General features: G+C 65.4%; 109 protein-coding genes, 2 tRNA genes and 3 pseudogenes (2 of these 114 running past the window's edge). 72 read left to right on the forward strand and 42 right to left on the reverse strand.

Translation table 11 applies throughout. The annotated features are described in order from the left end of the window. From V5734_RS10635 to V5734_RS10655, 5 genes and pseudogenes are all read left to right on the forward strand, one after another. Positions 1–47, forward strand: the 3' portion of a protein-coding gene (locus V5734_RS10635) for an N-acetylmannosamine-6-phosphate 2-epimerase (RefSeq protein WP_347313475.1). 628 nt of this gene lie to the left of the window's left edge; 47 of the gene's 675 nt are visible here — the last part of the coding sequence; the start codon falls outside the window, past its left edge; it ends in the stop codon at positions 45–47. After that, positions 44–889, forward strand: a complete 846-nt coding sequence (locus tag V5734_RS10640) for an ROK family protein (protein WP_347313476.1) — start codon at positions 44–46, stop codon at positions 887–889. The genes V5734_RS10635 and V5734_RS10640 overlap by 4 nt, the downstream gene beginning before the upstream one ends. Positions 890–900: 11 nt before the next feature. Continuing rightward, positions 901–1,683 carry a glucosamine-6-phosphate deaminase gene (nagB, locus tag V5734_RS10645; protein ID WP_347313477.1) on the forward strand — a complete coding sequence of 261 codons (783 nt, stop codon included), beginning with the start codon at positions 901–903 and terminating at the stop codon, positions 1,681–1,683. Positions 1,684–1,693: 10 nt separating this feature from the next. Beyond that, positions 1,694–2,818: an N-acetylglucosamine-6-phosphate deacetylase gene (locus V5734_RS10650; protein WP_347313478.1), complete on the forward strand. Its 1,125-nt coding sequence runs from the start codon at positions 1,694–1,696 to the stop codon at positions 2,816–2,818. Positions 2,819–2,910: 92 nt separating this feature from the next. Then, a pseudogene (locus V5734_RS10655) lies at positions 2,911–3,012 on the forward strand (IS6 family transposase); the annotation flags it as partial. 71 nt (positions 3,013–3,083) lie between these two features. Here V5734_RS10655 and V5734_RS10660 read toward each other — a convergent pair. After that, positions 3,084–3,209: a hypothetical protein gene (locus V5734_RS10660; protein WP_347313708.1), complete on the reverse strand. Its 126-nt coding sequence runs from the start codon at positions 3,207–3,209 to the stop codon at positions 3,084–3,086. Between V5734_RS10660 and V5734_RS10665 the strand changes: the two genes are divergently transcribed. Next, complete coding sequence (locus V5734_RS10665; protein ID WP_347313612.1) at positions 3,159–3,323, forward strand: DNA methyltransferase; 165 nt, start codon at positions 3,159–3,161, stop codon at positions 3,321–3,323. The two genes, V5734_RS10660 and V5734_RS10665, sit on opposite strands and share 51 nt — an antisense overlap. Before the next feature lie 95 nt (positions 3,324–3,418). On the opposite strand, the gene V5734_RS10670 is transcribed toward V5734_RS10665, so the two are convergent. Further along, positions 3,419–3,865, reverse strand: coding sequence for a BRCT domain-containing protein (locus V5734_RS10670; protein ID WP_347313479.1), 447 nt, complete (start codon positions 3,863–3,865; stop codon positions 3,419–3,421). Positions 3,866–3,878: 13 nt separating this feature from the next. Between V5734_RS10670 and V5734_RS10675 the strand changes: the two genes are divergently transcribed. After that, a complete protein-coding gene (locus tag V5734_RS10675; RefSeq protein WP_347313480.1) occupies positions 3,879–4,304 on the forward strand; it encodes an IS3 family transposase in 426 nt (141 codons plus the stop codon). Here V5734_RS10675 and V5734_RS10680 read toward each other — a convergent pair. Continuing rightward, entirely contained in the window at positions 4,253–4,717 is a 465-nt protein-coding gene (locus V5734_RS10680; protein WP_347313613.1) for an Lrp/AsnC family transcriptional regulator, read from the reverse strand. The two genes, V5734_RS10675 and V5734_RS10680, sit on opposite strands and share 52 nt — an antisense overlap. Before the next feature lie 102 nt (positions 4,718–4,819). Here V5734_RS10680 and V5734_RS10685 point away from each other — a divergent pair, with 102 nt between their 5' ends. The 11 genes and pseudogenes from V5734_RS10685 to V5734_RS10735 all read left to right on the forward strand — a co-directional run bounded on the left by V5734_RS10685 (position 4,820) and on the right by V5734_RS10735 (position 16,290). Then, complete coding sequence (locus V5734_RS10685; RefSeq protein ID WP_347313481.1) at positions 4,820–6,280, forward strand: aminotransferase class V-fold PLP-dependent enzyme; 1,461 nt, start codon at positions 4,820–4,822, stop codon at positions 6,278–6,280. After that, complete coding sequence (locus V5734_RS10690) at positions 6,277–7,623, forward strand: MFS transporter (RefSeq protein ID WP_347313482.1); 1,347 nt, start codon at positions 6,277–6,279, stop codon at positions 7,621–7,623. The genes V5734_RS10685 and V5734_RS10690 overlap by 4 nt, the downstream gene beginning before the upstream one ends. Before the next feature lie 44 nt (positions 7,624–7,667). Beyond that, positions 7,668–9,134, forward strand: coding sequence for an NAD(P)/FAD-dependent oxidoreductase (locus V5734_RS10695; protein WP_347313483.1), 1,467 nt, complete (start codon positions 7,668–7,670; stop codon positions 9,132–9,134). Next, positions 9,134–9,607 carry a hypothetical protein gene (locus V5734_RS10700; protein WP_347313484.1) on the forward strand — a complete coding sequence of 158 codons (474 nt, stop codon included), beginning with the start codon at positions 9,134–9,136 and terminating at the stop codon, positions 9,605–9,607. The genes V5734_RS10695 and V5734_RS10700 overlap by 1 nt, the downstream gene beginning before the upstream one ends. Continuing rightward, positions 9,604–10,194 carry a peroxidase-related enzyme gene (locus V5734_RS10705; RefSeq protein WP_347313485.1) on the forward strand — a complete coding sequence of 197 codons (591 nt, stop codon included), beginning with the start codon at positions 9,604–9,606 and terminating at the stop codon, positions 10,192–10,194. Before V5734_RS10700 ends, V5734_RS10705 begins: the two co-directional genes overlap by 4 nt. Before the next feature lie 83 nt (positions 10,195–10,277). Then, positions 10,278–11,375 carry an NAD/NADP octopine/nopaline dehydrogenase family protein gene (locus V5734_RS10710; RefSeq protein WP_347313486.1) on the forward strand — a complete coding sequence of 366 codons (1,098 nt, stop codon included), beginning with the start codon at positions 10,278–10,280 and terminating at the stop codon, positions 11,373–11,375. Between the two features lie 58 nt (positions 11,376–11,433). After that, positions 11,434–12,543: an ABC transporter substrate-binding protein gene (locus tag V5734_RS10715; protein WP_347313487.1), complete on the forward strand. Its 1,110-nt coding sequence runs from the start codon at positions 11,434–11,436 to the stop codon at positions 12,541–12,543. A 78-nt stretch (positions 12,544–12,621) separates the two neighbouring features. Then, the gene (locus V5734_RS10720) at positions 12,622–13,608 is read left to right on the forward strand and encodes an ABC transporter permease (protein ID WP_347313488.1); all 987 of its coding nucleotides are present in this window, start codon (positions 12,622–12,624) and stop codon (positions 13,606–13,608) included. Positions 13,609–13,622: 14 nt separating this feature from the next. Continuing rightward, positions 13,623–14,408, forward strand: a complete 786-nt coding sequence (locus tag V5734_RS10725) for an ABC transporter permease (RefSeq protein ID WP_347313614.1) — start codon at positions 13,623–13,625, stop codon at positions 14,406–14,408. Between the two features lie 3 nt (positions 14,409–14,411). Next, a complete protein-coding gene (locus V5734_RS10730; protein ID WP_347313489.1) occupies positions 14,412–15,494 on the forward strand; it encodes an ABC transporter ATP-binding protein in 1,083 nt (360 codons plus the stop codon). A 137-nt stretch (positions 15,495–15,631) separates the two neighbouring features. Beyond that, positions 15,632–16,290, forward strand: a pseudogene (locus tag V5734_RS10735) (IS6 family transposase). Positions 16,291–16,358: 68 nt separating this feature from the next. Here V5734_RS10735 and V5734_RS10740 read toward each other — a convergent pair. Then, the gene (locus V5734_RS10740) at positions 16,359–17,255 is read right to left on the reverse strand and encodes a GlxA family transcriptional regulator (protein ID WP_347313490.1); all 897 of its coding nucleotides are present in this window, start codon (positions 17,253–17,255) and stop codon (positions 16,359–16,361) included. Positions 17,256–17,449: 194 nt separating this feature from the next. Between V5734_RS10740 and V5734_RS10745 the strand changes: the two genes are divergently transcribed. From V5734_RS10745 to V5734_RS10770, 6 genes and pseudogenes are all read left to right on the forward strand, one after another. Next, the gene (locus tag V5734_RS10745; RefSeq protein ID WP_347313491.1) at positions 17,450–19,006 is read left to right on the forward strand and encodes an ABC transporter substrate-binding protein; all 1,557 of its coding nucleotides are present in this window, start codon (positions 17,450–17,452) and stop codon (positions 19,004–19,006) included. A gap of 83 nt (positions 19,007–19,089) precedes the next feature. Then, positions 19,090–20,064, forward strand: coding sequence for an ABC transporter permease (locus V5734_RS10750; RefSeq protein ID WP_347313492.1), 975 nt, complete (start codon positions 19,090–19,092; stop codon positions 20,062–20,064). 13 nt (positions 20,065–20,077) lie between these two features. Next, the gene (locus V5734_RS10755; protein ID WP_347313493.1) at positions 20,078–20,896 is read left to right on the forward strand and encodes an ABC transporter permease; all 819 of its coding nucleotides are present in this window, start codon (positions 20,078–20,080) and stop codon (positions 20,894–20,896) included. 4 nt (positions 20,897–20,900) lie between these two features. Further along, positions 20,901–22,502, forward strand: coding sequence for an ABC transporter ATP-binding protein (locus V5734_RS10760; protein WP_347313494.1), 1,602 nt, complete (start codon positions 20,901–20,903; stop codon positions 22,500–22,502). Next, a complete protein-coding gene (locus tag V5734_RS10765; RefSeq protein WP_347313495.1) occupies positions 22,499–23,377 on the forward strand; it encodes an alpha/beta hydrolase in 879 nt (292 codons plus the stop codon). The genes V5734_RS10760 and V5734_RS10765 overlap by 4 nt, the downstream gene beginning before the upstream one ends. A gap of 97 nt (positions 23,378–23,474) precedes the next feature. Further along, positions 23,475–24,466 (forward strand): annotated as a pseudogene (locus V5734_RS10770) (IS481 family transposase). A 96-nt stretch (positions 24,467–24,562) separates the two neighbouring features. Here V5734_RS10770 and V5734_RS10775 read toward each other — a convergent pair. Next, positions 24,563–24,862: a hypothetical protein gene (locus V5734_RS10775; RefSeq protein ID WP_347313496.1), complete on the reverse strand. Its 300-nt coding sequence runs from the start codon at positions 24,860–24,862 to the stop codon at positions 24,563–24,565. A gap of 214 nt (positions 24,863–25,076) precedes the next feature. Here V5734_RS10775 and V5734_RS10780 point away from each other — a divergent pair, with 214 nt between their 5' ends. The 6 genes from V5734_RS10780 to V5734_RS10805 are packed head-to-tail and all read left to right on the forward strand — an operon-like array spanning position 25,077 to position 27,180. Then, positions 25,077–25,820 (forward strand): hypothetical protein, encoded by a 744-nt coding sequence (locus V5734_RS10780; protein ID WP_347313497.1) that lies wholly within the window; start codon positions 25,077–25,079, stop codon positions 25,818–25,820. 32 nt (positions 25,821–25,852) lie between these two features. Continuing rightward, on the forward strand, positions 25,853–26,323 hold the full coding sequence (locus V5734_RS10785; protein WP_347313498.1) for a DUF5681 domain-containing protein: 471 nt from the start codon (positions 25,853–25,855) through the stop codon (positions 26,321–26,323). Continuing rightward, complete coding sequence (locus tag V5734_RS10790; protein ID WP_347313499.1) at positions 26,320–26,457, forward strand: hypothetical protein; 138 nt, start codon at positions 26,320–26,322, stop codon at positions 26,455–26,457. Before V5734_RS10785 ends, V5734_RS10790 begins: the two co-directional genes overlap by 4 nt. Positions 26,458–26,481: 24 nt before the next feature. Further along, on the forward strand, positions 26,482–26,676 hold the full coding sequence (locus tag V5734_RS10795; RefSeq protein ID WP_347313500.1) for a hypothetical protein: 195 nt from the start codon (positions 26,482–26,484) through the stop codon (positions 26,674–26,676). Continuing rightward, entirely contained in the window at positions 26,673–26,948 is a 276-nt protein-coding gene (locus V5734_RS10800) for a hypothetical protein (protein ID WP_347313501.1), read from the forward strand. The genes V5734_RS10795 and V5734_RS10800 overlap by 4 nt, the downstream gene beginning before the upstream one ends. 4 nt (positions 26,949–26,952) lie before the next feature. Beyond that, the gene (locus V5734_RS10805) at positions 26,953–27,180 is read left to right on the forward strand and encodes a hypothetical protein (protein WP_347313502.1); all 228 of its coding nucleotides are present in this window, start codon (positions 26,953–26,955) and stop codon (positions 27,178–27,180) included. A gap of 636 nt (positions 27,181–27,816) precedes the next feature. Here the strand turns inward: V5734_RS10805 and V5734_RS10810 are convergent. After that, positions 27,817–27,891 (reverse strand) — tRNA-Asn (locus V5734_RS10810). A gap of 70 nt (positions 27,892–27,961) precedes the next feature. Next, on the reverse strand, positions 27,962–28,873 hold the full coding sequence (locus V5734_RS10815) for an MBL fold metallo-hydrolase (RefSeq protein ID WP_347313503.1): 912 nt from the start codon (positions 28,871–28,873) through the stop codon (positions 27,962–27,964). Positions 28,874–28,918: 45 nt separating this feature from the next. Here V5734_RS10815 and V5734_RS10820 point away from each other — a divergent pair, with 45 nt between their 5' ends. Continuing rightward, positions 28,919–30,241: an ATP-binding protein gene (locus V5734_RS10820; RefSeq protein ID WP_347313615.1), complete on the forward strand. Its 1,323-nt coding sequence runs from the start codon at positions 28,919–28,921 to the stop codon at positions 30,239–30,241. A 6-nt stretch (positions 30,242–30,247) separates the two neighbouring features. Here the strand turns inward: V5734_RS10820 and V5734_RS10825 are convergent, their stop codons facing one another. Both V5734_RS10825 and V5734_RS10830 read right to left on the reverse strand, forming a co-directional pair. Next, a complete protein-coding gene (locus tag V5734_RS10825; RefSeq protein WP_347313504.1) occupies positions 30,248–30,481 on the reverse strand; it encodes a hypothetical protein in 234 nt (77 codons plus the stop codon). 73 nt (positions 30,482–30,554) lie between these two features. Next, positions 30,555–30,631 (reverse strand) — tRNA-Ile (locus V5734_RS10830). Positions 30,632–30,740: 109 nt separating this feature from the next. Between V5734_RS10830 and V5734_RS10835 the strand changes: the two genes are divergently transcribed. The 4 genes from V5734_RS10835 to rnd all read left to right on the forward strand — a co-directional run bounded on the left by V5734_RS10835 (position 30,741) and on the right by rnd (position 34,176). Next, complete coding sequence (locus V5734_RS10835) at positions 30,741–31,166, forward strand: ABZJ_00895 family protein (protein ID WP_347313505.1); 426 nt, start codon at positions 30,741–30,743, stop codon at positions 31,164–31,166. Positions 31,167–31,226: 60 nt separating this feature from the next. Next, positions 31,227–32,270 (forward strand): phosphoribosylformylglycinamidine cyclo-ligase, encoded by a 1,044-nt coding sequence (gene purM / locus V5734_RS10840; protein WP_347313506.1) that lies wholly within the window; start codon positions 31,227–31,229, stop codon positions 32,268–32,270. Continuing rightward, a complete protein-coding gene (gene purN, locus V5734_RS10845) occupies positions 32,267–32,854 on the forward strand; it encodes a phosphoribosylglycinamide formyltransferase (protein ID WP_347313507.1) in 588 nt (195 codons plus the stop codon). Before purM ends, purN begins: the two co-directional genes overlap by 4 nt. A gap of 167 nt (positions 32,855–33,021) precedes the next feature. Beyond that, the gene (gene rnd / locus V5734_RS10850) at positions 33,022–34,176 is read left to right on the forward strand and encodes a ribonuclease D (RefSeq protein WP_347313508.1); all 1,155 of its coding nucleotides are present in this window, start codon (positions 33,022–33,024) and stop codon (positions 34,174–34,176) included. 6 nt (positions 34,177–34,182) lie between these two features. Here the strand turns inward: rnd and V5734_RS10855 are convergent, their stop codons facing one another. Next, positions 34,183–34,656, reverse strand: a complete 474-nt coding sequence (locus tag V5734_RS10855) for a hypothetical protein (protein WP_347313509.1) — start codon at positions 34,654–34,656, stop codon at positions 34,183–34,185. 124 nt (positions 34,657–34,780) lie between these two features. On the opposite strand from V5734_RS10855, the gene V5734_RS10860 reads away from it, so the two are divergent. Further along, positions 34,781–35,206, forward strand: a complete 426-nt coding sequence (locus tag V5734_RS10860; protein ID WP_347313510.1) for a SufE family protein — start codon at positions 34,781–34,783, stop codon at positions 35,204–35,206. A gap of 21 nt (positions 35,207–35,227) precedes the next feature. Here the strand turns inward: V5734_RS10860 and V5734_RS10865 are convergent, their stop codons facing one another. From V5734_RS10865 to V5734_RS10875, 3 genes are all read right to left on the reverse strand, one after another. Then, on the reverse strand, positions 35,228–35,863 hold the full coding sequence (locus V5734_RS10865) for a DUF1638 domain-containing protein (protein ID WP_347313511.1): 636 nt from the start codon (positions 35,861–35,863) through the stop codon (positions 35,228–35,230). Continuing rightward, positions 35,860–36,027, reverse strand: a complete 168-nt coding sequence (locus tag V5734_RS10870) for a hypothetical protein (protein ID WP_347313512.1) — start codon at positions 36,025–36,027, stop codon at positions 35,860–35,862. Before V5734_RS10870 ends, V5734_RS10865 begins: the two co-directional genes overlap by 4 nt. A gap of 122 nt (positions 36,028–36,149) precedes the next feature. Further along, positions 36,150–36,851, reverse strand: a complete 702-nt coding sequence (locus V5734_RS10875; protein ID WP_347313513.1) for a corrinoid protein — start codon at positions 36,849–36,851, stop codon at positions 36,150–36,152. A gap of 164 nt (positions 36,852–37,015) precedes the next feature. Between V5734_RS10875 and V5734_RS10880 the strand changes: the two genes are divergently transcribed. Beyond that, positions 37,016–38,098 carry a PA0069 family radical SAM protein gene (locus V5734_RS10880; RefSeq protein WP_347313514.1) on the forward strand — a complete coding sequence of 361 codons (1,083 nt, stop codon included), beginning with the start codon at positions 37,016–37,018 and terminating at the stop codon, positions 38,096–38,098. Positions 38,099–38,197: 99 nt separating this feature from the next. On the opposite strand, the gene bmt is transcribed toward V5734_RS10880, so the two are convergent. Together bmt and V5734_RS10890 are read right to left on the reverse strand one after the other, a co-directional pair. Then, positions 38,198–39,211 (reverse strand): betaine--homocysteine S-methyltransferase, encoded by a 1,014-nt coding sequence (gene bmt, locus V5734_RS10885; protein WP_347313515.1) that lies wholly within the window; start codon positions 39,209–39,211, stop codon positions 38,198–38,200. Between the two features lie 479 nt (positions 39,212–39,690). Next, the gene (locus V5734_RS10890; protein WP_347313516.1) at positions 39,691–40,005 is read right to left on the reverse strand and encodes a DUF1476 domain-containing protein; all 315 of its coding nucleotides are present in this window, start codon (positions 40,003–40,005) and stop codon (positions 39,691–39,693) included. Between the two features lie 171 nt (positions 40,006–40,176). On the opposite strand from V5734_RS10890, the gene purC reads away from it, so the two are divergent. The 8 genes from purC to V5734_RS10930 all read left to right on the forward strand — a co-directional run bounded on the left by purC (position 40,177) and on the right by V5734_RS10930 (position 50,309). Further along, positions 40,177–40,938, forward strand: coding sequence for a phosphoribosylaminoimidazolesuccinocarboxamide synthase (gene purC / locus V5734_RS10895; protein ID WP_347313517.1), 762 nt, complete (start codon positions 40,177–40,179; stop codon positions 40,936–40,938). Positions 40,939–40,952: 14 nt separating this feature from the next. Next, on the forward strand, positions 40,953–41,204 hold the full coding sequence (gene purS, locus V5734_RS10900) for a phosphoribosylformylglycinamidine synthase subunit PurS (RefSeq protein ID WP_347313518.1): 252 nt from the start codon (positions 40,953–40,955) through the stop codon (positions 41,202–41,204). Continuing rightward, complete coding sequence (locus tag V5734_RS10905) at positions 41,204–42,247, forward strand: zinc-dependent alcohol dehydrogenase family protein (protein WP_347313519.1); 1,044 nt, start codon at positions 41,204–41,206, stop codon at positions 42,245–42,247. Before purS ends, V5734_RS10905 begins: the two co-directional genes overlap by 1 nt. A 115-nt stretch (positions 42,248–42,362) precedes the next feature. Then, positions 42,363–43,031, forward strand: a complete 669-nt coding sequence (gene purQ / locus V5734_RS10910) for a phosphoribosylformylglycinamidine synthase subunit PurQ (RefSeq protein WP_347313520.1) — start codon at positions 42,363–42,365, stop codon at positions 43,029–43,031. Positions 43,032–43,166: 135 nt separating this feature from the next. Further along, the gene (locus V5734_RS10915) at positions 43,167–44,906 is read left to right on the forward strand and encodes a sensor histidine kinase (RefSeq protein ID WP_347313616.1); all 1,740 of its coding nucleotides are present in this window, start codon (positions 43,167–43,169) and stop codon (positions 44,904–44,906) included. An 8-nt stretch (positions 44,907–44,914) separates the two neighbouring features. Next, the gene (locus V5734_RS10920; RefSeq protein ID WP_347313521.1) at positions 44,915–46,246 is read left to right on the forward strand and encodes a sigma-54-dependent transcriptional regulator; all 1,332 of its coding nucleotides are present in this window, start codon (positions 44,915–44,917) and stop codon (positions 46,244–46,246) included. 459 nt (positions 46,247–46,705) lie between these two features. Beyond that, complete coding sequence (locus V5734_RS10925; protein WP_347313522.1) at positions 46,706–49,378, forward strand: Rne/Rng family ribonuclease; 2,673 nt, start codon at positions 46,706–46,708, stop codon at positions 49,376–49,378. Positions 49,379–49,556: 178 nt separating this feature from the next. Beyond that, positions 49,557–50,309 (forward strand): cytochrome c biogenesis CcdA family protein, encoded by a 753-nt coding sequence (locus V5734_RS10930; RefSeq protein ID WP_347313523.1) that lies wholly within the window; start codon positions 49,557–49,559, stop codon positions 50,307–50,309. A 6-nt stretch (positions 50,310–50,315) separates the two neighbouring features. Here V5734_RS10930 and V5734_RS10935 read toward each other — a convergent pair whose 3' ends face one another. Next, positions 50,316–51,662, reverse strand: a complete 1,347-nt coding sequence (locus V5734_RS10935) for an arylsulfotransferase family protein (RefSeq protein WP_347313524.1) — start codon at positions 51,660–51,662, stop codon at positions 50,316–50,318. A 335-nt stretch (positions 51,663–51,997) separates the two neighbouring features. Continuing rightward, the gene (locus tag V5734_RS10940) at positions 51,998–53,032 is read right to left on the reverse strand and encodes an NAD-dependent epimerase/dehydratase family protein (protein WP_347313525.1); all 1,035 of its coding nucleotides are present in this window, start codon (positions 53,030–53,032) and stop codon (positions 51,998–52,000) included. A 275-nt stretch (positions 53,033–53,307) separates the two neighbouring features. Here V5734_RS10940 and rfbF point away from each other — a divergent pair, with 275 nt between their 5' ends. The 6 genes from rfbF to V5734_RS10970 are packed head-to-tail and all read left to right on the forward strand — an operon-like array spanning position 53,308 to position 60,017. Continuing rightward, positions 53,308–54,078, forward strand: coding sequence for a glucose-1-phosphate cytidylyltransferase (gene rfbF, locus V5734_RS10945; protein ID WP_347313526.1), 771 nt, complete (start codon positions 53,308–53,310; stop codon positions 54,076–54,078). 35 nt (positions 54,079–54,113) lie between these two features. Beyond that, a complete protein-coding gene (locus V5734_RS10950; protein WP_347313527.1) occupies positions 54,114–55,352 on the forward strand; it encodes a class I SAM-dependent methyltransferase in 1,239 nt (412 codons plus the stop codon). After that, the gene (locus V5734_RS10955; protein WP_347313528.1) at positions 55,349–56,221 is read left to right on the forward strand and encodes an NAD-dependent epimerase/dehydratase family protein; all 873 of its coding nucleotides are present in this window, start codon (positions 55,349–55,351) and stop codon (positions 56,219–56,221) included. Before V5734_RS10950 ends, V5734_RS10955 begins: the two co-directional genes overlap by 4 nt. Further along, positions 56,218–56,631, forward strand: a complete 414-nt coding sequence (locus tag V5734_RS10960) for a GtrA family protein (RefSeq protein WP_347313529.1) — start codon at positions 56,218–56,220, stop codon at positions 56,629–56,631. Before V5734_RS10955 ends, V5734_RS10960 begins: the two co-directional genes overlap by 4 nt. Beyond that, positions 56,628–58,700, forward strand: a complete 2,073-nt coding sequence (locus V5734_RS10965; protein ID WP_347313530.1) for a hypothetical protein — start codon at positions 56,628–56,630, stop codon at positions 58,698–58,700. The genes V5734_RS10960 and V5734_RS10965 overlap by 4 nt, the downstream gene beginning before the upstream one ends. Before the next feature lie 9 nt (positions 58,701–58,709). Further along, a complete protein-coding gene (locus V5734_RS10970) occupies positions 58,710–60,017 on the forward strand; it encodes an arylsulfotransferase family protein (protein WP_347313531.1) in 1,308 nt (435 codons plus the stop codon). Positions 60,018–60,039: 22 nt separating this feature from the next. Here V5734_RS10970 and V5734_RS10975 read toward each other — a convergent pair whose 3' ends face one another. Together V5734_RS10975 and V5734_RS10980 are read right to left on the reverse strand one after the other, a co-directional pair. Further along, entirely contained in the window at positions 60,040–62,139 is a 2,100-nt protein-coding gene (locus V5734_RS10975) for a glycosyltransferase family 39 protein (RefSeq protein ID WP_347313532.1), read from the reverse strand. After that, complete coding sequence (locus V5734_RS10980; protein WP_347313533.1) at positions 62,136–63,131, reverse strand: glycosyltransferase family 2 protein; 996 nt, start codon at positions 63,129–63,131, stop codon at positions 62,136–62,138. Before V5734_RS10980 ends, V5734_RS10975 begins: the two co-directional genes overlap by 4 nt. Before the next feature lie 318 nt (positions 63,132–63,449). Here V5734_RS10980 and V5734_RS10985 point away from each other — a divergent pair, with 318 nt between their 5' ends. The 6 genes from V5734_RS10985 to V5734_RS11010 all read left to right on the forward strand — a co-directional run bounded on the left by V5734_RS10985 (position 63,450) and on the right by V5734_RS11010 (position 70,871). Then, entirely contained in the window at positions 63,450–64,364 is a 915-nt protein-coding gene (locus V5734_RS10985; protein WP_347313534.1) for a 3-keto-5-aminohexanoate cleavage protein, read from the forward strand. Positions 64,365–64,447: 83 nt separating this feature from the next. Continuing rightward, on the forward strand, positions 64,448–65,911 hold the full coding sequence (locus V5734_RS10990; RefSeq protein WP_347313535.1) for a carnitine 3-dehydrogenase: 1,464 nt from the start codon (positions 64,448–64,450) through the stop codon (positions 65,909–65,911). Continuing rightward, positions 65,908–66,666, forward strand: coding sequence for an SDR family oxidoreductase (locus V5734_RS10995; RefSeq protein ID WP_347313536.1), 759 nt, complete (start codon positions 65,908–65,910; stop codon positions 66,664–66,666). Before V5734_RS10990 ends, V5734_RS10995 begins: the two co-directional genes overlap by 4 nt. Before the next feature lie 3 nt (positions 66,667–66,669). Beyond that, positions 66,670–67,833: an acyl-CoA dehydrogenase family protein gene (locus tag V5734_RS11000; protein ID WP_347313537.1), complete on the forward strand. Its 1,164-nt coding sequence runs from the start codon at positions 66,670–66,672 to the stop codon at positions 67,831–67,833. A 237-nt stretch (positions 67,834–68,070) separates the two neighbouring features. Next, entirely contained in the window at positions 68,071–70,068 is a 1,998-nt protein-coding gene (locus V5734_RS11005) for an acetate--CoA ligase family protein (RefSeq protein ID WP_347313538.1), read from the forward strand. Then, a complete protein-coding gene (locus tag V5734_RS11010) occupies positions 70,068–70,871 on the forward strand; it encodes a carnitinyl-CoA dehydratase (RefSeq protein WP_347313539.1) in 804 nt (267 codons plus the stop codon). The genes V5734_RS11005 and V5734_RS11010 overlap by 1 nt, the downstream gene beginning before the upstream one ends. A 115-nt stretch (positions 70,872–70,986) precedes the next feature. Here the strand turns inward: V5734_RS11010 and betC are convergent, their stop codons facing one another. Next, a complete protein-coding gene (gene betC / locus V5734_RS11015) occupies positions 70,987–72,498 on the reverse strand; it encodes a choline-sulfatase (RefSeq protein ID WP_347313540.1) in 1,512 nt (503 codons plus the stop codon). A 148-nt stretch (positions 72,499–72,646) separates the two neighbouring features. Between betC and V5734_RS11020 the strand changes: the two genes are divergently transcribed. Continuing rightward, positions 72,647–73,480 (forward strand): alkaline phosphatase family protein, encoded by an 834-nt coding sequence (locus V5734_RS11020; protein ID WP_347313541.1) that lies wholly within the window; start codon positions 72,647–72,649, stop codon positions 73,478–73,480. Between the two features lie 29 nt (positions 73,481–73,509). Here the strand turns inward: V5734_RS11020 and V5734_RS11025 are convergent, their stop codons facing one another. From V5734_RS11025 to V5734_RS11035, 3 genes are all read right to left on the reverse strand, one after another. Next, positions 73,510–74,229, reverse strand: coding sequence for a class II aldolase and adducin N-terminal domain-containing protein (locus tag V5734_RS11025; protein WP_347313617.1), 720 nt, complete (start codon positions 74,227–74,229; stop codon positions 73,510–73,512). A 193-nt stretch (positions 74,230–74,422) separates the two neighbouring features. Beyond that, a complete protein-coding gene (locus tag V5734_RS11030; protein WP_347313542.1) occupies positions 74,423–75,037 on the reverse strand; it encodes a hypothetical protein in 615 nt (204 codons plus the stop codon). Then, complete coding sequence (locus V5734_RS11035; RefSeq protein WP_347313543.1) at positions 75,037–75,780, reverse strand: SDR family NAD(P)-dependent oxidoreductase; 744 nt, start codon at positions 75,778–75,780, stop codon at positions 75,037–75,039. Before V5734_RS11035 ends, V5734_RS11030 begins: the two co-directional genes overlap by 1 nt. Before the next feature lie 250 nt (positions 75,781–76,030). On the opposite strand from V5734_RS11035, the gene V5734_RS11040 reads away from it, so the two are divergent. Then, the gene (locus tag V5734_RS11040; RefSeq protein WP_347313544.1) at positions 76,031–76,660 is read left to right on the forward strand and encodes an outer membrane protein; all 630 of its coding nucleotides are present in this window, start codon (positions 76,031–76,033) and stop codon (positions 76,658–76,660) included. 37 nt (positions 76,661–76,697) lie between these two features. On the opposite strand, the gene V5734_RS11045 is transcribed toward V5734_RS11040, so the two are convergent. Beyond that, positions 76,698–77,552 (reverse strand): TPM domain-containing protein, encoded by an 855-nt coding sequence (locus V5734_RS11045; RefSeq protein WP_347313545.1) that lies wholly within the window; start codon positions 77,550–77,552, stop codon positions 76,698–76,700. 302 nt (positions 77,553–77,854) lie between these two features. On the opposite strand from V5734_RS11045, the gene V5734_RS11050 reads away from it, so the two are divergent. The 4 genes from V5734_RS11050 (at position 77,855) to V5734_RS11065 (ending at position 82,610) form a co-directional block, all read left to right on the forward strand. Beyond that, complete coding sequence (locus V5734_RS11050) at positions 77,855–78,463, forward strand: DUF6778 family protein (RefSeq protein WP_347313546.1); 609 nt, start codon at positions 77,855–77,857, stop codon at positions 78,461–78,463. A 230-nt stretch (positions 78,464–78,693) separates the two neighbouring features. Then, complete coding sequence (gene cysS / locus V5734_RS11055) at positions 78,694–80,091, forward strand: cysteine--tRNA ligase (RefSeq protein WP_347313547.1); 1,398 nt, start codon at positions 78,694–78,696, stop codon at positions 80,089–80,091. Positions 80,092–80,220: 129 nt separating this feature from the next. Then, positions 80,221–81,843: a citramalate synthase gene (gene cimA / locus V5734_RS11060; protein WP_347313548.1), complete on the forward strand. Its 1,623-nt coding sequence runs from the start codon at positions 80,221–80,223 to the stop codon at positions 81,841–81,843. Continuing rightward, positions 81,840–82,610, forward strand: a complete 771-nt coding sequence (locus V5734_RS11065) for a squalene/phytoene synthase family protein (RefSeq protein ID WP_347313549.1) — start codon at positions 81,840–81,842, stop codon at positions 82,608–82,610. The genes cimA and V5734_RS11065 overlap by 4 nt, the downstream gene beginning before the upstream one ends. A 58-nt stretch (positions 82,611–82,668) precedes the next feature. Here the strand turns inward: V5734_RS11065 and V5734_RS11070 are convergent, their stop codons facing one another. From V5734_RS11070 to V5734_RS11100, 7 genes are all read right to left on the reverse strand, one after another. Beyond that, positions 82,669–83,889: an MFS transporter gene (locus tag V5734_RS11070; protein WP_347313550.1), complete on the reverse strand. Its 1,221-nt coding sequence runs from the start codon at positions 83,887–83,889 to the stop codon at positions 82,669–82,671. 95 nt (positions 83,890–83,984) lie between these two features. After that, positions 83,985–84,602 (reverse strand): TetR/AcrR family transcriptional regulator, encoded by a 618-nt coding sequence (locus V5734_RS11075; RefSeq protein WP_347313551.1) that lies wholly within the window; start codon positions 84,600–84,602, stop codon positions 83,985–83,987. Next, entirely contained in the window at positions 84,595–85,485 is an 891-nt protein-coding gene (gene ppk2 / locus V5734_RS11080) for a polyphosphate kinase 2 (RefSeq protein ID WP_347313552.1), read from the reverse strand. The genes V5734_RS11075 and ppk2 overlap by 8 nt, the downstream gene beginning before the upstream one ends. Positions 85,486–85,566: 81 nt before the next feature. Continuing rightward, the gene (gene metA / locus V5734_RS11085; RefSeq protein WP_347313553.1) at positions 85,567–86,484 is read right to left on the reverse strand and encodes a homoserine O-acetyltransferase MetA; all 918 of its coding nucleotides are present in this window, start codon (positions 86,482–86,484) and stop codon (positions 85,567–85,569) included. 37 nt (positions 86,485–86,521) lie between these two features. Beyond that, positions 86,522–87,385, reverse strand: a complete 864-nt coding sequence (locus V5734_RS11090) for an ATPase (protein WP_347313554.1) — start codon at positions 87,383–87,385, stop codon at positions 86,522–86,524. Positions 87,386–87,529: 144 nt separating this feature from the next. After that, positions 87,530–88,627, reverse strand: a complete 1,098-nt coding sequence (locus V5734_RS11095; RefSeq protein ID WP_347313555.1) for an outer membrane protein transport protein — start codon at positions 88,625–88,627, stop codon at positions 87,530–87,532. A gap of 97 nt (positions 88,628–88,724) precedes the next feature. Beyond that, on the reverse strand, positions 88,725–89,609 hold the full coding sequence (locus tag V5734_RS11100; RefSeq protein WP_347313556.1) for a DMT family transporter: 885 nt from the start codon (positions 89,607–89,609) through the stop codon (positions 88,725–88,727). Positions 89,610–90,025: 416 nt separating this feature from the next. On the opposite strand from V5734_RS11100, the gene V5734_RS11105 reads away from it, so the two are divergent. After that, complete coding sequence (locus tag V5734_RS11105; RefSeq protein ID WP_347313557.1) at positions 90,026–90,991, forward strand: tellurium resistance protein; 966 nt, start codon at positions 90,026–90,028, stop codon at positions 90,989–90,991. 87 nt (positions 90,992–91,078) lie between these two features. Here the strand turns inward: V5734_RS11105 and V5734_RS11110 are convergent, their stop codons facing one another. Then, the gene (locus V5734_RS11110) at positions 91,079–91,777 is read right to left on the reverse strand and encodes a type 1 glutamine amidotransferase (protein ID WP_347309731.1); all 699 of its coding nucleotides are present in this window, start codon (positions 91,775–91,777) and stop codon (positions 91,079–91,081) included. A 145-nt stretch (positions 91,778–91,922) separates the two neighbouring features. Between V5734_RS11110 and guaB the strand changes: the two genes are divergently transcribed. Next, positions 91,923–93,371 (forward strand): IMP dehydrogenase, encoded by a 1,449-nt coding sequence (gene guaB / locus V5734_RS11115; RefSeq protein ID WP_347309732.1) that lies wholly within the window; start codon positions 91,923–91,925, stop codon positions 93,369–93,371. Positions 93,372–93,475: 104 nt separating this feature from the next. On the opposite strand, the gene V5734_RS11120 is transcribed toward guaB, so the two are convergent. The 9 genes from V5734_RS11120 to V5734_RS11160 form a co-directional block, all read right to left on the reverse strand. Then, positions 93,476–93,958 (reverse strand): GFA family protein, encoded by a 483-nt coding sequence (locus tag V5734_RS11120; RefSeq protein ID WP_347309733.1) that lies wholly within the window; start codon positions 93,956–93,958, stop codon positions 93,476–93,478. A gap of 168 nt (positions 93,959–94,126) precedes the next feature. Further along, complete coding sequence (locus V5734_RS11125) at positions 94,127–95,146, reverse strand: histone deacetylase family protein (RefSeq protein ID WP_347309734.1); 1,020 nt, start codon at positions 95,144–95,146, stop codon at positions 94,127–94,129. Beyond that, positions 95,143–95,628: a GNAT family N-acetyltransferase gene (locus tag V5734_RS11130; protein WP_347309735.1), complete on the reverse strand. Its 486-nt coding sequence runs from the start codon at positions 95,626–95,628 to the stop codon at positions 95,143–95,145. The genes V5734_RS11125 and V5734_RS11130 overlap by 4 nt, the downstream gene beginning before the upstream one ends. After that, complete coding sequence (locus V5734_RS11135) at positions 95,629–96,555, reverse strand: 3-keto-5-aminohexanoate cleavage protein (RefSeq protein ID WP_347309736.1); 927 nt, start codon at positions 96,553–96,555, stop codon at positions 95,629–95,631. Between the two features lie 4 nt (positions 96,556–96,559). Beyond that, positions 96,560–97,906, reverse strand: coding sequence for an aspartate aminotransferase family protein (locus tag V5734_RS11140; RefSeq protein ID WP_347309737.1), 1,347 nt, complete (start codon positions 97,904–97,906; stop codon positions 96,560–96,562). Further along, entirely contained in the window at positions 97,903–98,991 is a 1,089-nt protein-coding gene (locus V5734_RS11145) for an ABC transporter ATP-binding protein (RefSeq protein ID WP_347309738.1), read from the reverse strand. The genes V5734_RS11140 and V5734_RS11145 overlap by 4 nt, the downstream gene beginning before the upstream one ends. A 61-nt stretch (positions 98,992–99,052) precedes the next feature. Next, a complete protein-coding gene (locus V5734_RS11150; RefSeq protein WP_347309739.1) occupies positions 99,053–100,195 on the reverse strand; it encodes an extracellular solute-binding protein in 1,143 nt (380 codons plus the stop codon). A 39-nt stretch (positions 100,196–100,234) separates the two neighbouring features. Beyond that, a complete protein-coding gene (locus V5734_RS11155) occupies positions 100,235–101,020 on the reverse strand; it encodes an ABC transporter permease (protein ID WP_347309740.1) in 786 nt (261 codons plus the stop codon). After that, positions 101,020–101,886 (reverse strand): ABC transporter permease, encoded by an 867-nt coding sequence (locus V5734_RS11160; protein ID WP_347309741.1) that lies wholly within the window; start codon positions 101,884–101,886, stop codon positions 101,020–101,022. Before V5734_RS11160 ends, V5734_RS11155 begins: the two co-directional genes overlap by 1 nt. Positions 101,887–101,986: 100 nt before the next feature. Here V5734_RS11160 and V5734_RS11165 point away from each other — a divergent pair, with 100 nt between their 5' ends. From V5734_RS11165 to V5734_RS11175, 3 genes are all read left to right on the forward strand, one after another. After that, positions 101,987–102,946 (forward strand): LysR family transcriptional regulator, encoded by a 960-nt coding sequence (locus V5734_RS11165; protein ID WP_347309742.1) that lies wholly within the window; start codon positions 101,987–101,989, stop codon positions 102,944–102,946. A 150-nt stretch (positions 102,947–103,096) separates the two neighbouring features. Then, complete coding sequence (locus V5734_RS11170) at positions 103,097–104,281, forward strand: RsmB/NOP family class I SAM-dependent RNA methyltransferase (RefSeq protein ID WP_347309743.1); 1,185 nt, start codon at positions 103,097–103,099, stop codon at positions 104,279–104,281. Between the two features lie 104 nt (positions 104,282–104,385). Next, positions 104,386–106,695 (forward strand): ATP-binding protein, encoded by a 2,310-nt coding sequence (locus V5734_RS11175; RefSeq protein ID WP_347309744.1) that lies wholly within the window; start codon positions 104,386–104,388, stop codon positions 106,693–106,695. 138 nt (positions 106,696–106,833) lie between these two features. Here V5734_RS11175 and V5734_RS11180 read toward each other — a convergent pair whose 3' ends face one another. Then, on the reverse strand, positions 106,834–107,427 hold the full coding sequence (locus V5734_RS11180; RefSeq protein WP_347309745.1) for a hypothetical protein: 594 nt from the start codon (positions 107,425–107,427) through the stop codon (positions 106,834–106,836). Positions 107,428–107,620: 193 nt separating this feature from the next. Between V5734_RS11180 and recA the strand changes: the two genes are divergently transcribed. The 4 genes from recA to V5734_RS11200 all read left to right on the forward strand — a co-directional run. Beyond that, entirely contained in the window at positions 107,621–108,694 is a 1,074-nt protein-coding gene (recA, locus tag V5734_RS11185) for a recombinase RecA (protein WP_347309746.1), read from the forward strand. 226 nt (positions 108,695–108,920) lie between these two features. Next, entirely contained in the window at positions 108,921–111,587 is a 2,667-nt protein-coding gene (gene alaS, locus V5734_RS11190) for an alanine--tRNA ligase (RefSeq protein WP_347309747.1), read from the forward strand. After that, positions 111,584–111,880: a DUF1330 domain-containing protein gene (locus tag V5734_RS11195; RefSeq protein WP_347309748.1), complete on the forward strand. Its 297-nt coding sequence runs from the start codon at positions 111,584–111,586 to the stop codon at positions 111,878–111,880. The genes alaS and V5734_RS11195 overlap by 4 nt, the downstream gene beginning before the upstream one ends. A gap of 86 nt (positions 111,881–111,966) precedes the next feature. Continuing rightward, positions 111,967–112,210: the 5' end (the start) of a class II glutamine amidotransferase gene (locus V5734_RS11200; protein ID WP_347309749.1), read on the forward strand. It continues 548 nt past the right edge of the window; only the first 244 of its 792 coding nucleotides appear in the window; it begins with the start codon at positions 111,967–111,969; the stop codon falls past the right edge of the window.

A 112,210-nucleotide genomic window follows, 5' to 3' on the forward strand; every position in this document is an offset into this window, starting at 1 on the left:
AAATCATGACCAGTTGGTTCTGCGAAGTGGTGCGGAGGCAGCAATGATCGAAGGCTTTGCAGTCGACCTTGGCGGCACCAAGACCGCCGCCGCGCGGATCGTCGCGGGACGCATCGTCGACCGAGTGCAGGTGCCAACCGATGGCAAAGCTGGATTTCTGGCCCAGATCGAGTCGATGGCCGGGCTTCTGGACCGGCTCGGCTTCAAGCCAGGCATGCGGCTCGGCACAGCCGTCGCGGGCCGGATCGATACGGCCGGACGTTGGCAGGCCGTAAATGCCAGCATTTTGCCGGGCATCAATAGCGAGCCGCTGCTTGATCAGCTGCGTTCGCGCTTCGGCGCCGGTGTAAGCGTGCGCAACGACGCCGCCGCCGCGGCGCTGGCCGAAGCGCTGCTTGGCGCCGGTGTCGGGGCCGAGAACTTTGCCTACCTGACCGTTTCCACCGGAGTCGGCGGCGGAGTCGTCCTAAGCGGGCGGCTTCTGCAAAGCGCCAACGGCCTCGCCGGCCATGTGGGTTTTGTTTCAAGCCCTTATGGTGGCGAATTCTGTGGCTCGGGCCGGCGCGGAACTGTCGAATCCACTGCCTCCGGCCGGGCCATCGCTGCTGCCGCCGGGACCGCCGATGCCAAGGAGGCATTCGCCGCCGGCACCGAGGCCGCGTCGCGCGCCATCGACCGCTCCGCCGCGACCGTCGCGCGCCTCTGCGCCGACCTCACCGCTATCTTCGGCCTCGATCGGATCGCAATCGGTGGCAGCGTCGGCTTGGCTAACGGCTATTTGCCCTGCGTTCTTGCGCACCTTGCCGAAGAGCCTGCGCTGTTCCGTGTGCCGATCGCGCCCGCGACACTTGGCCAGGACAGCGCCCTTCTCGGCGCGCTTTTTCCTTGAGGAAACCACCCATGAAAGTGCTGATCTGCAAATCCCACGATGCCGCCGTCGAACGCACGGCGAACATGATCGCCGCACATGTTCGCGGCCGTTCGGCACCGGTCCTCGGGCTGGCGACCGGCGGCACGATGCTGCCGCTTTACGAGCGGCTGGCCAAACTGCACCGCGAAACGGATTTGTCCTTCGCTGATTGTTCCACCTTCAACCTCGACGAATATGTCGGGATCGCACCGGACCATCCGGCATCCTATCACAGTTACATGCGCGAAGCGCTCTTTCGGCATGTCGATATTGACCTCAGGCGGACGCATCTGCCGCGCGGCGACGCCGACGATGTTCACGTGGAAGCGGAGTCATTCGAGGCGCGGATCGATGCCGCGGGCGGTATCTCGCTTCAATTGCTCGGAATCGGCCAGAACGGGCATATCGGTTTCAACGAACCTACCTCGTCGCTGGGTTCGCGCACGCGGATCAAGACCCTGACCGAAAGCACTCGCACCGCCAACCGGCAGTATTTCGGTCCCGACGAAACCGCCCCGCGCTATGCGCTGACCATGGGGGTTGGCACTATCCTCAATGCCCGTGAATGCCTGATGCTGGCGACCGGCAGCTCCAAGGCCGCCGCGGTCGCGGCTATGATCGAGGGGCCGGTCTCGGCGGTTTGTCCGGCCTCGGCGCTCCAGCTGCATGCCCGGGCGACGGTGGTGCTTGATCGCGATGCGGCCGCAGGACTCAGGCTGACCGACTACTACCAGCACGTTCACCCCAATGGCGAGGCAACCCGTTTTGACTGAGACCCTGATCTTGGCCAAGCGTCTTTTCGACGGGGTGACGTCGGTCTTTCAGACGGACCGCGCAATTGTCCTGCGTGACGGTATGGTCACCGAGTTGCGCGCAGCGACCGCGGGGGACCGACGGAACGATCAAGCCGTTCACGTTGCAGTAGCGGCGCCAGGCATGATCGATATGCAGATCAACGGCGCCGGCGATGCGCAATTCAATTTCGACCCGACGCCCGCGACCCTTGCACGCATCGCCGCCGGTGCGCGCGAGGGCGGCACGGCGCACATCCTGCCGACCTTCATCACTGCCGAAGGGCAATCCTATCTGCAGGCGCTTGCGGCGGTGCGGCAGGCGATGGACGACCGGATGCCGGGAATTGCAGGCATTCATCTCGAAGGGCCCTTCCTGTCGCCGGCGCGTCCGGGCATCCATGACCCGTCCTCGATCCGCCCGCTGGCGGAGGACGATGTGATCGCGCTGGAGCGGGAGGCGCGCGATTTTCCGGGTCCGATTCTGCTGACGCTGGCACCCGAATGTCAGGAGCCGGCACAACTGAACCGCCTTGCCGCCGCCGGGATCATCCTGTTCGCAGGGCACTCGGAGGCGCGGCCCGAACACCTCGAACAGATGCGCGGTGCCACACATCTCTGGAACGCGATGCCAGGCCTTAACAGTCGCACTCCCGGGATCGTCTCCGAAGTCCTGGCCGGAGACCGCCTGTTTGCCGGCTTGATAGCAGATGGCCATCACGTTGGACCTCATGCCCTCCGAATATCGCTGCGTGCCGCCGCCGATCGGCTCTGCCTGGTCACGGATGCAATGCTGACCCTTGCGGGCGCCTCGCAAGGTTTCGATCTGCATGGCCGCCACATTACGCTCAGCGACGGGCGGCTTACGGGTGAAGATGGCACTCTGGCGGGCGCGCATATCGCGATGGATCAATCAGTCAGCAACGTCGTTGCCATTGCGGGTATTGACCCTCTCGTGGCACTTCGAACCGCAACCGTGAACCCCGCGCGAGCGCTTGGTAGAGAAAAATCACTTGGGAGGATCGCCCCCGGTCTGCCGGCTTCGGTCAGTCTTTTTGACCGATCGCTTAATTCGGTTGGCGTAGCAATCGAAGGTCAACTGTATCTGAGAGACTGATGCCATGGAGCAATTTCGCCTGCACGACACACCGTCGTCTTGTCAGACAAACTTGGCTTGAGGCGGGCAGGGTGGTCACGTAGCCTTTCGGGATGACGAAACGATCGCCCTTCCGCTATTTCAGGACGGGCACCGAGATCATCCGACTGGCCGTGATGATGTATGTCCGGTTCCCGCTGTCGCTCCGGGCCGTCCCTACCCGGTAGACGAAGACCAGCTCGTGCTTCGACCGGTAGCGCGAGCCCATCCCGGCATTCGACTTGTTTCAGATGCAGAGGTTCAAAAGATCGCCGTAGATCTCGCGGCCAGCCGACGCGAAGACCTGGCGCTGCATCCGACGGTGAAGCCGACGGGTCTCGTCGCGGACGCGATCCGTGACGTCACGCGGCATGGCGACTTGGTCCTGGATCTCTTTCTCGGCTCGGGCACGACGCTAATGGCGGCAACCCGAAGGGGCGTCCGAGGAAGGCGCCGGCGCGACAGGCCTCGGCCTTCGACGTGGTGATCGACAAGACCCTGACGGTGACGCGCAACGGCGTGCCGCGCGAGATCACGATGGAGGAGGCTTTGCGGCACCGGGGACGAACCAAAATAGGAGGGTCAGCGGGCCACGGCGTCGGCCACAAGGGCCTTGAACTCGCTTTCGCTGATGATCCGGACGTCGTGCCCGGCGCTCTGCATCTCTTCAGCCTTTCTGTGCTTGCTGCTCTTGGTATGCCCGGCAAGAACCGTCAGGTCCTGATCGCCAACAACCAGATGCGATGTCTGCTTGGTCACTCCAGCTTTCACGGTCATGCCGGCGCGGACGGCAAGCTCGGCTGCTTCGTTCCGTGACATGCTCAAAGCCCCTGTGAAGACCACTACAGAACCCGCGAGGACCCCGGCGGGATCGCCGGTCTTAGCGATGGCGGGCGAGTAGCGGTTTCTGACGGCCGGCCTGATCAACTCCTCAAACGGCAGTTGAAGTTGCGTTTCGGCACGCAGCACGACCATTGCGGCGGCGCGGGCATCTTCACCCGCATCGTGGTGGTGAAACTGCAGGTTCAAGGTCCGCTTGAGGTTGGCAAGACCGTGCCCGCCGTTCCCCTTCAACTCGGGCCACGCGCGCCTGGCAATCGTGACGCTGTCGCTCCAGCGAAGATTCGGGGCGCAATGCCGGCTGCTGTCGATCTGGCGGTCGTCGTTCTACTGCGCGCCGCAGGGCGAGACCGGGATGAACCTGGCGCTCATGCAGTTGATTGACCGGCAGTTCCTCGAAACCCCGTTCTACGGCGCCCAGCTAAAGACCTGGCACCTGCAGAAAGAGGGCCATCCTGTGAACCAGAAGCGCATCCGGCGGCTGATACGGCTCATGCGCCTGATGCCGATCCACCAGAAGCCCAACACCAGCAAGCCCGCGAGGGGGCACACACATGCCGGCACCCGGGCGGGACGTTATCTGAGGGGAATCGGACGTTGCTCTTCGATGGCTTCCATGGCGAAGTAAGATGTCACGGTTTCCAGCTCGATGTTCTCGATCAGCCGTTTGTAGACCTTGTCGTATCCGGCCATGTCGCTGACGACGATCTTCAGCAGGTAGTCATACTCGCCGCCGATGCGGAAGAAGTCGATCACCTCGGGGATGGCCGAGACATGTTTGCGGAACTGCCGCAGCCACTCCGCCGAATGGTGTCGCGTCTTGATCAGGGAGAAGACCACAAAACCGCCACCCAGGCTTTGGCGGTCGATGACAACCGTGCGGTTGCGGATCGCCCCGGAGGCCTCGAGCGCCTTGAGGCGGCGCCAGCAGGCGTTTTGTGACAGCCCGACCTTGTCGGCAAGCGCACGCTGGGATTGCATTGCGTCCCGCTGCAGCTCCTCGAGGATGCGATAGTCAAAATGATCCAATTTATGTGCCATAATTCGATTATATGACCCAAAAATACGAAAGCAACTGTGAATTAATGTGAAGATTTTTCCAAAAATTGCGTCAGAATCAATCTCATCCAACCAGAGGATGACATGACTGCGCTCGACACGTTCAAGGTTGCGCTGCAAGGCGCCGACATTCACGACCGGATCCGCAGGGGGCTGATCGGCGAGGATGCGCAGATCGACGGGCCGTTCGGGTCGCGCCCGCTGATCTACGCCGATTATGTGGCTTCGGGCCGTGCTTTGGCGCAGGTCGAGGATTTCATCCGCGACCGCGTGCTGCCCTATTACGCGAACACCCATACGCAGGCATCTTTCTGCGGCGCGTACATGACCAAGCTTCGTGAAGCGGCGCGGGCCGAGGTGGCCCGGCTGACCGGCGCGGGCGAGGGGATGAGCGTCGTGTTCACCGGCTCGGGTTCCACCGCCGGGATCAACCGTATCGTCGGGTTGCTCGACCTTGCCGGTCTGGTGCGTGACGGGCAACGCGTTGTCGTTCTGAACGGCCCCTATGAGCATCATTCCAATATCCTGCCATGGCGCGAGACCGGCGCCGAGGTGATCGACGTTGCTGAAGCACCCGGTGGCGGCGTCGACATGAACGACCTCGGGCGCGCATTGGGCGCGGCGCAGGGCGCGGCGCAGATTGTCGGCAGTTTCTCGGCGGCGTCGAATGTGAGCGGCATCCTGACCGATGTGGATGCGGTGACGCGGGCGCTGCGTGCTCATGGCGCGCTTTCGGTGTGGGACTATGGCTGCGCCGGTCCCTATTGCGAGATGGATATGAAACCCGGAACCGATGCGCAGAAGGACGCGATCGTGTTTTCGGCGCACAAGTTTCCCGGCGGTCCCGGCGCCAGCGGCGTCGCGGTGATCCGCGACGCGATCGCGCGCCGCAAGACGCCGACGATCCCCGGCGGCGGCACGGTCAGTTTTGTGTCCCCGTGGGGACATGTCTATTCCGACGAGTTGTCGGCGAGGGAAGAAGGCGGCACGCCGAACGTGACCGGTGACATTCGCGTTGCGCTGGCCATGCTGGTCAAAGAGGCGCTCGGTCAGGACTGGCTTGATGCGAGGCAGGCGGAACTTCGGGAACGGGCGCTGAAAACGTGGGAACAGAATGATCGGATCCAGCTGCTGGGCATTCGCGGTGCAAAGGCGCTGCCGATCTTTTCCTTCCGAGTACTGGACGAACAGGCGGGGTTAGTGCATCACCAGTACTTCACCCGCCTGCTCAGCGATCTGACCGGCGTTCAGGCGCGCGGCGGCTGTGCCTGCGCGGGCCCCTATGGGCACCGGTTGCTGGGGCTGGGCAAGCCCGAGTCCGATGCCACGATTGCGGCGTTGGAAAGGGGTGAGGAAACGGCCAAGCCCGGTTGGGTGCGGCTTAATCTTTCGGCTCTGATGAGCGATGAGAAGGCGGATACGATTATCAAGGCGGTGGACGATCTGGCACGGACCGCGACGGGCTATGCTGCCCAGTACCGGGTCGATACCAGTACCGCCAGGTTCAATGCTGAAAGCTCAATCAAGGAAACGCTCGCCTCATGACCGCAGCCCGGATCAGCCCCATTGCCTATCCCGCCTTCCGCTCGCTTTTTGCCGCGCAGGTCTTCTCGCTTCTGGCGATCGGCCTGATGACGGTGGCGATGTCGCTAGCGGCGTACCGGATTGGCGGTACGGCGGCGGCAGGGAAGATTCTTGGGTTTCTCCTTGCCGTCAAGATGGTGGCCTATGTCGGCGTGTCGCCACTGGCCGAAGCGCTGTTTGCCGGGCGGTCGCGCAAACGGGTCATGGTAGGTCTCGATGTGGCGCGGATGCTGCTTCTGCTGCCGATGGCCTTCGCCACGGACACCTATCAGATTGCAGCGCTGGCTCTTGTGTTCTTTGCGGTGTCATCCGGGTTCACGCCGTTGTTTCAGTCGGTGATCCCGGATGTCCTGCCGGACGAGCAGACCTATAGCTGGGCGCTGGTCTGGTCGCGCATCGCCTACACGCTGGAATCGGTGCTCTCTCCGGTGATCGCGGCGATGGTGTTGCAGGTCGTGGCGGGCGAGTTTCTGTTCTGGGCGGCGGCAGCGGCTTTTGTTGGCTCCATCGCGGCGCTGCTTGTTACGCGCTTCCCGGCGGAGTCCGGCGACCGGCGCAAGGGGCCATTCCTGAAACGGGCGCTGCGCGGGCTCGCGATCTACCGCAAAACACCGCGTTTGCGCGGGCTGTTCCTTTTGAATTTCGCCCTGTCGCTGAGTATGGCCTGGGTTCTGGTCAACTCGGTGGTGCTGGCCGGGGCACGTCTGGGCGATGCGGAGAAGCATTTCCCGATCCTGATGGCGTTCTACGGCCTTGGTGCGGCGATCGGTGCGGTTCTGGTGCCGCGGCTGATCCATTCCCTGGAAGAGCGCCGTACCATGACGACGGGCGCCGTGCTGCATGCCGCCCTCGGTCTCGTCATCGTGCTGCCGCTTGGCTATGCTGGATATATGGCGCTCTGGGTTGGTTTCGGACTGGCGGCATCGCTGGTTTTGACACCGGGCGGTCTGGTGATCGCGCGCTCTGCCGGGGCAGGGGGCCGGGCATCGGTTTTTGCGGCGCAGTTCTCGCTGTCCCATGCGGGATGGCTGGTGGCCTATCCGCTGGCCGGTCAGCTCGGGGCGCGGGCCGGGCTTGAACCGGCGCTGTTGATCCTGTCGGGGCTGACGATTTGCGTGGCCGCGCTGGCGGTTTTGGTTTGGCCCGCTGCGGATCCGCTGACCCGCGAACACGACCATCCAGAATTGGCCCACGACCATCCGCATCTGCAAGAGACCCCCGCGCATGGGCCCGCGCGCCGGCATGCCCATACCTTTCATATCGATGATCTCCACCCGGATTGGTCCGTCAGCCGGCCCGCCTGATCCTGCCTGCCGCGACGAAACCGACGACTTACAGGAAAGACCACATGACACAGGATACCGCTTCCCCGATTGACGGCCAGGGCCTGCCGGCGCTGGAGGCGCGGCTGCGTGAGAACCTGAAATTCCTTTGCTGGCCGGGCAAGGACTGGGTGCCGCCGCGTGCGGGCGTCCGCGATGTGGTGATCATCGGCGGCGGCATGTGCGGCATGGTGGCGTGGCTGGCGCTGAAGACCGGCGGCATTCACAACATGCGGGTTCTGGACCGCAGCCCGGAAGGGCTGGAAGGTCCGTGGCTGACCTATGCCCGGATGGAGACGCTTCGCTCGCCCAAGGAACTGACCGGCCCGGCCTATGGCCACGGCATGCTGAGTTTCCAGGCGTGGTATCGGGCGCAGTTCCGGACGGAACAATGGGACGCGCTGGACAAGATCCCGCGGCGGATGTGGATGGACTACCTTCAATGGTATCGCAAGGTGCTGGAGATCCCCACGGAAAACGGCGTGTCGGTCGACCGCGTGGAGCCCGAAGGCGATCTGCTGCGGTTGCATCTGTCGGGCGCGGCAGAGACTTCGATCCTGACCCGCAAGCTGGTCTTTGCCACCGGGCGCGACGGCACCGGCCAGCCCAACATTCCGGGCTTTGTGAAGGGGCTGAACCGCAGGTTCTGGGCGCATAGTGCGGACGACATCGACTTCGGCGCCCTGAAGGGCAAACGCGTGGCGGTCGTGGGCGTGGGCGCCTCGGCCGTGGACAATGCCGCCGAGGCGCTGGAGCATGGGGCCGCCGAGGTGCGCCACCTGATCCGCCGCAAGGAGATGCCGACCATCAACAAGATGATGGGAATCGGTTCCTTCGGTTTTACAGCCGGTTATGCCAGTCTGCCGGATGAGTGGCGCTGGCGTTTCATGCAGTATTCCTTCGCCACGCAGACGCCGCCGCCGCATGGCTCCACCAACCGCGTCAGCCGTCATCCCAACGCCTATTTCCACTTTGACAAGGGCGTGGAAACCACTGTCGAGCGCGATGACGCGGTCACGGTGGGGTTTGCCGATGGCACATTCTACGAGGCGGACTTCGTGATCCTCGGCACCGGCTTCACCATTGACCCGCTGTCGCGGACCGAGTTTGGCGAGGCGGCAGGCGATATCCTGCTTTGGGAAGACGTGTACACGCCGCCGGCGGATGAGCCGTCGCGCGATCTGGGGCGTTTCCCGTACCTGAACGACGACTTCACCTTCCGTGAAAAGGTGCCCGGACGGGCACCCTGGCTTTCCAATGTCTATTGCTTCAACTACGGCTCATCGGCCAGCCTCGGCAAAGTCAGCGGAGACATTCCCGGCATCTCCGAAGGCGCGGGCTGGATGGCGCGCGCGGTCGCGGCGAAGCTCTATGCCGAAGACGTGGCCGAGCATTGGCAGGCGATGCTGGATTACGAAAAGCCGGAACTCGACGGCAGCGAATGGATCCCGTCCGAGCTTGAATGCGCAGAACAGAAAGGGAAAGTGGCCTGATGGCTATGGATACGACCGCCTTGAATTGCGCGGGGCTGAGCGGCGCCCCCGGCGGCGTCGTCGAGGGGCGCGCCGAGATCTTTCAAATGACCCAAGCCGCCGAAGAGGCGGTGCTGCGGCCGCGGGATTGCGGGCCGTGGTCACATGAACTGCGGGCGGCGCTGGCGGCGAGGATCGCGGTGCAGAACAACGAGCGCGCGCTGGCCGGTCAATATCTCGCTGGCGCGGGCGCCTATGCGCCGTTGGCGGAGCCGTCGCATGGCGGAGCCGCAGAGGGGCTGGAGGCCGTCGTTGCTTTCATGGACAAGGTGGCGACCGACACCCGCAATGTCGCGGCGGCGGATATCTCGAACTTGCAGGCGGCGGGGATCGCTGACGCCGATATCGTGCGCCTCTGTGAGTTGAATGCCTTTCTCGCGTATCAGATCCGGGTGATTTCCGGGCTGCGCCTGATGAAGAGGGCTTATGCATGACCAAGGTGATCACGAAGTTCACCCGGAACGTGCCGCACTGGCAGCCGCGCGTGAAACCTGTCGACTTGCAAGCGGCGACCGATGAGCAGCTGGACGCGCTCAAGGTTACGCCCTCGAACACGAAGGTGTCCGAATACGTATTGACGCTGGCGCATGACGTCGAGAGCCTGAAGGTGCGCTCGCCGCTGTTCAACGGCATCATGTATGACCGGGGCGGCATGAGCCGGGCCGAGCGGGAGTTGGGTGCGCTGGGGGCCTCGATGGTCAACCACTGTATCTATTGCGCCGCCGTGCATGCCGCGCGTCACGCACAGCTGGAGAAATCCACCGATGTGACCGACAAACTGTTCCGCGATGGCGCACGGGCGGACCTGGGGCGGCGTGACCGGGCGATCTTTGACTTTGCCGTGGCGCTGTCGGAAAGCCCGTCGCGCGCCGGTCCGGAACATATGGAGGCCCTGAAGGCCGCCGGCCTGGACGAGGCCGAGGTGCTGGACCTGATCCTTTCATCCGCTCTGTTTGGCTGGGCCAATCGGCTGATGCATGTATTGGGCGACCCGGTGAGGGTGCCGGAGACGGCCAGCTGATCGGTTTTCCATTATAACGGATGACGATCCGTGATGATGGTGTACTGTAAGGGGAATGTGACATAGCGAATCAGGGAAGAACTGTGGGCAAGAGAGTAGGACTGGCGGGCGCGGGCTCGATCGCATTCGGAACGGCGGCCTTGCTGCATGACGCAGGCCACGATCCGATGCTTTGGTCGCCGTCGGGCGCAGGCACGGCGGAGCTTGCCCGCGGCGCGGTTCTGAAGGCCGTCGGTGCGCTGGAGACAACGTTGAATCCCCGGATAGCCGATAGTGCGGCAACACTGGCGCGGGAGAACGACGTGCTGATCGTCGCGCTGCCGGGCTATGGCCACAAGACAGTGCTGGACGCATTGGCGCCGCATATCGAGACGCGTCACCATGTGATCGTCTCTTCCCACGCCTCTCTGGGCGCTGTGTACCTGATGCAGCTTCTGGCCGGGCGTGGCATCACGGTTCCGATCACCGCATGGGGCACGACGATCTGCACCGGGCGGCGGCAATCCGGCACCGAGGTCAAGGTGAACACGGTCCGCAGCCGTGTCGACCTGTGCACCGTGCCCGAAGAGCGTTCGGCCGAAGCGCTCCGCCTGTGTCAGGAGCTTTTCGGTGACCGATTCCAGCCGCGCGACGGGTTGCTGGCGATTTCGCTGTCCAACCTGAACCCGCAGAACCACATGGGTATCGCCCTTGGCAACATCACGCGGATGGAGCGCGGCGAGACCTGGAGCCAGGGCCAGAACGTCACCCCGACGGTCGGCCGCCTGCTGGAAGCGCTGGACCTCGAACGCCTCGAAATCGCCAATGCGCTGGGACTCGACGTCAAGACGATCTTCGAACATTTCCACCTCTCGTTCCATGTGCCGGTCGCCTCGATTTCAGAGATGAACCAGAAGATGCACGAACAGGGCAACGGCGGCATCGGGCCCGCTACCGCCGACAGCCGATACGTCACCGAGGATGTGCCCTACGGGCTGGTTCTGACCGCCGTCCTTGGCCGTCTGACCGGCCATCCCGCGCGACTGCACGAGGCAGGCATCCGCATCTTCTCTGCCATGTATGGCCGGGACTTCGAGGCGGAAAACGAAATCCTGACCGCGCTTGACCTGGACAGGTACAGCCTGGAAGACCTGATGGACGCAGCAAAAACGGGACTCTTGCGCCAGCGGGCCAGCGCGTGATGCGCAGCGGATAACAACCTACAAGAACCTGCAATCCAACCAACAAGGAGAACGCAAAATGTCAAAACTGATCCTGAACCGCCGTCGTTTCCTGGGCACGGCTGCCGCCACCGGCGCTGCCCTCGCGTCGCCCGCCGTGCTGCGGGGCGCCGCGGCCCAATCCGGCGGCGAGGTCAACATCTGGACCTACAACGACTTCGTGCCGGAGGCGTTCCGCACGCAGTTCGAAGCCGAGACCGGTATCAAGGTGAACGTCCGCCTCGTGGACGACCAGGGCAAGCAGTTCAACCTGCTGGCCGCCGAGCAGCCGAACCCGACCGTCGACATCATGACCGTGGCCGGACACCGCTTCCTGCAGTTCATCGAAAACGACCTTCTGGCACCGCTCGATACCGGCCGTCTCACGAACTGGGGCAATCTCAACCCGACCTTCTCGGAATCCGATTGGTCGACGATCAACGGCAACAAGTGGGGGGCGCCGATCCTGTCCGGGATGGAAGTTCTGTCCTACAACTCCGAGATCGTCAGCGAAGAAGAGGCGATGACCTGGGACACGCTGTTCAGCGAGAAGTACAGCGGCCAGACCGCCTACATTATCCAGGACATGATGTCGATCATCATGCTGAAGATGGGTTACGACGGCAACATGGTCGAATACATCAACGATCCGGAGAAGGCGGCGCAGATCGTCGAGGAGGCCAAGACTTTCCTGATCGAGAAGAAGCCGCTGGTGCGCAAGTACTATGATGGCGGCGCGGAGTTCCAGCAAATGATGGTCAACCAGGACATCGTTCTGGGTCATTCGTGGAATGGTCCGGCGGCGGCGTTGATCAACGACGGCTTCCCGCTCGGCATGACGATCCCGCGCGAAGGTTCTTACGGATTTGTCTACACGTTCAACATCGCGAACAACGCGCCGAACGCGGACAACGCCTATACCTTCCTCGATGCGCTGCTCGCCTCGTCGGAAATCGGTGCGGCGATGACCAAGGCGTCTGGCTTCATCTCGACCTACAAGGATGCGGCACAACACCTCAACGACCTGGAGCGCAAGTCGACATCCTTCCCCGAAGAGCAACTGGCCAACCTGCAGTTCTTCCGCGCCGAAGCGAATGAGCTGAAGTACGGCCTTGTCGATCCGGCGGTTGAGGCCATCAAAGCGGCCTGACCCCTTCCTCTTGCGAATCCGCGCTCTGTCCCGCCTTCGGGCGGGACAGAGACGGAGAGAATTTCGAAAGACGACCGTATGACGTATAACGCATCCGCAGAAGAGGATGGGCGATCCATGTCGAGCAGCAGCGCGGACCGGACATTCTGGGGCCGTTTGGTCACGTGGGGGCCGTACCACGCGCTGATGCGGTTGGTGACGGCTTCCTCGCGACGCCAGTTCCTCATCCTCGCCACTTTCCCGCTGCTCTGGGTTCTGTCCCAGCACCTTGGCCCGATGCTGCAAATGCTGCGGGTGTCCCTGACCGACGCTTATCCGGTCGCCCCCGGTGTGGAGCAGCACTTCACGCTGGAGAACTATGCCCGGTTCTTCGGGGACAGCTTGTTCTGGATGCCGTTTTTCCGGACCTTGGTCTTCGCGGGCGTCTTTACCTTCTGCACGCTGATCCTCACCTATCCGGTGGCCTATTTCCTGGCCCGTCATGTCAGCCGCAAGAACCAGATGCTGTTTCTGCTGCTGTTGCTGATCCCCTTCTGGGTTGGCGAGATCGTTCGGACCTACGCGATCATGATCCTGCTCGGCAATACCGGCGCGGTGAACCTGTTGCTGAAGACGCTGGGCCTGATCGACCAACCGATCCCCTTCATGTATACCAGCTTTTCCATGGGTGTGGGCATCGTCTACCTTACCGCGCTTTACATGCTGCTGCCGCTCTACTCGTCGCTCGAGAAGCTGCCGCAGAGCATGAACGAAGCCGCCGCCGACCTCGGCGCGGGGGCCTGGACGCGGTTCCGCCGCGTGTCGCTGCCGCTGACAATCGAGGGTATCTCCTCGGGGTGTACGCTGGTCTTCCTGATCTCGACCGGCTTCTACGCGACGCCCGTTCTGCTGGGGGGGCCGTCGACCACGGTCTTTGCCGAAACCATCGCGGGCTTCTTTCACGTGGCGGGCGATGAATGGCCGACCGGAGCAGCCTTTGCCACCATCATGTTCATGGCCGCGCTGGTCATCACGGCGACCTTCCAGAAGCTTATGAACGCGCTGCGCAAGGGAGAGAACAAATGAACGATCGTCCCGAAGTGTTTCGCGGAAACCGCATCTTTCTGGCCTGTGTTTACTGGTCCTTTGTCCTCTATGTCTTTGTTCCTCTGATCCTGATGATCGTTATGGGCTTCAAGGACAGCAAGTTTATCGGCTTTCCGATCCGCTCCTGGACCCTGGGCTGGTACACCAGTGTCTTTACCGATGCCGAGGTTCATTCGACCTTCATCTATTCAGCGGCGATCGCGGTGCTCTCGACGTTGATCTCTGTCCTTGTCGGGACCTGGATCGCGGTGCTGCTGGAAGGGCGCAAGTTCTGGGGGCGCGCGACTGTCTTCGGCATGACCGTGTTGCCAGCGCTGGTGCCCGGGATCATCTCGGCCATTGCCTTCCGCATCTACGCCCGTTGGCTGGGCGTAGAACCCGGCATGGGCGCGATCGTCTGGTCGCACGCGGTGCACAATGTGCCCTTCGTGGTGCTGGTGGTCATGGCGCGTCTGTCGACACTGCCGAAAAGCCAGATCGAGGCAGCGCGCGACCTGGGTGCCGATCCGCTGATCGCCTTCGTCCGCATCACGTTGCCTTACCTCGTGCCTGCCATTCTTGGCGCCTCGATCTTCTGCCTGCTGCTGTCGTTCGACGACTTCGTGCGCTCGTTCTTCCTGGGCGGCTACGAACCGACGCTGCCGGTGCTGATCTTTGCCAAGCTCCGTTCCGGGATGAGTCCCGAAATCAACGCCATCGCGACCGTCGCGCTGATCCTGACCGCCGCCATCGGCATCTGGGCCGAGCGCTTCACCCGCCGTCTGAAAAAGGAAGCCTGAACCATGACAGACCAGAAGCCGCTTGTTCGTATCGAACGGCTCTCCAAGCATTTCGGCAGGACTGTCGCGCTGGACAACCTGTCGCTGGACATCGCGCGGGGCGAGTTCGTTACCTTTCTCGGCCCGTCGGGCTGTGGCAAGTCCACGACCCTGCGCATCCTCGGCGGGTTTGAGCGTCCGACCTCGGGACAGATCATCCTCGACGGAGAGGATGTCACCAACCAGCCCCCCGAGAAACGCCATGTGAACATGGTGTTCCAGGACTATGCGCTGTTCCCGCACATGACCGTGGCGCAGAACGTGGCCTTCGGGCTGGAGCTGAAGGGCATGGGCCGGGCCGACATAAAGCGCCGCTCGGACGACATCCTGTCCTTTCTCGAACTCGATGCCTATGCGTCGCGCTATCCGATCCAGCTGTCGGGCGGTCAGCGGCAGCGCGTGGCGCTGGCCCGTGCCCTGGCGCCGGATCCGGCGCTGCTGCTGCTCGACGAGCCGCTGGGGGCGCTGGACGCCAAGCTGCGCGGTCAGGTCCAGCAGGAACTGAAGTCGATCCAGCGCCGCACCAACAAGACCTTCTTCTTCGTGACGCACGATCAGGAAGAGGCGCTGACCATGTCCGACCGGATTGTGGTGATGAACAAGGGCAAGGTCGAGCAGGACGGCACGCCGGAAGAACTGTACTACCGTCCCGCCAGCCGCTTCGTGGCAGAGTTCATTGGCGAGACCAACCTGCTGTCCGGCAGCATGCGCGGCGTCGACGGTGACAAGGTGGTCATGGACTGGGAGGGCACAACGCTGCTGGGCAAGGCGCCCGCGGCGGTACCGGGCCACGGTCAGCCGATCACCGCGTCGGTTCGCCTTGAAAAGCTGGGCTTCAGCGCCGAGCGCCCGCTGACCACGAACGCGGTTCAGGGGCGCGTCGTCGGCAGGACCTTCCTCGGCTCGCGCATGGCGATGGAACTCGCGGTGGGTGACGGCAAGGCCATGCTCAAGGCCTATGTGGACGCCGAAACCGGCCAGTCCTTCGGCAGCGATCCGGTCTGGATTGGCTGGGAGGCGGACAACATGGCGGTGCTGAACGACTGATGCAAAAACGCCCGCCCCGGACCTTGTGCCGGGGCGGAGGTATCACCGGAACTGGGCTTGAGGCGGGCTGTGCGGATGCGCAGCCTCCGCCCATGATCAAGCACTCACCATTTCGTTAATTCAAGACTTCGCCCGAGATCATCCGCTGGCGGTCATGATGCACATTCGTTTTCCGCTTTCTCTGCGCAATGTCGAGGATCTGTTGCATGAGCGTGGCATCGACATTCGCCACGAAACAGTGCGTTTTTGGTGGCGTCGCTTTGGTCCGATGTTCGCCACGGAGATCCGGAGGAGGCGCCTCGCGGGCATGCGGTCGAGCCACTGGCACTGGCACCTGGACGAGATCTTCGTGAAGATCAACGGCGAGCGGCACTATCTTTGGCGGGCCGTTGATCACGAAGGCGAAGTGCTCGAGAGTTTCGTGACGAGGACCAGAGACAAGAGGGCTGCATTTAAATTCCTCAGGAAATCATTGAAGCGGCATGGCCCTGCCGACGCGATCGTCACCGATAGGCCGCGATCCTAGGGGGCCGCCCTGCGAGATCTCGGCATCAGCGAAAAGCAAGAAACTGGACGGTGGATGAGCAATCGCGCGGAGAACGCGCACCAACCACTCCGACGACGGGAGCCGGCGATGCTCCGTTTCCGGCGCACGAGAAGTCTTCAGACGTTCGCCGCCGTCCACGCCGCCGTCCAAAACCACTTCAACCAGGAACGAAGCCTCTCCAGCAGACCTCTCTTAAACGCCAGCCGCGCCGCGGCTCTCGACGAGTTGCGCGGTCTCCGCGCGGCATAAGGGACAGCTTTCCTGGGGAGACTGGTCCGCATTTGTCTGGCTGCACCCCTCCAACCTTGAAACGCACCTCACTTGCGGGAGCTTTGGCGCACGGTCTCGCCAAATCGCGCTCGATAGGCCCTTGCCAGGGTCGCCGGCGAGGCGAATCCGCTTCGCGAGGCGATCTCGGCCAGGCTGAGGCTGGTCTCCGTCGCAAGGGCCCGGGCGTGCGACAGCCGGATCTGGCGATAGTATTTGCCGGAGGACAGACCCAGATGACGATCGAAGAGCCGATCCATGGAACGCAGCGACAGGGCGGCACGTTCCGCGATCTCCGAGAGCGGCACCGGCTGCTCGGCGGTCTCGCGCATGGCGCGTATCGCTCGGCGCAGCGCGTCGGGCAGGGAATAACTCGTCATGCGGTCCGGCAGGTCCGGTGTTGTCTGGCCGTCGTCCTCCCGGTGCTCGCGGTCGAACATATTCGCGACATCAAAGCGCAAGGCATCGCCCCCCTTCGCGCCGATCAGGTCGAGTGACCAGCTGAGGACACCCGTTGCACCTGCGCAGGTTATGTAGGAGCCGTCGCGGATATAGGGGCCGGAAACCACCGTCACTTCGGGAAAGGCCTCGGCCAGGCTGTCGCGCTCCATCCAGTGGATGGTCGCCTGCCTGCCGGTCAGGAGGCCGATCTGTGCCAGCAACCATGATCCGGTGTCCAGACCGGCGACCACCGGCAGGCCCCGCACCCTGCGCCTGAGCGTCTGCGCCGACTCGCGGTCCATCAGGTTGCGCATCCCGTAGCCCGAGACCAGCACCAGCGCATCCGTCGCACCCACTCTGGCCAATGGCAGGTCAACCGCGATCGATATCTTCGACGAACTGGTCGCCGGCCCTCCATCAAGCGAGGCCAATTGCCATGAAAACAAGCGCTTGCCCGAAAGATCCCGCGCGGCACGCAAGGGCTCGATCGCGCTGGCCAGCACCATGTTCGAGAAACCGTCGAACAGAAGGAAGGTCAGATGAAGCGGTGAGATTGGCGACATGAGCAAATAATATGGCAGAAAATGCAAAAACCTCCAGTGGATTTGCTGTCACGTTCGCCGCGAGAGGGCCGGACGCATTACCGACCGGCCCGATGGCCGGCCTTGACCGGCCGTTCAGGGCAAGGAGGGGTGCCACGATGATGAAGAACCTTGGCGGAATGACACGGCGCGGTCTTTTGGCGGGTGCGGCGGGGATGACGGCGGCCGGCCTGATCCTTCCGCACGCCGCCTTTGCCGAGACGCCCAAGCGCGGCGGCAAGTTGCGTATCGGTCATTCCGGGGGTGCCACTTCGGACACGATCGACCCGGCAACCTTTGCCGCTGGCCCCGTAGTGACGGCCATGCTTGCGGTCTGCAACAACCTGGTCGAGATCGACGCCGAAGGCGCTGCGGTGCCGGAACTGGCCGAAAGCTTCGAGGCGGACGCCCAGGCGCTGGTCTGGACCTTCCGGCTTCGCGGCGACGCGACCTTCTCGGACGGCCGCAAGGTGACGGCGGCGGATGTGATCGCCTCGTTCAACCACCACCGGGGCGACAACACCAAATCGGGTGCCAAGGGATCGCTGGCGCAGGTCAAGGATATCCGAGCCGATGGCGACGGCGTCGTAGTGTTCGAGCTGACCTCGGGCAATGCCGACTTCGCCTACATGACCTCGGACTACCACTTGGTCATCATGCCGGCGAAGGAAGACGGCACGCTGGATTGGCAGTCGGGCCTCGGCACCGGCGGCTATGTGCTGGAAAACTTCGAGCCGGGCGTGCGGATTATCCTGTCGCGGCGGGATGACTACTGGAAGAAGGATCGCGCCTGGTTCGACACGGCCGAGCTTCTCACCATCAACGACCCGACCGCCCGGCAGAATGCGCTGATGACCGGCGAGGTCGACGCGATCAACTCGCCTGACCTGTCGACGCTGCATCTGCTGGAACGCCGGCCCGGCTTGAAGCTGATCGAGGTCACCGGCACGGCGCATTACACTATGCCGATGTTCAGCGATACGGCGCCCTTCTCGGACCGCAATGTGCGACTGGCGCTGAAACACGCGATCAACCGGCAGGAGGTGCTGGACAAGGTGCTGCGCGGCCACGGCCAGATCGCCAACGACAGCCCGATCGCCCCGGCCAACCGCTATTACGCCGCCGATCTGCCCCAGAACTCCTATGACCCCGACAAGGCCCGCCATTACCTCAAGCAGGCCGGTATGGACAGCCTGAAGGTCGAGATCTCGGCCGCCGAAGCCGCCTCGGTGGGGGCGATGGACATGGTGCAGCTCTTCCAGCAATCCGCTATCGCCGCCGGCATCGACCTTGCCGTGGTGCGCGAGCCGGACGACGGATACTGGTCGAACGTCTGGCTGAAGAAGCCGTTCTGCGTCAGCTACTGGAACGGCCGGCCCACCGAGGACGACATGTTCAGCCTCGTCTATGCCAAGGGCGCCGAATGGAACGAGGGCCGGTGGGACAACGCGCGCTTCAACGAGTTGCTGCTGAGCGCGCGCGCCGAGCTTGATAATGCGCTTCGGGCCGAGATGTATCACGAGATGCAGGGGATTGTGTCCGAGGACGGCTCCACCATCATCCCGATCTTCGTCAACTACATCGACGTGGTGAACGAGACGGTGGCGCATGGCAAGGTGGCCTCGAACCGGTTCTTCGACGGCTGGAAGGCTGTCGAACGCTGGTGGCAGGCATGACCGGCCCGGCCACCAGCGACCGGATCCTGAAAAGGGAGCGGGCAGTCACTGCCCGCCCATGGCCGCTTTCCCGAGGCTGAAAGATGAGCGCACCGAAGTCCGGACGGCCGATCCTGCGGATGATCCTTGGGCGACTGGGCATCGGGATCTTCACGCTTTTCGTGATCTCGATCATCATTTTCCTGGCGATCAGCCTCCTGCCCGGCGACATCGCCGAGCAGGTGCTGGGCCAGTCCGCCACGCCCGAGACAGTCGCGGCCTTCCGGCGCGAACTTGGTCTCGATCAGCCGCTGCTGTTCCGCTATATCGACTGGATCCTTGGCATCGTGCAGGGCGATTTCGGCCAGTCGCTGGCCAATGGCCGTCCGGTCGCCGACCTGCTGGCGGCGCGGCTGGGGAACACCCTGTTCCTCGCGGCTTACGCCGGGGTGATCGCGGTACCGATTGCCGTGCTGCTGGGGCTTCTCGCCGCGCTTTGGCGCGGGGGCTGGTTCGACCGGATCACCAATATCACCACCCTGACCGCGATCTCGTTTCCGGAGTTCTTCGTCGCCTATATCCTGATGTTCGCCCTGTCGGTGCGGATGGGCTGGCTGCCGTCGATCGCCGATCCGGGGGCGGCACCCGACCTGGCCGGCATGCTGACCCGGACCTTCCTGCCGGCAGTGACGCTGGTGCTGGTGGTGACAGCGCACATGATGCGGATGACCCGCGCGGCCGTCGTCAACGTTCTGGGCGCGCCCTATGTCGTCATGGCGCGCCTCAAGGGGGCCTCGCGCTGGCGGGTCATCACGCGGCACGCGCTACCCAATGCGCTGGCGCCGATCATCAACGTGATCACGCTGAACGTGGCTTGGCTGATCACCGGCGTCGTGATCGTCGAAGTCGTGTTCGTCTTTCCCGGCCTGGGGCAGTTGATGGTGGACAGCGTCAGCAACCGCGACATGCCGGTCGTTCAGGCCTGCGCGCTGATCTTCGGCGCCGTCTACATCCTGCTGAACCTTCTGGCCGATGTTCTGGCGATCGCCACGAACCCGCGCCTGCTTCACCCGCGGTGACATTATGGCCAGCATGACCCGAACCCTCACGAGCATGCCGCCGACTGCGCTTTTCGGCCTGGCGGTAATCGTGGCTTATGCGGCGACGGCGGTGTTCGCGCCGCTGCTTGCGCCCTTCCAGCAGGCCGAGATCGTCGGCGCGCAGTTCGAACCCTGGGGTGGGGCCTTCCCGCTGGGAACCGACACGCTGGGGCGCGACATGCTGTCCCGGCTGATCTGGGGCGCGCGCAACACGGTGGGGGTGGCGGTCGTCACCACGGCGCTGGCCTTTTCCATCGGCGCGGTGGCCGGGCTTCTGGCAGCCGCGCTGGGGCGCTGGGTGGACCTTTCGCTGTCGCGTCTGGTGGATGTGCTGATGGCGGTCCCCTCGCTGATCCTGACGCTTCTCGCCCTGTCGGCGCTGGGGCCGGGCATGGTCAACCTGATCCTGGTCGTGGCCGTGCTGGATTCCACCCGCGTCTTCCGGCTGGCGCGGGCGACCGCGATGAACGTCATGGTCCTCGACTATGTCGAGGCGGCCCGGTTGCGCGGCGAGGGGACCTGGTGGGTGATCCTGCGCGAGGTGCTGCCCAATATCGCCGCCCCGCTGATCGCAGAGTTCGGCTTGCGCTTCTGCTTCGTGTTCCTGACCATCTCCGCGCTGTCCTTCCTGGGGCTGGGCCTGCCGCCGCCGATGGCGGACTGGGGTGCCATGGTCCGCGACAATGCGGCGCTGATCACTTTCGGCGATCTCACCCCGCTTCTCCCCGCTGCCTGCATCGCGCTTCTGACCGTGGCGGTGAACTTCGTCGTGGACTGGATGCTGCACCGCGCGTCCGGCTTGAAGGATTGATGCCATGCTGCTGTCGATCGAGAACCTGAGGATCGAGGCGAAGGGCGAGGAAGGCTGGAGCCCGATCCTGCACGGGGTGGACCTGACGGTGGACCGGGGCGAGGTCGTGGGGCTGATTGGCGAGTCCGGCGCGGGCAAGTCGACGCTGGGCCTTGCCGCGCTCGGCTTTGCGCCGCCCGGCCTGCGGTTTGCCGGGGGCAAGGTGCTGTTCGAAGGGACCGACCTCCTGACCCTGCCCGAGCGCCAGCGCAGCGCATTCCGCGGCAGACGGGTGGCCTATGTCGCCCAATCGGCCGCGGCCAGCTTCAACCCGGCCTGGCGCCTCCTGGACCAGTTCTGCGAGGGCCCGGCAATCCACCGCACCGCCGGGCGCGCGGAAGCCGAAGCCTTCGCGCGGGAACTCTATGCGCAGATGCACCTTCCCGACCCCGATCATTTTGGGCTGCGCTTTCCGCATCAGGTCTCAGGCGGGCAGCTGCAGCGGGCGATGGTGGCCATGGCCATGGCGTGCAAGCCCGACCTGATCGTCTTTGACGAGCCGACGACGGCGCTGGACGTGACCACGCAGATCGGCGTTCTGGCGGCGATCCGGCAGGCCGTGGAGGCGGCCGGATCGGCCGCGATCTACATCACCCATGACCTTGCCGTGGTGGCGCAGATGGCCGACCGCATCAAGGTCATGCGCCATGGGCGCGAGGTCGAAGAGGCCCCGACCCAACAGATGATGCAGGCACCGAAGCAGGAGTACACACGCTCTCTTTGGGCCGTCCGCGAATTCTGCCGCCCCGAGCGGCCGCTGCCAAGGGCGACCGCGCCCGCGGTCAGCATCCGCGGCGTGACGGCGGGCTATGCCGGCGCGGATATCCTGAAGGATGTCAGCTTCGACATTCCGCGCGGCTCGACCGTCGCGGTGGTGGGGGAATCGGGGTCCGGCAAATCCACCGTCGCGCGGGTGATCACCGGCCTTCTGCCGCAACGCGCAGGCGGCATCGCCCTGAACGGGCAGCCCCTCCCGGCGTGGCTGGCGCAGCGCACGCGCGAACAGAAGCGGGCGATCCAGATGATCTACCAGATGGCCGATACGGCGCTGAACCCGCGCCAGACCATCCGCCAGATCCTGTCGCGGCCGCTGCAGTTCTATCTTGGCCTGAGCGGGAACGCGCGCGAGGAACGGCTGCGCGAATTGATGGACCAGATCGAGCTTCCGACCGAGCGGTTCCTCGACCGGCTGCCAGGCGAGCTGTCGGGCGGCCAGAAGCAGCGCATCGGCATCGCCCGCGCGCTGGCGGCCGACCCGGAGTTCATCATCTGCGACGAGGTCACCAGCGCCCTGGACCAATTGGTGGCGGAAGGCATCCTCCGGTTGCTGAGCCGGGTGCAGGACCGGACGGGCGTCGCCTACATGTTCATCACCCATGACATCGCGACCGTGCGGGCCATTGCCGACGATGTGGTGGTGATGAACGGCGGCGAGATCATGGACAAGGGGCCGCGGGACCAGGTTCTGGACCCGCCGCGCCATCCCTATACCCACCAGCTCTTGGCCTCGGTGCCGCAGATGGATCCGGGCTGGCTGAAGAAACGCATCGCAGAGGGCGCAGAATGATCACCGATCCGCAGATACTGGATTTCATCGCCAGGACCGAGGCCGCCTATCCGGCCGAGGCCAATGGCGCCAGCGCAGCCGACAACCGCCGCTACTATGATGCGATGTGCGCCGTGTTCCGTGCGCCCCGCCCAGCGGGTCTGCCGGTCGAGGACAGGCAGCTTGGCGGCGTGCCCTGCCGGGTCTACGGGGCCGAAACGCCGGTTGCCGTTCTGTACATCCATGGGGGCGGCTTCGTGGTGGGCGGGCTGGACAGCCATGACGATGTCTGCGCCGAGATCGCCGATGCGACCGGCCTTCAGGTGATCGCCGTGGATTACCGTCTGGCCCCGGAGCATCGCTGGCCCGCCCAGATCCGCGATGTCGAATCCGTCTGGAACGCGCTGGACCGGCCCGCCGTGGTGGTGGGCGACAGTGCCGGCGCAATGCTCTCTGCAGCCCTTTGCCTGTCGCAGCAGGGCAAGCGACAACCCTTGGGGCAGGTGTTGATCTATCCGGGCCTTGGCGGCGACCGCAACTCCGCGTCCTATATCGTGAACGCCGAGGCGCCGCTCTTGCGCACGATCGATCTGGACAGCTACCGGGTTGCGCTGCACGGCGAGGGGCCGGTCGTTGACCCGCTGGCCGCGCCGCTGACCGCGCCCAGCCTGGCCGGGCTGGCACCCGCCTTCATCGTCAGCGCGGATGTCGATCCGCTGCGCGATGACGGTCCGGCATATGCGGCCCGCCTGCGGCAGGAGGGCGTGGCGGCCGAATGGCGCAACGAGCCCGAGCTGCCGCACGGCTATCTGCGCGCCCGCCGCGAAAGCGACCGCGCCCGCGGCAGTTTCCAGGCGATCCTTGCGGCGATCACCCGGCTCGCGGCACGCCCCTGATTGATCGCGCCTTCTCGGCTGCAAGATCGAGCCAGCTTGGCTGTTTAGTCCCGGGGTGTGGTGGTCTACCAATCTGTGACCATCACAAGGATGCCCTATGGGACAATTTCTTCACGGCGGCGCCACGACCACGCACACCATCCGAGCTCTCATACAGCGATCGCAGGCTTCGAACGCGGCGCTGAGCCGGGAACTCGGTATCAACGTCAAGACCGTGGCCAAGTGGCGAAAGCGGGAGCGCGTCGAAGATGCCCGGATGGGGCCGAAAGAGGTGCGTTCAAGTGCCCTGAGCCCGGACGAGGAAGCAGCGGTCGTGGCTTTCCGGCGCCACACGCTGCTGCCACTGGACGACTGCCTCTACGCGCTGCAGCCTTCGATCCCGCATCTGACACGCTCTTCCCTGCATCGCTGTCTGCAAAGGCATGGCATCAGCCGTTTGCCCGAAGTCGAAGGCGACAAGCCGAAACGGAAGTTCAAGGTCTACCCGATCGGGTACTTTCACATCGACATCGCGGAAGTTCGTTCCGGAGAAGGGAAGGGAAGATCTACCTGTTCGTGGCCATTGACCGAACATCAAAATTTGCCTTCGTCGAGCTTCACCAGAAGGCCGGAAAGGTGGTCGCGGCCCGGTTTATGCGCAACCTGATCGCCGCTCTGCCTGACCGGGTCCACACCGTTCTGACTGATCGAGCCATTGGGCCGCCATTGGTCCGAGAGACAATGGCGAGGGGCGTCCAATTTGCCAACCGGCAACAGGACCGGCACGCAATGGTCCATATCTTCGGCCGGGTTTGCCGGGAGAACGGCATTGAGCACCGGCTGACGAAAATCAACCATCCCTGGACTAACGGCCAGGTCGAACGGATGAACCGCACGATCAAGGAAGCAACCGTCAAGCGGTACCACTACGAGACCCACGCCGAGCTGGAGGGCCACCTCGACGCGTTCATCGTCGCCTACAATTATGCACGCCGCCTGAAGACGCTGAAGGGCCTCACGCCGTTCGAATACATCTGCAAAATCTGGACAGCTGAGCCAGATCGATTCATCTTGAATCCAATCCACCAGATGCCGGGACTGAACACCTAGCGACTAGCGCCGCGCACAGCGGCACTCATGCAAACGGGCCGGGGTGGGGCACCCAGCCCGTGGCTGTTGTCGCTGTAGCCCGGCGGCTAGCGAGGGCTACTGGGCAGCTATGGCCACACATCCCTCCCGGCGAGCCTGTATGGCCTCGATCCGCGCCCGGAAGCTCGGGCTTGCCCATACCGCCTCCACCGGCTTGAGCGCCGCCAACCTGCGGGCGGGCTTGCACGCGGCCAGCGCGCGTATGCGCCCGGCCCGTGCCTGCGCCAGCAGCGCAGCACCATCCGCCGGGGCTGGTGTTGGCATGTCGGTGCGCCATTCCGCGCGAAGGTAGAGAGGCAGCGGTTTCGGGCGTGCCGGGCGGATGCTGCGCGGCTTCACTGTGGTCATGTCGTTCATGTCTGCTTCCCCCATAAGTTGCAGACACCCCAAGCCCGACACTTCACCCCGAGGGCGCAAGCGAAAAGTGCTGACAGGCTCGACCCACTTACTTGGAATATGGGGAATTTCGTATCCAAGTGCATGAATTCGTTGCTGAACTTTGCGAAGAACAGGTGGCGTCCTAGCCTATGGGGAGCCGCAACAGGCTTCCCTCAGGCATCAAGAGGACAACATGGAAGACGTTGATACGAGGGTTCCCCTGAGCCTTCACCCCGACAACATCGCAGCGCTCGACGGCGTGGACGACGACACCCGCGTCTTCATCGCCCCTGCGACCGAGGCCCTGACAGCGGCGCACGTCTATCTCGCTTCGATCTACGATTACCGCGAAGCCGCGTTCAGCGACCCGACGCTGACCGAGCCTGCTGCGTTACTCAAGACCGACGACTACGCGATGGCGAAGCTGGAAGGCGTAACCCGTCAGATGGATGGCGCGATTGCCCGGTTCACGACGACCATCAAGTCGCTGGAAAGCGATCTGTCCGCCAGCGTGAAGGAGCAGGCGGGCAAGATGGTGAGTGGCGAGGTGCGCGCCCTGATGCAGAAGTCCCCTGACCGGGTGGGCCTGCTTGAGAAGGCGGTCGGCGAAAAGGATCTGGACGTGCTGAGCGCGGTTTGCGGCGCGCCTCCGATGCTGTCGGGCTTGTCCAAGGAGATGCACGCGCACTTCACCCGCCTCTATAACGAGATGACGAAGCCCGAGGCGACGAAGCGGTTGAAGGCGCTGACCGCTGCCCGCAGCTACCTTGAGCGCCATGGGCCGCAGGTGCTGAAAGAGTCGATCAAGGCGGTGGGCGTCATTCAAATCCCCATCCCCGGCCCGGATGGCAAGACCCTCGGGTATCGCACCGAAGGACCGGACGCATACCGCAGGAAGCGCAACGCCTCCGCCAAGGTCTACCGGCAGCACGCCTGACCCCTGAACCGAAACTGTTGATGCAGGTGCCAATGGCAGACGTAATCAAACCTAGCTGGATGGAAGGCTTCGTGCCTGATCCTGCCCCGCCCGGCGGTCGCTGGCCCAAGGGGGTCAGCGGCAACCCTGCCGGACGGCCCAAGGGATCGCTCAGCAAGAGCGACAAGATCGCCCGCGCCCTGAACGAGGAAGGTCTGGACGTTGTGCGCGTCGTGCTGGACGCGGCGAAGGCTGGCGACATGACAGCCTGTGGTCACATCCTCAACAGGATCGCTCCGAACCTGCGCAGCAAGTCCCAGACGGTCGAGTTCGACTTCGACCCCGAAGCGCCGATGACGAAGCAGATCGAGGCGGTGCTGGCCGGTGTCGCTGCCGGTCAGGTGCCCCCGGACGTGGGGCAACAGATCATTTCCGCCATCGGCACTTTGAACGAAGCCCGCCTGACCGAGGAACTGGCGCAGGAGCTGGAAGCGCTGAAACGAGACCGCGAGGGGGGCCGATGAGCTACATCGAGACCAAACGCAACCAAGTGCATGTCGGCAGACCGCTGGCGACGGATACGGTTGTGGCCACGTTCCTGCACGGCAGCACCGGGCCGCGCCGCTTGCTCTGCGTCCAGCCGCTCGCCAACTACTAGCGCGCCGTCAACTGGGCGCTGTCGATGGCCGACTACATGGCCGGTCCCATCGAGTTGCTGCCCTACGAGAGCGAGGAAGCGTTGCACCACGCGATCTTCATGTCCGAGGTCCACAACCTCACCTTTGCATCCGACGACCCCGAGGTGCGGCGGGAGGCGCGCGAGCCGTTCCTGTCGCTCGCGGACTGGCCGACCATCAGGGAGCGGAGGAATCAATGAGGCGACCCGCACCGAGCATTCCATACTCCAACGCACGACCGGTCGAGTATGACCACAGTGACGGCGGCGACGTCACCTATGCCAACGGGCGGGCCTATCGCCGCGAGACCTCCCGCCACGACCCTGACAACACCATTACGCCGGACGAGCAGAAGCTTCTGCACCAGCGCCGTCTGGAGGAGGCCGAGCTTCGGCAAGCCCGCAATGACGCGAACTTCGCCACCGCGTTGCGCCTCGGTGAAGCGCTGCGCGTGTTGAAGGGCGAGGATTGACCACATGCCAAGCGCCCGCCAACTCCTCCGTCAGGCCAGGACGCTGAAGGATGCGCGTGACAACCATCCTATCGCGCGGTTCGGGACATCCGAGTTCGAGGCGGAGTTCCGGGAGTCGGTTGAAGCGAACAACCTCGACCGAACCGACATGTTCGGGGAGAACGGCACGGGAGGGGTGCTGGCCTGCCTCAAGCGGTGGGCGCGCGATGAGGTATGGCGCTTGTGGCGATGACGGACGAGCCCGCGTGGCTGGTGCGCTGGCGCCGTGGCGAGCCGCCGCTACAGCCGCCCCCACAGCCGCAGGCCGCACTGCGCCAAGGGGGTAAAGGGCTGCAAGCGCAAAGCACGCGCTGCAAACGGCGCTGGTAGGGAGGCCTTGGGGTTCAGGGAACCGAGGGAGTGGAAGTTTGACGGATGCAAGCGAAGGGAACCTGTCCTCGACCTTGACCACAACCCGCCGCGTGTCGTCCGCATGGTCGGCTGGCGCGTGTGCATGAAGTGCTCAACACCATTCTGGTCTGACGATGTGGTCAGGGTGAGGATGTGCGACGAGTGCAAGCTGCCCCCGAGGGGGCAGAGACGATCACCCTAGCCGCTGCCGCAGGAGTGGCAGAGCAGCGGCACGCGGCCTCGCCAGCCGCGCGAGGCATAGGCAACCGTCCCTCGTAAATCCAACGGAGCCAGCCGTCAGCGGCTACTCCTTGTCGCTCGCAACGGTAGAAGCGGTCCGCGTGCATGTGCAGCGGGCCGCTTTTTGCTGAGCGCTATGACTCGCGCGCAGCGGCTAGCATAGCGCTAGCACGGCTCGCCAATAGCAAAACAGCCCCGTGAGATGGGCCGCTTAAGTGCTTGCTGTAGCAGGGATTTTTGGCTCCGGCGGTAGGGATCGAACCTACGACCAATTGATTAACAGTCAACTGCTCTACCGCTGAGCTACGCCGGAACACGGGGCGGGATATAGCAAGGGTGGCGGGGGGCGTCCAGAGGGCTTGGCGACAAAAATGCGCGGGCGCTCAGAGCGGGCCGAAACGGGCCTCCGCGGACAGGGGATCGACGGGCGAGGCAAGATTTCGTTCTGTCAGATCAAGGAGATGGGCGAGGACGTTGCGGGCGGCTGCGGGCATGAGGGCAGGCGGGGTCTCGGCATAGATGCGCCGCGCGAGGGTGGTTGCGTCGGCCGGACCCTCCGCAAGGGCGGCGCGGATCGCGGCCTCGCGGGTGCGCCGGTGGGCGGCGAGCGCGGCGATGCGGTCGGTTGCGTCGCCGACCGGATTGCCGTGGCCGGAAAAGAGGCGCGCCGGGGCGAGCCGTGCGAGCCGGTCGAGCGACGCCATATAGGCGCCCATGTCGCCATCGGGCGGCGAGACGAGCGAGGAGGACCAGCCCATCACGTGATCGCCGCAAAAGACCGCATCCCCCCACTGGAAACTCAGGTGGTTGCCGAAATGGCCCGGCGTGTGGAGCGCGGTGAGCGTGAACCCGTCGCAGGCGATCTCGGCGCCGTCGGGAAGGGTGATGTCGGGCGCGAATCCGGCATCGACGCCTTCGCCGCCGTCGAGCCCGCCTGCGGCGGCAAGCCGCTCCATCAGCTCCGACCGGCCGGATGTCGCGTCGCCGAAGGCGAGGACGGGCGCGCCGGTGGTGTCGGCGAGCGGCCGGGCGAGCGGCGAATGGTCGAGATGGGCATGGGTGACCAGAATCCGCGCGACCGTCTCGCCGGGGGCAAGGGCGGCGAGGAGCGCCGCGAGGTGCCGGGGATCCGCCGGTCCGGGGTCGATCACCGTGACGCGTCCCTCACCGAGGATGTAACTGTTGGTGCCATGCAACGTCATCGGCGACGGGTTGGGCGCCACGACGACCCTGAGACCCGGCGCGAGGCGCTGGACCTCCCCGTGGCGGGGCGCGATTTCGCGGGCATCCGTCATCTTGCGCTTTCTCTCGGTTTCCGGCGCGGATAGGCTCCGGCCATGATCTCGGCCTGGTTCAAGAATGTCCTGCCGCGCGGCCTTTACGGCAGGGCCGCCCTCATCCTGATCCTGCCCATCGTGATCATCCAGCTCGTCGTGTCCATAGCCTTTATCCAGCGCCATTTCGAGGGCGTGACCCGGCAGATGAGCCGCAACATCGCGCAGGAAATCGCGCTGATCCTGTCCCGCGTCGAAGCGGAACCCGATCCGGCGGAGGCGGGGCGCGATGCCGAGGCGCTTGGTGCGGCGCTGGCGATGAATGTGAACCTGCCGGCGACGCCCGAGGCGCCGACAACCGATGAACGGATCTTCTACGACCTTTCGGGTCGGGTCGTGATCGCGACGCTGAGGGGGGCGTTCCCGACGCTGGGGCCGGTCGACCTGTCGAATCTTCGGCGGGTCCGCTTCGTCCTCGGCACCGACCACGGCCCGATGGAGATCGGCTTCGACCGGGGGCGGGTCTCGGCCAGCAATCCGCATCAGCTCCTGGTTTTGATGCTGTTTACCGGCCTCTTGATGACGCTCATCGCCTTTCTCTTCCTGCGCAACCAGCTGCGCCCGATCCGTCGGCTCGCCCGCGCGGCGGACGCGTTCGGCAAGGGCCGCATCGTGCCCTACCGGCCCGCCGGCGCGATCGAGGTGCGCTCTGCGGGGAACGCCTTTCTCGACATGCGGTCCAGGATCGAACGGCAGATCGAACAGCGGACGCTGCTTCTGTCTGGCATCAGCCATGACCTCCGTACGCCGCTCACGCGGCTGAAGCTCGGCCTCTCGATGCTGGGCGACGATGCGGATGCGGCCGCGATGAGCCGCGATGTCGACGACATGGAGAGGCTTCTCGATGCCTTCCTCGCCTTCGTGCGGGGCGATGCGACGGAAGAGGAGGCGGAGCTTCAGGACCCGGTGCCGCTGGTGCAGGGAATCGTCGAGGATGCCCGGCGCAGCGGCCAGAACGTACTCATGCACGCGGTCGAAGGGGCAGGGGAGGCGCCCCTGCGCGCTGGCTCCATACGCCGGGCGCTTGAAAACCTGATCGGCAATGCCGTTCGATACGGCACCCGCGCCGAGGTGTCGCTTGCGATTCTCGATCGGGCGATCCGCATCACCGTCGAGGACGATGGCCCCGGTATCGAGCATGCGCGGCGTGAGGAGGCGATGCGCCCCTTCACCCGGCTCGACACCGCCCGAAATCAGGATCGGGGCCCCGGCGTCGGGCTCGGCCTTGCCATCAGCGCCGACATCGCCCGAAGCCACGGCGGAACGCTTCGGCTTGGGGACAGTGCCCGGCTTGGCGGGTTGAAGGCCGAACTGGTGCTGGCCCGGTGAGCCCGCTCAGAAGAGCATGTTGGCAAGCCCGACCCAGGCCGGAATCGCCAGAAGCAGGACCGGCAGAATCCACCACCCGCTGACCATGTCGCGATCCTCGGTCGCGCGGTCCGGCGGCTCAGAGGTATGATCGGCGCCGTCGAGCGGCGTCATCTCCTGCATGTACCAGTATTCGAGGGCGTCTTGCCGCCCCGGATCTTCCGCGCCCCGGCTGCGCGCCGTTCCGTTCCGTTCCGCCATGACGTTTTCCCGTTACCCGGGAACAGGTTAGCCGCGCATCTCTTGCGAATTCGTTAGCGGCGGCGGGGCAAGGTGGTAGGCCCGGAGGGACTCGAACCCCCAACCAAGGCGTTATGAGCGCCCTGCTCTAACCAATTGAGCTACAGGCCCGGCCGGGTTCTTGCTATGATGACAGCGCGGTCTGGTCAATCGGCTTTACGCGATAGGCCGGCCACTATAGGTAGTGTCGCCTGCCCGCGATCCGCCTTTGAGGAACTTGATGCCCTATATCCGCCATGTGACCCTCGTCTATCTCGCCGGCATGGTTGGCTGTGCGGTCCTGATGGGCGGGCTGAACCTCATGGGAGAGTTCTTTCTCGGGAAAGGGATTCCGAAGGGTCTGAGCGCGGTCAGCGTCCTCGTCCCGGCGCTGCTGGCGGGGATGTCCTTCGTGAACCGCGCCGGACGGCGGCCCGAGGCGCGAGAGGCCTGGGCGCTCAGTCTGTGGTTCACCCTGATCCAGATCGTGACCGCGGCGATCCTGCTTTGGGCCATCGACGTCTACGCCGACGCGGCGGTCACGACGGCGGTGGCGACCGTGCTGCTTCTGGTCCTCTTCGTGATCCTGCTCATCGGATCGCGTCTTGGCCTCGGCCTTGGCGTCTATACCGCGCTCAGGCAGCAAGAGCGCGCCAGGCACAGCTGACACGTTGCCCCCGTGACCCATCTGCGGTAACCGGGCGGGAAGAGAATCCCGGGGGACCCAATGACCAAGAAGAACGGGCTGACCTATGCCGATGCGGGCGTCGACATCGATGCGGGCAACGCGCTGGTGGAGCGGATCAAGCCGGCGGCGAAACGTACGACCCGGCCAGGAACCATGTCCGGGCTTGGCGGGTTCGGCGCGCTCTTCGACCTGAAGGCGGCGGGCTATTCCGACCCGGTCCTCGTCGCCGCGACCGACGGTGTCGGCACCAAGCTCCGTATCGCCATCGACACCGGCAACGTCGACACGATTGGCATCGACCTTGTCGCGATGTGCGTCAACGACCTCGTGTGCCAGGGGGCGGAGCCTCTGTTCTTCCTCGACTATTTCGCGACCGGAAAGCTCGACGTCGATCAGGCCGCGCGGATCATCGAAGGCATTGCGGAGGGTTGCGCGCAATCCGGCGCCGCGCTGATCGGCGGCGAGACGGCCGAGATGCCGGGCATGTATCATGCAGGCGATTTCGATCTTGCCGGGTTTGCCGTCGGCGCGATGGAACGCGGACAGGATCTGCCGCGCGACGTGAGCGAGGGCGACGTGCTGCTCGGCCTCGCCTCGAACGGGGTTCACTCCAACGGTTATTCCTTCGTCCGCAAGGTCGTGGACCTTTCCGGCCTCGGCTGGGACGCGAGGGCGCCGTTCGGGTCGGCGTCGCTCGGCGAGGAACTCCTCGCGCCCACGCGGCTTTACGTGACGCAGGTTCTGTCGGCGACCCGCGCCGGTGGCGTTCACGCACTGGCCCATATCACCGGCGGCGGGTTGACGGAGAACCTGCCGAGGGTGCTGCCCGAGGGGCTCGGCGCCGAGATCGACCTCGGTGCCTGGAACCTCCCGCCGGTCTTCCGCTGGCTCGCGGAAACCGCGGGCATGGCTGAGGCGGAGCTGCTCAAGACCTTCAATTCCGGCATCGGCATGATCGTCGTGGCCGAGCCGGGTCGCGCCGCCGACCTGCGGCTTATTCTCGAATCCGCAGGCGAGACGGTGCACGAGATCGGACGGGTCACCAAGGGGCAGGGGGTCGCCTACGTGGGCCGCCTTCTGTGAAGCGCGTCGTCATCCTGATTTCCGGCGGCGGGTCCAACATGGTCGCGCTTTGCCGCAGCATGACCGGCGACCACCCGGCGCGGCCCGTTCTGGTCGTCTCCAACGATCCCGACGCCGGTGGGCTGGCAAAGGCCCGCGAGATGGGGATCGCCACGGCGGTCGTCGACAGTCGCCCCTTTCGGGGCGACCGCGCGGCGTTCGAGGCGGAACTGCTGAAACCCATCGAAGCGGCCCAACCGGATATCCTCTGCCTTGCCGGCTTCATGCGGATCCTGACGCCGGATTTCGTCAACCGGTTCTCCGGGCGGATGCTCAACATCCACCCGTCTCTCCTGCCGAAATATCCCGGACTTCACACCCATGCCCGCGCGCTCGACGCCGGCGACGCGGAAGCCGGCTGCACGGTGCATGAAGTGACGCCCGTTCTCGACGACGGCCCGATTCTCGGCCAGGCGCGCGTACCCGTTCGTGCGGGCGATACCGAAGAGACACTTGCGGCCCGCGTCCTCGAACAGGAACACCGCCTGTACCCCGCCGTCCTTCGCCGCTTCGCCGACGGGGACCGGCGGCCGGTCGCGCTCTGACGTCGATGCCGACCGTCTCTGGACCGGAAAGAATGCCGGGCGATGGCGCGGATTGACGGCCCGTTGAAACGCGGGATCGCGAAACCCCCGCCAGGTCTTTTCTTTCCCGCCCGCCTCGCCTAAGAGGTCGAAAACGGCGGGACGACCCCGCGCCAGACGGAATTCCGATGAAGACAATCACGACGACCGAAGACCTTGCCCGCTTCTGTGACGCGGCCAAGGGGGAGCCCTACGTCACCGTAGACACGGAATTCCTGCGCGAACGAACCTACTATTCGAAACTCTGCCTGATCCAGCTCGCGCTGCCGGGCTCGGAGGGCGAGGCGGTGCTGGTCGATCCGCTGGCGGGGAACCTCTCGCTCGAACCGCTCTACGACCTCTTCCGGCATGAGGCGACGGTCAAGGTCTTCCACGCCGCGCGGCAGGATCTGGAAATCTTCTTCGTCGACGGTGATGTCTTCCCGGTTCCGCTCTTCGACACGCAGGTTGCCGCGATGGTCTGCGGCTTCGGCGATCAGGTCGGCTACGAGACGCTGGTGCGCAAGATCGCCAAGGAAGGCCTCGACAAGACATCCCGTTTCACCGACTGGTCGCGCCGGCCCCTGAGCGAAGCGCAGAAGACCTACGCGCTGGCAGACGTCACCCATCTTCGGGTGATCTACGAATTCCTCGCCAAGGAACTGAAGCGCACCGGCCGCCAGAAATGGGTGGAGGAGGAACTCGCGATCCTGCTCGACCCCGAGACCTACACGAACCGGCCGGAAGAGGCCTGGGAGCGGGTCAAGACCCGCACGACCTCGGGCAAGTTCCTTGCTATTGTGCGCGAGCTTGCGAAGTTTCGCGAGGACTACGCGCAAACCCGGAATATCCCGAGAAGCCGCGTCTACAAGGACGACGCGCTTCTGGAACTCGCCTCGACCAAACCGACGACGATCGAGGAACTGGGGCGCTCGCGCCTCCTCCTGCGTGAAGGCCGCAAGGCCGATATCGCCGAAGGCATTCTCGCGGCGGTGCAGGCGGGGCTCAACGCCAGGCCCGAGGATTACCCGCGTCCGAATACCGGGCGCGAACAGCTTCAGGTCGATTCCGCGCTTGCCGATCTTTTGCGGGTGCTCCTGAAGTCCAAGTCCGAAAGCGCCGGCGTGGCGCAGAAGCTCATCGCGTCCTCGTCCGATCTCGATGCGCTTGCCGCCGGAGAACGCTCGGTTCCGGCGCTCAAGGGGTGGCGTGACGAGGTCTTCGGGCAGGATGCGATCCGGCTTTGTCAGGGCAAGATCGCGCTGTCCGCCAAGGGCGGCGCGGTTCGGGTGGTGAATATCTGATCGGGGTCAGCGCCGGCTCGACCGGCTGTTCTCGGCCCCGAGGACGACGATCTGCCGCACGTCCGCCAGCTTGATGTCGGAGATGTAGGTTGCGGCCGTCAGTTCCCGCGACTGCGGGGTTGAAACGCGGGTGGATTTCAGCGGTTCCGCGATGACGAAGCGGTAGGTGAGGACACCGTCGACCGGCACACCGCGGTTTTCCGCGACCAGTTCGGTATCCCACCAGCCCTGCGTCGGCGGCAATCCCGTCGCACGGACGATCGCCCCGCCCGGCTGGCGCGCGACTTCCATGTCGGTGACCTGCGCGACAAGGATGCGGGTGTCGTCCGGACGGCCCGGCACGACCCCTTCGGCCACTGTCTGGGTGTTTTCGACCGACCGTCCGAACCAGTTGAACGGGTTCAGCCGGCTTTCGCGCATGCGCCCGCATCCGGCGAGCACCAGCGTGACGATCAGCAATCCGGTGACAGGCAATCTCATGCGCGGCCGCTCCCTACCCATTTGCCTCGTGGGTAGCCCATTCGCGACGACATGAAAAGAGCGGCGATGGCTGGACCTTCGCGTGGTCAGGCACTAGGTCAGACCTATCGGAACGGAGGCGCAAATGGCGACGGCGGCATTCGAGGATATTGTCGAGACCTTTGACTTTCTGGACGACTGGGAAGACCGATACCGCCACGTCATCGAACTCGGCAAGGCGATGGCGCCGCTTGACGAGGCGTTTCGGGTTCCCGCGACCAAGGTCGAGGGCTGCGCGAGCCAGGTCTGGCTTCTCCCCCGGATCGAGGGCGAGGGGCCGTCGGCCCGGTTCGATTTCGAGGGCGAGAGCGACGCGATGATCGTGCGCGGCCTCATCGCGATCCTGCATGCGCTCTATTCCGGGCTGACCGTGGCCGAGGTGACGAAGGTTGATGCGCCCGCCGAACTCGCGCGCCTCGGGCTCGATGAGCATCTGTCGTCTCAGCGCTCCAACGGGCTCCGGGCCATGGTCGACCGGATCGGCAAGCTCGCGGCGGAGGCCGCCGCCTGAGCTTGACCGGCGGGCGGGAGGTCAGAGCCGCGCCAGCGCCGTTTTCAGATCGCCGTAGCCGGTAAGGCGGCGGACATAGCGCAGCCCCAGCCGCTCGGCGCAGTCCCGCGCCTTGGCGTCCAGCGCCGGGTCGTCGGTCTGGGCCTGGTAGACGAGGCGGTCGTAATTCCCGAAATACATGTCCCTGAGTTCCGGGTGGCGGTCGAGGCCCATCGGTTTCCAGACGAAGGCATCGAACTGGCGGACCAGGAAATCGGTCAGGTAGAAGGCGCCCATCTCATCCTCGGCGCGTTCGGCAAAAGCGGCATTGCCTTCAAAAAACGAATAACAATGCGGGCCAGAGATCATCTCGACCTCAAGTTCCTTGCACTTTTCGAACAGCAAGCCGCCCGTTCCGCAATCCGCATAGACGACGAACACCGAGTCGTAGGCGTCGCGATGCTTGAGCACGGTCTCCTCGACCGCAACGGTGATCTTTTCCGGCCAGAGATGATAATTCGCGGGCAGGCAAGTGAGGTCGAGGTGATCCCAGCCATTCGCGGTCTTGAGGTCGATGATCTCGCGCGCCAGGGCACCGCAGGCGATCAGGAGGACGCGGCCGGTACGCCCCGGCGCCAGGCCGTTCTCGGTCAGGGTGCGATCGTCGGGAAGCGTCACGGGCGCCGCCCCGGCAGGGCGCGGACGAGGAGCGCCAGCGCAAGCGATCCCGGCGCCACCAGGGCCGCCACAGCACCGCCCCGCGACCCGTAAGCGAGGGCCACTGTCACCCCGGCGGCCGCGATGACGGCGCAGAGAAGAAGAAGGTAACGCGAAAGGGGCATGGGCGTCTCCGTGTTGTTCTTCTATCTGGGTCTCCGGCCGGACTTTGTGAAGGCCGGAACGCAAATCGGCCCCGCCGGGTGGGGCGGGGCCGATCGGTCATTCCCGGCATGCGCCTTCGCGATCAGCCCGCCGCCAGCTTGTTGTGCTTGCGCGACATGAAGTCCTTCGCGGTCTGCACCGCGACGGCCGCATCGCGGCAATAGGCGTCGGCGCCGATGGCCTTGCCGAACTCTTCGTTGAGGGGCGCGCCGCCGACGAGAACGATGAAGTCCTCGCGCATGCCCTTTTCCTTCATCGTGTCGATCACGACCTTCATATAGGGCATCGTGGTCGTCAGCAGGGCCGACATGCCGAGGATGTCGGCCTCTTCGCGCTCCAGCGCCTCGATGTATTTCTCGACCGGGTTGTTGATGCCGAGGTCCACGACCTCGAAGCCCGCGCCTTCCATCATCATGCCGACAAGGTTCTTGCCGATGTCGTGGATGTCGCCCTTCACGGTGCCGATCACCATCTTACCGACCTTCGGCGCGCCGGTTTCGGCCAGAAGCGGCTTCAGGATCGCCATGCCGGCCTTCATCGCGTTGGCGGCCAGCAGAACTTCCGGCACGAAGAGGATGCCGTCGCGGAAGTCGGCGCCGACGATCGTCATCCCGGCGACAAGCGCCTTGGTCAGGACGTCATAGGGCTCCCACCCGCGATCGAGTAGAATGCGGACGCCCTCTTCGATCTCTTCCTTGAGACCGTCATAGAGGTCGTCGTGCATCTGAAGCACCAGCTCTTCGTCGTCGAGCTCGCTGAGGATGATTTCGTCGTCTTCGGCCATTGGCATATCTCCTGGCGGTCCTACGCCGTTATTGCGGCGAACGGCGTCGCGTCACTTGGCGATTTGCGACATCGCCCGCGCTTCGCGCGACGCGGGGTCTTTCCGATGCGGCGTTGCAACGGAGTCGCTTGCCATATGTTCTCTTTATGTTCTAATCTCGCATCATGTCCCTTCCGCCGCCCGATCCCTTTCTCCGCCTCAAGGCGCGCGGCGCCGCGACGAATGCGGCCGGCCGGTTCGAGCCCTATGCGAGGATACATGAGAACGACGGCTGGGAAATTCCGGAAGACGAACGGCTGATGCGAACCGAAGTCTCCGAGGAGCGGCCGCGTTCCGTCATCAACCTTGTCGCCTCGCCCGATCTGCCCTTCGACCGGTCGATCAATCCCTATCGCGGTTGCGAACACGGCTGCATCTACTGCTTCGCGCGTCCGAGCCATGCCTATCTCGGGCTGTCCGCGGGGCTGGATTTCGAAACCAGGCTCGTCGCCCGGCCCACCGCTCCCGACCAGCTGGAACGGGAACTGGCGCGGCGGTCCTACAGGCCCGCTCCGATGGCGATGGGAACGAACACCGATCCCTACCAGCCGATCGAAGCGCGCTACCGGATCATGCGCCGCATCCTTCAGGTCCTGTCGGACTGGAATCACCCGGTGGCCATCGTCACCAAAGGGGCGCTGATCACCCGCGATATCGACCTTCTTGCGGACATGGCCGGGCGCGGCCTCGCCCATGTCGGCATCTCCGTCACCACACTCGATCCCGGCCTCTCGCGGCGGCTGGAGCCGCGCGTGCCCTTGCCGGAACGACGCCTCGCCACGATCCGGGCGCTGGCCGATGCCGGCATTCCGGTCCGGGTGATGGTGGCGCCGGTCATCCCGGTCCTGACCGAGCCGGAGCTGGAGCGCATCCTGACGGCGGCGCGCGAGGCGGGCGCCATGGCGGCCTCGTGGATCCTTCTGCGCCTGCCGCATGAGGTGGCGCCGCTTTTTCGCGACTGGCTTACCCGGCATGAGCCGGGGCGGGCCATCCATGTCATGAACCGCTTGCGGGAGATGCGCGGCGGCAAGGACTACGATGCCGAATGGGGCAGGCGGATGCGGGGCGAGGGCGCCCATGCCGACCTCCTCGCCCACCGCTTCGCCATAGCGACCCGACGGCTCGGTTACGCCAGGGACCTCCCGCCGCTCGACGTCGCGTGTTTCGGGCCGCCGGCGCGCCCCGGCGACCAGCTCAGCCTTTTCTGACGGCGCCCATCTTCTGCCGCGCCCGCCTTCTTCTGTTCGAAAATACTCCGGGGGAGTCGCCGCGCCAGCGGCGACGGGGGCAGCGCCCCCGCTAACCTCTCAGCCGCGCCGGCGTCCGCGCCGCTCGCGGCCGGCGGCGGAGTCGTCGCCGGTCCCGTCCGAGGCCGAGGAAAAGCCGCCGAGCTTGGCGGTGATCTCGTCCAGCGTCGGGCGCGGCCCGCGCGGGCGGCTCTCCAGCGCGGCGCGCATCGCCCGAAGATGCTCCGGCATCGTGCCGCAACAACCGCCGATGATCGTCGCCCCGGCATCGCGGGCGAGAACGGCGTATTCCGCCATCAGGTCCGGCGTGCCATCATAGTGGATGTGGCCCTCGTGATATTTCGGGATGCCGGCATTTCCCTTCGCGATGATCGGCCTTTCCGGCCCCGCCGCGACGAAGCCGAGAACCGTGCGCATCAGGTCGGCCGCGCCGACGCCGCAATTGGCGCCGAAAGCGAGGGGCGGGTGGTCCAGCCTGTCGACCATCGCCACCATCTGCGCCGAGGTCAGCCCCATCATCGTGCGGCCCGCCGTGTCGAAGCTCATCGTGCCGCACCAGGGCATGCCGGCCTTGGCGCAGGCCTCCGCCGCCGCGCGGAACTCCTCGGCCGCCGAGATCGTCTCGACCCAGAGAACGTCCGCGCCGCCTTCCTTCAGACCCTCGGCCTGTTCATGGAACATCTCGACGGCAAGCTCGTGCGTCAGCGATCCCATCGGCGCCATGATCTCGCCGGTCGGCCCCATCGAACCCGCGACGACGACATCCCGGCCGGCGGCATCGGCGATCTCGCGGCCAAGTGCCGCGCCGATCCGGTTCAGCTCGCGGACCCGGCCTTGCGCGCTGTGAAGCTTCAGCCGGCTCGCATTCCCGCCGAAGGTATTGGTGAGGAAGATGTCCGACCCGGCATCGACCGCGCCGCGATAGAGCGTGCGGATATTGTCCGGCTTGTCGGTGTTCCAGAGTTCCGGCGCCTCTCCGGCGGTCAGTCCCATGTTGAAGAGGTTCGTCCCGGTCGCACCGTCGGCCATGAGCCAGTCGCGCGAGGCCAGAAGACGGGAGAGGAGGTCGCTCATCGGGAAAGCCTTTCGGTTATATCCTCGTCCGCACGACGCGGCGGCCGGTATTCCCCCCGATGTGCCACGCCCATGCGGATGAATCAAACCGATCTTGTGCATGAAGATGATGCGCCGCCGTAAAGCGCGGGTGTCCGGGAGGTCACGCCGCCGGTCGGGCCGGGGCCGCGCGGAAGGGCGCGATGCGGGTGGCCCGGCCCTCGGGGTCGACCGGATCAGGCAGGGGCGCGGGCCGATGGATCACCCGGCGATGTCGGGCGCGGCGCGGATAAGCAAGGGCAAGAACGGAGCGGCGATGGTGAGGCGTTCCCGCCAAGGTACAAAGGTTGAATAGACGCGCGCGAAACCGCATGCGCCAGTGGGCATTTCAATCGGCTGGACAGACCGCGAAGTGCATCATGTGAACGCCTCAGGCTGGCCGGGCAGCCGGCCGGTGCACGGTGCCGGCGCTGCGCACCGGCTCGCGGCGCCTCGTCCGCTCAGCCCTCGGTCATGACCTGGCGCTTGGCCTCGACCATCAGCTCGGCCATCTTGCGGCGGATCGTCATCTCGTCTGCCTTGTCGCCGAGGTCGCCCGCGACCTTGCGGAAGACATCCTCGTCACCGGCCTCCTCGAAATCCGAGACCACCACTTCCTTGGCGTATCCGGCCGCATCCTCGCCGGTCTTGCCCAGAAGCTCGGCCACCCAGAGCCCGAGAAGCTTGTTGCGCCGGGCTTCCGCCTTGAACTTCATCTCTTCGTCATGGGCGTACTTGGCCTCGAAAGCTTGCTCGCGGTCGTCGAAGGTGGTCATTCCGGGGCCCCCATCTGGTCAGGTTTCGTTGATCTCCATATGCCCGCCGCGCCCGGCCTTCGCAAGTCCCCTGTCGGCTCCGCCCGGCAATGGCTTGCGGCAGTGGGCCGCTTGTCCTATAGCGGCGGCTCAGAAGCGCCGCGTATTCCGGCGCGCCCGAACGGAGCTATCATGGCACGTCGCAAGAAAATCTACGAAGGCAAGGCGAAGATCCTCTACGAAGGCCCGGAGCCCGGCACTTTCGTTCAGTATTTCAAGGATGACGCCACCGCCTTCAACGCCCAGAAGAAGGCGACGATAGAGGGCAAGGGCGTGCTGAACAACCGGCTGTCGGAATACTTCATGCAGGGGCTGACGAATATCGGCATCCCCAACCACTTCATCCGCCGCATCAACATGCGCGAGCAACTGATCCGCCAGGTGGAGATCATTCCCCTCGAGGTGATCGTGCGCAATTTCGCCGCGGGCTCGCTCTCCAAGCGCCTCGGAATGGAGGAGGGGACGGCGCTGCCGCGTCCCATCGTCGAATACAGCTACAAGAACGACGCGCTCGGCGACCCGATGGTCAGCGAGGAATACATCCTCGCCTTCGGCTGGGCCAACCAGCAGGACATGGACGACATCGTCTCGCTCGCGCTCCGGGTCAACGATTTCCTCTCCGGCGTCTTCTACGGCGTCGGCATCAAGCTCATCGACTTCAAGATCGAGATCGGGCGGATCTGGGACGGCGATTTCATGCGGCTCATCGTGGCGGACGAGATCTCGCCGGACAGCTGCCGGCTCTGGGACATCAAGACCGGCCAGAAGCTCGACAAGGACGTGTTCCGCCGCGATCTCGGCAACCTGACGGATGCCTATTCCGAGGTCGCCCGCCGGCTCGGCGTCCTGCCGACCCAGACCACGCATCTCACCAAACCGACGCTGATCAACTGAAAGGCCGCCCGACGATGAAAGCCCGTGTCCATGTCATGCTCAAGGATGGCGTCCTCGATCCGCAGGGCGAGGCGGTCAGGCACGCGCTCGGCACGCTCGGCTTTCAGGGCGTCGAAGGCGTCCGTCAGGGCAAGGTGATCGAGCTCGATCTCGCCGCGACCGACAAGGCCGCCGCCGAGGCCGAGGTCAGGGAGATGTGCGAAAAGCTCCTCGCCAATACCGTGATCGAGAAATACACGATTGAAGTGACGGGCGAGACCGCCTGATGCGCGCGGCGCTCCTGACCCGATACCGTGCGCCGCTCGACATCACCGATCTTCCCGACCCGGACTGCCCCGAGGATGGCGTGATCCTGCGGACGCTGGCTTGCGGCGTCTGCCGCTCCGACTGGCACAGCTGGACCGGCTCGGATCCCGACATCACGCTGCCGCAGATCCCCGGCCACGAATATTGCGGCGTGGTCGAGGAGGTCGGCCCCCGCGTCAGCCGCTGGAAGACCGGCGACCGCGTCATCGCGCCATTTATCCTCGCCTGCGGTCAATGCCCGGCCTGCGCCGCCGGCAACCAGACCACCTGTCCCACCCAGATTATCCCCGGCTTCACCCATCCCGGCGCCTTTGCCGAACGCATCGCCGTCCCGCGCGCCGACCAGAACCTCGCGCGCCTGCCCGCGGCGATGGACCCCGCACTCGCCGCTTCCCTCGGCTGCCGGGTGACGACCGCCTGGCACGGGCTCACGGGCCGCGCGGGTCTGCGTGCGGGCGAATGGCTCGCCGTCTTCGGCACCGGCGGGGTCGGGCTCTCGGCCATGCTCCTTGCCCGCGCCCTGGGCGCGCGGGTCGTCGTCGTCGACGTGGTCGCCGAGAAACTGGCGCATGCGAAAGCGCACGGCGCCGACGCCATCGTCAACGCCGCCGAAACCGATCCCGTCGCGGCGCTCCGCGACATCACCGGCGGCGGCGCCGATGTCGCCATCGAGGCGCTCGGGATCGAGGAAACCACCGTCAACGCACTGAAATCGCTACGGAAACTTGGCCGCATGGTGCAGATCGGCATGCCGGCCGGCAAGCACACCCAGATGACCCTGCCGATGGACGCGGTCTATTCCGGGCAACTGGCGATCTACGGCACGCGCGGCATGCCCGCCTGGCGCTATCCGAGCCTTCTGAGCCTGATCGAGGCGGGCCAGGTCGACCTCACCCCGCTCATCGCCCGCCGGGTCCGCCTCTCGGACGCCTCCGCCGAACTTGCCGCCTTCGACCATCCGGCCCCGCCCGGCGTCGCCGTCATCACCGATTTCAGCAACTGAGACTTCATCTTCCCGGAAATATCCCGGGGTTTGGGGCAGAGCCCCAATCCGCCGCTGGAACCCGGCGCCGGTTTGAGGTAACAGCCGGGCCATCGCCCAAGCCCGAGGACCGCCCATGAAAGCCGCCGTCATCACCTTCCCCGGTTCCAACTGCGACCGCGACCTCGCCGTCGCCTTCGACCAGGCGGGCGCGGAGGTGACACGTGTCTGGCACAAGGACGCGGAACTGCCCAAAGGCATCGACATCGTCGCGATCCCTGGCGGGTTCTCCTTCGGCGATTACCTGCGCTGCGGCGCCATCGCCGCGCAGTCGCCGGTCGCGACCGCGATCAAGGGGTTCGCCGAGAAGGGCGGACATGTCCTCGGCATCTGCAACGGCTTCCAGGTGCTCACCGAAACCGGTCTGCTTCCGGGCGTGCTGATGCGCAATGCCGGCCTGAAATTCGTCTGCAAGACGGTGAAACTGAAGGTCGGGACCGCCGACAGCGCCTTTACCAACCTCTGGAACAAGGGCGACATAGCCTCCGTGCCGATCGCCCATCACGACGGCAACTACACGATCGACGCCGCCGGGCTTGAGCGGCTGAAGGCCGAAGACCGCATCGCCTTCACCTATCTCGATAACCCCAACGGCTCGATGGACGGAATCGCCGGCATCCTGTCCGAGAACCGCCGCGTTCTCGGCATGATGCCGCATCCCGAGCGCATGGCCGAGGCGGCGCATGGCGGCACCGACGGATCGGTACTTTTCCGCTCGCTGATGGCGGCGCTGGCGCTGGCCTGACCGGGAGTGCTTGAGGCAACCGGGCCGCGCGCCTAGACTGCAAGCATGGCCGACGCGCCCGACACGACGACAGACCCCGACCCGAACGCGGCCGACATCGGCGGCGCGCCCGTGCTTGTGCCGCTCACGACCGAAATGTCGGGCATCGTCTCGGTGCGCAATCCCTGGTGGCTCCGCCTGATCGTCGTCACCTTCATCGCCGCAGCGGTATCGGTGATCTGGTACACCAATTCCTTCCTGACCGACCGGTTCACGGAGACGACGCGCAACCGGGCCGAGGTGCGGCTCGCGCTCTATACCGGCCATATCCTCAGTGAATTGCAGCGCACCTCCGTCGTCCCGCTTCTTCTGGCGCGCGACCCCGCGCTCATCAGCTCCCTCAATTCCGGGGATTTCTCGACGACCTCGCAGCGGCTCATCTCCGCCCAGGACGAGATCGGCGCCGCCTCGATCGTGCTTCTCGACGCGACGGGCCGCGCCGTGGCGGCAACCGATCGCACCCAGATCGGCTCGAACCACTCGACGGCCGCCCATTTCGTCAATGCGCAGCGGTCCAAGGACACTGTCTTCACCCTCGCCGGGACATCGTCGGGCGGATACGAGTTTTCGTATTCCCGCGCCGTCCTGTCCGAGAACCACCTGGTAGGCGTGATCGTCGTCGGCGCCGAACTGCAGAAGTTCGAGCGCGTCTGGTCCGGCATCTCCGAAGCCGTCGCCGTCGTCGACAGCGAAAACCGGGTCATCCTGACGACGGAACCGCGCTGGCGCGGCCAGACGCTGGGCGAGGCCCTCGCCGGGCGGCCGGCGCCTTCGGCGCTCGAACGCGCTTTCCAGGCGACGGCCGACTGGGCGAACGATCCGCCCGATGCCTATGTGCGCGGCGAGGCCGTGATGCGCAACGACGCGCGCATCCCGTTCCGCGGCTGGCGGTTCATCAGCTTCACCACCTACGATTCGATCCGCGAGCGGGTGAATTCCGTCCTCGCGCTCGAAATCATGGGGTTCGCGGTCCTGCTGGCGCTGATCTTCTACGTCCTCTCGCGCCGGGCCCGGTCGCAATCCGCCGTTTTCCGGCGGGAATCGGCGGAACTGCGCCAGCTTAACGCGCGTCTCCAGCGGGAAATCGCCGAGCGCGAGAAGGTGCAAAAAGACCTCGCCGTGGCCGAACAGACTCTGGCGCAATCCTCAAAACTCGCGGCGCTCGGCGAGATGTCGGCGGCGGTCAGTCACGAGCTCAATCAGCCCCTCGCGGCGATGAAGACCTACCTTGCCGGGGCCCGGCTTCTGCTCCAGCGCCGGCGCCCGGAAGAGGCGTTGTCGTCCTTCCAGCGCATCGACGATCTGATCGAGCGGATGGGCGCGATCACCCGCCAGCTCAAGAGCTACGCCCGCAAGGGCGGCGAGGCGTTCGAAGCCGTGGATGTAAGGGCTTCCGTATCGTCTGCGCTGTCGATGATGGAGCCGACATTGCGCACCCGGTCGATCAAGATCACCCGGATGATGCCGCGTGCGCCGGTGATGGTCCTGGCCGACAAGGTGCGGCTGGAACAGGTCATCATCAACCTTCTGAGAAACGCCCTCGATGCGACCAAGACCGTGACCGACCCACAGGTCGAGATCCTTCTGACAGCGGGCGAGACGGCGACGCTTGCGGTGCGCGACAATGGCCACGGGATCGACGATCTCGATAACCTTTTCGAGCCGTTCTACACGACGAAGAAGCCCGGCGAGGGGGTCGGGCTGGGACTTGCCATTTCCTCGGGGATCGTCAAGGACCTTGGGGGACGGCTGACGGCGCGCAACGCGCCGGGCGGGGGGGCTGTATTCGAGGTCCAGCTCCCCATATTGACTGAGAAGACGCAAGCAGCGGAATGAGGTGTGCGATGGCGCGCGCGATGAAAGTGGCAATCGTCGATGACGAACAGGACATGCGGCAGTCGATCAGCCAGTGGCTGGCGCTTTCGGGCTTCGACACCGAGACCTATGCCAGCGCCGAGGAGGCGCTGAAGGCGATCGGGGCCGATTATCCCGGTGTCGTCGTCTCGGATATCAAGATGCCCGGCATGGACGGCATGGCCTTCCTCAAGCGCCTGATGAGCGTCGACAGCGGCCTTCCGGTGATCATGATCACCGGCCACGGCGACGTGCCGATGGCGGTGGAGGCGATGCGGGTCGGCGCCTATGACTTCCTTGAAAAGCCGTTCAACCCCGACCGGATGACCGACCTCGCCAAGCGGGCGAGCCAGACGCGGCGCATGACGCTCGACAACCGCGCTTTGCGCAAGGAACTGTCGGACGGCTCCACGATCATGAAGAAGCTGATCGGCGCCTCGCCGGCGATGGAGCGGCTGCGCGAGGATATCCTCGATCTCGGGCAGGCCGACGGCCATGTGCTGATCGACGGCGAGACCGGGACCGGGAAGACGCTCGTGGCGCACGCGCTTCATGCCGTCGGACCGCGCGCAGGCAAGAAATTCTGCGTGATCTCCTGCGCCGCCTTTTCCGAGGACCAGCTTGCCACCCGGCTCTTCGGCCCGATGGAGGAGGGCGGTCAGATCCCGCTTGTCGAGGAGGCGCGCGGCGGGACGCTGGTGCTTGAGGATGTCGAGGCGCTGAGCCAGGGGCTCCAGGCCCGGCTCCTGACCTTCATCAACGATCAGGGCACACCGGCCGAGACCCGGATCATCGCGATCTGCAACGACCACGAACAGGGCCGCACGGTCGAGGACGCGCTGCGCCCCGACCTCTACTACCGGCTCGCGGCGCTCAAGATCATGCTTCCGCCCCTGCGCCAGCGCGGCGAGGATATCCTGACGCTCTTCACCCGCCTCGCGGAGCAATTCGCCGAGGAGTACGGCTGCGACGCGCCACAGGTGACGGCGCAGGAAGCCGCGCAGCTTCTTCAGGCGCCGTGGCCCGGCAATGTCCGCCAGCTCATCAACGTGGCGGAGCGGGCGGTTTTGCAGAACCGCCGCGGGTCCGGCTCCATCGCCTCGCTTCTCATGGCCGAGAACGAGGAGGCCGGCCCGGCGATGACGACCGAGGGCAAACCGCTCAAGGATTACGTCGAGAGCTTCGAGAAGATGCTGATCGACAATACGATGCGCCGCCACAAGGGCTCCATCACCGCGGTGATGGAGGAACTCAGCCTGCCGAGGCGGACGCTGAACGAGAAGATGGCGAAATATTCCCTGCAGCGGGCCGACTATCTCTGATCGAAATCACAAGGCGAAACGGCCTCCGATCCGGTGCCGCCAGAGCGGCGGCGGCGCCTTGTCACCATCGGCGGCCAAATTGGCCATTGTCTTTGACCGGCCTTCGCCGCTAAAATCGCCGAATGTCGCTCATCGCGCGTCGCGTGTGAGGCGATCCATCAGATTCTCTGCCGATCCGGTGTCCCGGCACCACAGCCCCGATTCGGAATATGGCAGGCCGAATGGCCGCAAGGCCGCACTTACGCCCCCGACCGTATTTGGCCGGGGCCAGAAATGGATACCGAAAGGTATCCGGGACAGAACCGCGATGAAACGCGTGAGGACAGAGCAGCGGATCACAGGCTGGCCATTGGCCGCCCCCGCTGCATTTTCCCCGCCCGGAATCGCCTCAGCAATTGACCGCGACATCTCGTCCGCCCCGCAAGGGTCTCGGGCCTCTGTCGCGTTCGGAAAGATCACATGGCCAAGAAAATGCTCATCGATGCCACCCACGCGGAAGAGACCCGCGTCGTGGTGGTCGACGGAAACAAGGTTGAGGAATTCGACTTCGAGACCGTCAACAAACGCCAGCTTGCCGGCAATATCTACCTAGCGAAAATCACCCGGGTCGAACCCTCGCTTCAGGCGGCCTTCGTCGATTACGGCGGCAATCGCCACGGTTTCCTTGCCTTCTCGGAGATCCATCCCGACTACTACCAGATTCCCGTCGCCGACCGGCAGGCACTTCTGGCGGAGGAGCGGGCCTATGCCGAGGCGCTCGACGCCGAGGAGAACGGCGGCGGCCGCCAGCGTCGGCGCGGCAAGTCGCAGAACCGGGCCGAGAAGGCGCGCCGCGACGACGTCGTGACGACCAGCGACGACATTCCTGGCATGACCGTCCTCGACCACAGCGATGAGACGGAGACCGAGGACGAGGCGCTGAACGCACCTGCAACCGGGACCGTGAGCGAAGAGCCCGCGGCCGAAACCCCGTCCGAACCCGCGCCCGAGCGCGAGGAACCCTATGTCGCCGCCGACCACGCCTCCGACACCGACGAGGACATCGAATCCGTCGCCGAAGAGGATGTGAGCGAGGAAATCCGCCAGCCCCGCAAGCCGCGGCCGCGCAAGTACAAGATCCAGGAAGTGGTCAAGGTCCGGCAGATCATGCTGGTCCAGGTGGTCAAGGAGGAACGCGGCAACAAGGGCGCGGCGCTGACGACCTATCTCAGCCTCGCCGGCCGCTACTGCGTGCTGATGCCGAACACCGCGCGCGGCGGCGGCATTTCCCGCAAGATCACCAATGCCGCCGACCGCAAGAAGCTGAAGGAGATCGCGGGCGAGATCGAGGTGCCGGATGGCGCCGGCCTCATCATCCGCACCGCCGGCAGCCAGCGGACCAAGTCCGAGATCAAGCGCGACTACGAATACCTCATGCGGCTCTGGGAGCAGATCCGCGATCTCACGCTGAAGTCGATCGCGCCTGCGCCGATCTATGAGGAAGGCGACCTCATCAAGCGCACGATCCGCGACCTCTACAACAAGGACATCGACGAGGTTCTCGTCGAGGGCGCGGACGGCTACCGCGCGGCCAAGGACTTCATGAAGATGATCATGCCGTCCCACGCCAAGAACGTGAAGCATTACCACGAGGGCCTGCCGCTCTTCGCCCGCTTCCAGGTCGAAAGCTACCTCGCCGCGATGTTCAACCCGACCGTCCAGCTCAAGTCCGGCGGCTATATCGTCATCGGCGTGACTGAAGCTCTCGTCGCCATCGACGTGAACTCCGGCCGGGCGACCAAGGAAGGCTCGATCGAGGAAACCGCGCTCAAGACAAACCTCGAGGCGGCCGAGGAAGTGGCGCGGCAGCTCCGGCTTCGCGACCTCGCCGGCCTCATCGTCATCGACTTCATCGACATGGAAGAGCGGCGCAACAACGCCGCCGTCGAGAAGCGCCTGAAGGAAAAGCTGAAATCCGACCGGGCGCGGATCCAGGTCGGCCGCATCTCGGGCTTCGGCCTTCTGGAGATGAGCCGCCAGCGGCTCCGCCCCGGCATGCTGGAGGCGACGACGGCGCCGTGTTCGCATTGCCACGGCACCGGGATCATCCGCTCCGACGACAGCCTCGCGCTTCAGGTCCTGCGCCAGCTGGAAGAGGAGGGGACGCGCAAACGCTCGCGCGAGGTGCTCCTCAAGGCCCCCGTCGCGGTCGTCAACTTCCTCATCAACCAGAAACGCGAGCATATCGCCCAGATCGAGGCCCGCTACGGCATGGCCGTCCGGATCGAGGGCGACCCGGCGATGGTGAGCCCGGACTTCTCGATCGAGAAGTTCAAGACGGCGACCCGCAACGTGCCGGAAGCCGTCACGCCGGTCGTCTCGGTCGATGCCCTGCGGATGGACGAACCGGAGGAGGAAGACGAGGCGATCGTCGAAGAGGACGACGAGGCCGAGGACACCCCCGCCGCCGCGACGGGCGAGGGGGAAGGCGAGCCCGGCCGCAAGAAGAAACGCCGCCGGCGGCGGCGGCGGAAGTCCGGCGGTGGCGGTCAGGCCGAGGTGTCGGCGGACGCCACGGACGACAGTGCCGAGGACGTGGCCGAGCCGGCTCTGCCCGAGGATGTGGCCGAAGAATCTCCCGCGCCGGAAGAGGCGGCAAAGCCGAAACGGACGCGCAGCCGTGGCCGGTCGAAGTCCAAGCCGACCGAAGAGCCCGCCGTGGAAGCGGCGGCGGTGGCCGAGGCGGCGGTAGAGACCCCGACGGAAGCCGAAGCTCCGGCCGAAGCCGAAGCCCCGATTGAAGAAGCGAAGCCAAAGCGGCGCACGGCCGCGCGGAAGAAGCCCGTGAAGGATGACACCGCGCCGGACGCCGCAGCCGAGGAGAAAGCACCGAAACCCCGCGCCACGCGGTCGCGGGCGAAGGCAAAGGCGGCCGAAGCCCCGGAACCCGTAGCCGTGCCGGTCACCGAACCCACCGCAGCCCCCATCGCTGAACCGGCCGTCGTTGCCGCGCCCGCGCCGGAACCGATGCCGGAGCCGGTCGCCGCGTCGGCATCGGCCGCGCTTCAACCCGATCCGGATCTCGGTGGCGAGATTGCGGCGGAGGAAGAAACGAAGCCCAAGCGTCGTGGCTGGTGGTCGCTCGGTCGCTGAACCGGCGCCGACAGGAAAGGAAAAGCCGGGCCGTCAAGCCCGGCTTTTTTGTCTGCGTCGGGCCTTCCCTGTGGGCGAAGCCGCATCCAGCAATGCCGTTCGCGCCGCCACACCGATGTGACACCCCGTGACCGATTGCCCGCGTGACGGCGGGCGAGCCTTCGGATAAGGGTTGGCCATGTTCGAGACTGGCATCATGGATGCGGGCTTCGCGCTCGCCGCGCTCATCGCCCTTTTCGCGGGGGTACTCTCCTTCCTCAGCCCCTGCGTGCTGCCGATCGTGCCGCCGTACCTTGCCTATATGGGCGGCATCAGCATGGGCGAGATGCGGGACGCACGCGCCGGGCGGCGGCGGACGCTGGCGGCGGCGGGCTTCTTCGTCCTCGGCCTCTCGACGGTCTTCCTGTTCCTCGGCTTCACCGCCTCGGCCTTCGGGCAGTTCTTCCTGCGCAATCAGGACTGGTTCGCCTCTATCGCCGGCATCGTGGTAATGGTCTTCGGCGCGCATTTTCTCGGCGTCTTCCGGATTCCCTTCCTCGACCGTGAAGCGCGGATCGATGCCGGCGATCAGGGTGGGTCGGCGTTCGGCGCCTATATCCTCGGGCTTGCCTTCGCCTTCGGCTGGACGCCCTGTATCGGGCCACAACTCGGCATGATCCTGGCGCTTGCGGCGCAGGACGGGTCGATTACCCGGGGCACGGCGCTTCTTGCCGTCTATGCGATCGGGCTCGGGATTCCGTTCCTGCTGGTCGCCGCCTTCTTTCCGCGCCTCACGGGCGTCATGGCATTTCTCAAGCGCCACATGACCCGCATCGAGCGGATCATGGGCCTGCTTCTCTGGACTATCGGCCTTCTGATGCTCACAGGCGGGTTCAGCCAGTTCTCCTACTGGCTCCTGGAGACGTTCCCGTCGCTCGCCACCCTCGGCTGATCCCGGTCAGCCGGCGCAGGCCCCCCCGAGCTTCGCCAGCACCGCGTCGCCGTCCTCGGCGCTCATGTACCGGCTCCAGCCCAAACGGTAGGAAAGTCCGTCGCCCGCCTTGTTGATGAACTCGGCCAGAGTATCTCCTGCTGGGCTGAGGATCAGAAGGCGGCCTGAATTCTCCTCCTCGACCATGAAGTTCCCGTCCGGCATGCGCCTGAAAAGCCCTTCGAAGAGCGTCTTGACGTCAGGTTTTTCCATCATCTGGACCCAGGGATTGCTGGTCTGCCCGGTATCGAAATCATAGGCCGTGATCTCGTTCGTCCCATGCACACGCGCGCCGGTGCCCTTGTCGTAGGCGTTGTTGTTGAAAACCGCGATCCGGTGGCTGTCGAGGATGTCGACGTCATGCTGGGCAAGCCACGGCCCCTGCTGCTGCCAGACAATCTCGTCCGTCGACGGACGGTAGAGCATCAGCATCGAGAGGTGCCGGAAACTCAGGAAAAGGTCGCCCTTCTTCCAGTGGGGGCCATCTTCCAGAACCGGCTGGATATCGTTGATGTGAATCGGGTCCTTCTGATAGCGCCCGGCGGTGAAGAGCGCGTATTCCATCCCGTGGCGCAACAGGATCTCCGCCGCCGAGATGTTTTCGAGCACCGTCCCGTCGGCCCCGATATGGGCGAGGGAATCCTCGACGAAATCCGGCGAGACGCGCTCGATCTTGCTCGGCTCGATATAGGACGGAATCCACCAGCCGCCGGCCCCGTCGCTTTCGGTCGAATGGTGGAACAGAAGCTCCGTCTGACCCCAGACTTTTTTCGAACAGGCGTCGAGCGCGAAGAGGAAGGACTGGTGATCCTTGATGATCAATGCGCCGTTCTCGGTAAGAATGGGGTGAATTGCGCGATAGTGCGTCGTGTTCCAGTTCGTGTACTCGGCGATTCGCGAATCGCGCGGGGTGCCCGCGAGAAGCGAGTCGGCATCCGGCGCCCAGCTGTGTTTCACCATGCCGTCGGCCAGTGAGACGAGTTCGACGATATGCCGGGCGCGGTCGCCGTCATAGCGCGACAGAAGGACGTATCCGGTTTCTTTCGCGCCCGCGGCAAAGGTCCAGCCGGCGGGTTTGTCGGCAAACCGGTTCGGCACGAAGGCGGCCATCGAAAGGTCTTTGCTGAGGAGTTCCTTAAGGGTGTCGGGGATTTCGGCGATGTCGAGGGCCGCAGGCCCGATCGGCCCGAACCGGTGGGTTTCACGCTCGCCGTCCAGGACCGCCGCGCCGAAGCCGACCGCCCCGAGCGTGCCGATCAGAAACAGGATCAGAACCACCCAGAATTCGATCTTCGCGAAAAGCAATCTTTGCATCAAACCACCCATTTGCAGCCCATTTTCCCCGCAGGGCCGACAGTAACACCGCCGGGGCGCCCGACAAAGCCGCAATCCGGGCTGGTATTGCCGGCTTGTGCTAGGAATTTCAGGGAGATGAGGCGCGATTCGAGGCGTCGGCTTTGGCAAGATGACGGAGGTCGTGCTAGCGTTCGGAGCGCGGCTATTGCGTCCGGCCCGAGCCGGCGGCGGTGGCGACCGAAGGACATTTGAGAATGATTTTGATCACCCCATGCGCAAAGATGCGCGCCGCGTTTTCCGCCCCGGACAATCGCGGGACCGGCGCGGCAGGGGTCGCCGCGCCGGGCGGGGTGTCACGCCGAGGTCCAGCGCAACTCGCCGTCGAGCTTGCCGTTCTGGACCAGACCGCGCAGCACGTTCAGCCGAATGAAGCGCGACTCGCGGATCGCCTCCGCGCCGAAGTCGATGGCCCGGACCTCTTCAGCGAGTTCCCTGACGGCCGTGGCGAAGTCCTTCTGCGGCTGATGGTTCGGGGCAAGCGCCGCGAAACGCGCGAAATCCACGCGGTAGGAGCGCTTGTCGGGGGCGGCGTTCGTGTTGATCTCGACCGCGACGCCGCCGAGAAGTTCCGCCACTTCGCGGGCCAGCTGGCCGACCTGCCAGGTCCAGGCCTGACTGCCGACATTGACCTCGACCATGCTGTCGCCAGCCCGTGTCACCGCCCATTCGATGGCGCGCGACATGTCCTCGACATGGATCAGGGGGCGCCAGGGCGAGCCGTCCGAAAGCACCTCGATCTTGCCGGTGCGCAGCGCCGTCGCCACGAAATCGTTGAGGACGAGGTCGAGCCGCAGCATCGGGCTCGCGCCGCAGGCGGTGGCGAAGCGCAGGGACGTGATCATGAACTCGTCGGTGGCCAGCCCGCGCAGCCCTTCCTCCGTCGCGACCTTGGATTTCGCGTAGGCGGTGAGCGGGTTCAACGTGTCGGTCTCTTTCCGCAGGCTGTCCGATCCCGCGCCGTACATCGAGCAGGACGAGGCGAAGACGAAGCGCCTGACGCCGGCCGCGCGCGCGGCCCTGGCGGCCTTCAGGACGGCGGCCGAGTTGATGTCGGCGGTGGCGTCCTCGAACTCCTTGCCGATCGGGTCGTTCGACACGGCGGCAAGGGCGACGACGGCATCCATCCCCTTGAAGTCCGCCTCGGTCAGGTCGCGCACATCGGCGCGGCGCTGGCTGGCGAAGACGGGATCGGGGAAGGGCGCGGCCTCGGAACCTGTGAACCAGTTGGCGTCGATGCCGTGAACGGCGATGCCGGGCAGCGCGCGGGTCAGATGGGTGGCGACGACCGGGCCGATATACCCGCGATGGCCGACAAGCAGAATGTTCATGTTCAACGTCTTCCTTTTCAAATGCCGCCGGAGCCGGTTCCGGGGGCTCGTCCCTGTCGGTCCGCCGACCGACGGAGGACGGCGGCCCTGGCCGGCTGGCGGTGGTCCCCCCAGCGCCATAGCTGTAGCGAAACCAAGGGCTTTGTGCTACCCCGCTGCGCGGGGATCGAGTGCGCCGGAACGGGACGAAACGGTCCCGGCAGCCGGCGTGAGATGGGGCGGCTGGACTCCGGTCCCGCGGATCTGCCCGTCAGGCGTGTGAAGGAGTTCAGATCATGAAATGCGTTCTGCTGGCCGGAGGGCTCGGCACCCGCCTTGCCGAGGAAACGGTGCGGATCCCCAAGCCGATGGTCGAGATCGGCGGCCGCCCGATCCTGTGGCACATCATGAAGATCTACGCCGCCCACGGCATCAACGACTTCGTCGTCTGCTGCGGATACAAGGGCTACGTGATCAAGGAATATTTCGCGAACTACTACCTGCATGGCGCCGACGTGACCTTCGACCTCCGGAAGGGCACGACAGAGATCGTCAACAACCAGACCGAGCCGTGGCGCGTGACACTGATCGATACCGGTCAGGAAAGCATGACTGGCGGGCGCCTGCGCCGTGTGATGCCCTACCTCAAGGACGAGGAGGCGTTCTGCATGACCTATGGCGACGGCGTCGGAAATATCGACGTGACGCAGCTCATCGCCTTCCACAAGGCGCATGGGCGCATGGCGACCGTGACGGCAGTGCCGCCCGCCGCGCGCTTCGGCCGGCTCGACATCAGCGACGGTCACGTGCGGGAATTCTCTGAAAAGCCGGCCGATGACGGCGGCGTCATCAATGGCGGCTACTTCGTCCTGTCGCCTCAGGTGGCCAGGTATCTCGAGGACGACGCCACGATCTGGGAACGCGCGCCGCTCATGGGTCTCGCCCACGACGGAGAGTTGATGGCCTACGAGCACAAGGGCTTCTGGCAGCCGATGGACACGATCCGCGAGAAGCAGGAGCTGGAGGCGTTCTGGGCGACGGGGAAAGCGCCATGGAAGATTTGGTAAGGGCCGGGACGACCCATCAGACAGGAGAGTATCGCGTGACCAGTTATCCGAAATGCCGGCATTGCGGCGCCGAAATGCCGTTGACCTTCGTCGATCTCGGGCTCTCGGCCGTGGCCAATTCCTACGTGCCGATGGACAAGGCGGACGAGCCGGAGCCGAAATACACGCTCCACACCCGCGTCTGCGAAAACTGCTGGCTGGTGCAGGTCGATGAGGATGTGCCGCCGGAAAAGATCTTCACCGGCGATTACGCCTATTTCTCCTCCTTCTCCGACAGCTGGCTTGCGCATATGAAGGCGTATGCCGACATGGTGACCGAGCGCTTCGGTCTCGGCCCGGATAGCTTCGTGATCGAGATCGCGTCGAACGACGGCTACCTTCTGAAGAATTTCGTTGCGGTCGGCATCCCGGTTCTCGGGATCGAGCCGTCCGGCTCCGTCGCCGCGGCTGCCGAAAAGGCGGGGGTGCCGACGCTCGTGGACTTCTTCGGCGAGCGCATCGCCAAGAAACTTTATGACGAGGGCAAGCGGCCGGACCTCATCTGCTCGGCCAACGTCCTTGCCCATGTCCCCGGCATCAACGACTTCGTAGCGGGCATCGCGCAGCTTTTGACCGGGGACGCCGTCTACACGGTCGAGTTCCCGCATCTCCTGCGCCTCGTCAAGGAGGTGCAGTTCGACACGATCTATCACGAGCACTATTCCTACCTGTCGCTCCTCGCGGTCGAAAAGGTGTTCTCGTCCAAAGGCTTGCGCGTCTTCGACGTGGAGGAACTGCCGACCCACGGTGGATCCTTGCGGGTCTATGCCTGTCGCAGTGACGCCTCCCACGCCGAATGCTCCGGCGTCGCCAAGGTGCGCGGCGACGAGGCGGCCGCGAGGCTCGACAGCGCCGCCGGATACGAAGGGTTTTCCGAACGGGTCGAAGCGGTGCGTGACGGCCTTCTGGATTTCCTGAAAAAAGCAAACGCGCAAGGCAAGCTCGTCGCCGCCTACGGGGCGGCCGCGAAAGGCAACACGCTTCTCAACTATTGCCAGATCGGCCCCGACCTCGTCGCCTATTGCGTCGACCGCAATCCGGCCAAGCAGAACACGCTTCTGCCCGGCAGCCGCATCCCGGTCTTCGACGTCGATGAACTCAGGACACGTCAACCCGACTTCGTGCTGATCCTGCCATGGAACCTCAAGGCCGAGGTCATCCGCCAGCTTTCGGACCTTCGCGATGGCGGCACCCGCTTTGTCACCGCCGTCCCGGCGATCTCCGTGACGGCATGAGCGCGGGGCGCGTCCTCCTGACCGGCGGGTCCGGTCTGATCGGTCGCCATGTCGGCGCGGCGCTGAGGGCGCTTGACTACGAGGTCGTGGCGGTGTCGCGCCGCCCCGGCTGCATGACCGGGAACCTTCTCGACGATCCCGAGGGGATCGTGGTGCGGGCCGGGGCGGATCACCTGATCCATCTCGCCTGGCATGACGGCGCGGATCGCTGGAGCGCGCCGGAAAACCTCGATTGGGTGGGGGCAAGCCTCCGGCTTCTGCGCGCCTTCGCGGAGGCTGGGGGCACCCGCGCGGTGATGGTGGGAAGCTGCGCCGAATACGACTGGTTGGACGGCCACCTGACCGAAACGACGCCGCTCAGGCCCGCCACGCTCTACGGTGCCGCCAAGGCCGCGACCTCAATGGCCGCGCTGGCCGGAGCAGGGGTGATGGGCGTTTCGCTCGCCTGGGCGCGGCCCTTCTTCTGCTACGGGCCCGGCGAGCCGAAGGGGCGGCTCTTCGGCGACCTCATCAAGGGGCTTGCCGCCGGCGAGACGGTGGACTGCACAGACGGCCTCCAGCGCCGCGATTTCCTCCACGCCGCCGATATCGCCGAGGCGCTCGTCCTGCTCCTGGCCGGCGAGGTCGAGGGGGCGGTGAATATCGGGTCGGGCCATGCCGTGCCGGTCAAGGACATGATCGAGAAGATCGCCCGCGACATGGGGCGCGAGGACCTTATCCGCTTCGGCGCGCGGCCGCGCCCTGAGAACGACCCCGCGCTGATCGAGGCCGACGTGACCCGGCTCAGTCGCGATGTCGGCTTCCGACCCCGCTTTGACATGGAAACCGGCATCCGCGCGGTCCTGAAAGCGGAAGGAGTGATCCGGTGATCGTCGCCCTCCGTGCCCGCCCCGAACTCTGGCGTTTCTTGAAATTCCTCGTCGTCGGCGTCGCGAATACCGCCTTCGGCTTTGCCGTCTACGCCGTGCTCCTCCGGCTTCTCGGCCTGCCCTGGCAATGGGCGCTCGGGCTCTCCTATGTGATCGGGGTTCTGTGGAACTTCGTCATGCATGGCCGCATCGTATTCGGCACGCAAGGGTTGCGCCGGCTGCCGGCCTACGTCCTGGCCTATGTCGCGCTCTTTTTCCTCAACAAGTGGGTGCTGAGGGCCGCCATCGACACCGGCCTCTCGGAGCTTTGGGCACAGGCGCTCCTCGTCCTGCCGATGGCGATGGTGGCCTTTGTCTTCGTCTCGCTCGCATTGACCGGGCGGCTGCCTTTCGGAAAGGGATCTTCATGACGTTTGCCGGTACCCGGACCGAGACCGCGCCGCGCGCGATGCTGATCCTCGGCCTTGTCGTGCTGGTCTCGGCGGCGGTGACGCTGGCCGGCCTGCCGGTCTTGCGCGACACGCTGATGCAGTGGGATCTTGGCCTCGGCGACAGCCCGTATTTCCTGCCCGGCCACGCGCTGGAACTCTACCTCGTTACCCCGGCGACCGCCCTTGCCACGAGCATCTTCCTCCTCGCCCCCGGCCTTATCCTCTCGGCCGTCTTCGGGCGACAGAAACATGCCGCGGCCTGGCTTGTCTCTGGCCTCACCATCGCGATCCTCGTCCATATCGGCGTGACCACGGCCTTCCAGCTCGCCACCGGCATCACCGCCAAGGGCACGACCTATGCCTGGCTCATCCTCGCGCTCGACATCGCCTGTCTCGCCATCGCCGGGCTCAGGCTGTCGGCGGGACAACCGCACCGGCTGCGGCTTCAGGGGCAGGGGGGCGATCTCTGGATCGCGCTCGGCCTCTTCTGGCTTTGCCTCGTTCTCTTCGCGCCCAAGTTCTACTGGGAGAACTTCACCGGCGACGGCTCTGGCTCCTTGCAGTTCGCGAGGCTCTATATCGCGAAGCTCTGGCCGTTCTGGACGCCGGAGGCCGGGCCGATCCGCAACGCGCCCGGCCTGACGATGGTCCTCTTCGTCATCCCGGAAAGCTGGTTCGTCCGGCTCTGGGGCGAATGGGAATTCTCGGTCCGTGCGCCTCTCCTCATGTATCTGGCGCTTCTCTACCCGGTGCTGACCCAGCTCATCCGCACCGGGCGAGAGTCGCTGCCCGCGCTCCGGCCCGCCGATCACGCGCTGATCGTCGCGGCACTCCTCCTCTACACGCTCGCCAATGTCTATTCAGGGGGCTACCACGTCTATTTCGGCGACAGCCCGATGCCCGCCGCGCGCGAGACGCTGTCGCTGATCTGCTTCCTCGGCTATGCGCTCTTCTTCATCGAGGACCGGCGCTGGCTGATGCTCGCCACCGGTGTGATGACCCATCTGGTGATCCCGACGGGCGGTCTCTGGCTTCTGATGTGGCCGGCCGCCGTGTTCCTCACCTTCCGGCCGATCCCCTGGGCGCGGCTCTTCGTGGCCGCAGGCGTCGTCGGCGTCGCCGGGTTCATCTCGGTGATCCTGCCGAAGATCATCGTGGTGCTCGGCCTGCCGTTCCCCGGCGACGAATTCGGCGCCGGAAACATCATCACGCGCCTGCGTTTCATGACCTTCGCGGATTGGAGCCGGTTCGCCTTCTGGGCCGTGCCCGCCGGCATCCTGCCCGCGCTTTTCCTTCTGACCTGGCCGAGGCAGGACCGGATCGCGCGGGCACTGACGCTGGTGACGCTTGGCTATTTCCTCTTCTTCTACCTCCAGGCCTACCGGGTGCTGCTGCACCATTTCATCCCGGCGATGATCCCCCCGCTGGTCGTCATGTACCGCTCAGAGCTTTGGGATCGCCATCAACCCGTGCTTCGCATCGCGGCGGCGGTGCTCATCGCGATCTCGGTCTGGCTGTCCTGGCCGCGCGAGATGAAGATGCACGGGTTCGAGCGGGTGATCGGCCAGCATGTCGTGACCGAGGGGCCGCTTTTCGAAAGCGCAGACCGCGGCGACGGCGACCGCTTCCGGGGCTTTGACGAAAAGGCCCTCGACATCGCACACGTCCTCCTCGGCAACCTCTTCAAGATGACCTATGGCGAGGACGACCCGAAGGAGCGCTACTACGGTGCGCCGCTGGTCTGGTGGTACTACTCGGAATTCGACAAGCCCGAGGGGCAGGCCATCAACTACGTCCTGAAGCCGCTCGATCAGGCGACCGGGGCCGACGGCACGCTTTTCGATGCAAAGGACGGCTACGGCCTCTACATCCGCGACATGGACCTTTATCAGGCGCATGCGACGACGAAGCTTCCGGTCGATACCGGGGCGGTGATCTATATCACACCGCGCACCGTGATCTACGGCCACGGCGCGAAACGGGGCGACCGCTTCGTCTTCGACATCGTGCCGCCGATCAAGCGGATGCTGGGACTGAAAGATCAATAGGGCAGGGTAATGGACAAGGCGAAACTCTTCTTCCTCATCGGCGCCGGCGCCTTGGTGCTCGGCGGCACCTTTACGGCCGGGCTTTACTCGGCCGTGCGCGAGAACAAGGCCTACGACCTGGTCTGGGGTACGCTCGACGAGGCCAAGACGCTTTACGAGGAGCTGCCGAACCTGCGCGGAACGGAACCGATCCACTTCCTGCGCCCGGCCCGCTACGAAGGCTCCGGCGTCACCGTGAACAGCTCCGGCAAGGACGACCTGATCCTGCTCTCGGGCTTCATGGACGGCAACAACCGCGCCCGGCTGATCCGCCGCGACGGCACCGTGGTGAAGGACTGGGAGCTCAGCGCCCATGCGCTTTTCCCCGACACCTCGTTCTTCCGCGACAACCCGGCGACCGACTGGAACGCGATCACCCACGGCACGATCATCACGCCGGGCGGCGACATCGTGTTCTCGTTCGAAAGCGGCGGCATGGCCAGGCTCGACCGCTGCGGCAAGCCGGTCTGGACGACGCCCGGAATCGTCAACCACCACTCGCCGAACTGGCTGTCGGACGGCGGCGTCGTGGTCTCGGGCGGCCGCTATGTCGACAAGCCGAACAGCCAGATTCCCTGGCCCTTCTCGGGGCCCTACTGGGAAGACCTCGTCTTCAAATACGACGCCGACGGCAACAAGGTCTTCGAAAAGGCCGTCACCGACCTGATGATCGAGAACGACATGGAGGCAGTCCTGACCTCCACCGGCTTCTTCAAGACGCGGGTGGGGGGCGAATTCCACCTCAACGAGGTGGAGGAACTTCCCGCGAGCCTCGCCGCCGACTTCCCGATGTTCGAGGCGGGCGACCTGATGCTGTCGCTCAGGAACCGCAACATGATCCTGGTGACCGATGCGGAGGTCACGAAGATCAAGTGGTGGAAGATCGGCCCCTTCATCCGTCAGCACGATCCGGATTGGGAAAAGGGCGGCAAGATCACAGTTTTCGACAACCATTCGGACGAAACCCTGGACGGGAGCCGCGGGGGAGGCAGCCGGATCTGGCAGATCGACCCGGCTACGGACGGGGCCGTGACCCTCTATGGCGGGCGCGAGGATCAGTTCATGTATTCGCCCGAACGCTCGACCCACCAGACCCAACCCGACGGCAACCTGATGATCACCGAGGCGCAATCAGGACGCGCCTTCGAGGTGACGCCGGCGGGCAAGATCGTCTGGGAATACATGAACCGCTACGACGCGGGCCGGGTCACCTGGCTTCACGATGCGGAGGTCTTGGACCCGTTCTACTTCACCGTCACCGACTGGAGCTGCAACTGAGGCGCCGCGCATAGCCAACCGCTCAGTTCATCGGCGTATGCCGGGTCCAATTCGCGTCATAGTGGATGATCTCGCGACCGGGAAAGGCCGCGCGGAGCGCATCCTCGTCGAGCGTTCCGGTGTCGTGCAGGAAGATCGGCCCCGGCCCGGATAGCCAAGGATCGTTAAGGATGAAGGCAGACCCCTCGTCGCCCGATTTCTTCATGATCACGATGGCGTTGCCGAATTGTCCGGTCGCGGCCGTCTCGCGGTAGGTCCTGTGGAAGTTGCCGTATTCGTAGAATTTCACCACGCCGCGCCACGGCGTGAAGACGAAAAGCCCGAAGACGCAGCAGAGCCCGAGAATGGAATCGATGCGGATGAAATTCATCCCGTCCGCCCCCGGAAAGCGGGCGCGCAGCGCGTCGTAGCCGCGGGCGGACAGGTAAAGCAGCGGGAAGGATGCGAGGAACCAGTAGCGCGGCCCGAAATAGTAGCTGTCGGCAAACCAGTAGAAGGCCATCGTCACGACCACCGCCCCGATCACGAGGACCATCACCCAGTCGAAGGCGAGCTTGCGCCCCTGCCAGAGGAAAAAGGCGAAGACCAGCGCCAGCGAGCCGACCGACCAGCCGAGAAGGTCGAATTGCAGGCTCGCGATCAGGTTGATCGTGTTCAGCACGGCCTCGACCGGCCCGTGCCCGACCCAGAGGTCGAGCATCCTCCAGCCGCCCGGCGGGCCGATCTCAGGCCCGAACCCGTAGGCATTCGCGCCCATCCCCCAATGGAGGTCGAGATAATCGCTGAGCGCGAGGCGGAGCGGCGATCCCGTCATCTGGTAATTGTGAAGAAGCAGCAGGCTCCCCGTGGCCGCGCAGCCCGCGACGTAAAGCGCGGCGCGCCGAGCCGAGCCGCCCGGTCCGGCCAGAACCCAAAGCCCGGTCAGCCCGCCGATCACCAGACCGTCGAGGGGCCGCGTCGCGAAGATCCAGCCCATGGCGAGCCCCGCGAGCACCAGCCGCCGCACCTCCCGCCCGCTTGCGGCGCGGGCGCGCAGCACCATCCACCACGCGAAAAGCATCAGCGTGAGGGTCAGCGTGTGCGGCATCAGCGAGGCCGCCGCGGCGATGAGCCAGGGCGAGGAGGCCATCATCAGCGCCACGAGGTCGGCCTGATCGCGGCCGACTTTCCTGAGCGCGATATCATAGGCGAGAAGCACCGAGATCCCGGCGAGGATCGGGTTGATGAGCCACGGCAGCCCCATCATCACGAAGGGCGCAAGCGCCAGCGGCCAGCCCGGCACCGAGGTCGAGAACCAGCGACCGTCCTTGACGTCGAGAAGGTAGTATTCGAGCCCCGGCAAAGCCGCATCAGGCGGTGCCGGCACGCTCAGCGCGCCCGAGGCGAAGGTGCGGGCCTGGAAGAGATAGGCGACCTCGTCCTCGACATGCGGCAGATGCTCGAACGCGAACTGCCCGAGCGCGAGGCTCGCCAGCACCATGAACGTTGCGGGCACGATCGGCGACAGCCGGTGAAGGCCGCTGATCGGGCTCCTGACCTGGCTCATCGCGACGAGGACCGAGAGGTGGAGGGCGATCAGCACCGCCCCGACGACGACATGCGCGAACCAGGCCACCGCCGCGCCGCGCCAGGCGTAGTTGAGAACCGGGGAGCAGAACGCGAAGCTGAGGCAGAGGAAGAGCGCGATCCGGCCCCAGCCCAATCGCCCGCCCGCCTCCGTCATGAGCCGCCCGACGCCGATCCGCGACAGCGCCGTCAGCGCCACCGCCGCCTCGATGGCCATCACGCCGACCATGACCCATTCCCGGCCGTTCTGCGGCTTAAGGTGCAGGGCAGGGAACCACAGGGGCTCCGTCATGTAGATCTGGGCGGCCCCTCCGGTCAGGAAGACGAAACCGAGCACCCCGAACCAGCCCGCCCCGCGTCGCACCGACAGGCCGAGCACCAGCAGGGCCAAAGCCAGAACCGAGAGCGCCCAGCGGTCGATCGGCTCGAACACCATTCCCGACGGCAAATTAGGTGCTGCCGTCGGAAGCAGGACGGCGGCAGCGAACACGGCGAACGCGGCGACAACAGCGGCCGGTCCGACCAGTCCGGAACGATAGGCCGGTGTCGTGGTCATGCTTTATGGGCAGCCAGCGACGTGACGCGGTCGGCACCGCCCTGGCGCCCCGGCGCGGCGATGTTGATCAACTCCTTCTCGATCACCGTCGGACCGCCGCGCACCTGGTTGTGGATCGCGGTGATGTATTCGCCGAGCATGCCGATGAAGAGAAGCTGGATCCCGGAAAGGAAGAACAGCGCCACGATGATCGTCGTCGTCCCGCGCGGCGCGTCGCCGATGCCGAGGAACCAGGCGAAGACCGAGAAGACCGAGAAGAGGATCGAGAACACGGCGATCCCGACCCCGACAAAGGTGCAGAACCGCATCGGCGCCTTGGTGAAGGCGAAGATCGCGTTCAGCGCCTGGTCGATCAGCATCATCAGGTTGTGCTTCGACACCCCGCGCTTCCGCGCCTTCCAAGTATAGGGGATGATGACCTTCTTGAACCCGACCGAGGCGATGATGCCGCGGATATAGGGGTAGTGGTCGTTGTGGCTGAGAACCGCGTCGAGCACCTTGCGGTCGACAAGCTGGAATTCGCCCACATCGGGCGAGAGTTCGAAATCGGACAGCCAGTTGACGATCCGGTAGAAGGCCTTGCGCGCCGAGCGCAGCATGAACCCTTCCTCGCGCGTGGAACGGGCGCCCGCGACCACGTCGTAGCCGCTTTCCCAGAGCTTCACGAATTCCGGCAGATGTTCGGGCGGATCCTGAAGGTCGACCGGCAACATGCAGAGCGTCGCATCCCCGGTGGAATGCCGGAGCCCGTTGAAGGTGGAGCGGTAGACCCCGAAGTTCCGCGCGTTGACCACGACCTTCACCGACGGATCCTTCGCCGCGATCGCGCGCAGAATCTCGACCGTGCGGTCGGAGGAGGCGTTGTCCACGAAGATGTGCTCGCGCTCGTAGCCGGGCAGATCGCGGTCGAAAATCGCCTTCACCGTCTCGTAACAGGTCTCGACGTTGTCTTCCTCGTTGTAACAGGGTGAAACGACAGTAATTTTCTTCATGGCGCTCAAATCCGGTGACTGGCTCTGATCATTGGTTCAAATGAGGCGAGCATTCCCCTTTGCCGCAGTGGCGCCCCGACTCGACGTCTTAGCAGTCTAGCGCAACTTCCACAGCCGCGAAGGAAAATTCGCGTCAGTACGATCCGGTTGGAACGGCGCGGCGGATGAAATCCGCTCTGAAATGGCGGATTGTGGACGAGCGCGGGACAAGCGGGCGGCAGCGGCGCGGGGTTGCGAAAAACGATAAACGGGTTTCGCTTTTCGTCAATTCGCCGCCGCCGGTCCCGATATAGTCCCGTGAAACGAAGGAGGATCGCTATGCCGCTCGCCATGAACAAGGAGGTCTTCATCACCTGCGCCGTCACCGGCTCGGGCGGGACCCAGGACCGCAGCCCGCATGTGCCGCGCTCGCCCGCCGAGATCGCGGACAGCGCCATCGCCGCCGCCAAGGCCGGGGCCGCGATCGTCCATTGCCACGTCCGCGACCCGGAGACCGGCAAGCCGTCGCGCGATCCGAAATACTACCGCGAGGTCACGGAACGCATCCGCGATTCGGCGACCGACGTCGTCCTCAACCTTACCGCCGGCATGGGCGGCGACATCGTCTTCGGCGGGGTGGAATCGCCGCTGCCGCCGGTCGCGGGTACCGACATGGTCGGCGCCACTGAACGCATGGCCCATGTCGCCGACTGTCTGCCCGAGATCTGCACCCTCGACTGCGGCACGATGAACTTCGCCGAGGCCGACTACGTGATGACCAACACGCCCGGCATGCTCCGCGCGATGGGCCAGATGATGACCGATCTGGGCGTGAAGCCCGAGATCGAGGCTTTCGACACTGGCCATCTCTGGTTCGCCAAGGAACTGGTGAAGGAAGGCGTGCTGAAATCGCCCGCTTTGGTGCAGCTTTGCATGGGCGTGCCCTGGGGCGCGCCGAACGACCTCAACACCTTCATGGCGATGGTCAACAATGTGCCCGCCGACTGGAACTGGTCGGCCTTTTCTCTGGGTCGTGACCAGATGCCCTTCGTCGCGGCTTCGGTTCTCGCCGGCGGCAACGTGCGCGTCGGGCTCGAGGACAACCTCTGGCTCGGCAAGGGGCAATTGGCGACCAACGCCCAGCTCGTCGAGCGCGCGGCGACGATCATCGAGAACCTCGGGGCGCGGGTGATCGGGCCGGACGAGGTGCGGGCAAAGCTCGGCCTGACAAAACGGGCGCCGAAGAAGCGGTGACGCCGGTGGTTACGGTGTAGCTACGGAAAGCATACGGCAAACATACGCCCGCCTGACGGGCTGAACGCGGAAAGGACGGGCGCATGGCGCGCAAGGCAGCGATCATCGGGGGCGGGGTTATCGGCGGCGGCTGGGCCGCGCGGTTCCTCCTCAACGGCTGGGACGTGGCGGTCTTCGATCCCGACCCGGAGGCCGAGCGCAAGATCGGCGAGGTGCTGGCCAATGCCCGCGCCGCACTGCCCGCGCTCTCGGACGTGCCGATGCCGCCGGAGGGCCGGCTGAGCTTCGCCGCCACCCTCACGGACGCCGTGCAAGGCGCGGATTACATTCAGGAATCCGTCTCCGAGCGGCTGGATCTGAAGCACCGCGTCTTCGCCCAGATCCAGCAGGCCTCACACGGCGTGCCCATCGGCTCCTCGACCTCGGGCTTCAAACCGTCGGAGTTGCAGGAAAGCGCAGCCGACCCCTCGGTGATCTTCGTCGCGCATCCCTTCAATCCTGTCTATCTGCTGCCGCTGGCCGAGGTCGTTCCCAGCGCAAAGTCCGATGCGAACGTTATTGAAAACGCAAAGGAAATCCTGCGAGAGATCGGGATGTTCCCGCTTCATGTCCGCAAGGAAATCGACGCCCATATCGCTGACCGCTTCCTTGAGGCCGTCTGGCGCGAGGCGCTCTGGCTCGTCAAGGACGGTGTCGCCACGACCGAGGAGATCGACGAGGCGATCCGCATGGGTTTCGGCCTCCGCTGGGGCCAGATGGGCCTCTTCGAGACCTACCGAGTCGCCGGCGGCGAGGCCGGAATGAAGCACTTCATGGCCCAGTTCGGCCCCTGCCTCAGCTGGCCCTGGACGAAGCTCATGGATGTGCCCGAATTCACCGACGAGCTCGTCGACCTGATCGCCGGCCAGTCCGACGCCCAGTCGGGCCACTACACGATCCGCGAGCTGGAACGGATCCGCGACTCCAACCTCATCGGCTTCATGCGGGCGCTGAAGGACCGCAACTGGGGCGCCGGAAAGGTCCTGCGCGAACATGACGAGCGCCGCCGCGCCGCCTTCCACGATACCGGCAAGACCGGCGAAGGCGCGCCGCTGGTCATGGCGCATATGCAGGTTCTGCCGGGCTGGATCGACTATAACGGCCACATGACCGAAAGCCGCTATCTCTTTGCCGCATCAGAGACTTCCGATGCGTTCCTCAGACTGATCGGCGCCGATATGGACTATGTGGCGGGTGGCCACAGCTACTACACCGCCGAAACCCATATCATGCATCTGGGCGAGGCGAAGCTCGGCGACCGTCTCACCGGCACGTTGCAGGTGCTGAGCTCGGACGAAAAGCGCATCCACGCCTTCATCCGGATCCAGCGCGGCGAGGAGGTGGTGGCGAGCCTCGAACAGATGTTCCTTCATGTCGACATGAAGGCCGGCCGCACTTGTCCCGCGGCGCCAGAGGTACTGGCGCGCCTTGCGCCCATCACCGAGGCCCACAAGGCCCTGCCGCGTCCCGAGGCCGCCGGTCGCCATGTCGGGCAACGGAAGTCATGACCCGCGTCCTCATCACCGCAGGCGCCGCCGGGATCGGCCGGGCGATGGCGAACGCCTTCGCCGCGACCGGGGCCGAGGTCTGGGTGACCGATGTCGATGACACCGCGCTCGTCACGGTTCCGGACGGGATCCGCGCCAGCAGGGTCGATGCCGCGGACGAAGCGTCGATGGACGCATTATTCAATGAAGTGAAGTCGGTATGGGGCGGCCTTGATGTTCTCTGCGCCAATGCCGGGATCAAGGGGCCGACGGCGTCGATCGAGGACATGCCGCTCGATGGCTGGCGCGGCTGCCTCGCGGTGAATCTCGACGGCGCCTTCCTTGCCGCGAAATATGCAACCCCGATCATGAAGGCGCAGCGCTCCGGCGTGATGACCTTTACCTCCTCGACGGCCGGTCTCTACGGCTTTCCCTATCGCGCGCCCTATGCAGCCGCGAAATGGGCGGTGATCGGCTTGATGAAGACCGTCGCGATGGAACTCGGTCCCTTTGGCATCCGCGCCAACGCGATCGCGCCCGGCTCCGTCACCGGCCCCCGCATCGACAGGGTGTTCGAGGCCGAAGCGAGGGCCAAGGGCATGACCACCGAGGCGGTCCGCGACGGCTATGCCGCCGGCACCGCGCTCGGCCGCCTCTCCGACCCCGAGGACATCGCCAACATGGCCGTCTTCCTCGCCTCCGACGGGGCCCGCATGGTCTCCGGCCAGGTGCTGACCGTCGACGGCTTCACCATCAATCCAGATCCCAAGGTGTAAGACATGGATTTCGGCCTGAGTGACGAACAGAAGATGATCGTCGAGACGACGCGCGCCTTCGTCGAAAACGAGCTTTATCCCCACGAGGCCGAGGTCGAACGCACCGGCCACCTCCGCATGGAACTGATAATGGAGTTGCAGGCCAAGGCGATAGAAGCCGGTCTTTACGCGGCCAACATGCCCGAGGAGGTCGGCGGCGCCGGCCTCGATACGCTGACATGGCTCCTCTACGAGAAGGAACTGGGGCGGACCAACTACGCGCTCCACTGGACCTGCGTCGCGCGGCCCTCGAACATCCTTCTCGCCGGGACGGAGGAGCAGAAGGAGCGCTATCTCCATCCTTGCATTCGCGGCGAGAAATGGGATTGCCTTGCCATGACCGAACCCGGAGCCGGGTCGGACTTGCGCGGCATGAAGGCGACGGCGCGCGAGGACGGCGATGACTTCGTCCTGAACGGCACCAAGCACTTCATCAGCCATGCCGACATCGCCGATTTCGCCATCGTGTTCATGGCGACGGGCGAGGAACAGACCCCGCGCGGGGTGAAGAAGAAGATCACCGCGTTCTTCGTCGACAAGGGGACGAAAGGCTTTTCCGTCCGCGAAGGCTACCGCAACGTCTCGCATCGCGGCTACACCAACGCCGTGCTCGAATTCGACGATTGCCGCCTGCCGAAAGGCCAGATCCTCGGCGAGGTCCACAAGGGCTTCGAGGTCGCCAACACTTGGCTCGGCGCCACACGTCTTCAGGTCGCCTCCACCTGCCTTGGTCGGGCCGAACGCGCCCTGGCCCACGCCATCAGCTATGCGGCGGAGCGCGAGCAATTCGGCCAGAAGATCGGCAAGTTCCAGGGAATTTCGTTCAAACTCGCGGATATGGCGATGGAACTTAAAGCGGCCGAACTCCTTACGCGTGAGGCTGCCTGGAAATTCGACCAGGGCACAGTGACCGAGGCCGACATGTCCATGGCCAAGCTCAAGGCGACCGAGGTTCTTGCCATGATCGCCGACGAGGCGATCCAGATTCACGGCGGCATGGGCCTCATGGACGAGCTCCCGCTCGAACGCATCTGGCGCGACGCGCGCGTCGAGCGGATCTGGGAAGGGACATCCGAAATCCAGCGCCACATCATCAGCCGCGAACTTCTGCGGCCGTTCGGCGCCTGACCTTTTCTTGCCTCCGGCGGGTGTATTCATGAACAGAAGACTTAACGGTCGGTTAACCATGTTCGGCCAATCTGAGAATGCGGGACAGGCGGGAGCGCCAATGACCGCAACAGGAGAAGGCACCTCGCCGCCGGCGTCGGGCCGGGGTGCTGATCTTTCCTTCTTCTGTTTTCAAATAATCTCGGGGGTCCGGGGGCAGACAGCCCCCGGCGCTCTCCACGGGACCGGAGGCCGGGCATGACGCGCGACCTCTCCCGGCTGCTGCGCCCCCGGTCCATCGCCGTCATGGGCTCGGTCTGGGCCGAGAACGTCATCGCCCAGTGCCGCAAGATGGGATTTGCCGGGCCGGTCTGGCCAGTCCACCCGACCAAGGCCGAGATCGGCGGGCTGAAAGCCTACCCCTCCCTCGCAGCCCTTCCGGGCGCTCCTGACGCGACTTTCATCGGCGTGAACCGCCACACCACGGTCGACGTCGTGGGCGAACTTGCCGCGATGGGCGCGGGCGGCGCGATCTGTTTTGCGTCCGGCTGGACAGAAGCCGGAGAACCGGAACTGGAGGACCGGCTCGTCGCGGCGGCCGGCGCGATGCCGATCCTCGGGCCGAACTGCTACGGTGTGATCAATTACCTCGACGGCGCGCTTCTCTGGCCCGACCAGCATGGCGGCCGGCGGGTGGAGCGGGGCGTGGCGCTCCTCAGCCAGTCCTCGAATATCGTCATCAACCTCTCGATGCAGACGCGGGGCCTGCCGGTCGCCTATGTCGCCTGCCTCGGCAATGCGGCGCAGATCGGCCTTGCGGAGCTTGCCGGCGCGCTCTTGTCCGACGAAAGGGTGACGGCGATCGGGATGTATGTCGAGGGTATCGACGATGCCCCGGCCTTCGCCGCCCTTGCCGAAGCGGCGCGCGCGGCAGGAAAGGGGGTCGTCTGCCTGAAGTCCGGCAAGACAGAGGCATCGCAGACGGCCGCCGCGTCGCATACCGCCTCCCTCGCCGGCGGCGGCGCGGCGTCGTCCGCCTTCCTCTGTCAGGCCGGTGTGGCGGAGGTGAATACGCTCCCGGAACTCCTTGAAACCCTGAAGATCTTTCACGTTCACGGACCGCGGATCGGGCCGCGCCTCTGCTCGCTCTCCTGTTCGGGGGGGGAGGCCGGGCTGGTCTCCGACCTCGCCCAGCCGTTCGGTCTGGAATTTCCGCCGGTGTCCGAGGCGCAGCGCATACGGCTTGGCGAGATTCTCGGGCCGATCGTCACCATCGCCAATCCGCTCGATTACCACACGTTCATCTGGGGCGACGGGTCGCGGACGACGGATGTCTTCACGACGATGCTCGCAGGCTACGATGCCGGGATCTTCGTGATCGACCCGCCACGGCCCGACCGCTGCGATCCGTCCTCGTTCCAGCCGGCGCTCGACGCCATCGTCGCGGCCGGGCGCTCGACCGGGAAGCCGGCTTTTCCCGTCGCCTCCTTGCCGGAGAACTTCGACGAGGACCGGGCGATTGCGATGATCGGGGACGGGGTTGCGCCGCTGATGGGGCTTGAGACCGCGCTCGGCGCGCTGAAGGCGGCCCAGACAGAGCCGGGGCGGCCGGGCTGGCGGCCAGCGCCGGCGATCCCGCCCCGCGCGACGCGGCTTCTGGACGAGGCAGAGGGCAAGCGGATGCTCGATGCCGCTGCCGTGCCGATCCCGCGCGGCGCGATCGGCGGGACGCTGGCGGAGGTGACGGCCAGGGCGGTGGGGCTCAAGCCGCCGCTTGCGCTCAAGGGCCTCGGCTTTGCCCACAAGACCGAGGCAGGCGCGGTGCGGCTCGGGCTCGCCAACCTCGACGGGCAGGCCGAGATGCCGGGGGCCACGGGCTATCTGGTCGAGGAGATGGTGACGGAAACGGTCGCCGAGATCCTGCTCGGGCTGCAGCGCGATCCGGTCTACGGCGTGACGCTGACGCTCGGGCTTGGCGGGGTGACGGCGGAGGTTCTGGCCGATACGGTGACGCTGGTCCTGCCGGTGACGGAGGCCGAGGTGCTGGGGGCGATGCGGAGGCTCCGGCTCTGGCCGCTGCTCGACGGCTATCGCGGCCGGCCGAGGGCCGACATGGCGGCGGTGGCGAAGATCGCGGTCCGGCTCGGGCAGGCCATGCTCGACCGGCCGGAGCTGGAAGAAATCGAGATCAACCCGATCCTCGTCCGGGAAGCCGGCGCGGTGGCGGTCGATGCGCTGATAAGGGAGGCAGTGTGATGGCTGAGATGGAGATGCGGACAGAAGGGCCGATCCGGACGCGGCGTGAGGGCGGCATCCTCGAAGTGACGCTCGACCGGCCGAAGGCCAATGCGATCGACCTCGCTACCAGCCGGATCATGGGGCTTACCTTCCGCGACTTCCGCGACGACGATACCTTGCGCGTCGCGATCCTGCGCGCCGAAGGAGAGAAGTTCTTCTGCCCCGGCTGGGATCTGAAGGCCGCCGCCGGCGGGGACGCGGTCGACGGCGATTACGGGGTCGGGGGATTCGGCGGGTTGCAGGAACTTCCGAACCTGAACAAGCCGGTGATCGCGGCGGTGAACGGCATCTGCTGTGGTGGCGGGTTGGAGCTTGCGCTTTCGGCCGACCTTATCCTCGCCTCCGACAGCGCCACCTTCGCGCTGCCCGAAATCCGGTCCGGGACCGTGGCCGACGCCGCCTCGATCAAACTGCCGAAACGCATCCCATATCATGTGGCGATGGACCTCTTGCTGACGGGCCGCTGGTTTGACGCCGAGGAAGCCTTGCGCTGGGGTCTCCTGAAGGAAATCACCACGCAAGCGGACCTTCTGCCGAAGGCGTGGGATCTCGCACGGCTTCTCGAAAGCGGACCTCCCCTGGTCTATGCCGCGATCAAGGAAGTGGTGCGGCAGGCCGAGGACATGCGCTTTCAGGATGCGCTGAACCGGATCACCAGACGGCAGATGCCGACGGTAGACCGGCTTTATTCCTCGGAAGACCAGCTCGAAGGCGCGCGCGCCTTCGCCGAGAAGCGCGATCCGGTCTGGAAGGGGCGCTAGGGCGTTTCGACATCTCGCGCCCCGCAAGAGAACCGGCGCGCGTCCCCGATGGCATCTGGCAAGATGGCGCCAATGGCGTTCATCTTGCCTGAAAATACCTCCGCCGGAGGCTCCCTCACTCTCCGCGCGGGAACCGCTTGCTCTCTTCGAGATTGTCGAGGTTCATGTGGTTGCGCATGTAGCGCTCGGAGGCCTTTTTCAGTGGCTGGTAGTCCCACGGGAAATAGTCGCCGTTCCGCAGGGCCTCGTAGACCACCCAGCGCCGGGCCTGGCTTTGCCGCACCTCGGCGTCGAAGCGGGCGAGGTCCCAGCGGGCCTCTGATTTTGCCCTGAGGCTGGCGAGGGTTCCGGCAAGGGCAGGGTCGTCCGCGAGGTTCGTCAACTCGTGCGGATCGGCCTCGAGATCGAAGAGCTGGTCGGGGTCGAGCGCGCATCGGTTCAGTTTCCACCGCCCTTCCCGCAATGAAACGAGTGGCGCGTAGGACGCTTCGGCCGCGTATTCCATCAGCACCGGCGCGGAGCGTTCGGTTCCGGTGGCGAGCGGGACCAGGCTTTCGCCATCGGTCCAGGGCATGACGTCGTCCATCGAGACCCCGGCGAGGTGGCAGAGCGTCGGCGTCACGTCGATGGTCGAGACGGCAGTGTCGATGCGCCCCGGTTCCAACCCCGGCACGGCGATCATCAGCGGCACCCGCGCGGAGCCTTCGTAGAAGTTCATCTTGAACCAGAGGCCGCGCTCGCCGAGCATGTCGCCGTGGTCGGAGACGAAGAGGATCGCCGCCTCCTGCCGGGTCGTCTCCAGCGCCTCCAGGATCGCGCCGATCTTGTCGTCGATATAGGAGATGTTGGCGAAATAGGCGCGGCGTGACTTGCGGATGTCTTCCTCGGTGATGGTGAAGTTGCGCCAGTCGTTGGCGTCGAAGATGCGTTTGGCGTGCGGGTCGTGATCCTCGTAGGGCATCGCCGGCACTTCCGGAAGCAGGTGCTCGCAGTCCTCGTAAAGGTCCCAGTATTTCTTTCGCGCGACGTAAGGATCGTGCGGATGGGTGAAGCTGACCGTGAGGCACCAGGGCCGGTCATCCAGCCCGCGCGCGAGGTCGTAGACCTTGGCGGTCGCGTTGTAGGCGACCTCGTCGTCGTACTCCATCTGGTTGGTGATCTCGGCGACCCCCGCGCCGGTGACCGAGCCCATGTTGTGATACCACCAGTCGATCCGCTCGCCGGGCTTGCGGTAATCCGGGGTCCAGCCGAAATCGGCGGGGTAGATGTCGGTCGTCAGCCGCTCCTCGAAGCCGTGAAGCTGGTCGGGGCCGACGAAATGCATCTTGCCCGAGAGGCAGGTCTGGTAGCCGGCGCGGCGCAGATGGTGGGCATAGGTCGGGATGTCGGAGGCGAACTCGGCCGCGTTGTCGTAGACGCCGGTGCGCGAGGGAAGCTGGCCGGACATAAACGAGGCGCGCCCGGGCGCACAGAGGGGCGAGCCGGTATAGGCGTTGCGGAAACGGACCGAGCGGGCGGCGAGACGCTTGAGGTTCGGCGCGTGGAGCCAGTCGGCCGGTCCATCGGGAAAGAGCGTGCCGTTCAACTGATCCACCATCAGAATCAGGATGTTGGGGCGGTCGCTCATTCCGGGTCTCCTCGCATGGTCTGGCGGCAGATTGGCAACCTTTGCCGTCTGGCGCTGGTCGCTAGGCGACATCTTCGTGCCGCCACCGGCATCGCGCTTCTGAGGCATCCGTGCGACAGGTCGGGAAGCTGGAACGGGGTGTGCCGCGATGGACCGAAAACTGCTTTTGATCATTCTCGACGGGGTGCCTTACGCCAACTGGCGACGCTATTTCGGCAATCTCGAAGGCTGGGTCGCGACCGGGGCGGCGCGGGTCTGGAAGATGCGCTCGGTCCTGCCGTCGATCTCGGCCTCTTGCTACGCCTCGATCCATACCGGGGTGACCCCGCAGGTCCACCACGTCACCTCGAACGAGACGATCTTCCGGGTGGCCGAGCCGGACATCTTCTCCGAGGTCGCCGGGGCCGGTGGCCGCACCGGGGCGGTCGCGCATTCCTTCTGGTCGGCCTTCTTCCAGCGGCACCCCTTCGATCCGGTGCGCGACATCGAGTATGACGAGGACGACGGGCCGATTCATCACGGCCGGTTCCATACGATGACCGGCTACGGCCACATGAACCAGATGACGCCCTGTGATGCCGACCTCTTCGCCACGCTGACGATGCTCGCCGAACGCAAGGGCATTGACTACGGGATGCTCCATACCTGCACGCTCGACAGCATGGGGCACCGCTTCGGGCACGACTGCATCGAGATGGACAAGGCCTGCTGCATGATGGACGCGCAGCTCGCCCCGTTCATTCCGCGCTGGCGGGCGGCGGGCTACGAGGTCATCGTGACCGCCGATCATGGCCAGTCGACACGGGGTCATCACGGCGGCGCGGGCGACGACCAGCGCGACGTCGCGCTGTACTATTTCGGCGACGGTCAGGGGCCGGCACCCGACGCGCTTCTCGACCAGCTTTCGCTCGCGCCGACGATCCTCGCGCGGTTGGGCGTGCCGGTGCCGGGGTCGATGACGGCGGTGCCGTTCCTGGAATAGGGCGAAGGGGCCGGCAACGGCCCCCCGCTTCAATCGGCGTGATTCGCGCCCTCGGCATCGAGGAGCGCCCGGATCTCACCCAGGAATTGCCCGGCGAGGTCGGGATAGTCCTCCCATTCCCGCGCGGTCTTCTCGGCGACCTCGTCGGAGAGGACGCGCAGCGGCCGGCCGGTCTGAAGCGCGCGAATATAGGTCTCGGCCGCACGTTCGAAATAGTAGAGCCGGTTGAAGGTCTCGGCGACTGTCTCGCCGATCACGAGGACACCGTGATTGCCCATGATCATGGTGCGGACCTTCGGATCCGACAGCATCGCGGCACAGCGCGCGCCTTCGTCGCCGAAGGCCATGCCGCCATAGTGGTCGTCCACCACGTAGCGGTTGAAGAACATCGCCGTGTTCTGGTCGACCGGCGGCAGCCGGCTGTCGGCGAGGCTGGCAAGCACGGTCGCATGGATCGAATGGACATGCATCACGCAGCGCGCATGGGGGCAGGCGCGGTGAATCGACCCGTGCAGACCCCAGGCCGTGGGGTCGGGGGCGTCGGGCCGGTCGAGAGTATCGGGATCATTGGCGTCGAGAAGGAGAAGCTCGGTCGCCTTGATCCGCGCGAAGTGACGGCCGAAGGGGTTGATGAGGAACCGGGTGCCATCATCGTTCACGGCAAGGCTGAAATGATTGGCGACCCCTTCGTGCATCCCCTCGCGCGCCGTCCAGCGGAAGGCGGCGGCGAGGTCGCACCGCTCGGTCATGTGGTCGATGTTGATCCGGGTCGGCTTGTTCACTTCGGCGCCTCCATGTGGTTTCCGGCCCAGTCTGCCCACCGCGCGGTTGAATGCAGGTCCGTGCGCGCCTTCGGCTGGTCACTCTGCGACCTCGTCCGCCCAAGTCCGAGCGGAGGGCCGGTCTTTCCGTGCTGTCGGGCGAGGTAGATCGTTCGGATGATCAGGTTGCCGACGGGTGCAGAAGCGGTGCGTAGCCCGTCTTCAGGACCGCGACCAATGGCGTCGGGGTCAGAACCTCGACTTCGCCGGATCCGGGGCGGGGAAGGGCGGGCCGGTAGCCCGAGGGCGTGTAGGGCAAAAGCCGGTCCCGCAGAACCAGATGGGGGCCGTCGGTGCCGGCGATGAAGCTGCCGTCCGGCAGCCCCGCGAGATCCGCGCGGAACGTCACCTTGGCCCGAAGGCGCGGCACGATCCGCGCTTCGTGAAGCACGGCGTCGATCGCGTCCGCGCGCGGGGCGGGGCGCCCGGTCGCCGTGCCCCAGGCGGCCCGGAAGCGCAGATAGGCTTCGCGCCGGCAGAGCGCGCAAGGACGGTGCCCGGCGGCCAGCGCCACCGCCTCGTCGAGGAAGAAGAGCGGGGTCCAGCTATGGGTCGAGGCAAGCGGCTGGCGGTGGTCGCGATAATGCAGAACGCAGGAAATCCAGGCGCGATGACGGAAAAGGTGCCGGCGTGTTCCGGCTTCGTCGCAAAGGATGCCACGATTGCCGGTGAGAAGGCCGCGCCCCGGATCGGCGATGATCTCGCCTTCGGGCGTGACGCGGTTCTCGCGCGCCATCAGCGCATCCTCAGCGCGCCGTCGAGGCGGATCACCTCGCCGTTGAGATAGCCGCATTCGACGATGAAGCCGGCGAGCGCCGCGTATTCCGCCGGATCGCCGAGCCGCTTCGGAAAGGTCACTTCGGCGGCGAGGCTGTCCTGCACCTCCTGCGGCAGGCCCCTCATCATCGGCGTGCCGAAGATGCCGGGCGCGATGGCGCAGACGCGGATGCCCTGCTGGGCAAGGTCGCGCGCGGCAGGCAGCGTCAGCCCGACGATACCGCCCTTGGAGGCCGCATAGGCAGTCTGGCCCTTCTGCCCGTCGAAGGCGGCGATGGAGGCGGTATTGACGATAACCCCGCGCTCAGGCCCGGGATTGGCGGCCATTTCGGCGGCGGCGAGGCGCAGGACATTGAAGGAGCCGACAAGGTTGATGTCGATGGTCCGGCGGAAGCTGTCGAGGGTGTGCGGCCCATCGCGCCCGAGCGTCTTTTCCCCGGTCGCGATGCCCGCGCAGTTGATGAGGACATCGATTCCCCCCATCGCGCGCCGGGCGGCGCCAATGCCCGCGGTCACCGAGGCTTCGTCGGTCACGTCCACCTCGGCGAAATGCGCGCCGATCTCCGCGGCGAAGGCCGCGCCCGCGGCCGCGCGGTCGAAGATCGTCACCTGCGCGCCTTTGTCGCGAAACGCCTGTGCCGTGGCCGCGCCAAGGCCCGAAGCGCCGCCGGTGATGATCGCCCTTGCCGTGCCAAGTTGCATCGCCGCCTCTCGAATTAACTGAACGTGTGTTCATAAAGTAACCGCGAAAAGACGGGCTGTCCAGCCGGCGTGCGATGGACCTCTCAAAGGGCCATCGGCCAGTTTCAGCCGATGCCCGGCGCGAAATTGCCGTTACCGATCAAGCATTTGTGAGATCCCCTTGGAAGTCCCGGCGGTGGGAATAGGTTCCCGGTGCGCGCCATGAGCGGCCGGATCGGTGGCATTCCGACGGCCGGCATCGGTGCGCCGAATGGATGATAGAGCAGAACTGGAGACGATGATGAACTTGCTGACCAAAGCCGCGCTCGGCGTGGCGGTGTCGGGGGCGCTGGCGGTGCCGGCGCTGGCCGGCGGATATTCCGAGCCGGTCGCCGAGGCGCCGGTCGCGGCGCCGGTGGTTGCGGCGCCGGTCGGGGCCGACTGGACCGGCGGATATGTCGGTGCCCAGCTTGGCTATGGCGACGCGTCGGCCGGCGCGCTTGACGGCAATGGCGCAACCTACGGTCTGCGCGGCGGCTATGACTGGGATCTCGGCAACTGGGTCGTGGGTGCGGGCCTCGATTGGGACAAGACCGATATCGATCTTGGCGGCGGGCCGGACAACCTCGACAGCATCGCCCGGCTGAAGCTCCGTGCCGGCTACGATCTCGGCCAGACGCTGATCTACGGCACCGCCGGTCCGGCCCGGGCCAAGGCGGATCTCGCGGGGGTGAGCCATTCCGACAACGGCTGGTTCGCCGGTATCGGTGCGGAATACGCGCTGAACAACGGCTGGTCGGTCGGCGGCGAAGTGCTGCACAACCAGTTCGACGACTTCGACAATACCGGCACCGATGTCGACGCGACGACTGCGACGGTCAACGTGAACTTCCGGTTCTGATGAAAGATGGCGCGGGGGCCGGAACGGTCCCCGCCGCCTACCATCGCCCGGTGGCGCCGCCGCCGGAAGATCGCCCTCCGCCGAAGGAACCGCGTCTGCCCGACGCAGTCTTGCGCGGGATGGCGTAGGGCCGGTCCTCGTGGAAATCGCAATGCCGGCAGCGCGTCCGGACGACACCGGGCCCGTCATCTTCGGCCGTGGCTGACGCCACGACCTCACGCCCGCGCCGCATTCCGAGGCGGCCGCAGGCGGGGCAGCGCCGGAGCACCTGTAGTGCATCGCCGATCCGCCGCCGGACCGCGATCAGCCCCCCAAAGGCGGCAAGCGCGAGGACAGGCACCCAACCCGGAATCCCACCCGGCGCGGCCTTTTGCAACGCTTCCGGCGGCAGGTCCAGCGCGTGCCGCCGCGCGATCCGGGCGATTGTCTCGCCGGTCCCGGCCACGATCCCGCGCTGGTAGTCGCCGTCCCGGAAGTCGGGCAGAAAAAAGCGGCTGATGATATCCTGGGCGAGAACGTCGTAACCCTGACCATAGGCGCTGCCGAGCGCGATCCGCATTTCCCGGTCGGCCACCGCCACGAGGACGAGGATGCCGTCGTTCCGGTCGGCCCGGCCAATCCCCCAATCGTTGAAGAGACCGGTCGCGAAAGCCTCGATCGACGCGGACGGGGCGTAGTCGTCGCGCGTCCGGATCGTCAGCACCGTCATTTCGACACCGGTCTCCGCCTCGAGGGTTTCAAGCATGGTGCGAAGACCGTTCTCGGCGGCCGGGTCGAGAGCCCCGGCAAGGTCGGACACGAAAGCATCCATATAGGGCGGATAGACCTCCGCCTTCGCGAGCCCGGACCAGAGGAGCGCGGACAGGATCACGACGGTGACGAAACGGAACATGGGCCGGCATCCTTTCCGCCCGTCCGGAATGACGGGCGATGCTCACTGGATAGGGGCCCGGCCGGGGAGATGGCAAGCGCCCTTGGCAGCATCCCACGCGCCCGACTGGCGAACGGGAGCGCGTGACGACAGCCCTCACCCCCCGGTTGCATGGCGGTGGCAAAACCGCAACTTGCCCCCGCAAGGATGGGAAATGACGCGACAATAGACCAATTCTCCTCCAAAACCCGCCATGATCTTGCGCCAGATCAAGAAAGATCGCGGTGCCGATTCGCCGCGCGTGACCAGGGACGGAGTACCCGATGCGATTTCGCGATGTTGCAACCAGATTGTCGGTAGTGATCCTCGTCATGGCTCTTGCGGCCTGTGGCGGCACGTTTCGGACCTACTATGACGAAAGCCCCGACGCGACGAACTGGCGCGTGACATCCGTCGACGTGTCGGTGCCGCGTACCCTCGTCGTGTCGGAGGAGGAGATATTCCTGCCGAAGGCCGATATCGTCTGGCGCGAGGATGCCGCTGGCGACCGATACGAACAAGTCGCCGCAATCATGAAAAACGCGATCGGGCAGGGTGCCGCCGGCCTGAAGGGAGATCGGCCGGTCCGGTTCGAAGTCACGATGGCGCGCTTTCACGCGATGACCTTCCTTGCCGAAACCCGCGCCCCCGGCGGCGTTCACGACATCGAGTTCACCATCACCGCGCTTGACGCGGAAAGCGGCAAGGTCCTCGCCGGCCCGGACTATATCGAGGCATCCTTTCCGGCGATGACCGGGGCGACGATGTCGGAAGCCCGGGTGCAGGGCGAGACCCAGAAAAGCCAGATCACCAGCCACGTCGCGCGGACCATCGCCAGCTGGCTCGGCACCGGGCCCGACGCGCGGCGGACCTTCTCCAGCCTCGGCGGCTGATCGACGCCGGCAACCCTGCGGGCGAGGCGCGCGGAATGCCTTGGCAGGGCGCGGAAATCGCGCTATGCAACGCCGCATGACGACCTACGGTAACATCTGCATTATCTGCATTACCGGCTGACACAGGCGTTTCGGAATGGAAACGCCGGATCAGGCGGGCCGTTCTTCTGTTTCCAACATCCGAAGAGATTGGTAAGCCCGCCACCGGGACGCGTGCGCGAGGACAAGGCATGACCACGATCAGGCTCTACAACACGAAGACCCGCACGAAAGAGGTTTTCGAGCCCATCGACCGCGAAAACGTGCGGATGTATGTCTGCGGGCCGACGGTCTACGACCGCGCCCATATCGGCAACGCGCGCCCGGTCATCGTCTTCGACGTGCTCTTCCGGCTTCTCCGTCACGTCTACGGGGCGGATCACGTCACCTATGTCCGCAACTTCACCGACGTCGACGACAAGATCAACGCCGAGGCCCAGCGGCGGAAAGAGGCGGGCGATCCCCGGTCGTTGGAAGAACTGATCCGAGAGCGGACGGACGAGACGATCCGCTGGTATCACGACGACATGGGCGCGCTCGGCAACCTTTCCCCGACGCTGGAGCCGCGCGCGACCGAATTTATCGGCCAGATGATCGCGATGATCGAGGGACTGATCGCGAGCGGTCACGCCTATGCGAAAGAGGGCCATGTCCTCTTCCGGGTGCGGAGCTACAGGGATTACGGCAAGCTTTCCGGCCGGTCGGTCGACGACATGATCGCCGGGGCACGGGTCGAGGTCGCGCCCTTCAAGGAAGACCCGATGGATTTCGTCCTCTGGAAGCCGTCGAGCGATGACCTGCCGGGCTGGGAAAGCCCGTGGGGGCGCGGCCGACCCGGCTGGCATATCGAATGCTCCGCCATGAGCCACGAGCTTCTCGGCGACAGTTTCGACATCCACGGCGGCGGCATCGACCTTCAGTTCCCGCACCATGAGAACGAGATCGCCCAGTCGGCCTGCGCCCACCCGGAGGCGGATTTCGCCCGGGTCTGGATGCATAACGAGATGCTTCAGGTCGAGGGCAGGAAGATGTCCAAGAGCCTGGGCAACTTTTTCACCGTGCGCGATCTGCTGGATCAGGGGGTGCCGGGTGAGGTGATCCGTTTCGTTTATCTCTCGACCCACTACTCCAAGCCGATGGACTGGACGGAAGAAAAGGCCAAGCAGGCGGCAAGAACATTAAGGAAGTGGCGTGAGGTTACCGCTGATGTCGTCACGATGTGTGGTGCACCAACATCGATCCTCGACACGTTGGGTGATGACCTAAACACCGCCGGTGCGCTCGCTGAGTTGCACAGTCTGGCCAAAACGGGCGCGGCCGCAGAGTTGAAAGCCGGCGCTCTGCTATTGGGGCTCCTTCAAGATGGGATGGGAGACTGGCTGCATAAACCGGGCGTGCAACTTGACGCGTTGACGAACAAGCTTTCGGAGCTGAGGGCAACGGCAAAGGAAACGAAGGATTTTTCAACTGCAGACGCGTTTCGCGATGCATTGACGGCCGCCGGCGTCAAAGTCGCGATTTCCAAAGACGGCATTGTTCTGGTGGCAGGACCAGAAGTGGATGTATCCAAACTGGAGGCCTTGGAATGATGCTGAGGCCGATCCAAAGCACAGCAGAGGTTCGCGCCCGGCCCGAGGGTGGGGGCGATTTCGCCCCCGCCCTGGGGGGCGGGTCGGGGGCGAACCGGGTCGCAAGCGACCCGGAGACGGGCGCGAAAAATGGATAAAGAACGCCTCTACCTTTACGACACGACGCTCCGCGACGGGCAGCAGACGCAGGGCGTGCAGTTCTCGGTCGCCGACAAGATCCAGATCGCGAACGCGCTCGACGCGCTCGGGCTCGACTATATCGAGGGCGGCTGGCCCGGCGCCAACCCGACCGACAGCGACTTCTTCGAGGCACGGCCCCGGACCCGCGCCACCTTCACCGCCTTCGGCATGACCAAGCGGGCCGGACGCTCGGCGGAGAATGACGAGGTTCTGGCGGGCGTCCTCAACGCCGGCACACCCGCCGTCTGCCTTGTCGGCAAGACCCACGATTTCCACGTCACCACGGCGCTCGGCATCACGCTCGACGAGAACGTGGAGAATATCCGCGCCTCCGTCGCCCATCTCGCCGCCAGGGGACGCGAGGCGCTGTTCGACGCCGAGCATTTCTTCGACGGCTACAAGGCCAACCCTGCCTACGCGATGGAGTGCCTGAACGCGGCCTTCGCGGCCGGCGCCCGCTGGATCGTGCTGTGCGACACCAATGGCGGCACGCTTCCCGCCGAGGTCGGCCGGATCACCGCCGAGGTCATCGCCGCCGGCATCCCCGGCGACAGGGTCGGCATCCATACCCATGACGACACCGGCAACGCCGTCGCCGCCAGCCTCGCCGCCGTCGATGCCGGCGCGCGGCAGGTGCAGGGCACGCTGAACGGCCTTGGAGAGCGCTGCGGCAACGCGAACCTCACCTCGCTGATCCCGACGCTGATCCTGAAGGAGCCCTATGCCAGCCGGTTCGAGACCGGCGTCAGCCGCGACGCGCTGAAGGGGATGACGAAGGTGTCGCGCCTGCTCGACGATATCCTCAACCGCGTTCCCTTGCGCTCGGCCGCCTATGTCGGCGCCTCGGCCTTTGCCCACAAGGCCGGCCTCCATGCCAGCGCGATCCTGAAAGACCCGACGACCTACGAACATGTCGACCCTTCCCTTGTAGGCAACGACCGGGTGATCCCGATGTCGAACCAGGCGGGCCAGTCGAACCTGCGCATGCGCCTTGCCGCCGCCGGGATCGAGGTCGCGGACAAGGATCCGGCCCTTGCCCGCATCCTCGACGTCATCAAGACCCGCGAGGATCAGGGCTATGCCTATGACGGCGCGCAGGCGTCGTTCGAGCTCTTGGCGCGGCGCGAGCTTGGCCTCCTGCCGCGCTACTTCGAGGTCAAGCGCTACCGGGTGACGGTGGAGCGGCGGAAGAACAAGTATGACCGCATGGTCACGCTCTCCGAAGCCGTCGTCGTGGTGAAGATCGGCGGCGAGAAGATGCTGTCGGTGTCGGAATCGATGGACGAGACCGGTGCCGACCGGGGGCCGGTCAACGCGCTCTCGAAGGCGCTGGCGAAGGATCTCGGGCCCTATCAGGCCAATATCGACGACATGAAGCTTGTCGATTTCAAGGTGCGGATCACCCAAGGCGGCACCGAGGCGGTGACCCGCGTCATCATCGACAGCGAGGACAGTGCGGGGCATCGCTGGTCGACCGTGGGCGTCAGCCCCAACATCGTCGACGCGAGCTTCGAGGCGCTGCTTGACGCGATCACCTGGAAGCTGGTCCGCGACGGGGCTCGGCCGGCATGAGCCTTGAGGCCTGCGCCGGGCTTGTCGCCGAAGGCGATCCCGACCGCTTCGCCGCGACGATGGCGGCGCCCGTCGCGGCGCGGTCGCTGCTCTGGCCGCTCTACGCCATCAACCTGGAAATTGCCCGCGCGCCCTGGGCCTCGGCCGAGCCGATGGTGGCCGAGATGCGGCTGCAATGGTGGATCAACACGATCGGTGAACTGGCCGGAGGGGCGGGCCGGGCCGGGCATCCGGTGACGGAGGCGCTGGCGCCGATGCTTGCCGCAGACGGCGTCCTCGCGGACCTCCTCATCGGTATCGCCGAGGCGCGGCGATGGGATTGCTGGCGCGAGCCGTTCACCGGCCGCGCCGATTTCGACGCCTATCTCGACGCGACGTCGGGCAACCTGATGTGGGCCGCCGCCCGGACGCTTGGTGCCCCCGCCGCCGCGGAACCCGCAATCCGCGACTTTGCATGGGGCGCGGGGCTCTCCGCCTATCTCCGCGCGGTCCCGGAGCTTGAGGCGCGGGGCCGCATCCCCCTTGTCGATGGCCGGCCAGACGCCCTTCGCAGGCTTGCCGTCGAGGGCCGCGCACGCATGCGCCGCGCGCGGGCGTCCGCTATTCCCCGGGCGGCCCGGCCCGCGCTCTGGTCCGGCGCCAGCGCTGAACGAATCCTCGCGCTCGCCGAACGGGAGCCTGCGCGGGTCGCGGAGGGAACGCTGAATCTGTCCGACTTCGGCCGGAGATGGGCGCTCCTCATCCGGGTATTCACCGGCCGTATCTGACGCCGCGTCTTCATTGTCAAATCAGGCCGGGTGCGGCGACGGGGGCCGCGCGCGCCAATCAGCCCCTCGGCCGCAGCACCAGCCAGATGAGCGACCCGCCCGCTAGAACAAGGAAGGGCAGCATCGCGATATTGACCGCCTGCCAGCCGGCGATGACGCTCGACCCGGAGCAGTTCATCAGTGTCCCCGACGAGAGCGATGCCAGGGTCACGCCACCGAAGACGACGAGGTCGTTGATCCCCTGGATCCGCCCGCGCTCTTCCGGCGTATGGGCGGAGGACAGAAGCGTCGTGGCCCCGATGAAGCCGAAGTTCCAGCCGATCCCGAGTAGGATCAGGGCAAGGAAGAACTGTTCGAGGTCGACGCCCGACAGCGCGACGGCCCCCGCAGCGGCGAGAATGACAAGTCCCGTCCCGATGATCGCCGGCGCGCCGAACCGGGCGATCAGGTGGCCGGTGAAGAACGAGGGGATGAACATCGCCAGCACATGCGCGGACACGATGTCGGCGGCATTGTCGCTTTCGAAGCCGCAACCGACGACGGCCAGCGGCGTCGAGGTCATGACGAGGTTCATCAGCGCATAGCTGACCATGGCGCAGATCATCGCGACGACGATGGTCGGGTCGCGCAGCATCTCGCGCCGGGTCCGGCCCAACGGCTCCCCGTCGGCGCGGCGGGGCGGGGGGGGGATGTCGAGCATCAGGAAGAGCGAGGCGCCGAGGATGTTGAGAACGATGACGGCCAGGTAGGTGCCGAGGAAGGCCACCGGCATCGCCTCGGACGTCGCCTTGACCAGCTGCGGACCGATGATCGCGGAGGCAAGGCCGCCGGCCATCACCCAGGAGATCGCCTTCGGCCGGAACGCTTCGGTCGCCGTGTCGGCGGCGGCGAAGCGGTAAAATCCTTGCGCCGACATGTAGAGGCCGGTCAGGAAGGACCCGCCGAGAAAGATCGCGAAAGATCCGGAATAAAGACCGAAGGCGCAAACGGCCGCCCCGGCCGCCCCGCCCGTTGTCCCGGCCCAGAAGCCTGACCGCCGCCCGAACCGCCCCATGAACGAGGAGAGCGGCGTCGCCGCGAGCATGGAGCCGAGCACGATCATCGTGATCGGCAGCGTCGCCCAGCAGGGATTGGGCGACAGCATCTGCCCGGCTAGGCCGCCGACGACGAAGACCATCGGCATCTGCGATCCGAGGATTGCCTGCGCCAGAACCAACACCACCACGTTGCGGCGGGCGCGGCTGTCGCTGTCGCTGAGGGCGGGGTCTGCGGTGGTCATGGCCCATCCCTAGTCGCAGCCGGGTGCCCCGGCAAGTGCGCTTCCATCGCGAACCAGCGCGAAATTGTCGCGAGTACAATCGCGGTGACGACCGCCTAGCCGTCGGGCGGCACAAGGCCGAGACCGCGGAGGTAGATCCCGATGCCCGTCTCCAGAAGTTCCTCGGGCGGAAAGGGGGCCCGGGCACCTGGCGCGCCACGGGTGAAAAGCTCCACCACGCCGTGGCTCATCGCCCAGATATGGGCAGAGAACATCGAGGCGGGCGGGCGCTTTGCTGCCGGAATATGCTGCGACAGCGCCTCGGCCGCGCGCGTAAAGACCTGCCGGGCCCGGTCGGCGGCGCGGGCGAGGTCGGGATTGGTGTTGAGCGAGATGCCGCTTTCGAACATCGCCATGTAATGGCCGGGGAATTTCCGTGCGAAGGCGAGATAGGCGCGCCCCGTCGCCTCGAAGGCCGAAAGTGCGGTGGGCTTGCCGCCGTTATAGGCGTGGTCCATGAGATCGGCGAAGATCTCGAACCCCTGGCGCGCGATCTCGGCGATGAGGTCGTCGCGGCCGGCGAAGTGGCGATAGACGGCCGCCGGTGTCACGCCGGCGAGCTTCGCCGCGTCCGAGAGCGTGAAACCTTGCGGGCCCTGCTCCTCGATCAGCTTCAGCGCCGCGTCGATCAACGCCTGGCGGAGGTTGCCGTGATGATAGCCGCGTTTAGCCATCCAGGATGCCGGGGCCTCCGCAGATCCTGCTGTCGACCGGGCCGATCGCCTTTCTGTCCTTGCCGGCATAATCGACCGCGTTCAGCACCGACTGGATCGCGGCGATCCGGGCGCGGGCCTTGTCGTCAGCGCGGATCACGGTCCAGGGGGCATATTCCGAATGCGATTTGGCCAGCGTTTCCTCGATGGCGGCGCTGTACTCGTCCCATTTCTTCAGGCCCTCGACGTCGATCCAGCTCAGTTTCCACTGTTTCAGCGGATCCATCTCGCGCTTCAGAAATCGGCGAAGCTGTTCGGCCCGGCCGACATTGAGCCAGAGCTTCACGAGGATGATGCCTTCATCGACGACCATTTTCTCGAATTCCGGCAATTGCCGAAAGAAAAGCTGGCGTTGCTCGGGCGTGCAGAAGCCGAAGACATGCTCCACCACGCCCCGATTGTACCAGGACCGGTCGAAGAGCGCGACTTCGCCCGCCGCTGGAAGCCAGTCGATATAGCGCTGAAAATACCACTGTGTCGCCTCGCGCTCGGTCGGTTTCGGCAGGGCGACGATATAGGCCGCGCGGGGATTGAGGTTCTCCCGCATCCGCTCGATCGCGCCGCCCTTGCCGGCGGCGTCGCGCCCCTCGAAAAGAACGCAGAGGCGCTTTCCGGTGGCGCGGAGGTCGAAGAGCATCTTCACCAGCTCGACCTGGAGCCGTCTCATGTGCTTGTCGTAGTCCTTGCCCTTCATCTCGCGTTCGTAAGGGTAGGTCTCCGACAGGATGTCGTCCTTGCCGCCGTCGAGGATCGCCTTTCGCACCGAAGCCGGCGCCCCGGTTTCGAGATACTCCGTGATATCGCCGACGAAGGGGATTTGCTGGGGCTCTTCTGGCCTGGCCATGATCGCTGCCGTCCTCTGCCGTTTCCCGGACAAGTATGATCATCCGCCGCCGGGGTGCAATCGCGCCGGTTATCTGCCGGATCAGGCCCCGATCTTCGCCATGTCGAAGGGCGTGGACTGGTAGATCTCGTTGATCCAGTTGCCGTAAAGCAGATGTGCGTGGCTCCGCCAGCGGTTGACCGGATCCCGCGCCGGGTCGTCGTCGGGGTAGTAGTTCATCGGCACGTTGATCGGCGTGCCGTTCGCGACGTCGCGGTCGTACTCTTCCTTCAGCGTGCCGCTGTCATATTCGAGATGGTTGATGATGTAGAGCGCCCGGTGGCAGGGATCATCGACGAGGCAGGGCCCCGACTCGTCCGAGGTCAGGAGGGTGGTCAGGCCGGGCGCATTGTCGATATCCGCCTGCCGCATCTCGGTCCAGCGGCTGACGGGCATGATGAAATCGTCCGAGAACCCGCGCAGATAGGGCGAAGCCGGGGCGAGGTTCTGGTGCCGGAAGCAGCCGAAGGCCTTGTGATCCAGCATGTGCTTCGGCACCCGGTGGAAATGCCACGCCATCGCCATGCCGCCCCAGCAGACGCCGAAGGTGGAATGGACGTTGGTCTGGGTCCAGTTCATCACCTCGGTCAGCTCGTCCCAATAGGTGACGTCCTCGAACCGCAGATGCTCGATCGGCGCGCCGGTGATGATCAGGCCGTCGAACTTCTCGCCCTTGACCTCCTGGAAGGGGCGATAGAACGCCTCCATATGCTCGGCGGCGGTGTTCTTCGTCTGATGCTCGGACATCCGGATCAGTTGGAAGTCGATCTGCAAGGGGGTCGCGCCGATCAGCCGGGCGAACTGGTTCTCGGTCTGGATCTTCTTCGGCATCAGGTTGAGAAGCCCGATCCGCAGGGGCCGGATGTCCTGATGCGCGGCGCGATCGGGCGACATCACCATGACGCCTTCCTTCGACAGGACATCGAAGGCGGGCAGCGTCTCGGGCAGGGTGATGGGCATCGGTCGGTCTCCTTCCGGGAAGCCGGAGATAAGGAAGCTAGGCCTGCACCTCAAGGGCACGGGCGATCAGGTCGATGAATTCCGCGGCGGTGGCGACCTTGGCGACCGCTTCGGCGGTGACGCTCACGCCCCAGTTCCGCGCCATCGCGGTGTAGCGCGGCTGCCGGTGGGCAAGGGCGCGGGCATAGGTCCAGCGGACGAAGGCATCCGGATCAACATCGCCTTCCTTCAGTTTGTTATCGCTCAGATATTCTTCCCAGGCGGCATGCAGGAATTCCGGCTGGTAGTACATCGGTTTCGGCGCCCGGTCGAAGCGGCGGATCAGTTCCTCGGTATGCGCCCCGGAGCCTTCGATCCAGATCATCAGCACCGACCGCGACAAGGCCGTCAGGACCGGGTCGGCCGGATCTTCGGGATCGACAACCTCGCAGATCGAGCCGCCGGAATCGCAGATGAAGTTATCGTAGCCGTACAGATCGTGGGCACGCTCGATGAACCGGCCGGTGTCGAGGAGGGACGCGATCTCGGCCTCGCGGTGCTGTTTCTGGCGCTTCATGTACTCGGCGAAGGGCAGGCCGCCTTTCGCAGGATCGCCCGGCTTGCCGAGATAGGTCGAAAGCGGCGCGAGGTTGTTGAAGGTTATGTTGGAGGTGATATGGACCGAGTCGGTCATCAGCAGTTCCCGCAGGAGCGGCACCTTCATCGCCTCGCGCTTGAAGTTGTCGGCGATGTGTTCGCCCATGTAGCGGGTGCCGATGCGGTAATCGATTGAGTAGTGGAACCAGCTGCCGCTCGCGCGCAGGAGGTTCGAGACATGGGTCTTGCCCAAGCCAGACATTCCGAAAAGGAGAACCCGCTTCCGCGGGGCCGCGCGCCAGTCGTCGGGGGTTCGGTAGATCATGGGGGCTTCCTGTCCGGTTTCCGGCTGATTACCGGGAAGCGGCAGGAGTTTCACGCAAATTCTTGATGTTCCTCTGCTATGAGCCGTCTAGCGAAATGCGCACGGCCCCGCGATGCGGGGCCGTGCTGTGCCTCGAAACGCGAATCAGAAGCTGTAGGCGATCCGTACGCCGGCGCCGATGCCGGAATTGTCCTTGAACTGCGCACCGAGCGTCGTGGTGGCGCCGCCGATCTCGATATAGCGCACACCGCCGGTGATCTTCATGTTGTTGTATGTATAAGTCGCGGCAAGCCCGACGCTCGTGTAACCGTCCGTCGGACCGAGGTTTCCGGTGATATCCCCGTTCGACGGCTCGTGGCTGACGAGGACCGCGCCCGACCACGATTCGTTGAACTTGCGGCCGATGCCGAGGTTATATGTCACGCGATCCGAGTTGTACGAGACGAGGGGCCGTGGAGGATAGACCGCATTGTAGATCGGCGGGTCGATCACGAAGGCGGTCCAGTCAACCCAGCGGACCGACCCGAACAGGAGCGTGTCAGCGGCGATCCCTGTCTGGAATTCGAGATTGACCGATTGCGGGATCTCGACATCCTGCCGGATCACCGAGGACGGCGTGACGGTGCTGGATTCCCGCATTTCGAGCGAATGGGTGATCGCCGAATTGTAGGTCAGCGCGATCCGTGCCGCGATCTCGGGCTTTTCCCAGGCAATGCCGACGATATAGCCGGCCTGATAGTCGCGGTCGGTCTGGAGCGTGTAGCTGACCGGGATCGGCCCGACTGGGGGGGCTGTGCGGATATTGACCGTCCCCTCGACGTATTCGAGCCGGACGCCACCGAAGACCGAGACGTTCGACGGCATCTTGTAGCGGACCAGGCCCGTCACCGCCATCGAATCAAGCTGGGCGGTGGTCCCCGCCAGAGGATAGGTGGCGGAGGTGGGGTAATCGACATCGGCCCCGATCGGTTGGTCGAGGATGACCGCCAGATCGAGATTGTCGCCGAGCGGCTGCTTGTAGCCGAGTGAAAAGGTGGTGTAGCTGCCCAGCATGTTGCCCGAATTGAACACGCCGGCCAGATTGCCCGTCACGTCCGGCGCGACGTTGCCGATGCTGAATTCGGCATATTTCCCGGTCTCGAACAAGATCGCCGCCGACTGAGCCGATCGCTCGAGCCCGCCGGCAAATGAAGACGTCGCGCCCATGGTCAGGGCACCTGCCGCCAGTAGAACTCGTCCCATAGTCCTCATCCCTAACGAGTTGTGTTTTTCAGGGTCGAGCGTATGCGGTCACCGCCGCATGCGTCAATAAATGACGTGGCGTTCCGGCTGCTTTCGTTCAGGTTGTGATGTTGCAGTATCGCGATTCCGACCGCACATTGATCCAGTTTGCGGCGAAGATCACCGCGCCGCCGACGAAGACCCAAAGGTCGAGCGGCTCTGCATAAAGGGTCATGCCGACGAGTCCGATGAGCGGCAGGCGGAGGAAGTCCATCGGCGTGACGACGGACGCCGGGGCGAGGGACAGCGCCTTGGTCAGGCAGAAATGCGCGAGCAGGCCCGAGAGACCCATGACGATGACCCAGGGCAGGGTTGCCGACCCCGGCAGGGTGATCTTTCCGTCCCATCCCGCGAGGATCAGCCCGAAGGCGGATTGCATCACGGCAAGCCAGAAGAGGATGCAGAGGATCGTCGCCACCCGCGTCAGCCGCTTCGTGACGATCGCCGATCCGGCAAAGCCCAGCGCGCAGAGGAGCGCGGACAAGAGGCCGACCGACAGCCCGCCCGCGCCGAAGGGGCGCGCGACGATCAGGATGCCGGCAAACCCGACGACGGCTGCGAGGAGCTTCGTCGGCGTCAGCCGCTCGGCCAGGAAGATGGGTGCGGTCAGTGCCACGATGATCGGGTAGGAAAATTCCAGCGCGAAGAGCTGCGCGAGCGGAATGAGCGCGAGCGCGTAGAGCCAGAGGGCCTGTCCGGCGAAATGGACGGCGTTGCGAAGCGCGTGCAGGCCGAGATGATCGGCCTTGATTTCACCTTGCCGTCCAGTGGCGAAGACAACGGTCACCACCACGACGATCCCGATGAGCGAGCGGTAAAACATCATCTCGAACGTATCGAGATCCGCCCCGATCTCACGCCCCGACACGGCGATCATCGAGAAGCCGAGGATCGAGCCGAGCATCCAGAAGGCGGCGGCAATCGGGTGGTGAATCTGGGTCATCGGCGCTCCGGGGAGGGGCCGCCAGTGCGGCCAGCGCCGGTCATCGCCCCTCTGCGGCCGCTTGTCCAGAGCATTGTCTCGGCCGGACGCACGGGCGTGAAAGACGACGCCGGGAAAATTCAAACGAACCTTCGCCAAGAGGGCCGCCGTGGAGTTGGTCGAGTCGTCGGCGGGCCCGACCTCGACATGGTTGATCCCGACAAAGGGCAGGTTTGGCCGCCCGGTTACATATCCATGCCCACTCGTGCGCGCCCTCCGGTTCGGCGCGCGGTCTGGGCCGCCGGTGGCGGATCGAGACGTCGAAACGCGGCACCGAAGCCGCATTCGCCCGAAAAAGCTCTCGTAAGCCGCTCTTTCCTCTCGCAAATCGGAATTGAACGCGGCAGATTTCCAAAAAAAGCTTCATGAGGCAGGCAATGACATTCAAACCTCCGGCGCCGACGCCCCCGGGCCTGTGGCGGCGCGTTCCTCCGGCGATCTTCCCGTCGATCATGGGGCTCTTCGGGCTCGGCCTTGCCTGGCGGCGGGGGGCGGAGGTCTTCGTTCTGCCGCGCGGGATTGCCGAGACGATCCTCGGTGCCGTGGCGCTTCTTTTCGTCTTCGCGCTTCTCGCCTATTCGGTGAAACTCCTGCGCCGGCCGACCGTCATCGTCGAGGAATTGCGGATCCTGCCCGGGCGGTCCGGCGTCGTTACTATGGTCCTGTCGCTCTATCTCTTGTCGATGACGCTTGCGCCCTATGCGACGTTGCTGGCCGAGGCGATCCTCGTGGCGGGCTTTTCGACCCATGCCGCGCTCGTCGTGCTTCTCGTCCACCAGTTCGTGACCGGACCGGCCGAACAGCGGAGGGTGACGCCGGTCTGGCACCTGAGCTATGTCGGTTTCATCATCGGCGCGCTGGCTGCGACGGTCTTCGAGTTCTACATCCTGTCGCTGGTGCTTTTCATCGCCACCGCGCTCATCGCCGCACTGATCTGGTCGGTGAGCCTGGAGCAGGTGATCAAGGAAACCGTGCCCGCGCCGCTCCGTCCGCTTCTCGCCATCCACCTGTCGCCGGTGGCGCTTCTCGGTCTCGTCGCCGCCGCCCTTGAGCTCGACGCGGTCGCGATGGGCTGCGCCGGGGTCGCGGCCTTGATGGTCGTTGCATTCGTGGCGCGATTGCTGTGGCTGACGGAAGCGGGGTTCAGCGCGCTTTGGGGGGCCTTCACCTTCCCGCTCGCCGCGACCTCCAGTCTCTGGCTGACTCTCGGCGGGATCTGGCGCTGGCCCGGCGGTGTCATGCTGGTCGCGGCGACCCTCATCGTGCCGGCGATCGCCTTCAAGGTGGTGCGGCTCTGGGCAGGTGGGCAGCTCGCCGTCAAGACCAACGCGGCGATCGCCTGAGGTGTGCCGCGTTTGCGGTGAGGCGGAATTCGAACCTTTCCCCTTCAAATTCCGATCAGTTCCCGGACAACGAAGTCCCAAAGCGCTCTAGATCAACGCGACCCAGGCCCGGGCGAGGGCGAGGCCGGCGGCGTCGGCCTCCGGGCCATGGGCCTCGGCATGGGCGGGATGATCGCGCCGCCAATCCGGCCGCATCGCCTCCGCCGCCTCCGGGAAAGCCTCCGTCCATTCCGCGACCACGCTCCGGTTCGCCTCGAAATGGAACTGGGTGCCATAGGCCGCGCGGCCGAGGCGGAAGGCCTGATTGGCGACCGCGCTGTTTTCGGCCAGATGCACGGCGCCTTCCGGCAGCGTGAACGTATCGCTGTGCCACTGGAAGATCGGGAAGACCGGCCCGGCCGCGGAAAGGACCGGATCGCTTGCCCCCGCGGCCGTGCGGCGCACGCGGTGCCAGCCGAATTCCGTCGCAGCGCCGAGGATGTTCGTCGCCCCATATCCGCGGGCGAGGATCTGCGCGCCGAGGCAGATTCCGAGCACCGCCTTGTCCGCCTCGCCGTAGGCGCGCATCAGGCGGGCGAGGGCGGGGAGATAAGGGTGGAGCGTGTCGTCGAGCGCGTTCTGCTCGCCGCCGAGGACGACGAGCGCGTCATGGGCCTGCATGTCCGCCGGCAGGGTTCCGTCGAGGAAGGGCCGATAGGTCGCGATCTCGGCGCCGGCCTCGGCAAGGGCCGCGCCGACCTGGCCGAGCTGTGACACGCGAGTATTCTCGACGACCGCGACGCGCATGGTCCCCTCCTGTCTACGCTCCTGATTGAACACGGCCCCGGTGCCGACGCAAGACGTGGCACGGAGGGCGGATTTAGGGCTTGCACTCCCGCCGCCCGCGTGAAACAGGGAAGCGCCAAACGAAAGCTCCCTTGAGAGGTGTCCCATGGAGATTCGCGAGGCTCTCACCTTCGATGACGTCCTTCTGGTTCCGGCTGCATCAAAAGTGCTGCCGTCTGATGCCGACACCTCGACATTCGTGACAAAGTCGATCCGGATGAACATCCCGCTCCTGTCCTCGGCAATGGATACGGTGACAGAGGCGCGGATGGCCATCGCGATGGCGCAGGCGGGCGGCATCGGCGTCATCCACCGCAATCTCGACCTGGAGGCGCAGGCCGCCGAGGTGAGCCGGGTGAAACGCTTCGAGAGCGGGGTGGTCTATAACCCGATCACCCTCACGCCCGACCAGACCCTCGCCGACGCCAAGGCGCTTCAGGAGCGCTACAACGTCACGGGTTTCCCGGTCGTGGACAATGGCGGCCGCGTCGTTGGAATTGTCACCAACCGCGACATGCGGTTTGCCTCTGACGACAAAACGCCGGTCAAGGTGATGATGACTTCGGACAACCTGGCGCTCCTGACCGAGCCGGCGGATCTTGACGAGGCGAAAAGCCTGATGAAGGCGCGCCGGATCGAGAAGCTTCTGGTGACGGACGGGCAGGGCAAGCTCACCGGCCTTCTGACTCTGAAGGACACCGAAAAGGCGGTTCTGAACCCGAACGCCTGCAAGGACGAACTCGGCCGTCTGCGCGTGGCGGCGGCCTCGACCGTCGGCGACGCGGGCTTCGAACGGAGCCGCGCGCTGATCGACGCGGGCGTGGACATGGTGGTGATCGACACCGCGCATGGCCATTCCGAGGGGGTCGCGAAGGCCGTCGAACGGGTGAAGGCGCTGTCGAATGCCGTACAGGTCATCGCGGGCAACGTCGCCACGGCCGAGGCGACGCGGGCGCTGATCGCCGCCGGGGCGGATGCGATCAAAGTCGGGATCGGCCCCGGCTCGATCTGCACGACGCGGATCGTCGCCGGTGTCGGCGTACCGCAGCTGACCGCGATCATGGATGCGGCGGGGGCGGCGGGCGACATTCCTGTCATCGCCGACGGTGGCATCAAGTATTCGGGCGACTTCGCCAAGGCGATCGCGGCGGGCGCTTCCTGCGCGATGGTCGGATCCGCCATCGCCGGAACCGACGAAAGCCCCGGTGAGGTCATCCTCTACCAGGGCCGGAGCTTCAAGAGCTATCGGGGCATGGGATCGCTCGGCGCGATGGCGCGGGGCTCGGCCGACCGCTATTTCCAGAAGGACGCGGCCTCCGACAAGCTCGTTCCCGAGGGGATCGAGGGGCAGGTGCCCTACAAGGGTTCCGCCTCGGCGGTCGTCCACCAGCTCGTCGGCGGCTTGCGGGCGGCGATGGGCTATACCGGCAACGCCACGATCGCCGAGATGCGCCAGAACTGCCAGTTCGTCCGCATCACCGGGGCAGGGCTGAAGGAAAGCCATGTCCACGACGTGCAGATCACGCGCGAAAGCCCGAACTACCGCGCGATTTGATCCGATTCTGCGGCCGGTATGGAGTGGCCTCCATACCGCGCCGCATGGCGAAATTCCGAGGCACCGGTTCTCGGCGAGGACATGGCAACAATCGGACCCCGCCGTCACCCGATCTGGTGGCAGGTTTCGAAAATGGTCGCCTCCCTTAAAGTGCCGTCATTTGCCGTGGCGTGCTCAATGAAGGTTGGCAGGCCGGCGGGAATGATAGTGTCCGAACGCGCAACTCCCAGGAAAATATGCTTTGAGGTCGCAGGCTCAATTGGAAACCAGCACGGATCATCGAATGTGCCGGCATAGACGCCAACTGCGTCCGGGAACCGTTCGAAGCTGAGCCAGAGTTTCGTGCCGCAATCCCCGCAAAAATGGACGTGGACCACTTTCCCGGAACCCGCTGAAACCTGATCGTAAGTCTTTTGAGAGCCGGAGAACACGACGAAACTCTCGGCACCAAAGATCGGTTCGACCATATAGGCGGAACCCGTCGCTTTCTGGCAGAACCGGCAGTGACAAACGGTCACCCGGTTTGGCATTGAAAGGGTTGCATAGCGGACAGCCCCGCACAGACACCCTCCCTCGTGGCGCGTCATTGCCGTCTCCTCTTCCGTTCAAGGCCGACTTCGGCGGCTGGCCCGAAACAAGCGTACCGCATCGGGGGTCCGGCTAGTATCACCAGCCTCCCTCAATACCTGTTGCCTGCCCGATGCAGAGCATCGCTCACGAATAGCACGTCTGTTCCCGGATTTCTCCAATCGCTGTCACACGCTCATTCCCGACAGGAAACTCGTGAGGTTCGCGCCAAGATCGGGCTGAAGGTATCCGCCCTCCTGCACGATCAGGATGGGCACGCTAAGACCCGCGATCTTCGCAGCGATGCGGGCGAAGCCGCCGGTTGTAACGCGAAAGCCCTTGAAGGGATCGTTCTCGTGCGCGTCGAGGCCGAGTGCCACGACGATCACGTCGGCTCCGAAGACCTTTATGTGGGCGAGCGCGGTATCGAGCGCCTCCAGATACGCCGTGTCATCGGTCCCACGCGGAAGCGGAAGGTTGAGGTTGTAACCGAGCCCCTCGCCAGCGCCCCGCTCCTCGGCATGGCCCCAGAAGAACGGGTAGAACCGGACCGGATCGGCATGAATCGAGACCGTGAGCACATCTCGACGATGGTAGAAGATGCCTTGCGTACCGTTTCCGTGGTGCACGTCCACATCGAGGATCGCGGGCCGGCGGCCGGCGCGAAGGAACGCCTCGGCCGCGATGCCGGAATTGTTGAGAAAACAGAAGCCGCCGGCAAGGTCGGCGAAGGCATGGTGCCCCGGCGGGCGCGAGAGGGCATAGACTGCAGGCTCTCCGGCGATCACCGCTTCTGCACCGGACAGCGCGGTCTGCGCCGACCAGTACGCGGCCTCCCATGTTCCGGCCGAGATCGGGCAGGACGTGTCGGCCTGGTGGAACCCCGCCTGTCCCGTCGCCGAGCGTGGGTAGGAGGCGGTGCGCCTGTCGGGGTGGATGTTCGGGATCACCTCGTCGGACGCGCCGTCGATCCGGCTCCAACGGGTATGAATGGTTTCGAGGAAGACGAGGTATTCCGGCGAATGCAGCGCCGCGATCGGGCCGAGCCCGTGATCGGTCGGCGACACGAAGCGGCACCCGGCCTCCTTGGCACCATCGCGCAACACGTCGATCCGCGCGGGCTGCTCGGGATTGGGCAGGCGGACGCCGTTCGCCATGAACATCTTTGGATCGTGAACCCGCTGCCGTTCGTCAAGGACCGCCTTCATGTCTCGCCTCCCAATGCTTCCAGCGCCGCGCCTTCGAGGATCATCCCCACCTCGCCGGTCCGGGCGGCAAAGCCCATCCGTTCGTAGAAAGCCACCGCGCGCGGATTGTCCGTGTAGACGGCGAGCCGGATGAATTCCACCGCCCAGCGTACTGCCGCCTCGTCGCGAACCGCCGCGAGAAGCCGCGGCCCGAGCCGCGCGCCCCGCGCCAAATCCGCGACCCACAGATCCGACACATAAGCGCCTGCACGCGCCCGCGTCGTCGAATAGATCGGCGAAAAGACCGCGACCCCGACAACATCATCCCGCCGAAGCGCCAGGACCGCCCGGAATGCCGGGTCCGGCCCGAAGCCCGCCGCCGCGATATCCGCTTCGGTCGCACGGTGGGTATCGCCAAGATCGTCGGACAGCGCCCGAAGGGCGGCGTTCAGCCGCGCGGCATCCCCGGGCAGGGCCAGCCGGATCATGATGCGCTCCGCCATTCAGAACCCCACCGCCTCCGCGCCCTTGAGGCCGAGCATTGCCCGCGCGTCCTCCGGCGTCGCGACCGTGCGGCCGAGCGCTTCGACGATCTCCCGCACCCGTTCCACCTGTTCGGCATTCGACCGCGCCAGTACGCCCTTGGACAGGAAGAGGTTGTCCTCCAGCCCGACCCGCACATGTCCGCCCATCGCCGCCGCCTTTTCGGCCATCGGCATCTGTTGACGCCCCGCCGCGAGGACCGAGAACATGAAGCCATCCCCGAAAAGCCGGTCCGCCGTGGCCTTGAGGTGGTCGAGATGTTCGGGTTCCGCCGCGATGCCGCCAAGGACGCCCATCACGAACTGGATGAAGATTGGCCCGTTCACAAGCCCCCGGTCAACGAAATGCCTCAGCATGTAGAGATGGCTCACGTCGTAGCACTCGAATTCGAACCTTGCACCGCGTTCCTGTCCCATCTGCCTCAGCACCCCCTCGATATCGCGGGGCGTGTTCTTGAAGACGAGGTCGTCGGAATTGCGCAGGAAAGGTTCTTCCCAGTCGTGCAGCCATTCGGTGCGCTTGCCCAGCATCGGGTAAAGGGCGAAGTTCATGCTGCCCATGTTGAGCGAACACATCTCGGGCCTGAGCGCGAGGGGCGCGGCCAGACGCTCGTCGAGAGTCATCATCGCGCTGCCGCCGGTCGTCAGGTTGACGATGGCGTTACACCCCTTGCGGATCGCCGGCAGGAAGGCACGGTAATGCTCCACGGCCGCGGAGGGACGTCCCGTCTCGGGGGCGCGGGCATGGAGATGCAGGATCGCCGCACCGGCCCTCGCCGCGCCGATCGCCTGAGAGGCGATGTCGCCGGGCGTCACCGGCAGATAGGGCGACATCGACGGCGTGTGGATCGAGCCGGTGACGGCGCAGGTGATGACGATCTTCGACATGCGGTCAGGCGCTTTGCTTCAGTGCCGGCTCAACCCGTTCGGCGAAGCGGTCGAGGGCGGAGGTCAGCATGGTCATGATCTCCTCCACTTGGTCGGCTGACGTGATCATCGGCGGGCAGACGAGGAAATGGTCGCCTTCCGTCCCGTCGCGGGTGCGGCGCGAATAGATGATGAGACCCTCCTGATAGGCAAGTTCCACCAGCTCCGAATGTGCGTTGAGCGCCTTCGGCAAGGGGCGCATCGACTGACGGTCGGCCACCAGTTCGAACGCGAGAAGGAGACCCTTGCCGCGCACGTCGCCGATGAAGGCATAGCGCTGCATGAGATCGCCGAGCCGCGATTTCAGAAGATCGCCGGTCGCGGCGGCATTCTCCATCATCGCGCCCGCCTCGATCTCTTCCAGCACCGCGAGACCGGCGGCGCAGGCAAGCGGGTTGCCGGCATAGGTATGGCCGTGCATGAAGCCGCCGGCCTTCAGGACCGGATCGACGATGCGGTCGTGGGCGATCATCGCACCCAAGGGGGCGTAGCCCGCACCGAAGCCTTTCGAGATCGCGATGATGTCGGGGGCCACGCCCCAGTGATCCGCACCGAGAAAGCGTCCCGTGCGCCCGCCGCCCGACATCACCTCGTCATGGATGAGAATCACGCCGTGGCGGTCGCAGGTGTCGCGCACCGCCTGCATGTAGCCCGCCGGCGGCACCAGGGCGCCCGTGGAGGCCCCGCCCACGGGTTCGTGGATGAATGCCAGAACGGTGTCCGGCCTCTCTTCGAGGATCTTCGCCTCCAGCATGGCCGCGTAATGGGCGCCGGTGGCCGGATCGCCCGGGTCGAGACCGTCGAGATAGGCCTGCGGCGCGGGGATCTTCGGCATCGCCTGCATCATCGGTTCGAACGGCCGGGTGAGCGGCGTGTAGCTCGTCAGCGCCAGCGCGCCGAGGGTCGAGCCGTGATAGGACGGCGCGCGGGAGATCACCTTCCAACGCGAGGATTGTCCAATTGTGACAGCATATTGCCGGGCGATCTTTATAGCGCTCTCGACGGCTTCGGAGCCACCGGAGACGAAGAAAACCTTCTCCATCCCCTCGGGTGTCAGCCCGGCCACCTTCGCAGCCAGCTTCTCGCTCGGTTCCGTTTCGAAATGCAGACGGTAGCCGAAGGTGGACTTCTCCATCTGCCGCCGCATCGCATCGAGGACGCGCGGATTGGAATGGCCGATATTCGAGACCATCGCGCCCGAGGAGCCGTCAATGTAGCGCTTGCCGTCGACATCCCACATGTAGATCCCGCGGGCTTCGGCCAGGACCGGGCGGCGGCTGTCGGTCTGGTAGAAGAGATGGCTTTGAGTCATGGGCGCGGCTCCGAGGGCAGGGCGGCGCAGTCCCGCGCGCGAAAGCGCACCGAGACAGCGGCCCCGATGGGCAAGGGGTGGGTGTCGATCATGTTGATGGCCTGCAATGCGTGGCGGCCGACACGCAGGAAATAGCGGGCCGACTGGCCCTGATAATCCACGGTCTCGACACTGCCCGCAACGGCATAGCGGTCGTCCGGCGCAGCGTCGGCCGGCAGGACGTCGAGCTTTTCGGCCCGGATCACCAGCCGCGCCGGACCGGCACCGGTGACGGCGGGCGCCCGGCTGCGCGGGACGGAAAGGGGCGGCAGATCGGGTACGTCGAGCGCGACGTGTTCACTGTCGGCGCCGGTGCAGGTCGCCGAAAGAATATTCGACGCGCCAAGGAAGGTCGCTACGAACTCGCTCGCCGGCGTGTTGTAGACCTCTTCCGGCGCGCCCATCTGCTCCACCCGGCCTTTCGACATGACGATGATCTTGTCCGACATCGCCAAGGCCTCCGTCTGGTCATGGGTGACGAAAATTGTTGTCACGCCAATGCGTTGCTGGATCTTCTTTAACTCGACCCGCATATCCTCGCGCAGGTTCGCGTCCAGCGCGGAGAGCGGTTCGTCGAGCAAAAGCACGTCCGGCTCGATCACGATGGCGCGGGCGAGCGCCACGCGCTGCTGCTGGCCGCCGGACAGTTCCTTTGGATAGCGCAAGCCGAGATCGGGAAGTTGCACAAGGTCCAGCGCCTCGGCCACGCGGCGGCGGATCTCGTCCTTGCCGACATTGCGATAGCGCAGGCCGAAGGCGACGTTGTCGGCCACCGTCCGGTGCGGAAAGAGCGCGTAGTTCTGGAAGACGAGCCCGAGGTTGCGCCGGTGGATCGGCACGTCGTTCACGCGCTTGCCGTTGATGGCGATGTCGCCCTCGCTCGGGTCGAGAAGCCCCGCGATCATCCTCAGCGTGGTTGTCTTGCCGCAGCCCGAGGGGCCGAGGAGGGTGACGAAACTGCCTTGCGGAATCTCCAGCGACATCCTGTGGACGGCGGTGTAGTCGCCGAAGCGTTTGACGATGTCGGTCAGGGTGACGGCGCTCAACGGGCCTCTCCTCGGGGCTGGGGTGCCCGGCCCCCCGGGTCGGGGGCCGGGCTCATCGGGCTCAGTAACCGCGCTGGACGCGGGAGAAGGTCTCGGACCACTCGGCCTCGTTGCCGTTCCAGTAGCCCGGGTCGGCGAAGGTCAGGCCCGACAGCGTGCCGGTCGGGTCGAAGGCCGGCAGCGTCGGGATCTTCGCGCCGAGATCGACCTTCGTCGGGTCGAGCGCCGGCGGGTAGTTCTGCCCCTCGGCCACCGCGATCGAGGTGTCCTTGTCGAGCATGAAGTTCAGAAGCTCCTCACAAGCCTCCATCGGGCTGCCCTTGATCACGAAGAGGCATTCCTGCCAGCCGAAGCCCTGCGGCGGGTCGAAATAGCCGATGTCGTGGCCCTGTTCCTGAAGCGCGAAGACGCGGCCCGACCAGGCTTCGGTGACGTGGATCTCCTCCTCGGCGAGAAGGCTCATCAGTTCGGCGCCCGAAGCCCAGTATTTCAGCGCGAGGTCGCGGTGCTTGCGCACGGCGTCCCAGACCGCTTCCATATCGGTGATGGCGTTCGGGTCCTGGTCGGTCTGAAGGGCGCCGTACCAGACGCGGGTGCGCCAGTCGCTCCAGCCGCCGATCTTGCCCTTGTGGGCCTCGTCGATCAGGATCTTGGCACCCTTTTCCTTCATTTCGTCGTCCGCGATGTACTTGCGGTTATAGGCGATCCCGGTGGAGCCGTAATCGTAGGGCACGGCGCTGAGGCTGTCGGGCGTCACGGCGGCGAAGGCATTGGTCAGCGCCGGCATCACCAGCGCCATGTTCGGGATATTGTCGAGGTTGAGCGCGCTCGTCAGGTCGAAGGAGTGATAGCGCGCATAGTCGAAGACGCCCGAAAGGTGGGCGATGTTGTATTCGCCGGGCTGCGAGGCGCGGACCTGCGCGAGGTATTCGTCGCCGCCGGGGAAGGTTCCGTCGACCACAGTCACGCCGGTCTTGGCGGTATAGGGATCGAAGGCGTATTTCCGGAACGCCTCGGAGACGATGCCGCCCCAGCCGTCGAACCGCACCTGGCTCACGGTCTGCGCGTTCGCGTATTTCGCGAAGGGCGTCTGAAGCCCGTAGGCGGCCCCGGCCGCGCCGATCAGGCCAAGAAACTTTCGCCGGTCGAGATCGCCATTCTGAAACCGCTCGCGCAGCCGTTCGTAACGTGTCGTGTTGTCCATGGTCAGCCTCCTTGCTGGATATGGGTCGGTCATGGCGGTTCACCCGCCCTTTCTGTTGGCGAGGGTCCGGGCGATCCCGGCCCCGATAAGCGGCAACCCGACGGTCATCACGATCATCACGGTGCCGAGCGCGTTGATCTCGGGCGAGATCGAGTTCCTGAGCATCGAGAAGATCTGGGTCGGCACCGTCTCCACCCCGCCGGGTTTCCAGAAGAGCGTGCCGGTGATGTCGTCGAAGCTGATGGTGAAGGCGAAGAGCGCCCCGGCCGCGACCGCCGGAGTCAGGAGCGGCAGCGTCACCGCGAAGAAGGTCTGCCGAGGCGTGGCGCCAAGGCTCAGCGCCGCCTCCTCGACGTCGCGGCGGATCGAGACGAGCCGCGCCTGCACGACGAGGATGACGAAGGGCAGGGTGAAGATCACATGCCCCATGAGGAGAAGGCCGAAGCTCTTGTTGATATGGAGCGCGTTGAGGAAAAGAAGGAGGGCGACGGCCAGCACCACCTCGGGCACGAGGATCGGCGCGATGAGAAGCGTGGTGATCATGTCGCGCCCCGGCACCCGGTAGCGCACCAGCGCCAGCGCCGCGAGAACCCCGAGCGTGGTCGAGACAAGCGCGGTCATCAGCCCTAGCGCGATCGAGGTCTTGAAGGCGCGCACGATCGCCTCGTTCTGCCACAGCGTCTCGAACCACCGGAAGGAAAAGCCGGTCATCGGGAAGCTGCCGAACTGGCTCGCGTTGAACGAAAGAAGCACGACCACCGCGACGGGCAGGAACATGAATAGGTAGACGAGGACCGTATAGGCCCGGATCAGCGCCCAGCCCATCAGCCCAGCCCCTTCGCAAGCTGCGCCATGCCGAGATAGCGGTTGTAGATCAGCACCAGCGCGCCAAGGACCGCGAGGAGCGCGAGCGACAGCGCCGAGCCGAGCGGCCAGTTAAGCTGTCGGATGATCGCCTCGAAGACGAGGTTGGCGAACATCGCGTCACGCGGGCCGCCGAGGATCACCGGGGTGATATAGGTCCCGGCGCCGAGGACGAAGCACAAAAGCCCGCCGGCGGCGAGGCCGGGCAGCGAGAGGGGCAGCGTGACCTGCACGAAGCTCTGCCACCGCGTCGCGCCAAGCGAATTCGCGGCGTCCTCGAGGTTGGTGTCGATGCCTTCGAGGCTGACATAGATGTTCAGCACCATGAACGGCAGCAGGAAATGCACGAGACCGAGGATCACCGTCACCTCGTTATAGAGCATCTGGACAGGTTCGCTGACGATCCCGAGCGTCAGGAGCAGCGAGTTGAGCGCCCCGGAAATGCCGAGGATGTTGATCCAGCTCATCGTGCGGATGATGTAGCTGATCCAGAAGGGCAACATCAGAAGAACAAGCAAAATCAGCTTGTTGCCATTCGATCTTGCGATGAAATAGGCCGCCGGATAGCCCATGACCGCGCAAACCGCCGTGGTGATCGCGGCGATCTTCAGCGTGTTCAGAAGGATGTCGCGGTAGAAGCGGTCGCTCAGCACCTTCTGCCAGTTGTCGAGGTGGAAGCCCGGCGTGTCGGCGCCGGCGGCGCTGCGCAGCCAGAACGAATAGACCACGATGAAGAGAAGCGGCACGACCAGGAGCAGGATCACCGCCGTCAATGCCGGCGAGAGCAGGATCCAGGGTTGCCGTCTTTCCCGTGACTCGATGGTCATCTGGAAGGGTGTCCGCGAAAGGTCATTGCGCGGACAGGATGCGGGTTGCGGAAGGTATCAATCAAATAGATAATGAGAATTCTGATAATAGATCTGAGCTATGCAGAGACTGTCTCCGACCGAAAAACTTGCCCGCGATCTCGACTGGAACCTTCTTCGGACGTTCCTCGTCCTGGCCCAGTCCCGCTCCGTCACCGATGCCGCCGACCGGCTCGGGCTCAAGCAGCCGTCGGTGTCGAGCGCGCTGAAGCGGCTCGAGGACCGGCTCGGCAAGCGCCTGATCGACCGCCGGCCGGGGCGGTTCGACCTGACCGCGGCGGGGCGGTTGCTGGCGTCGGAGGCGACGGACATTCACGGTGCGATTCTGCGCCTTGGCACCGTGATGCGTGATGTCGAGGACGAGGTGCGCGGCCATGTCTCGATCGCGATGGCGAGCCATGTCGTCTGCCCGATCTTCGATTCCACCCTGACCGAGGTTCACGCCACATACCCCCGCGCTACCTTCTCGATCGAGATCATGGCGAGCCGCGAGGCGATTGCCGCCGTGACCGCGCGCCGGGTCTCCTTCGCGGTCTGCCTCGTCAACGAACACCGTCCCGGCCTTGAATACCGCCGTTTGTTCCGTGAGCATTTCGGCCTCTTCTGCGGCCCGGCGCATCCCCTGTTCGGCCGGCGCGGGCTGAAGACCACCGACCTCGCCGGCCAGTCCTCGGTCAGTTTCGTCACCGACCAGATGAGCGACGCGTTGCGGGCGGTGACCGTCATGCGCGCCGAGGCGCGGCTCGACGAGCGCATCGTCGGCACCTCGGCGAACCTCGAGGAGGTGCGCCGAATGATCATCGCCGGACTCGGAATCGGACCCCTGCCGCTCCATGTCGTCGCCGAGGATGTCGAGATGGGCCGGCTCTGGCGGCTGCCACCCTATGACTCGCCCCCGGCCATCGACGTCTACATCGCCTGGAACCCGCGCACGCGGATGAACCGGGCCGAGCAAATGACGCTCGACATCCTCCTGAAACGGGTGGAGGCGACGCCGATGGAGGAGCGGATCTACTACTGACCCGGCGGGACGCCCCGGTCGTCATCTTCCCTTCGGTGCCGGAATGGTTTAGCAGGGAAGCAGACGTTGCCCGGCGCGGAAGCGCATCATGATAAACCAATATATCGCAGCCGGTTAGGCGGCGATCCTCAACCTAAGAGAGCACAAGACTTGACCCCTGCGGCCCGGATTGAAGCGGCGATCGGCATTCTCGACCGGATCCTCTCCGGTACCGCGGCCGAACAGGCGCTGACCGGCTGGGCGCGGGCGAGCCGTTTCGCCGGCTCCGGCGACCGCACGGCGATCCGCGATCTCGTCTTCGACGCCTTGCGCTGCCGACGATCCTTCACCGTGCGCGCCGGTGCCGCCGCGCCGACGGGCCGGGCGTTGATGATCGGCACCCTCGTCGCCAGCGGCACCGATCCCGATGCGGTCTTTAGCGGCCAGGGCTACGCGCCGGCTCCTCTCGACGCCGACGAACGCGCCGCCCTCGCCACCGCGCCGGTCGAGGCCGATCTTCCTGAACTCGTCGCGCTCGATTGCCCGGACTGGATCGCGCCCGCCTTGCGCGGCTCGCTCGGTGCGGATTTCTCTGAGGTGCTGAAGGCGGAGCGCGAAAGGGCGCCGGTCTTCCTGCGCGTCAATGCCGTGCGGGGAAGCCGCGCCGATGCCCGCGCGGCGCTGGCCCGCGACGGGATTGACTCCGAACCGGAGGAGGGCGTGAACTTCGCTCTGAAAGTCACGCAAAACCCACAGAAAATCCGCAATTCTTCGGCCTATCTCGGTGGCCTCGTCGAATTGCAGGACCTGAGCCCGCAGGCCGCCGTTGAGGCGCTGCCGCTTCGCCCCGGCGACAGCGTTCTCGACTACTGCGCGGGCGGGGGCGGCAAGGCCTTGGCGTTGGCCGCGCGCGGGGTTCGATCGGTCACCGCCCATGACGCCTTGCCGCAGCGCATGCGCGACCTTCCCGCCCGCGCCGCACGTGCCGGCGCCGATGTGGCACTTGCCGACACCAGATCCTTGCGCGGACGTGAATTCGACCTGGTACTCGTCGACGTGCCCTGTTCGGGAACCGGCACCTGGCGCCGCACCCCCGATGCGAAGTGGACGCTAACGGCCGAGCGCGTGGCGGACCTCGTGCGCCTCCAGGCGGACATTCTCGATGCTGCCGAGCACTTTGTGGCGCCGAAAGGGCATCTCGCCTACATGACCTGCTCGCTTCTGGCCGAGGAAAACCGCGCCCAGATCGACCGGTTTGTTGCGCGCAGTCCCGGTTGGGGCCTGGTGGAGGACCGGCTCTACACCTCTCTAGGCGGAGGGGACGGCTTCTACAGCGCTCTCTTGACGCGGGTCTGATCCCGGCAATACACAATCATTAGTTGTGTTTCCGGGGCGGTTAATCGCCGTTTAAGCATTTCAAGTCGGAATGCGGTGAAACCGAATCTGAAGGGAGCCACGTGGTGTCGCATCCGGCGCTTTCCCCGCATCCGCTGACCCGAACCGCGCTGAATCTGGCGCCGCGCAGCCATTATCTTGTTGGAGCAGCCGTTCTTTTCGCGGCCGCCGCCTATTTCGTCTCCGATGGCGTGACCGGTCTCGCGATCTTTGCCGCCGCCGGTACTTTCGCCGCGCTGGCGGGACTCATTGCCTGGCTCTCCGGGCGTCACGGGCGCGCCGACAGCGACCTGCAAGACCAGATCGCGGAATTCATCGCCCACGATGCCTCCCCAAGCTTCACCACCGACGCGGAAGGGGAGATCGGCACCCAGAACCGTGCCGCGGTGGAACGCTTCGGCAGCAGGGGCGGGCAGACGCTGACGCGGACGCTGGGCGAGGTTTTCGCCAATCCCGCCGCCGTCCTCCACAGGATGCAGAACCGGGCCGAGGCGCTCGGTGCGGCGCGGGAGGATCTGGTGACTCGGCGCGGCCATGTCCGGCTGGCCGTGCACCGGATCGGCGAGGCGGGATTCCTCTGGCGGCTCGAGGACATGGCCGAGCGGGCCGTCGGCGGGCGCGGCGCCGAAACCATCAGCCTGCCGATGCTGACGGTTTCGAAGACCGGGACGATCCTTTTCATGAACGAGGCGTTGCGCCGGCTGGTCGGGGAACGGGTGAAGACCCTCGACCGCATCTTCAAGGATCTTCCCCTGCGGCCGGGCGAAGAGCACGAAATCGCGGGCGCGGACGGGTCGATTCGGGCCCTGGTCGCGTCGCTCGAAAGCGCGGGCGGGCGGCGGGAAATCTACCTGCTGCCTGCGGCGGCGGGGGCAACGCCCTTTGCGGGCGATCCGACGGCCTTCGAAACCCTTCCCGTCGCGCTCCTGCGCGTCGGCAGTTCGGGCGATCTGCGTGAGGCAAACCGCGCGGCCCGGACGCTTTTGGGGAATGCGGAGGTCGGAACCGGCCTTGCGGCGTTGCTGGAAGGGCTCGGGCGGCCCGTGAACGACTGGCTCGCCGACGCGCTGGCGGGCCGGGCCGACCAGCGCCCCGAAGTCCTGCGCGTGCGCGGCGCGGAACAGGATGTCTACCTCCAGGTGACGCTGACCCGCGTCGTGGAGGAGGGGCGGCCGGCCCTCGTCGCGGTCCTGTCGGACGCGACCAAGCTCAAGACGCTCGAGGCGCAATTCGTGCAGAGTCAGAAGATGCAGGCGATCGGACAGCTCGCCGGTGGTGTCGCGCATGATTTCAACAACCTGCTGACCGCGATTTCGGGGCACTGCGACCTCCTGCTCCTGCGGCACGACAAGGGCGATCCCGATTATGCCGACCTCGTGCAGATCAACCAGAACGCCAACCGGGCGGCGAGCCTCGTCGGCCAGCTGCTCGCATTCTCGCGCAAGCAGACGCTGAAGCCGCAGGTCATCGACCTGCGCGATTCCCTTTCGGACCTGACGCATCTTCTGAACCGTCTGGTCGGCGAAAAGGTCCGGCTGACCCTCGTGCACGACCCCGAATTGCGCCCGATCCGCGCCGACAAGCGCCAGCTGGAACAGGTGCTGATGAACCTTGTCGTCAATGCCCGCGACGCGATGCCGGGGGGCGGCGAGATCCGGATCGAGACGGAGAACCAGTCTCTCGAGGAAGGGCTGAAGCGCGACCGCGCGGTCGTGGCGCCCGGGGAGTATGTCGTCGTCCGGGTCACGGACTATGGGATCGGGATCGCCACGGACAAGCTGCCGAAGATCTTCGAACCCTTCTTCACGACCAAGCGGCAGGGCGAGGGGACGGGGCTTGGCCTGTCGACCGCCTACGGGATCGTGAAGCAGACGGGCGGCTTCATCTTCTGCGACAGCATCGTCGGGCAAGGAACGACATTCACACTCTATTTCCCGGTTCACGACCAAGTCGAGGAGGTCGAGGTCCGACCGCAGGCAACGTCTGCGCCGCGCCGCGTCACCCGCAGCGGCGAAGGCGTCGTCCTGCTGGTCGAGGACGAAGCGCCGGTCCGCGCCTTCGCGAGCCGGGCGCTGCGAATGCGCGGATACACGGTGATCGAGGCGGAGAACGCCGAAGAGGCGCTGAAGACGCTGGAAGACGGTTCCCTCGCGATCGATGTCTTCGTGACCGACGTGATCATGCCGGGAATGGACGGGCCGTCCTGGGTGCGCGAGGCGCTCAAGGAACGCCCCAATACCCGGGTTGTCTTCGTTTCGGGTTATTCGGAGGAGAGCCTGACCGAAACGCGGGAACGGATTCCGAACTCGGTCTTCCTGCCGAAGCCGTTCTCGCTCAGCGAACTGACCGCGACCGTACAGGGCCAGATTCACTGACGGAGCGGCCGGGTCCCCCGGCAATGAGCGGGCCTGCCGGGGGGCGGCGCATCGAGGCAGATGTGCCATGGCGGCAGAGCAATCGCGACCCGCTCCGACGCTTTCGCGCCGGGGCGGTCGCCAGAATGCCCCGTTCCCTCAGGTCCGGAGCGAGTCGTAGAGGGCGAAATCCTTGACGCAGGCCTCGCGCAGGCGCGCCTCGAGCGCCGGATCGAGATCCGTGGACCCTTCCGGCGACACGTTGAGCCGGGGCAGAGTGATCTCGCAGTCCAGCCGGTCTTCGAGAAAGCCGACGAGGCTTCCCATGTCGTCGTAGCGGAACAGCCGGTCGACACCCGGACCTTTCTCGGGAACGAGGAACCGGCTCTGCCAGCCGACATTGGCGTATTCGGGTTGGGGATCGCTGAGATAGCCCTCGATAAAGTTGTTGAAACTCATACCCGAGGTGCTGCGGTCGGGATGGACGCCGCTGATCCGCTGGCGGTAGCGATACCAGCTGCCGAGCCAGTCGATAGGTTCCCGCATCACCGCGACGACCATGAAATCCTCGTCGGCGGCAAGTTCGAGATAGGGCGCGAGGAAACGCCAGTACCGATGCACCGAGGTGTGCTTCAGTTCGGGCGGGCGCTGGATCACCACGCTCGCCAGCGGCTCCAGCGCCGCCTCGATCGCCGTGGTGCCCGTCTTTGGCGTCGCGAGGTAGACGAGTCGCTGTTTCCAGAAAACCAGCATGCCGATCCTTTTCTTCACACGCGGGACACGAAATCCCGGCGCCATTAACTAAACATTTACCCAAAGGAGAAAAGCTCGATTTTAGAAAAATGAGTTGTAATGTTCCCTCTTTGATCTCATAACGCTGAGAACAAGAGGCGAACACGAGCAATGATTGCCGCGCCCCGACGGGTGTGAAATAAGGAACCGAACAATGGCAGTGACGAACCTTCTCGACATGAACGACAAGCGCTCCGCGGACAAACAGAAAGCGCTCGACAGCGCGCTCGCCCAGATCGAACGGCAGTTCGGCAAGGGTTCCATCATGAAGCTCGGCGCCGACAATCCGGTGATGGAGATCGAGGCGACCTCGACCGGCTCGCTCGGGCTCGATATCGCGCTCGGCATCGGCGGATTGCCGAAGGGCCGGGTGGTCGAGATCTACGGGCCGGAAAGCTCTGGCAAGACGACGCTGACGCTCCATGTCGTGGCCGAAGAGCAGAAGAAGGGCGGCGTCTGCGCCTTCGTCGACGCCGAGCACGCGCTCGACCCGCAATATGCCAAGAAGCTCGGCGTCAACCTCGACGAGCTTCTGATCTCGCAGCCCGATACCGGCGAGCAGGCGCTGGAGATCGTTGACACGCTGGTGCGGTCCGGCGCGGTCAGCCTTGTCGTCGTCGACTCGGTCGCGGCGCTCGTGCCGAAGTCCGAGCTTGAGGGCGACATGGGCGATTCCAGCGTCGGTGTGCATGCCCGCCTGATGAGCCAGGCGATGCGGAAGCTGACGAGCTCCATCAGCCGCTCGAACTGCATGGTGATCTTCATCAACCAGATCCGCATGAAGATCGGCGTGATGTTCGGTTCGCCCGAGACGACGACGGGCGGCAACGCGCTCAAGTTCTACGCGTCCGTCCGGCTCGATATCCGCCGCATCGGCTCGATCAAGGATCGCGACGAGGTGGTCGGCAACACCACCCGCGTAAAGGTCGTGAAGAACAAGGTGTCGCCACCCTTCAAGCAGGTCGAGTTCGACATCATGTACGGCGAGGGGATCTCCAAGACCGGCGAGTTGATCGACCTTGGCGTGAAGGCCGGGGTCGTGGAAAAGTCCGGCGCCTGGTATTCCTACGGGGATGAGCGCATCGGCCAGGGGCGCGAGAACGCCAAGCAGTTCCTCAAGGACAATCCCGATTTCGCCCACGCCATCGAGGACAAGATCCGCGCCAGCCACGGGCTCGATTTCGGGGCCTCGGATGACGGTCCGGGCGACGACGTCATGGAGGCCTGACCGGGCTGCGCCGGAAGACGAAGGCAGGAAGGCCGGGCCATCACGCCCGGTCTTTTTTCGTGAGATCGCTGCCGCCGGCCCGGCCCCCCGACATGGCCGGAGCCGTCCCCGACTGTATTGCAGAGAGCGTCTTTCGCAGATGCGGAAAGCCTTGCTGGACAGGGGGGCGGGCGAAAGATAAACGTGTCGGGCCGACTGCCCCTCGCTTTCCCGGAGCCGCGATCCGATGCCCAGCCTGAACGATATCCGCTCGACCTTCCTCGACTATTTCAAGCGCAACGACCACCGGGTCGTCGCGAGTTCGCCGCTTGTCCCGCGCAACGATCCGACTCTGATGTTCACCAATTCGGGCATGGTGCAGTTCAAGAACTGCTTCACCGGGGTGGAAAAGCGCGACTACGTGCGTGCGACGACGGCGCAGAAATGCGTACGCGCGGGCGGCAAGCACAACGATCTCGACAATGTCGGCTACACCGCGCGGCACCACACGTTCTTCGAGATGCTCGGCAACTTCTCGTTCGGCGACTATTTCAAGGAGGAGGCGATCCCCTATGCGTGGGAATTGCTGACCAAGGATTTCGGGCTGAACAAGGACCGGCTTCTGGTCACCGTCTACCATACCGATGACGAGGCGGCGGGGATCTGGAAGAAGGTCGCGGGCCTGTCGGACGACCGCATCATCCGCATCCCCACGGACGACAATTTCTGGCGCATGGGGCCGACCGGCCCCTGCGGCCCCTGTACCGAGATCTTCTACGACCACGGGCCCAGCATCTGGGGCGGCCCTCCGGGTTCGGCCGAGGAGGACGGCGACCGCTTCATCGAGATCTGGAACCTCGTCTTCATGCAGAACGAGCAGTTCGAGGACGGCTCGATGCGGGCGCTCGACATGCAGTCGATCGACACCGGCATGGGGCTGGAACGGATCGGCGCGCTCCTCCAGGGCAAGCACGACAATTACGACACGGACCTGATGCGGAGCCTGATCGAGGCCTCCGCGCATGGCACGTCGACCGATCCCGACGGGCCGGGCAAGGTTCATCACCGGGTGATCGCGGATCACCTGCGCTCCACCTCGTTCCTCATCGCCGACGGGGTGATGCCGTCGAACGAAGGCCGTGGCTATGTTCTGCGCCGGATCATGCGGCGGGCCATGCGGCATGCGCATCTTCTGGGCGCGGATGACCCGCTGATGTACCGGCTGGTGCCGGCGCTGGTGCGCCAGATGGGCGCGGCCTATCCCGAACTCGTGCGCGCCGAGGCACTGATCGAGGAAACGCTGAAACTGGAAGAGACGCGGTTCAAGCAGACGCTCGATCGCGGGCTGAGGCTCCTTGACGACGAGCTTTCGAAGCTCGGCGAGGGCCAGCCCCTGCCGGGTGCGGCGGCGTTCCGGCTTTACGACACTTATGGCTTCCCGCTCGACCTCACCCAGGACGCGCTGCGCGAGAAGGGTCGCGCCGTCGACGTCAAGGGGTTCGGCCACGCGATGGAGGAACAGAAGGCCAAGGCGCGGGCCGCCTGGGCCGGATCGGGCGAAACGAAGGACGCACAGATCTGGTTCGACCTCACGGAAAAGCACGGGGCCACGGAATTCCTCGGCTACGACACCGAGACGGCCGAAGGCCAGATCGTGGCGCTCGTCGCCGACGGGAAGGAAACCGGATCGGCCGCCGCGGGGGCGAAGATCCAGATCGTCGTCAACCAGACGCCGTTCTATGCCGAGGCCGGCGGCCAGGTCGGCGACAGTGGCCTGATCCGCACCGATACCGGGACAGCGACGGTGACCGACACCAGGAAGGCCGCAGGCGTTTTCATCCATATCGCTGAAGTGAGCGATGGCCAGATCGCGCGCGGTCAGCCGGCGAAGCTGGAGGTCGGCCATACCCGCCGCTCGGCCATCCGCGCCAACCACTCGGCGACCCACCTCCTGCACGAGGCCCTGCGCCGCGCGCTCGGCGCCCATGTCGCACAGCGCGGCTCGCTCAATGCCGAGGACCGGCTGCGCTTCGACTTCAGCCATTCGAAGGCGATGTCGGCCGATGAGGTCGCGACGGTCGAGGCCGAGGTCAACGAATACATCCGCCAGAACAGCCCGGTCGAGACACGGATCATGACGCCGGACGATGCCCGCGCGCTCGGCGCGCAGGCGCTGTTTGGCGAGAAATACGGCGACGAGGTGCGCGTCGTGTCGATGGGCCGCCTGGCCGGCGCCGGCAAGGGTACCGACGGCGCCACCTATTCGCTCGAGCTTTGCGGCGGCACCCATGTTGCCCGCACCGGCGATATCGGTGCCTTCGCGCTTCTGGGCGACAGCGCGTCCTCGGCAGGCGTGCGGCGGATCGAGGCGCTGACCGGGCAGGCGGCGCTCGACCATCTGCGCCGGCAGGATCAGCGGCTTTCGGAAGTCGCGGCGGTGCTGAAGGCGCAGCCGGGCGACGTGCCGGCGCGGGTGAAGGCGCTGATGGAGGAACGCAAGGCGCTTGCCAATGAAGTGGCGCAGCTACGCCGCGAACTCGCGATGGGCGGAGGCGCTGGCACAGCCGTCCCGGAAACGCGCGAGATCGGCGGGGTGAAGTTTCTGCCGCAGGTCGTCGCCGGCGTGTCGGGCAAGGATCTTCCGGCGCTCGTCGATGAACTCAAGGCGCGCATCGGCTCCGGCGCGGTACTCGTCGTCGCCGATACCGGCGGCAAGGCGGCGGTCGCGGCGGGCGTCACCAGTGACCTGACCGGGCGGCTTTCGGCCGTCGAGATCGTTAAGGCCGCCGCCGCCGCGCTTGGCGGCAAGGGCGGCGGCGGCAGGCCCGACATGGCGCAGGCCGGCGGCGCGGATGCGTCGAAGGCCGACGATGCCGTAAAGGCCGCCGAGGCGGTGATCGGAGGTGCGGCATGAGCGAGACGAAGTCAGCCCTCTGGATCGCCCATGTGAAGGTGCTCGACGCAGAGGCCTACGGCAAGTACGCCGCCCTCGCCGGGCCGGCGATCGCCAAGCATGGCGGTGTGTTCCTTGCGCGGGGCGGACGCCATGTTCAACTCGAAGGCAACGACCGGCCGCGCAACGTGGTGGCACGCTTCCCGTCGCTCGACGCGGCGGTCGCCTGTTACCACAGCCCCGAATATCAGGCCGCGCTCGCCCATGCGAAGGGCGCGTCGGAACGCGACCTGATGGTGGTCGAGGAAAGCTGAGGCGGCGGGCCTTCGTCCGCCGCGATATTGCCGTTTTGAGCAGGGTGAGGGACAGAAGTCCCCATAAGGAACGGGCGAGGGCGAGAATGTGCAGATGGGCGGCCTATACCGGTGAGCCGGTCTTCCTCGAGGAGATCGTAAGCCGGCCGGGACATTCCCTGATCCATCAAAGCCACGGCGCGACCCAGAGCAAGACCGCGATCAATGCCGACGGGTTCGGCGTCGCCTGGTATGGCGAGCGGGAGGAGCCGGGCCTCTTCCGCGACATCCTTCCCGCCTGGTCGGACCCGAACCTGCGGTCGCTGACCGCCCAGGTGAAGTCGCCCCTCT

The sequence above is a fragment of the Defluviimonas sp. SAOS-178_SWC genome (genome assembly GCF_039830135.1).
GTDB lineage: Bacteria > Pseudomonadota > Alphaproteobacteria > Rhodobacterales > Rhodobacteraceae > Albidovulum.

Bases quoted from the DNA above. Each gene is read 5' to 3' on its own strand.
- V5734_RS10745 (WP_347313491.1), top strand. From the start codon at position 17,450: ATGATGAAGAACCTTGGCGGAATGACACGGCGCGGTCTTTTGGCGGGT.
- V5734_RS10935 (WP_347313524.1), bottom strand. From the start codon at position 51,662: ATGCAAAGATTGCTTTTCGCGAAGATCGAATTCTGGGTGGTTCTGATC.
- V5734_RS10680 (WP_347313613.1), bottom strand. From the start codon at position 4,717: ATGGCACATAAATTGGATCATTTTGACTATCGCATCCTCGAGGAGCTG.
- V5734_RS10920 (WP_347313521.1), top strand. From the start codon at position 44,915: ATGGCGCGCGCGATGAAAGTGGCAATCGTCGATGACGAACAGGACATG.
- V5734_RS10640 (WP_347313476.1), top strand. From the start codon at position 44: ATGATCGAAGGCTTTGCAGTCGACCTTGGCGGCACCAAGACCGCCGCC.
- V5734_RS11005 (WP_347313538.1), top strand. From the start codon at position 68,071: ATGACGCGCGACCTCTCCCGGCTGCTGCGCCCCCGGTCCATCGCCGTC.
- V5734_RS11095 (WP_347313555.1), bottom strand. From the start codon at position 88,627: ATGGGACGAGTTCTACTGGCGGCAGGTGCCCTGACCATGGGCGCGACG.
- V5734_RS11045 (WP_347313545.1), bottom strand. From the start codon at position 77,552: ATGTTCCGTTTCGTCACCGTCGTGATCCTGTCCGCGCTCCTCTGGTCC.
- V5734_RS10720 (WP_347313488.1), top strand. From the start codon at position 12,622: ATGACGTATAACGCATCCGCAGAAGAGGATGGGCGATCCATGTCGAGC.
- V5734_RS11150 (WP_347309739.1), bottom strand. From the start codon at position 100,195: ATGGACAACACGACACGTTACGAACGGCTGCGCGAGCGGTTTCAGAAT.
- V5734_RS10890 (WP_347313516.1), bottom strand. From the start codon at position 40,005: ATGACCACCTTCGACGACCGCGAGCAAGCTTTCGAGGCCAAGTACGCC.
- V5734_RS10730 (WP_347313489.1), top strand. From the start codon at position 14,412: ATGACAGACCAGAAGCCGCTTGTTCGTATCGAACGGCTCTCCAAGCAT.
- V5734_RS10925 (WP_347313522.1), top strand. From the start codon at position 46,706: ATGGCCAAGAAAATGCTCATCGATGCCACCCACGCGGAAGAGACCCGC.
- V5734_RS11125 (WP_347309734.1), bottom strand. From the start codon at position 95,146: ATGAAGGCGGTCCTTGACGAACGGCAGCGGGTTCACGATCCAAAGATG.
- V5734_RS11050 (WP_347313546.1), top strand. From the start codon at position 77,855: ATGCGATTTCGCGATGTTGCAACCAGATTGTCGGTAGTGATCCTCGTC.
- V5734_RS10875 (WP_347313513.1), bottom strand. From the start codon at position 36,851: ATGGCCGAAGACGACGAAATCATCCTCAGCGAGCTCGACGACGAAGAG.
- V5734_RS10905 (WP_347313519.1), top strand. From the start codon at position 41,204: ATGCGCGCGGCGCTCCTGACCCGATACCGTGCGCCGCTCGACATCACC.
- V5734_RS11020 (WP_347313541.1), top strand. From the start codon at position 72,647: ATGGACCGAAAACTGCTTTTGATCATTCTCGACGGGGTGCCTTACGCC.
- V5734_RS10940 (WP_347313525.1), bottom strand. From the start codon at position 53,032: ATGAACATTCTGCTTGTCGGCCATCGCGGGTATATCGGCCCGGTCGTC.
- V5734_RS10690 (WP_347313482.1), top strand. From the start codon at position 6,277: ATGACCGCAGCCCGGATCAGCCCCATTGCCTATCCCGCCTTCCGCTCG.
- V5734_RS11110 (WP_347309731.1), bottom strand. From the start codon at position 91,777: ATGCGCGTCGCGGTCGTCGAGAATACTCGCGTGTCACAGCTCGGCCAG.
- metA (WP_347313553.1), bottom strand. From the start codon at position 86,484: ATGCCCATCACCCTGCCCGAGACGCTGCCCGCCTTCGATGTCCTGTCG.
- V5734_RS10775 (WP_347313496.1), bottom strand. From the start codon at position 24,862: ATGAACGACATGACCACAGTGAAGCCGCGCAGCATCCGCCCGGCACGC.
- V5734_RS10760 (WP_347313494.1), top strand. From the start codon at position 20,901: ATGCTGCTGTCGATCGAGAACCTGAGGATCGAGGCGAAGGGCGAGGAA.
- V5734_RS10695 (WP_347313483.1), top strand. From the start codon at position 7,668: ATGACACAGGATACCGCTTCCCCGATTGACGGCCAGGGCCTGCCGGCG.
- V5734_RS10965 (WP_347313530.1), top strand. From the start codon at position 56,628: ATGACGTTTGCCGGTACCCGGACCGAGACCGCGCCGCGCGCGATGCTG.
- ppk2 (WP_347313552.1), bottom strand. From the start codon at position 85,485: ATGGCCAGGCCAGAAGAGCCCCAGCAAATCCCCTTCGTCGGCGATATC.
- V5734_RS10915 (WP_347313616.1), top strand. From the start codon at position 43,167: ATGTCGGGCATCGTCTCGGTGCGCAATCCCTGGTGGCTCCGCCTGATC.
- V5734_RS10815 (WP_347313503.1), bottom strand. From the start codon at position 28,873: ATGACGGATGCCCGCGAAATCGCGCCCCGCCACGGGGAGGTCCAGCGC.
- V5734_RS11090 (WP_347313554.1), bottom strand. From the start codon at position 87,385: ATGATCTACCGAACCCCCGACGACTGGCGCGCGGCCCCGCGGAAGCGG.
- V5734_RS10660 (WP_347313708.1), bottom strand. From the start codon at position 3,209: ATGCCGCGTGACGTCACGGATCGCGTCCGCGACGAGACCCGTCGGCTT.
- V5734_RS10975 (WP_347313532.1), bottom strand. From the start codon at position 62,139: ATGACCACGACACCGGCCTATCGTTCCGGACTGGTCGGACCGGCCGCT.
- cimA (WP_347313548.1), top strand. From the start codon at position 80,221: ATGGATAAAGAACGCCTCTACCTTTACGACACGACGCTCCGCGACGGG.
- V5734_RS10985 (WP_347313534.1), top strand. From the start codon at position 63,450: ATGCCGCTCGCCATGAACAAGGAGGTCTTCATCACCTGCGCCGTCACC.
- V5734_RS10765 (WP_347313495.1), top strand. From the start codon at position 22,499: ATGATCACCGATCCGCAGATACTGGATTTCATCGCCAGGACCGAGGCC.
- V5734_RS10855 (WP_347313509.1), bottom strand. From the start codon at position 34,656: ATGAGATTGCCTGTCACCGGATTGCTGATCGTCACGCTGGTGCTCGCC.
- V5734_RS10825 (WP_347313504.1), bottom strand. From the start codon at position 30,481: ATGGCGGAACGGAACGGAACGGCGCGCAGCCGGGGCGCGGAAGATCCG.
- V5734_RS10970 (WP_347313531.1), top strand. From the start codon at position 58,710: ATGGACAAGGCGAAACTCTTCTTCCTCATCGGCGCCGGCGCCTTGGTG.
- recA (WP_347309746.1), top strand. From the start codon at position 107,621: ATGGCAGTGACGAACCTTCTCGACATGAACGACAAGCGCTCCGCGGAC.
- purS (WP_347313518.1), top strand. From the start codon at position 40,953: ATGAAAGCCCGTGTCCATGTCATGCTCAAGGATGGCGTCCTCGATCCG.
- V5734_RS10715 (WP_347313487.1), top strand. From the start codon at position 11,434: ATGTCAAAACTGATCCTGAACCGCCGTCGTTTCCTGGGCACGGCTGCC.
- V5734_RS11040 (WP_347313544.1), top strand. From the start codon at position 76,031: ATGGATGATAGAGCAGAACTGGAGACGATGATGAACTTGCTGACCAAA.
- nagB (WP_347313477.1), top strand. From the start codon at position 901: ATGAAAGTGCTGATCTGCAAATCCCACGATGCCGCCGTCGAACGCACG.
- V5734_RS10740 (WP_347313490.1), bottom strand. From the start codon at position 17,255: ATGGTGCTGGCCAGCGCGATCGAGCCCTTGCGTGCCGCGCGGGATCTT.
- V5734_RS10860 (WP_347313510.1), top strand. From the start codon at position 34,781: ATGGCGACGGCGGCATTCGAGGATATTGTCGAGACCTTTGACTTTCTG.
- rfbF (WP_347313526.1), top strand. From the start codon at position 53,308: ATGAAATGCGTTCTGCTGGCCGGAGGGCTCGGCACCCGCCTTGCCGAG.
- purC (WP_347313517.1), top strand. From the start codon at position 40,177: ATGGCACGTCGCAAGAAAATCTACGAAGGCAAGGCGAAGATCCTCTAC.
- V5734_RS10785 (WP_347313498.1), top strand. From the start codon at position 25,853: ATGGCAGACGTAATCAAACCTAGCTGGATGGAAGGCTTCGTGCCTGAT.
- V5734_RS11140 (WP_347309737.1), bottom strand. From the start codon at position 97,906: ATGACTCAAAGCCATCTCTTCTACCAGACCGACAGCCGCCGCCCGGTC.
- V5734_RS10790 (WP_347313499.1), top strand. From the start codon at position 26,320: ATGAGCTACATCGAGACCAAACGCAACCAAGTGCATGTCGGCAGACCG.
- V5734_RS11180 (WP_347309745.1), bottom strand. From the start codon at position 107,427: ATGCTGGTTTTCTGGAAACAGCGACTCGTCTACCTCGCGACGCCAAAG.
- purQ (WP_347313520.1), top strand. From the start codon at position 42,363: ATGAAAGCCGCCGTCATCACCTTCCCCGGTTCCAACTGCGACCGCGAC.
- V5734_RS10755 (WP_347313493.1), top strand. From the start codon at position 20,078: ATGACCCGAACCCTCACGAGCATGCCGCCGACTGCGCTTTTCGGCCTG.
- V5734_RS10805 (WP_347313502.1), top strand. From the start codon at position 26,953: ATGCCAAGCGCCCGCCAACTCCTCCGTCAGGCCAGGACGCTGAAGGAT.
- V5734_RS10800 (WP_347313501.1), top strand. From the start codon at position 26,673: ATGAGGCGACCCGCACCGAGCATTCCATACTCCAACGCACGACCGGTC.
- V5734_RS10795 (WP_347313500.1), top strand. From the start codon at position 26,482: ATGGCCGACTACATGGCCGGTCCCATCGAGTTGCTGCCCTACGAGAGC.
- V5734_RS10750 (WP_347313492.1), top strand. From the start codon at position 19,090: ATGAGCGCACCGAAGTCCGGACGGCCGATCCTGCGGATGATCCTTGGG.
- V5734_RS11160 (WP_347309741.1), bottom strand. From the start codon at position 101,886: ATGACCATCGAGTCACGGGAAAGACGGCAACCCTGGATCCTGCTCTCG.
- V5734_RS10880 (WP_347313514.1), top strand. From the start codon at position 37,016: ATGTCCCTTCCGCCGCCCGATCCCTTTCTCCGCCTCAAGGCGCGCGGC.
- V5734_RS10990 (WP_347313535.1), top strand. From the start codon at position 64,448: ATGGCGCGCAAGGCAGCGATCATCGGGGGCGGGGTTATCGGCGGCGGC.
- V5734_RS11135 (WP_347309736.1), bottom strand. From the start codon at position 96,555: ATGTCGAAGATCGTCATCACCTGCGCCGTCACCGGCTCGATCCACACG.
- V5734_RS11070 (WP_347313550.1), bottom strand. From the start codon at position 83,889: ATGACCACCGCAGACCCCGCCCTCAGCGACAGCGACAGCCGCGCCCGC.
- purM (WP_347313506.1), top strand. From the start codon at position 31,227: ATGACCAAGAAGAACGGGCTGACCTATGCCGATGCGGGCGTCGACATC.
- alaS (WP_347309747.1), top strand. From the start codon at position 108,921: ATGCCCAGCCTGAACGATATCCGCTCGACCTTCCTCGACTATTTCAAG.
- V5734_RS11025 (WP_347313617.1), bottom strand. From the start codon at position 74,229: ATGACCGAGCGGTGCGACCTCGCCGCCGCCTTCCGCTGGACGGCGCGC.
- V5734_RS11105 (WP_347313557.1), top strand. From the start codon at position 90,026: ATGACATTCAAACCTCCGGCGCCGACGCCCCCGGGCCTGTGGCGGCGC.
- V5734_RS11155 (WP_347309740.1), bottom strand. From the start codon at position 101,020: ATGGGCTGGGCGCTGATCCGGGCCTATACGGTCCTCGTCTACCTATTC.
- V5734_RS10955 (WP_347313528.1), top strand. From the start codon at position 55,349: ATGAGCGCGGGGCGCGTCCTCCTGACCGGCGGGTCCGGTCTGATCGGT.
- rnd (WP_347313508.1), top strand. From the start codon at position 33,022: ATGAAGACAATCACGACGACCGAAGACCTTGCCCGCTTCTGTGACGCG.
- V5734_RS11130 (WP_347309735.1), bottom strand. From the start codon at position 95,628: ATGGCGGAGCGCATCATGATCCGGCTGGCCCTGCCCGGGGATGCCGCG.
- V5734_RS10685 (WP_347313481.1), top strand. From the start codon at position 4,820: ATGACTGCGCTCGACACGTTCAAGGTTGCGCTGCAAGGCGCCGACATT.
- V5734_RS11195 (WP_347309748.1), top strand. From the start codon at position 111,584: ATGAGCGAGACGAAGTCAGCCCTCTGGATCGCCCATGTGAAGGTGCTC.
- V5734_RS11065 (WP_347313549.1), top strand. From the start codon at position 81,840: ATGAGCCTTGAGGCCTGCGCCGGGCTTGTCGCCGAAGGCGATCCCGAC.
- V5734_RS11075 (WP_347313551.1), bottom strand. From the start codon at position 84,602: ATGGCTAAACGCGGCTATCATCACGGCAACCTCCGCCAGGCGTTGATC.
- V5734_RS10980 (WP_347313533.1), bottom strand. From the start codon at position 63,131: ATGAAGAAAATTACTGTCGTTTCACCCTGTTACAACGAGGAAGACAAC.
- V5734_RS10930 (WP_347313523.1), top strand. From the start codon at position 49,557: ATGTTCGAGACTGGCATCATGGATGCGGGCTTCGCGCTCGCCGCGCTC.
- betC (WP_347313540.1), bottom strand. From the start codon at position 72,498: ATGAGCGACCGCCCCAACATCCTGATTCTGATGGTGGATCAGTTGAAC.
- V5734_RS10700 (WP_347313484.1), top strand. From the start codon at position 9,134: ATGGCTATGGATACGACCGCCTTGAATTGCGCGGGGCTGAGCGGCGCC.
- V5734_RS11000 (WP_347313537.1), top strand. From the start codon at position 66,670: ATGGATTTCGGCCTGAGTGACGAACAGAAGATGATCGTCGAGACGACG.
- V5734_RS11120 (WP_347309733.1), bottom strand. From the start codon at position 93,958: ATGACGCGCCACGAGGGAGGGTGTCTGTGCGGGGCTGTCCGCTATGCA.
- V5734_RS11035 (WP_347313543.1), bottom strand. From the start codon at position 75,780: ATGCAACTTGGCACGGCAAGGGCGATCATCACCGGCGGCGCTTCGGGC.
- V5734_RS10995 (WP_347313536.1), top strand. From the start codon at position 65,908: ATGACCCGCGTCCTCATCACCGCAGGCGCCGCCGGGATCGGCCGGGCG.
- V5734_RS11100 (WP_347313556.1), bottom strand. From the start codon at position 89,609: ATGACCCAGATTCACCACCCGATTGCCGCCGCCTTCTGGATGCTCGGC.
- guaB (WP_347309732.1), top strand. From the start codon at position 91,923: ATGGAGATTCGCGAGGCTCTCACCTTCGATGACGTCCTTCTGGTTCCG.
- V5734_RS11165 (WP_347309742.1), top strand. From the start codon at position 101,987: ATGCAGAGACTGTCTCCGACCGAAAAACTTGCCCGCGATCTCGACTGG.
- cysS (WP_347313547.1), top strand. From the start codon at position 78,694: ATGACCACGATCAGGCTCTACAACACGAAGACCCGCACGAAAGAGGTT.
- V5734_RS10870 (WP_347313512.1), bottom strand. From the start codon at position 36,027: ATGCCCCTTTCGCGTTACCTTCTTCTTCTCTGCGCCGTCATCGCGGCC.
- V5734_RS10835 (WP_347313505.1), top strand. From the start codon at position 30,741: ATGCCCTATATCCGCCATGTGACCCTCGTCTATCTCGCCGGCATGGTT.
- V5734_RS11010 (WP_347313539.1), top strand. From the start codon at position 70,068: ATGGCTGAGATGGAGATGCGGACAGAAGGGCCGATCCGGACGCGGCGT.
- bmt (WP_347313515.1), bottom strand. From the start codon at position 39,211: ATGAGCGACCTCCTCTCCCGTCTTCTGGCCTCGCGCGACTGGCTCATG.
- V5734_RS11030 (WP_347313542.1), bottom strand. From the start codon at position 75,037: ATGGCGCGCGAGAACCGCGTCACGCCCGAAGGCGAGATCATCGCCGAT.
- V5734_RS10780 (WP_347313497.1), top strand. From the start codon at position 25,077: ATGGAAGACGTTGATACGAGGGTTCCCCTGAGCCTTCACCCCGACAAC.
- V5734_RS10705 (WP_347313485.1), top strand. From the start codon at position 9,604: ATGACCAAGGTGATCACGAAGTTCACCCGGAACGTGCCGCACTGGCAG.